Genomic DNA, 115343 nt, shown 5'->3' on the forward strand with positions numbered 1-115343 from the left:
AGAACATGAAAAAGATTGCTGTACTCGGCCTGGGTAAGGTCGGAACCCTTGCGGCTGAACTGTTGCATGCCTCGGGTTTTGAAGTCACTGGCATTGATCAGGTGGCCCCCAAGGCCACGCTGCCGTTTTCGGTCAAAGCGTTGGATCTGAGCAATGCTGACGGCGTGGAACAAGAATTCTCTGCCCAAGATGCCGTCTTGTCGTGTCTGCCGTATCATCTAAATACGCAGCTTGCTGAGATCGCGCACAAAGTGGGTATCCATTATTTTGATCTCACCGAAGATGTGCCAACGACCAATCGCATTATCGAGTTGAGCAAAACCGCCAAGGGGTTGATGGCGCCACAATGTGGTTTGGCTCCGGGGTTTATCGGAATCGTGGGAGCGTCTCTGATCGAAAAATTCGATGACTGCCGCAGTTGCAAAATGCGGGTAGGGGCCTTGCCGCAACATCCGACGGGCTTGATGGGGTATTCGTTTAATTGGTCACCTGAAGGGGTCGTCAACGAATACCTAAATGATTGCGAAGTCATCGAAGAGGGGAGCCGTAAACTGGTTTCGGCCATGGAGTGGTTTGAAGATATTTACATCGATGGCATCAAGTTAGAAGCGTTCACCACGTCTGGCGGATTGGGCACGATGTGCGAAACCTATTTGGGGCGCGTCGCCAATATGGACTATAAAACAATGCGCTATCCGGGGCATGGGCAGTTGATGAACTTTTTCTTCCACGAACTTCTAATGCGTGAACGCCGTAAGGAAGCTGGTGAAATTTTGGTGAATGCCAAGCCACCAGTCAACGATGACGTTGTCTATGTTCACGCCGCTGCTGAGGGGGTTATCGATGGTCGATTGCAGCGCGAAGAGTTCGTTCGGGGGTATCGCCCGATAGAACTGGCTGGGAAGATGCGCACAGCGATTGCCTGGACAACGGCCGGGTCGGTGGTCGCGATTATCGAAATGGTACGTGACGGAAAGCTGCCAAGTCAGGGCTTCTTGAAACAAGAAGACATCCCGTTAGAGACGTTCTTGTCTACTTCGACGGGGTCGCTCTACGCGGCATGACTTTGACAGAAACCTGAGGTTGATAAGCGGTCTGAGGTTTGTGGCTTAGCCTTGCAGGAAAAAGGCCACAGACATTACAAGGCCGACGACGATAACGATGGTGCGGACCGTATGCATGGACATACGCCGCGCCAACCTCGCGCCTACATATCCACCAGCCGTCGCCGCAATCATCATGACAATGGCCTCGGGTACATAGACGATCCCCGCCAACAAAAAGGTAACAACCGACGCGCCGGACAAGATGAATGACAGCACGTTCTTGAGACCATTCATCAAGTTGATATCGCGAAACCCCAACCCTGAGAACAACGCCAACAAAACAATCCCCAGACCACCGTTGAAATAGCCGCCATAGGTGGTGACCCCCAATGTTACTAAGGTTTTGCTAACGGGATGAACGTCACCTTTGCCGGTGGCGAGAGAGCGAACTTGCTTGTCAAATGCGAAAAGAAACGTGGCAAAGAGTAACAGCCATGGCACAATAAATGTGAATATTTCTGAGGGGGTTACCAGCAATAGCAACGCTCCAGCAACTCCGCCGATAACGGATAGAATAAGCAAGATGGCCAGTTCTCTGCGATCAAATTCACGGAGCTCCTTTAGAAACCCCATCGCCCCACTGAGGTACCCCGGGAATACAGCGACTGCACTGGTTGCGTTGGCTGCAATCGGTGGGACGCCAACAAACACCAGCGCGGGAAACGTCAAGAAACTTCCTCCGCCAGCGATTGCATTCAGGCCTCCGGCCAGAAATGCGGCAATTATGAGAATGATGAGATCCACTAAACTTTCCAAGCGATATTCCTCGCAAACGAGCACCTGTGAGCAACCACACAGGCGTAAGGCGGCGGGTTTTGAACGACCGCTGAGTTGAGGTAAGGGGAAGTTCACACGCTTGCGCGGAAATTTCCGGGTTCGATCGCACCCTCCACGGCCAAGGTAAACGCGTCAAGTCATAGCTATAAATTGATATTCGTACGATCTTTGTCGCAAGGGGGGGGCTGTGCAAAGTACAGGCTTTGCGCCACTTAAGATTGATAGGGAAATTCCGATTTGGGAGGCTCGCAATGGGCCTGTCGGGCATTGGTGCCGCTCCAAGTGCCAAGTTAAGTTGCGTTTTGTGCGAAGGCGGCAGGACTTTTCCAGCCCAGTCGATTACCCGTGGAGAATGCCGATCCAGAATCATAGAGAGATACAACCAACCTTCTCGGGCCCGAACATAGTTCAGGTCGCCGGCCCTTTTCTGGTTTGGTTTCTTCGCTGCGAAGTTCCGATTCAACCGGTTTGGCGCAATGCTGAATTTGTGGTCACTGTCGTTTGTCACCTTGTTCTTAGGGGTTCTGACAATGGATATGCCGTTCTGGTTCATCAATCAGCCAGCCACTGTCCGGCAGGTGTATGCCAAGTATGCTGCCGAGATCCGTCTCTGGTAGTTGTAGGTCATTCGCGTGTTGTCAAAACAACGCGAGACTGGAGATCTATAGCGTTCGCATTCTCGATAATGCGCCCTCCATTTTTCCCCTACAAAAGTTCCTTGGGGAAATTTATCGAAGCATGCGCCGACAGTTGCACCTGAATGCTCTGGATGAACAAAGGCAAGGATTCCTTGACCAAGAGTGTCCACTACCGGATTACCCTGCAGCTCCGCAATTGTATTCAAGTCATCAAGGATAACGGTTTGGCAGGCTCTGTCAAAGTGGGCCTTCTTGAGTGAGAGCTGAATATATTAAGCGGAATCAAAGGATCAACTTAACAATTTCCAGTGCTCGCAACACTGAGCCAACATACAGTGCAGACATCGCGTCTAATAAATGGTGCTTGTCCATTATTTTGAGTGATGAGCTCAAACCCGCCTTGCGGCGGTGCAGCAATTGATCAGGCACCAATTAGGTCGCGACGGGTGTTTTGGTCCGCCTAACCGGATGAGTGGATTCAGCCCAAAGCGGTTATTGGTGTTCTCCCCCCCGGCGTGAAGCAGGCTTTCACTGCACACCGTTCTAAGAGCTGTAAAGCGGATAAAACTGCCGTTCTGGTGCATCGCGAGTCTAAAAGCCGGTCAAAAACACTTCTTCCAACCTAGCTGTTGTAACCTGACCCAGTTAGATTTGCTTCGAACCGTAAATGTGTGGGCGCTTTAGTTCCTAGACGCCAATCGAGCCCGACGTATTTCTCAGTCCAATTTCCGTGCAATTGGAGGAGACCAATTGGAAAATAGTTCCAAATTTGGCGAGTAAGGCCGCATGATAATGTAGATACCATAGTCACCTCGGGATGTCGGAGGCCAGTTTTCCTGTGGAACGCCTTCAGGCCGTTCGGGAGAAATCACGATGCGGATGCCATCTTCACTATCGAGCTTGAATTCGGCGTTTTCGCCAACACGGTGTTTGAAATGTTCATTGGGAAGAAAGAAACCGTTTTCGCAACCATAAAGAGTTGCTGACCAGAAAGCCTTGGCGGGTGGCATTGCATCAGCTGACATGGTTACTTCATGGCTGTGCATTGCATTCATTGGGGACCCATCCTCTGTTACAATCGGTGGATAAACTGTCTCGGTCGCCGGTTGTCCAATTGGGCCGACAACCGACTGTATCGTCAGCAACTCAAGAGACATCTCACCCTTTGGTTTGAAGAGGTCGGTCATATTCGCAGCGATTAAAATCGGTTCAGACATTGTCGCGAACGCTTGTGTACCGACCTGTTCTGCCACCGTCTCAGGATCATAGGTCTAGCCTGGTTTGACGCCCAGTGGATCGTATATAGCAAGAAGTGCAGCATCCAACTCATCGTTGGGATCAAACGTTGTGTGATTGAAAACGAACTGCATTGTTTCTTGGGGCCGGCCCTCAAAATCCGACCCGCACTCGGGAAAGCGCGCCAAATCCTCTTTCAGAGACAAGTTTCGATCAACAATTTTTGTACAGCCCCAAGGCGGGAAGTTGTTATTAACAGTGTTTCGTCGATAAACTCGGAAAGCGGCATGATCCTATTGCTTTGCATAGCCGCAACATTGCCTGCCACCCGTTTGGGCACTGTTGCGTGGGGCATCAATCGTATCACAGCACTAAGAAAATCTACTGACGCCTCGAATATTTGATCAACCGAGTTGACTGGGATCTGTGGTAGGCGGGCGTTCGGTCACTGTAAAAGAGGATCGACGTTGGTTTAGCAATGTCCCCAGCGACCTTGGACAAAGGTATGTTTACGTAATGGTCATATCCGGTGACCATCAACGATGCATAGACTGAGTAGAAAGCGGGGAATGTCATAACCATTGGCCCCTCGGTCACATCGACCATGGCTCCAGCATAAAGCGTATCGTTGTTCAAATTGAGCATCGCGACGTATTGGTAGGACCGCTCAAAGAAGTTACGTAACTCAGTTTCGCCAAGCTCAACTGGCTGGGTGGGCGTTGCAGGGTTCGTCGAAGCGATAATGATGCTCAAGGTAGCAACGCTAACTGCAGTTAACTTCATTTGTTGTTCACATCACGCGATTTTCTAGTTTGGATGTATGACAGTATTCATTCTTTTCAAAAGTCGTTTAGATAGGTTTGGAGACTGGTCAGCACGCCTGTTGCAGGCTGAAGCAAGCTACTCGGTTGCCCCCTCTAGACTTCTTTGCGCCTACTAGAACAGCCGCTTTCATGGCCGATGTTGCAGCGTATCACTTGGGTTAGTTAAGATGCCCGGACTAGCAAAGAGCGTGATTTTGATCCCAACGCTCAGGGCACGAAGTTGCCTAACGGCGACGTGGCAACATGTCTGCAGAGAAATCATCAGAGAATGTGCCTGCTCGATGCTTGAAAACAGCCCTTAGTAGACATCGCCATATTACATCTCAAGCGGTGAAATTGATCTTTGCTTCGTTTAACGGAGATGGCTGATTTGCAGCACTCCTGCCTTTCGCACAGTTGTCGCGAGTACCTGCTTTCAGTTTGCTACACTCTTATCATTCGTGATCTTGGTTGCGACTTTTAGCAGCTTTTGGAAACGTGAGCACTCAAAGTGGCTCTCTGAAGGGCAGTTCGCCACATGACGCAACATACGCGCGAGACTGACCAGTCTCTCTGCCTGTTGTTCCAAGCTATCGGCTTTACCGAGGAGCGTAGTGCGAGGAATTATGGTTGCCCCCGGAGTGCGAATTACATCCCCAATTTCGTTGAGCGTGAAACCTGCCGACTTCGCCAAGGTGATGAAGGCAAGCTCTTGTATGACCTCCGGTTCGTATTGCCGCCGCAGCCCGTTTCGGGACACTGAGCCAATTAGCTTTCTTTTCTCATAATAACGAAGGCCAGAAGTACTTACGCCGGACCGATCAGACACCTCGGCAATATCCAGAAGTTTTTCCATACAGACACCTCTTGACTTAAACTTGACTTCAAGTCGTAGGCTCGGTGCTCAGTTATTGCAATGGAGCATTTTGCGATGAAAGAAACGGCCTTAAACGAGCACCAAAATAAAGCGGCATTTGCCCTGTCTGGACCTAGCCTGTCACTGATGCTTGCTGCCTTGGGGACAAGCACCGCAGCCGTCACTTTGCCAGAAGTCTCTCGCGATTTTCAGGGGGGCAGGTTCGACGCAACGTTGGTGGTCTCAACCTATGTTTTCGCCACGACGGCGCTCATTGTTCCGGCAGGACGTGCGGGCGATCTGTTTGGCAAGCGGACGGTACTGGTTGTTGGATTGTGCCTCTATCTTCTAGGTGCAATTTTCGCATACTTTGCGCCCACACTGCCGATCTTGGTTGCCAGCCGGGTTGTGCAAGGGGCGGGTGCAGCTGCAATGATGGCGATGCCACTGGCGCTCGTGCGCGATTTTGCTCTGCCCGGGCAGGTCGGGCGCTGGATGGGATTGATGGGAACGATGTCGGCGATCGGAACCGCATCAGGTCCAGCGTTAGGGGGTGTCGTTGCGGCCGTCTTTGGCTGGCGCGCCGTTTACTTTTTCCAAATTCCATTGACGCTTGCCGCTTTCATCCTCTGTTTGGTCTATCTCAAAAATAACAAACGAGCTGATAGACGCACCAGTATCGATCTGCCGGGGGCAGGCGCATTGGCTCTATTCCTCGCAGCCGTCACGTTGCTCGTCTCTGATGTTGCCAAGGGCATTGATGCCACCACTGCCGGTCTTGTTGTTGTTGCGGTCGGTGCATTCGCGGGATTTCTGTTGATTGAGTCCCGCGCGCAGTTCCCGATCATACCGCCCGAACTGCTGCGTTCGATAGATATGCGTTTCAGTCTTGCCATGAACGCAACGATATCCCTCATCATGATGGGCATTCTTATCGTTGGACCATTCTACCTTACTCGGGGTCTTGGGCTGACCACGGCTCAGATGGGGTTGGTTATGTCCGTTGGCCCTATTTCCTCGGCGTTGAGTGGTATTCCGGCGGGACGGTTGACCGAAAGAGCCGGGCCGAGCAATGCCGTGCTTTTGGGTGCGTTCGCAATGATGGTATCGACCGCGGCAATGGCGGGTCTTCCTTATGTTTTTGGGCTTGGTGGGTTCATCGTGGCGTTCATACTTTTGGCGCCAAGTTATCAACTGTTTCTTGCGGCGTTGAACACCTTTGTGATGGAAAACGTGCCCGAACATGAGCGAGGTGTCACCTCGGGTGTGCTTAATCTCAGCCGAAACTTTGGCTTCATTCTGGGGGCTGGTGTATTGAGTGCCGCCTTTTGGTCCTTAGCGCATTATAAAACAGGCACTGGGATCGAGGCGTATGGGATTAGCTTTGCGATGGCCGGGACATTTGCAATGTGTTGCGTCCTGACGCTGGGTGTCGTCCTTCTTGCTTTCGCCTTAGGCCGCACTCGTTTCCAAACGTCGTCGAGCTGAGAATGCAAGGGTCATTGAAAGGTTGAAACGGACGTTTCACGCCAGTGCAGTATCAGTCCGAATAGATCTGGCGGAGCCCAGCGGCGGCGGGGCGCGAAACGGCGGCCCCTGGTATGCGGAGGGTTTCGCGCAGTAGGCCACCGCTCACTCTGATTTCTTACGATGCCGCGCCGCATCTCGGGCCAGTGATAGGGGCTGTCGATCAGACCCACACTGCCGATTTCCAACTAAGGCCATCCCCTTTGCCGGGGGACGGCTATCCAGACCACTGGCGTCCGGGAGGTTTTGGTTCAGGTGTATAAATTGAGCTGGCAACGATGCTGGAACGCCAATGGAGGGGGGAGTGCCAAGGTCAAGGACCTAGGCACATATGACTGCCATTAGGCGGTGGCGTCTTCGTTGACGACATCAGCAAAGGACTTGAAAAATTTTGCTGCCAGCTTTTTTGCCGTGCTTTGGATCAATCTGCTGCCCAGTTGGGCCAATTTGCCGCCTATCGCGGCTTTTGCTTCGTAGCGCAGGATCGTCTTGTTCGCTCCATCGGCTGTGAGTGTAACGTTTGCTCCGCCTTTGGCATGCCCTGCAGCGCCGCCATTGCCCTGCCCAGTCAATGAAAACGCATCGGGTGCACCTGTTGTTTCTAGGACGACATCACCGTTGAACTTGGCCTTAACCGGCCCGATCTTGAGCACGACTTTGGCCTCCAGTTCAGTGTCGGAGTGCTTGACCAACTCTTCGCAGCCGGGAATGCATTGTTTGAGGACCTCGGGGTCATTGAGCGCTGCATAAACCTGATCTTGCGGTGCATTGATGATGATTTCGTCTGCTAATTCCATGGGATGTCCTTTTAGCAACAGGGAAATTTGATCGTGGCCAAGTGATCGGCCTGCTGAGGTGTCAGAGTGAATTTTTGGCGCAGACGTGCTGCGAATTGCCGAATGGTTTTCATGTGGTTTTCTCCAGCGTTCCTGCTTTGAGGGCGGCGTAGGCCTCGGGGGTGTCTAGGTCCGCATAATATCCAGCTGAAGCCAAAGGGTGGAATTGGACATGTTCAGGGTGGGTACGAGTGAATTTCCTACACCCCGGTGACTTCGGGTCGGCGAGAAGACGCGCGAACAGGTTATCGGGAACCACAATTGGGTTGCCGCGTTGATCACCATTCATGGGAATGGAAATGCGTGATCTATCCGCTGAAAAATGGGTCACCAGCAAGGCGCGGATGTCATCCGCTGAGAGAAGCGGCTGGTCGCCCAAACCGATCAACACAGCATCCGCATTTGACGCGGCCCGCAATCCGCAAGCCACAGACGTCGGCTGACCGTTTCGATATTCCGTATTAAAAACCGTTTTGACGCTGCTCCCAGCGAGCACGGTTTCAACCTCGGATGCCTGATGTCCTGTAACAACCAAAACTGATCCCACTGCGGTGCTGTAGACATCAACCATTTTGCGGATCAATGGCACATCGCCGACAGGCAGTAGTAGCTTGTTGAGCGCGCCCATGCGCCGCGACAGCCCCGCGGCCAGAATAATTGCAGTCACTTCAGGCATCGGGCTGCTTCACGGTAGCACGCCGGTCCTGAACCAGCTGCGCAAGGATAGACAAAGCGATTTCTTCGGGTGTGACAGCGCCCAGATCAAGGCCTGCGGGTGCTTTGACGCGGTCTAGGGTGGGGCGGTCAAAACCGGCAGCGGCGAGTTTTTTGGCTAGTGAGGCGTATTTCTTTCGGCTTCCTACAAAGGCCACATAAGATGTTTGAGCATTCAGCGCCGCCTTAAGCGCGTCAAGATCACCTTGCCCCTGCGTGGCAATCACAATAAAGCACTGCTGATGGGGCTTGTCCTGTCCCAAGGCTGACGAAACAGACCAGTGAAACTGGGGCGCGAGTGCACAGAGCGATTGCGCGACGGGCGATGCGCCCATCACTACGAGTTGTGGTGACGGCAAGCAGGGCTCTATGAAAATGTCGACTGTCCCGCGAGAAGGGCAGCCGTTACGGGCAAATCGTGTGCCGTCAATTTCATCGCCAGCAGCCACACCCTTTTCAGCCAACAGTTCCTCAGGCGCGACAGAGACAAGCTGCGGAGCACCGTCTTGCAATGCCTGCAAAGCGGCTCGCTTAACCGCCCCGCGGGTGCAACCGCCACCAAGCCATCCTTGCAAAATTGTCCCATCTGCACTGAGAAGAGCCTTGGCACCCGGTTTGGCCGCGGTAGATCCAGCCGTGCGTACGATGGTGGCAAAGGCAAAAGGTTCTTGTTTGTCGCGCAGTTCCTGTGCGGCTTCGGCGAGTTCTGTGGAGAGGATTTCAGCTGGGGTCATAGTTTTGCCAGATCCTGTTCTAGTGCGGCCAGGTCGCCCAATGTGTTGGCTGCTTTGAACGCGTCCAGAAAGGGCAGTGCCGCAGCCATTCCCTCAGCCACAGGCGCGTAGTCAGCCCAACCTTTCAGCGGGTTGAGCCAAATCACCTTGCAGCCGCGCTTGCGCAGTTTTTCCAGAGCGGTTGCGATCATCTCAGGCGCTTGGGTGTCATAGCCGTCGGACAGGATCAGCACGACGCTGCGCCCATCTACGAAACGCTTTGCATAGGTGTCTGCAAAACGTGTCAGGGAGGGGCCTATTCTGGAGCCGCCCCCAAACCCGTCGGCCATAAGGGACATGCGACCAATCGCACGCATCGTATCTTTGTCCCGCAAAGCTTCGGTTATACGCACAAGGCGTGTGTGGAACAGATAAGCGTCGGCAGCCGGATCAGCCCGCATTAAACCAGCAAGGAAGGCCAGAAACACCCGTGCATAAACAGACATGGAGCCAGATACATCACACAAGGCGACGATCTTGCGTGTTCGGTCAGGTCGCTTTTTGCGCCACAGACGCATCGGTTCTCCGCCTGTCGCAAGGCTGTGCCGGATGATTTTACGGAAATGCAGCCGATCACCTTTGCGAGCGGCTATGCGACGACGGGATCGCGTATCGCGCAAGGAAGCTCCGATGCGGCGAGCCACATCTTCGGCTTCGGCTATTTCCTCGGGACCGACAAGGTCGCGCAGATCGCGCCGGTTCAGGTTACGTATCTCTGTTGCAATCAGCTTGCCGGTGCCGTCGCTGTCTGCTTCACCGTTTTGGTCATCAGGAGCTGTGGCAGAGCCGGCACTGCCCAGATCTTGGCCTTTGGAATGACGGGATGAGTGAACGTCATCGCTTACAGATGCCGATGGTGTCGGGATCACCTTTTGTCTAACCCGGCCCATGTCCATCCAATAGCTGTCGAACAAGTCGTCAAAACGATCCACTTCCTCTTTGCAACCGGTGCAAACGGCACGCAATGCTCGGCGGCTGTCATCGGGGTGAATGCTGTCCACTGCACCCAAAGCGGCCATGGCAAGATCGGCTTCTCCCACGCCAAGGCGCAGCCCGTTGTGACGCAAGTGAGCTATGAATCCGGTGACCCGCGCGGCGGGGCCGGGGTCACGCCCGGCGAATTTCGTCACACGGCTCATGCGGCTTTACCCGCAATACGCGCCGCAACCTCTGGCGTTATCTGTGCTTGATCGCTTTGAGTTTTGAGCAAGGTTGTCAACGTCGACTGTAAAGTCGCTGGATCGCTTGTCAGATCAGCGATTCCCAAGCCCATCAATGCTGCTGCGAAATCCAGCATCTCAGCCACACCCGGGGTCTTTTCCAGCTCTTCTTCACGCAGCTTTTGCACAAACCCTACGATTTGATCGGCAAGACGCGCTTCGACATCCGGCGAGCGCGCCTTAAGTATCGCCAACTCGGTCACACGGTTGGGGTATTGAACGTATGTATAGAGGCAACGGCGGCGCAAAGCGTCCGAGAGATCGCGCGTGCCATTTGAAGTCAGGATCACTATGGGCCGTGTCGTGGCTTTGATTGTCCCAAGCTCTGGAATAGAGATTTGAAAATCCGAGAGAATTTCCAAAAGATAAGCCTCAAACTCCTCATCGGCGCGATCGATTTCGTCGATCAACAAAACCGGGGCTTTGTCTTGGGTTATCGCAGCCAGTAGAGGCCTTTCCAGCAAAAACTCCCTTGAAAAAATGCGATCTTCGACCGCCTTACCGGTTTCCCCAGCTTCAGAAGCTGCGCGGATTGTCAGAAGCTGACGCTGGTAGTTCCATTCATAAATGGCCTGAGCTGCATCAAGCCCCTCATAGCATTGAAGGCGGATGAGTTGCGTGAGTTTAACAGCGGACAAAGTGCGCGCGATTTCGGTTTTGCCAACGCCAGCCGCACCTTCGAGCAACAGCGGTCTACCTAATGACAGGGCAAGTTGCAAGGCAACGGCCAGATCATCCGAGGCGACATAACCTTCGTCTGCAAGAGCGGTTTTTAAGTTTATCCAGGTCATTTTGGTCTCCGTAGGGCTGGTTGTAACCAGCCCTACCCAAGGGATCAGTCGTGCAAGCCTAGTTCGTTGGCTGTCCGCCAAATCCGCCAATGATCATGCGGCATGTTGGTGTGACGATTGCCAAAGGGGCGGAACGCATCCTGCACCGCGTTGGAGAAGCAGGGCACACCGCCCACATGAGGACTTTCTCCCACGCCCTTGGCACCGATTGGATGATGGGGTGAGGGGGTAACAGTGAAGTCGGTTTCGTAGTTGGGGACCTCCCACGCTGTCGGCAGGAAGAAGTCCATCAACGTACCCGTCTTCACGTTGCCCATATCGTCGTATGCGATCTCTTGACCCAGAGCGACAGCAAGAGCTTCGGTCAGGCCGCCATGCACCTGACCTTCGATGATCATCGGATTGATGCGCGTGCCGCAATCGTCCAGTGCATAAAAGCGTCGGATTTCAGTCACACCCGTGTCAACGTCAATGTCCATCACACACACATAAGCCCCAAACGGGTAGGTCATGTTGGGCGGGTCGTAATAGCTGACTGCCTCTAGACCCGGCTCGATCCCCGGAATGGCCTGATTGTAGGCGGCGAAGGCGATTTCCTTCATTGTTTTGAACTTTTCGGGGGCACCCTTTACGACAAAGCGATCCACATCGAATTCCACGTCATTGTCGTGCACCTCAAGCAGATAGGCCGCGATCATCTGCGCCTTGGCGCGGATTTTGCGTCCAGCCATTGCTGTCGCCGCACCTGCAACAGGGGTGGACCGCGAACCATATGTGCCCAAGCCATAGGGCGCGGTGTCTGTATCGCCTTCCTCAATCGTGATGCTGTCAGCAGGCAGTCCAATTTCCGAGGCTAGGATCTGCGCAAATGTCGTTGCGTGGCCCTGACCCTGAGAGATGGTGCCAAGTCGCGCGATCGCAGATCCAGTCGGGTGGATGCGGATTTCGCAACTGTCGAACATGCCAAGCCCAAGGATATCACAGTTTTTTACCGGGCCAGCGCCCACAATCTCGGTGAAGAAAGACAGTCCAATCCCCATCAGTTTGCGGGTCTTGCCAGCTTTGAAGTCCTCGACCCGTTGCGCCTGTTCGGTTCGCAACCCGTCATAATCGACAGTTTTCAACGCTTTATCCCACGCCGTGTGATAGTCGCCACTATCGTATTCCCAACCAAGGGCAGCGGTGTAGGGAAACTGTTCCTTCTTGATGAAGTTGATCCGGCGTAGCTCTGCCGCATCCATGTTCAACTCGATTGCCAGGACTTCGATCATGCGTTCGATGAAATACACTGCCTCGGTCACACGGAATGAACAGCGATAACTGACACCGCCGGGGGCCTTGTTAGTGTAAACGCCTTCTACCTCCAAATAGGCTGTTGGGATATCGTAGGACCCAGTGCAGATGTTCATGAAACCTGCAGGAAATTTGGTGGGATCGGCACAAGCGTCAAAACCGCCGTGGTCAGCCGTCACGTGGCAGTGCAACCCAGTGATCTTGCCCTCTTTGGTGGCGCTGATCTTTCCTGTCATGTGGTAATCCCGCGCAAAAGCGGTGGTCATCAGATTATCCATCCGATCTTCGATCCATTTGACGGGCTTGCCCGTCACGATGGAAGCCACCACAGAGCAGACGTAGCCCGGATAGGCGCCAACTTTGTTGCCGAAACCGCCGCCGATATCGGGTGAGATCACACGAATGTTGTGCTCTTCAATACCGGAGATCAACGAAACTACGGTGCGGATCGCGTGGGGGGCTTGGAATGTTCCCCAAAGTGTCAGCTTGCCGTTCACTTTGTCCATCGACGCTACGCATCCGCAGGTCTCAAGCGGGCAGGGGTGGGTGCGATGGTAGTACATCGTTTCTTCTGCCACGACCTCGGCATTGGCGATGACCTCTTCGGTCGGGTCTTTGTCACCTGCGTCCCATGTAAAGATGTGGTTGGGGTGTTTGCGCGGTCCGTGCGCTCCGTCGGGGATGGAACCATCTTCGGCGACCAGATCTTCGCGCAGAACCACGTCGGATTTCAGCGATTCAAAAGGGTTCACGATGACGGGCAGCTCTTCGTATTCAACCTCGACCAATTCGATCCCATCTGCGGCAGCATAGCGATCTTCGGCGACCACATAGGCAACCTCTTGGCCCTGAAACAGAACCTTGCCATCGGCCAACACCATTTGTTTGTCGCCAGCGAGCGTTGGCATCCAGTGAAGGCCCAAAGGTTCCAGGTCGGCAGCGGTCAGTACTGCCAATACGCCGGGCACTTCGAGTGCAGCAGCGGTATCAATACTCTTGATCCGCGCGTGTGCATAAGGCGAGCGGACAAAGTCACCAAAGAGCATCCCGTCCAGCTTGATGTCATCGACATAGTTGCCTTTGCCTTGTGTAAAGCGAGCATCTTCGACCCGTTTGCGAGAGCAACCCATGCCTTTGAGGTTATCGACGCGTTCTTCGCGAGTGATTTCGTCCTTCATTCTGCGGCCTCCTTGGCTGCATTCATTTCAGACGCAGCGGCCTGAATTGATTTCACGATGTTTTGGTAGCCCGTGCAGCGGCAGATGTTGCCTGCCATACCGAAGCGGATTTCCTCTTCGGTTGGGTTTGGGTTTTCTTCCAGAAGTTTGGTTGCGCGGGTGATCATGCCCGGCGTGCAATACCCGCACTGGAGCCCGTGATGTTCTTTGAACGCTTCTTGCAGAGGGTGGAGGTTGTCAGGGTCGCCAAGACCTTCAATTGTTGTCACTGCGGCGCCGTCAGCCTGTGCCACAAACATGGTACAAGATTTCACGGACTTGCCGTTGATTGTGACTGTGCACGCCCCGCAATGCGAAGTTTCGCAACCGATGTGCGGCCCTGTAATATTCAGACGTTCGCGCAATGTGTAGATCAGCAGTTCACGGGGCTCAGCGAGGAATTCCTCGTTTTTCCCGTTCACGTTCAATTTGATGTGCATCTTTTTTGACATGATGTTCTCCTTACGCCCGCGACCAGGCGGTCAGAATTGCGCGGCGAAGGATGACGCCTGCCACATGATTTTTGAAAGCTACCGGACCGCGGTTGTCCTCGGTTGGTTCGATGTCGCCCAGCATTGCTGCGACTGAGGCATCAAGCGCTGCTGTATCAACTGAAGTCCCAAGAAGCGCTTCGCCTGCAGCCTCAGAGTAGACCGGTGTGTCGCTCAGGTTTGTCATTGCGATGGAGGCGCTGACGCAAATGCCGCCGTCCTTAACGATCTGAACTGCAGCAGCAGCCGTCGCATAGTCACCAATCTTGCGTTTTTGTTTCTCGTAGGCGTACCCACCGTTGGGCGTTGGGACCGCGACGTGGGTCAAAACCTCTTCGTCTTCGCGTGCAGTAACATAAGCAGCCTCGTAAAACGCGCGGGCTGGAATATCGCGCTCGCCGTTTGGACCAACCACTGTGAAGATTGCATTAAGGCACTGCATCAGGCCGGGCATATCGTTGCCGGGGTCTCCATTGGCAACATTCCCGCCCACAGTGCCCATGTAGCGCACCTGTGGATCAGCGATTTGCAAAGCAGCTTCGCGCAGGATTGGAGCAGCTTTTGAGAGCTCGACATGATCGATAATGTCGGCCTGGGTCACCAAGGCGCCAAGCCGGATCATGTCGGTGCCGACTCCGATGTCGGACATGCCGCCTACATCCTGAAGGTCGATCAAATGGGGCACGTCGGCCATACGCAATTTCATCATTGGGATCAGGCTGTGCCCGCCTGCCATGACACGAGCATCATCTCCATGCTCTTCTAAGACAGCCAGGACTCCGGCCATATCCTTGGGGCGATAGTATTCAAATGCGGCTGGAATCATCAGCTTTCCTCCCTAAAAAGCAGTTGTTCTTGCTAGGGGAGAGACTGCATGCCGGGCTTACCTACAGCACTAAAAAATCAACGAAAAACGGGTCTTTTGCACGAAATGCGCCTCTCTATGCACGAACGACGCCGGGCTGCGATGCAAGCGCATCTTGAACCGCTTTCAATTTGGAACGGCTTACTGGAACAGGCGGAAGATCGACCCCATCAAACAAACATCGCCCCTTATCTTTTGTTCGCTCAAAGCGCGAAACACGAATTGGGTTCACCAAATAGCTGCGATGCGTTTGCAAGAAGTCCCGAGGCAAAAGACGTTTGGAGGCAACCGTGATTGACCAAACACAAAACAGGCGATCATGCTCAGTGTAAATTTGGGTATAGTGCCCATCGGCGCGCACAAGCAGAACATCCCGTGCCCGTACGAAAACCTTGGTCCCGTCGCTTTCGCAAGGGATCTGCAATTCCGCTATGGGCTCTGGCTTTTCACTCGGGTCTACCGGCACGGGGTCTTCGGTACTTGGAGGTACCAAATACGTTACGCTGACCCACAGACAAGCCCCGAAGATTATGAAGCTAAAAAAGATCACGCCAAGCGCCAAGGTTTCGTTGCTCATTGCGGGGCCAAATTCGGCGACGTTAGGCTCTTGTACAAAATTAGTTTCTGCGACGGCCAGAAAGTGAACTGAGCAGACGGCGATCGCAAAACAGATCGTCCCCAACACGATGTTGCGATTGGTACGCTTTCCATAGGCGATCCAGAAGGCGAGAATGCACAAAGCGACGGCCACAAGCGACGAATAAATAACTCCTGAGGTTGTATAGACGGCACGGCATAGTTCTAATCCAGCCATGCCAATGTAGTGCATTACCAAAATGCCGATCCCGACGATGACACCTGATAGGGAAATGATGAACGGTGTGCGATCAGCAAAGTGCAAAAGGATCAGCGCCGCACCAACAATGAGGATCGCAGACAGCGCCGATACAAGTGTGATTGCCGCGTCATAGTAGAAAAGGATTGGAAGTTTCAAGCCGAGCATTGCCACAAAATGCATAGCCCAAATGCCTCCACCCAGAGCGATGGCTCCAAGTGCGATCGATGCCTTTTTCTGAAGCATTGGCTTATCTGAAAGATCGCGCGTGAGCGAAAGCCCTGTGAACCCAGCGACAAGCGCAACGACGCACGACATCACGATCAGGAAACTGCTATGATTGACTGTCAGAAAATCCATGCTGTAGAAGATGGCTAAAGCTCAAGCGATTTGCAATCAATGCTGTATTTTGGCCTCCACAATTTAACTTAGGTCGCGGTCATACGCAGCCGAGTTCCTTTTGGGCGCAAGCTCCATTTGCTAGAAAGCCTGTGTCGCTGAAATCCCAAGTGATCTGCCAACAAAAGACATTCATGCGGAGTGTGGCGAGTGATTGCTAAAAGCTAAAACGGATCAATGGTGATGCAGGCACCTACGGAGAGTACTTGCGCTGTTCGCCACGTTTGGGCGTGCTCTCGAAGCAGCGGTTCTGTGGGGCAACAACGAATACGCGTTGCCCCCTGTACTTTGCTTTTCTCACATGTCGTGACGGGCAACGCCCACTCCTGCTTTGGTGATCATTCGTCTGGCTTAGCGCCAGATTCATCTACCGGCATGTAAAGGTCGCCACCGGCACGGAACTTTGCCGCCATAGCCTCCATTCCCTCTTTCTGCGCTTCGGCCCGGATGTCGTGGCTGATCCGCATAGAGCAGAATTTGGGCCCGCACATAGAGCAGAAATGGGCCACCTTATGCGCTTGTTTTGGCAGAGTTTGATCGTGGAATTCCCGGGCAGTGTCCGGATCTAATGACAGGTTGAACTGGTCTTCCCAGCGGAACTCGAACCGTGCCCGAGACAGCGCATCATCCCGCCGTTGGGCCCCTGGCAGGCCCTTGGCAAGATCGGCTGCATGGGCTGCAATCTTATAGGTGATGACGCCGGTCTTCACATCATCGCGATCAGGCAACCCAAGATGTTCTTTGGGAGTCACATAACACAGCATCGCGCAGCCGAACCAACCGATCATGGCCGCACCGATGCCAGAGGTGATGTGGTCATATCCCGGTGCGATGTCGGTCGTAAGGGGGCCAAGTGTGTAGAACGGTGCCTCGTCGCAGCACGCAAGTTGCTTGTCCATATTCTCTTTGATCTTGTGCATGGCGACGTGGCCCGGCCCTTCGATCATCACCTGGCAGTCCTTTGCCCATGCGATTTTGGTCAGCTCGCCAAGGGTTTCCAGTTCAGCAAATTGCGCCTCATCATTGGCATCAGCGATCGAGCCGGGGCGCAACCCGTCTCCAAGACTGAAGGACACATCATACTGTCGACAGATATCGCAAATCTCAGAGAAGTGTTCATACAGAAAGCTTTCGCGGTGATGATGTAGGCACCATTTGGCCATGATGGACCCACCGCGCGAGACGATACCCGTCACGCGGTTCACAGTCATCGGGACCATATGCAGACGGACGCCAGCATGAATCGTGAAGTAATCAACACCCTGTTCAGCCTGTTCAATGAGTGTGTCGCGAAACACCTCCCATGTCAGGTCTTCGGCGATGCCATTCACCTTTTCCAGAGCTTGATACATTGGCACCGTCCCGATTGGCACAGGGCTGTTGCGGATGATCCATTCGCGGGTGTTATGAATATTGCGCCCGGTTGACAGATCCATAATGGTATCTGCGCCCCAACGGGTCGACCACACCATCTTGTCTACTTCTTCTTCCATCGAAGAGGTGACAGCCGAGGTGCCCATATTGGCGTTGATTTTCACTAGGAAATTACGCCCGATAATCATCGGCTCGGATTCTGGGTGGTTGATATTCGCGGGAATGATTGCGCGTCCTGCCGCCACTTCGTCACGGACAAATTCGGGGGTCACATAATCGGGTATATTCGCGCCCCAGTCATTTCCATCGCGTGCTTGGGGCGCGGTCTCGCGCAATTGGTTTTCGCGAATAGCAATGAATTCCATCTCTGGGGTGACAATACCTGCGCGGGCATAGGCCAATTGTGTGACGGATTTTCCATCTTTCGCGCGCAGTGGGCGCGGTTTCACGGGAAATCCCGGGGTTAGGTGATCGCCTTGGACATAGCCATTGTCGGCAGGTTTGATATCACGGCCTTCATACTCTTCCACATCGGCACGGGCTTTGATCCACTCGCGCCGCAGCGGCTCCAAGCCGCGCCGGATGTCCGTCAGAATAGTTGGATCAGTGTAGGGCCCCGAACTGTCATAGACCGGCAAGGGCGCTTCTCCTGCGGTGGGGTGAACCGAAATCTCACGCATAGGGACGCGAATGTCTGGAAACATCGTGCCGCTTACATAGATTTTGCGCGATGCAGGCATTTCACCTGTGGTGATTTTGGGATTAGGGACGTTCATTATGGTGCTCCTCAAGCAGCTTACTCAAAAAGACACCAGATGAGTTTCGGCTTGGGAAACGGGCAGATACACGACAGCCCTTGTCAGTTTGCACATCAGTAGTATGAGGCGATGTGCGCCCTTAGCTTCCTACGCCAGTATCAACTGGGTCAGGTTCAAAGGGTCGCGACACTGCAGCGCTGCTGCTATTCGCCTCTCAGTTCCTTGGCTGGAACTCCCCTGCGTGCGGGTTGAGTACCGAATGCACATAATGGAAACAAGCTCAAAGTGGGGAGGGGGGGGACTGCGTTGCAGTTTCTGACATCAACCGTCCAGTTCCTGCGCGGCATAAGGACAGGAATTTAGACGTTCTCAGAGTATCCATCGATGAGTACGTCGCGGTTCAGGATCAGATTCAAGTTTACGACTGCTTTTCCAAGGTCGAGCAACGTCAACACTGCCATCAATTGTCTGCCACTATTGTGCTCCATTCATGTTGTTGTCAGTGGCGCTGCCAGTCCTGATTGGTGTGCCGCTTTGTCAAACAACCGGGCCAGGCGCCGAAGCCTTGGGATGAATCCGTCCGGAGTAGGGGGGATATCGTCCTTCACTCGATTTTCGCAACACAGCCCTGCGTCAATGGCAAAGAGCCGATATTGGCTCTTTGCCATTTTTAGGAACAGCCTAAGCGGTGACCACGTTACTGCCAAAATACATAAACTCGCGATCCATATTCCCAACATCCGCAGCGTTTAGCGAAAGATTGGGGCTATCCAGAAATTTGAAGCTTTGTTGGCTTTTGACCCAATCATCGGCATTTCTCAATGTTGATAGCGTGTAGGTTGTCGTCTCATTGAGATAATGCGTAGGAATGACAACTTTTGGCTTTAGCCGGTCAACGATCGCATTGCCCTGTTCGTAAGACAGGATATGTTCCGAGCCATCGACAGGCAGTGTCAGGACATCTACTTGGCCGATCGCTTCCCAGAAGCCGGAGCCGGGATCGGCGCGGTTGTCCCCCCATATCAGAGTGCGAATGCCACCCGTCTCGATCAGATAGACGACCATGTCCATGTGGCCGACATTGTTAGGCGCACAGGCCTCAACGCCAAATTCAGCAAGCGCATTGGTCCAATTATAGTAGCCCGGCGCCTTGCAAACGTGCTTATCGGCGAAGCCTGTAATTTTCAGATCTGCAAACTCGAAGGTACCGACCATACGGTCCAACACCATTGTTGAAACGGGCCTGTCGATGGCATCGTGATCAAAATGTGTATGCGTTGAAAGAGTGATGTCTGTGACGGTTTCGGGGTATTTGTACTTGTACCACAAACCCCAAGCACCTGATGGGTCATCGCGCCATGGGTCAACTACGACGGATGCACCGCCGGGTGATGTAATCTTGAATGAACAATGGCCAAAGTAATCAATGCTTACCGCGCCGTCGGGAAGGCTGGTTGCATTTTGCAACTCAATGACATGATTATTGTTGCCGGGTTGTGTCCAATCCGTGGACTGGGCCTGAACCGACGTGGATGTAAGCAAACTGGTTGCAGTTCCGACACCTGCTGCACCTGCGGCCATAAAAAACGAACGTCGCGAGAGGCCTGGAGCCAACGCATCTTTTTGCCCGTTCAGTTTGATTGGTTTTAAGTTTTTCTTATCCATCTTTCTAGGGTCTCCCTGTTGCTGTAAACCGCGACACAAGCGGAGTAAGGCAAGCCTAGAGATCTAACGACGGACTGCACTGCTAGAAGAATATGTGGTTTATATGGGGGAAATCCCCATACTAGCTCAACGCCGCCAAGTGTTGCCGCAAGTTTTTTCCACGATGCGTTAGGCCAAGTTTTTGGCGAATATTATTGCGATGAAATTCGACCGTGCTGGTGCCGCGTGACAACGTCTTGGCAATTTCTTTTGTACTGCGTCCCTGAGCGATCAGTTGTACGATTTCGGCCTCTGTTGGCGTCAATTCCACCAAAGCTTGCGCCAAGTTGCAGGTGAAAGTTGATGTGATATTTTTGAGGTTGGTTTCAACTATATCGAGGTGAACGATTGCACGATCATCATCTTCGATCAGTTGGTGCAACCGACCGATATGGGGCAAAACAAGCCCTCTGATCTGTTGCACGATACGGTCCTCGACTTCGCTTTTCGAATTTTCGACACCTTTCAGCAAGACCCGTAGTGCTGTGTTCGCATCTTCGAGGTCTTGGGTCCGTTTCTTGATAATTTCTTCACGCGAGTCCAGCTCCTGTTGTAGACAAGCCTCTGCCTTTCTCCGTTGTTCGATTTCCTCCAGCATGGCCAAGTCGTCTTCGACAATGCGAGAGAACTGACGTAGCCCATTGCGAAATGACAGAGCGCGCTTGTTTCGAAATCGATCCAACATGCAAATGGTCCCGAAAACCGAACCGTCCGGCCATTTCAGGGGCAGCCCGACATAGAAGCTCATTCCGTATTCCATATCAGGGTTATCGTGCCAATGCGGGTCGTGGGCTGCATCTTCGACGCAAAGCTCGGCATCATTTTCGAGCACATCAAAGCAATATAACTTATCATGAAGCAGGAAGGATTGCCCTTCAATATAGGGGTTCTCGTTGCCGGTACTTTTTACACAAACATTATTGTGTTGGTCGCTTGTGTGCATGATCAGCGTGGCGGGCACGTCTGCAATTTCAGATATCTGGTCGACCAAATATTGCCACTTCGTAAGTGTCTCAGGCGTGATCTCTGGTCTACTTTCCATGATGTCCAGCTCCATCAAATATGACGTGTCACAGTCGCTTTGCCGTCTTTCGGGCTGCGGTGTGAATCCTAAAGTGATGAGCGACACTTTGTCCAGTGACACAGCTCTACCCACCCCTTTGGAAAAATTGAGATGTGCAGTGCTATCTACGAGAAAATGTGACCGCCGCGCGCTTGATTGCTATTAATGGCATTTTCGGAGCCATTCTCACAACTGCCGCATTTCAGTAGTCAGCAAGACGGGGGCATTTCGGGAATGTCCTGACTGCGTGTAATTCACGGCTGACGGTGCATCGGACATTCACCGGCCAAAAAACAGGCGTTGCTTGATACAGCCGCCCGACCTGCACAAAAGTTTCTAAAACTCTGAAACAGGGACCGTTTCTGAGAACACATGGCACGTGTTTGTTCGCCCTAACGCAGCGTGGGTTTCTGATTAAGGGTGCGAACAATCGTTGCTAGGAGCCGAAGAAATATCTGTGTTGGATACGCAGAACGCTCGACCACATAGTTCCTGTCTCAAACTTCTTCGCGCCAAGGTGGGTTTGCGCCAGCTCGGCCGACGTTGATTGCTGCTACTCGTGTACCGAAGCCTATTGCTTCTGCGATGTTTTTTTCTGAAGCCGAATGAATAGCGGTTTTAGTAAGAAGGCCTGCTTCAGACAGGTTTGCAAGCACGCCAGCATTGAACGTATCCCCCGCGCCAACCGTGTCAACAACATCGGCAGCCTGACTGGCGGCAAAGACTGAACGCCCATCCGGCAACCATGCATGCGCCCCGGATTGACCCCGTGTTAAGATGACTATTGAAGGGCCAAGCCTATGTAATTGAGCTACTTTTTCTTCTTGAGCATCCGTACTTGGAACGATCCAGTTTAAGTCCTCGTCGGAGACTTTCACAATGTCTGCTACCCTGATCATCCGTTCAATGCGGTCCCGAAAGCTTGGTTCGTCTGTGATGAAATTGGGCCGGATGTTGGGATCAACCATCACAATATGGTTGCGCGCGTGGGTTTCAGCAAATTCTCTGTATGTGTCGGCACCCGGCCCACAAGCGAGGCTGATACCGCCGAAATACAAAGCGGAAACATCGTCTATTGTGTTGGGCATATCATCGGGTGCTATCATCCGCCCAGCCGAGTTTTCGTCAAAGAACGAATACGATGCGTGACCATCGGATAATTTGACAAATGCCAACGTCGATGGGCGATCTGATCGAATTACATCCCGGGTATCGACATTGCTTGCTCTCAAATCAGCCATAAGCTGGTGTCCGAACATATCGGTCGAAATACCGCTAAGCAGGCCAGTTCGACACCCCAGCCGCCCAAGGCCAATCGCAGTATTAAAGATCGCACCACCTGATCGAGGTACATACCCATCCGACCCTAGCAGGGTTTGTTCGGGTATCATATCGATGAGAGCTTCTCCGCAGCACAGGATCATAGGACTTCCTCAATGAGCAAATTTGTGGGATTTTTTTGCACACATGGTGGTACTAATTGTTGTTCGTGTTAGGGCGTCAGATAGGATGCGATTGCAACTTCCATGCCGTCGTCCCAAATCATACTAAGCCACTTTACAAAGCAATCTGCGAACTGCGGTTCATCTGCTAGATCCCCATAAAACTGACGCATCTCAAGCCATGCACGCGGATTTCCTCGGGCCTCTCGGGCTTTTGCATTCAATTCGACCCAATGTGGATCATTGGGTTCAATTTCACTGCCATCTTCACGAGTGCCTTCGCACATTCGCGCCCAAGCCGCTTCAACCAAGGCAAGTCCCTCGACTTCGATCCCTTTTGCCAATCCGTCCCTGATCGATGGGATGATAAAACCCGGATGACGCGACGACCCATCAAAGGCCACGCGGCGCGTAGTATCAACGATTTTCGGGTTCGAGAACCGGTGGCGGATCAGCGTGACGTAGCCCCGGGTGGTCATATCCGAAACTGGCTTGATCAACGGGGCGATTTCATTCTCGGCGACTTTGGTGAACAGCCGACGGATCAGATCGTGTTCCATGCAATCTGCAATCGTCTTGATGGAAAGCACCTCGCCTGGCACCGAAATCACCTGATGCCCCCCGTTTAAAATGCGAATTTTCATGGCCTCATACCCATGAACATTATCGGTGAATGTTGCGCCGACTTTGTCCCAATCGGGCCGTCCAGCACAAAAGTCGTCTTCGATCACCCATTGGCGAAAGTTTTCGTGGGTCACCGGGGCCTGATCGTCAATGCCCAACTGCAGCGCCAACGCCAATTCACTGGGGCCGGTTGCCGGCACGATGCTGTCGACCATCGAGTTGGGAAAGCTGCACTTGGTGTCGATCCAGTCTGCCAGTGCCGGGTCCGATAACCGCGCCAAAGACACAACCGTTTGTCGCAGCACATCCCCATTGCCTTGTAAGTTGTCGCAGCATTGGCATGTGAACGGACCGATCCCGTTTTCGCGGCGCAGACGTAGGGCCGCGACAATCGCACCGAACGCAGTTCTTGGTATATCAGGATGGTTGCTGTCATGGGCAATGTCTGGGTGGGTTGGGTCAAATCCCTTTGTAGCGGGATCAATGAAATACCCTCCCTCAGTCACCGTCATTGCAACAATGCGGATATCGGATTGGGCCATCCGTTCGATCAAGGGCCGGTTCCCGTCTTCAATTGGCAGGTAATCTATCATCGACCCGATCACTTCGGCAGACGAACACGAAGGGGCCAGCTCAATCAAAGTTGTCAGACAGTCTTGCGCCAACAGTTTTTGCCGCATGGTGCTGTCATACGGTCGAATGCCAGCTCCAATGATCGCCCAATCAAGCGCCTCGCCCTGTTGCATCAGGCGATGCAGATACCATGCTTGATGGGCGCGATGGAAATTACCAAGGCCAATGTGAACAATGCCCGGTTTCAGCTGTGCGCGATCATAATCGGGGCGCAAGACACCTTCAGGAAGTTCACTTAGTGTTGCATCGCGCAGTTTCATTCGATCCGTTGTCCCTGAACGTCGAACTTATGGATCTGATCCGCTCGCGGTGTCAGGTAGATCTTATCCCCGTGTTTCACCGAGATATCCCCGGTGATGCGTACCGTGAACATGTCTGCCAATCCGGTGTCATTGACATGGATAAACGTATCAGAACCCAGATGTTCAGCGACCCCGACGCGGCCTTCCCAAGTGCCTGCGGTCATGCTGACATCGGTGTGCTCTGGCCGGATGCCGATAGTATGCGCGCCATTCTTTTCCGCTTCTGGCCCTGAAAAGATATTCATCTTTGGCGAGCCGATGAAACCTGCCACGAACACGTTCTGGGGTTTGTGATAAAGGTCCAGTGGTGATCCGACTTGCTCGATCCTGCCTGCCTGAAGCACCACGATCTTGTTGGCCATTGTCATCGCTTCAACCTGATCATGCGTCACATAGATCATGGTTGTTCGCATTCGTTCGTGCATTTCGCTGATTTCAAGCCGCATGCCCACGCGCAAAGCCGCATCAAGGTTCGATAAAGGTTCGTCAAACAAGAAAGCGGAAGGATTACGTACAATGGCCCGACCAATAGCCACCCGCTGACGCTGTCCACCGGAAAGCTGGCCCGGCTTGCGGTCCAGATAATCCATCAGGTTCAACGACTGCGCCGCTGTTTCAACGCGCTTGTCGATTTCAGTCTGCTGCATCTTCTCCATTCGAAGGGGAAAGCCAATATTTTTGCGCACAGTCATATGCGGGTAAAGCGCATATGATTGAAACACCATGGCCAAGCCCCGTTTCGAGGGCGAGACCTCAGTCACGTCTTCGCCGTCAATTTCGATGGCGCCAGAGGTCAAATCCTCAAGTCCGGCAATCATGCGCAGCAGTGTGGATTTACCACAGCCTGACGGGCCGACGAACACTGTAAACTCGCCGTCTTCTATGGTCAGGTCCAGCGGTGGAATGACCTCTACATCGCCAAAGGTTTTGGACACCTGATCAAGTACTATACGTCCCATGATCTTACCCTTATTTCACTGCGCCGAAGGTCAAGCCTTGGACAAGTTGTTTCTGACAGAACCACCCAAGGATAACGATCGGTCCGACGGCGGCCGTTGAGACGGCCGATAGCCGCCCGAAAAACAGGCCTTCTGGTGCCCGATTACCTTCGATGAGTTTGGAGAGTGTTGCCGCGTCGATGGTGGTAAGGCGGACGGTCCAATACGCTTCGTTCCAACAAAATATGAAAACCAACAGAGCGGTCGAAGCGATACCGCCCCAGGCAAGAGGAATAAGGATCTCTTTGATCTCACCCCAAGTGTTGACGCCGTCCATCTTGCCCGCTTCGATGATATCCTTTGGGATCTCTTTGAAGTAGGTGAACAGCATCCAGATTGCGATTGGCAGGTTTATTAGGCTCAATACGGTAATGATCAGAATATGCGTGTCATAAAGCCCAATGCCTTTGGCGAGAAATATCATCGGATAAAGCACCGCCGCCGCCGGAAGCATCTTGGTCGACAACATCCACATCAGAACGTCTTTGGTTGCTCGGCTTGGGTTGAATGCCATTGCATAAGCAGCTGGAACACCGACAAAAAGTGTAAAGATGGTCGCCGAAACCGCGGTGATAATTGAGTTTCGAGCAAACCGCCAATAATCGTAGTTGTCAGTCATGTTCAAATAGTTATCAAGCGTCGGGGAGAAGAAGATCAGATGCTCGGGCTTCACCGCGTCGGCGTCCGTTTTGAAGCTCGTCACAACCATCCAAAAGATAGGAAAGAAGAAGAGCAGGCCGATACCCCAAGCCAAAACCGGTCGCCCATAAGTGCTAAATTTTGAGGATTGCGCCACGATTGCCATGATTTTATCCCCTATTCCATCAAGGTCTTGCCGACCATACGAAGCAAAAATATGGCTACGATGTTGGCAAGGATAACAGCGAAGATGCCCGTGGCACTGGCTGCACCGATGTTGTTATTGGCAAATTCACCAATCAAATAGGGCAAGTTCTTGTTGCCGTTGCCCCGGCTTACAATTTCGATTTCTGCGTAAAGCGACAGGTGGAAAATCGCCTGGATCATTACCACAATCGCAATTGGTCGACCCAGGTGCGGCAAAGTCAAAAAGCGGAACTGAGACCATGTGTTCGCGCCATCCAAAACAGCCGCTTCTTTCTGTTGCTGATCTTCGGATTGAAGCGAGGTCATGAAAATAAGGACGGCAAAGGGTGTCCATTGCCACGTCACCATCATGATCACAGCGATGGCCGATGTTTGTGTCGCTCGGAAGGAAATCGGTTCGAATTCTGGCCAGAGTGAAAAGAACGCCCCCAAAATGGGTATTTGTCTGAGGCCATCGAGAACGTCATTTACCCCGGCGATGGCGATCCCCTGCAAACCCAGTACAGGGTCAAGGATCATGTTGATCCAGAGAACAGCATTGACCGCAGGCATGACAAAGAAGGGTGAGATCAGCAATACACGTACAATTCCCTGTCCCGGAAAAGTCTTGTTGATCAGCACCGCAATCAAGATGCCCAGAATTACAGTCAGGAACAATATGCTGCACACAATGAAAAGGCTATTCTGGATGGCGAGAAAGAAGTCTTTTGATTTCAGAACAAATTCATAGTTGCCGAAACCGCGCCAGTTGCTCGGGCTTGGTGACGTCCATTCCGGGCGGCGCAGGTTGTTCAGCACATACCGAATGAACGAGAAGTATAAAGTCATCCCAAGTGGGATCAGCATCCAAACTAAGAGCAGCAGTACCGCAGGTGTTTGAAGAAGCCGAGGAAGCTTTCTGTCAGACATAAATCTTTCCTCCCAGCAAAACGTAAAGTGCGTGTTGCTCGTGACTTATTAGTTGCGAATTTCTGAATCTAAGTGTCGCTAGGTTGGCAATACATTACAAGCGACGGGGTAGGGGAGAGGGCTTGATCGAACCAAGCCCTCTCTTTTGGCGATTATTCGTAGTAGCCAGCTTCGCGCATGATCGCATCAGCTGCTTCTTGCGATGCAGCAAGAGCGTCTTCAACCGACTTAGCGCCAGACAAAGCGGCTGCCATTTCCTGTGCAACTGCCGAGCCTACTTCCGGGAATTCTGGGATCGCTGCAAACTGAACACCAACGTAAGGTTTCAGATCAGTTGAACCCGGTGCGGCGCTTTCGATCGCAGCCAGTTCAGCTGCTGCAAAGCTTGCCGCGGCCTGAAATTCAGGGATCGCATAGGTCGACGCGCGCTGACCCGTGGGAACAGAGCCCCAGCCAAACTCAGCGTGGTTGCCTACAGCTTGAACGTAGTCTTTCGACGTTGCCCATTCGATGAAATCTGCAGCCGCTTCGGCGTTCGGAGAACCAGCGGGAATTGCCATTGCCCATGCCCAAAGCCAATTCGCCCCAACTGGGTTACCGGCGTTCGGCGATTGAGCGTATGCAACACCGTCAACTTCAAGGAACGAAGCTGCAATGGTTGCATCAATCCACAAGCCACACTTGCCTTCGTTATACAGCGCTAGGATTTCGTTGAACGAGTTTCCTTCAGAACCCGGAGGGCCATAGTTGCCCAAAAGGTCAACATAGAAGTTAATGGCTGCGTTCCATTCCGGGCTGTCCAGCTGCGGATGTCCGTCCGCGTCAAACCATGCGCCACCAAAGGAGTTCACAACTGTGGTGATAAACGCCATGTTGTCACCCCAGCCGGGCTTGCCGCGCAGACATGCACCATAAACGCCGTTGTCCGGGTCGTGGATCGCAGAGGCGGCTGCCTTGACGTTGTCCCAGCTGTCGTTGTCAGCGATGGTCACGCCAGCTGCGTCGGTCAGGTCTTTGCGGTACATCACCATCGACGATTCACCATAAAATGGCGCGGCATAGAGTGTGCCTTCGTGTGACAGGCCATTGCGCATCGCGGGCAGGATATCATCCACATCGTAGTCAGCGCTAAAATTCAGCGGCTCGATCCATCCTGCTGCACCCCAAATGGGTGCCTCCTGCATTCCGATGTTGATGACGTCGTACTGACCACCACCCGTCGCGGTGTCAGATGTAACTTGTTCGCGTAAAACGCCTTCTTCCAGAGATACCCAGTTTAATTCGACACCAGTTTCATCCGTATACGCCTTTGCAACGGTTTGCATGTTGATCATGTGGCCGTTGTTCACGATCGCGATTGTGAGGCTTTCAGCGGTCGCGGCAGAGCCCGACATAAGAGCAATAGCGCTAGCTGCGCAAAGTGCTTTCTTAAAAGACATCCGATTCCTCCCTAGATTGGATGTGGTGTGTAACGCTAGCAATCATGATTGCTTCGCGTCAATCAAATTATTTACGCGCGTAAATATATAAAAATTCCCACCATGCTTTCATGACCTTATGCAGAGCCACGCATCTCCAATCTGCCCTCAAATAACGTTTCCTCGCGCGTCTTCATACACTCTTTGGATTGGATCAGCGATAAAATCGTCTCAACACTTCTTGCGGCGATCGCATCATAATCCTGCGAGACGGTAGTCAGACTGGGGCAGGTAAACCGCGAGAAAGGGTGATCGTCGTGTCCCGCGATCCTAAGTGAAGCACCCGCATCCAAACCAACCTTGATACCGTTCTCAAATGCCGCAGACAGCAAACCGATTGCGAGCCTGTCGTTTGAGCACAATATCGTATTTGTGGGCAATTTCTGGCGCGTCAGAATCCGCCCGCCTTCGCGAAAGCCGATTTCCTCAAAATTCCAACCCTGCCCATCAACTTGGATCAAATGCGGCTCATGCCCCAATCTCTCCATCGCGGCTATATAGGCCGAGCGTCGTTTGTAGGCATTTGGATTTATCGGCGTCTTCAACTCGAAAAACAGCGGCGGCTCTCCGGAACGGCATAAATAGTCGACAATCAAGCTGATACTTTGATTGTTGTCGGAGCCAAAGAACGCCTCGCCGACCTTTTCGAGGTTGGCGTCGAATAGTACCGTAGGAACTTCATTGGCGAACGCCGCGACCTGTTCAACAAGCGATGCTCGGCCGAGAGGCGCCAACAACACACCCGCTGGCTTAATGGAGCGAAGGCTCTCAAGGTTGGAAATCTCTTGTTCCGGTCCGCCATGGGAGCTGAGCAATAATGGATTGAAACCCGCTTTGACGATAAGCCCCTCAATCGTTCGTGCAATTCCAGCAAAAAACGGGTCAGTTAAATTGGGGACCACGAGCCCGATATTCTTGGTCTGACGTCGGTTCTGATTGACGGCATAAACGTTTGGCCGATAGTCATGTTTCTTTAACGCAGTTTCAATTTTCTCACGCGTGGATTTACGAACACTTTCCGGATCGTTGAAATACTTTGAAAGGGTCGGACGGGAAATTCCGCTAACTGTAGCGAAATCCTCCATATTTTTGATTTTTGGATCGCTCATTCGCGAAAACTTCCGTTGGAGCTATGGTATTTCTGGTTTGAATTTGCTCGAAAAAACAGAACATGTAAAGATTTAAGTTATCGCGCGTAAACTATTTATTTTTTGCTGCTACCGCCGAAACAAGATCTGCTAAAGCGACGGGTGATAGCCATCAACACTCTCTGGTTTGCATAAAATGACAGTGCGAGCAGACCTCTTCACTCGATCGCATTGCAAAACACCTTCTAGCTCTCTTCTCCGCGATCGCCGTTTCTTACCAGGCAGGGCCAGTTGATGAGGCGATAGGGCGTTCGTCGAAAAAATAATGCCGTCCGAAGTCGATCTTCTCGCGCTGCGTGATGGTGATAAAATAATAGTCTCAATTGCTCTGCAATGCCTTGGTCTGAGCGGCAAAAAAGCTAAGTGTTAAGTTCGTCAGTAGATGGGCGCCTGGCCCGTTTCCTGCACTTTGCAAAGCCCGTGCCCATCGCATTGCCGACCTTCAAGCGGTTCTGGTAGTCAGAATCGTCGGGGTTCATTTCGTCTCAAATGCCGCTACCCGCCCTTTCATGGCATTTGAGAAAAATGCAGTATCAACTTTACTGCGCATGCGAAGTTCCTTGTCCATAGTCCTCGATGCGGGCTTGCGGGACAAGAGGTCTAGACCACAAGTGAACCAATGTCAGAGATGCGTAGATATCTGAAAACGACCGGCCTTATCGTATCCAGGATTGAGTTTCTGCAGCCATTGCCTTGAGCCATAGAATATCAAAGCCTGCGATAATGCGGTAACCTTTTGCAAGAAGCGCATCAGCCTGAGGTTTAGCAAGACCCACGTTACCCAGTGGGATGCCTGCCGAGTTCGCAGCGTCTTCGACTTTTGCGACGGCAGCGAGAAAATCAGGGTGGTCGAATTGACCAGAAACACCTAAATCTGTCGACAGGTCAAACTGCGCTGGAATGATTGCATCGATCCCTGGCACTGCGCAAATTGCTTCAATGTTTTCAACTGCATCCCGCGTCTCGACCAGCAGACAGCATACCAGATGACCATCGACCGACTCGCGGTATTCCATCAATGAGGTACCCCAGCGGGAATGTGCGAGGAAGGGTCCGAAACCCCGCGTGCCATTTGGTGGATAACGCAGAGACGCAACAGCCTGCTCAGCATCCTTAGCAGTACGTATCAACGGAAATACGATACCTTCAGCGCCAAGATCCAAAACGCGTTTTACCTGCGCTGATTCGTTTTCTGTGACGCGGACAAGCGGAGCACAAGATGTACCTGCTGTTGCAGCAATCATTGCATGGGCTGTCGCGTAATCAATTGCGCCATGTTCCATATCAATTATGACCGCGTCGCTGCGGGCGGCTGCCATGGCTTGCGTCACTGCTGCAGAGGGAATGGTGCAGACATGTGCTGTCAGTCGTATGGTTGGGTTAGATAGCTTCTCTTTGAATGTCATTGATTGGGGTTGCATGAGGGCCTCAAGGGAATGGGAATTTGAAAAATGGTCAAACTGTCACCTTTGCGGATCAAACAAAACTTGGCCAGCGCATTCTTAATCCCGCATTCAAATCTGACGTACACGCATTTCGAACATATGGTGCATTGAGTGCAAAGCCTGTTTGACGCTCTACGTCGCTTGATCTTGCACCAAATGCAGGCCTCCGCTGCTCTGTTCTGCCTCACGGGCTGACCGGATCCATCCCAACACGGTCTTCCCCGAAAAGACGGATCAAGCTCTGTGCTCTCCGTCAATAAGACCAAGGGTTGTACTGTTCAGGTTACGGCTTTCACCGATCCGCAAGGTCACCGCATTCCCGGCGCAAAATCCTTGAGCCTCTGCCGCGCGTTTGAAACGAGTGGGTGCGTCGAAAGGGTTTTCCGGCGTCAGCGCGATCGCGCCCCAATGCATGCCGATCGTTGATCTGGCGCCGAGCCTGCGCACGACATCTATGGCTTCTTCCGGCGTAACATGGACCGATTTCATAAGGCTGCGCGGCGTGTAAGCGCCAATCGCAACCAGCGCGAGATCAAATGGCCCGGCACGACGGCCAATCTCTTCAAAGATCTCTCCGTTGGCGGTATCGCCCGAAAACCAGACCTTTCCCTCGGCTGTGGTGATCCCGAAGCTGGCCCAGAGTGTTTTCCTGTGATCACCTATCCCGCGACCTGAGTGATGAATGGCTGGCAGAGTTTCGATCCTGAGGTCCCCGGAAGTCCATACGTCCCACCAGTCCTGCTCCTGAACCTTTCTGTATCCACGTTTGGTAAAAAACGCGCCCAACCCAAGTGGCACAATAACCTGTGTATGCTCCTTGTGGGGGTAGGCCTCGATTGTCGGAGCATCTAGGTGGTCATAATGGTTGTGGCTAACCAGCAGGACATCCGCCTTGGGCAGACCTGCCCCTGTCATAGGAGCCCTTACATAGCGTTTAGGCCCAAACCCCAACGGTCCTGCCGTTTCGCCCAAAAAGGGATCCGTTAGGATAACGCGCCCGCCGAGGCGGAGGATAAAAGCTGAATGACCAAGCCAAGTGAGGCTCGGGTTGCCAACCGCGGCGAGCTGTTGATCAAATTCGGCTTGTGTCAGGACATGATCCTTTGGAACCGCCTGTTTGGAGGACGAAAAGAGTTCGCCGATGATGAATCTGAACATCTCTCCAAAGGTGGCATCCCGCACGGGACTGCCGGGCGGATTGCGAAAGGTGCCGTTCCTGGCGTGGTGGTGCGGTCTATCAGGTTTCACGGCACTCATGTTCCTCGAAAGCGATTGGTTCACTGTTCCGGCCGCGGACAAGGCCATTCCTAAGTGAAGAAACTCGAAACGAAGCCGCATCGCAACACAGTTTTCAAAGGGCTGCTGGATGAATGGGTAAAGTTTCAATGCGAAATTCTCTGACATGGCACGAATGGTAGTGTTCAGCCCAGAGCTGCCGCAGACCCGTTGGCCCGAATTTGAAATACCTGACCTTCGGTGCGCAACGTGCAAGCTGGAAAGGTGCACGACCCAGGTCCAATTCGGTGCATTCGCTTGAACGGCGGCTTACGCCTTTTTGCGTGTAAATTCGGAAGGTGTGCTGGGGTTTGAGCGTAATTCCCCTCGGCAATCTCTCTCATTGACAGATGGCAGTGTATCAAGATAGCATACAGGTATGGACAAGTCTAAACATGATAAAACAGGACTGGCGCTGATTGGCGCTTCAAAATCGAAGCGCATTGCCCATGCCCTTGAAAGTGAAATTCGCACGGGTGTGCTTAGCCGTGGCGATGCGCTAGCGAGCGAAAATGCCCTGGTTAAGCGGTTTGCGGTCAGTCGCAGCACCGTTCGAAAAAGTCTCGAAATGTTGTCCAGTAAAGGATTGATCACGACCAAAAGTGGGATTGGATCGTTTGTGACATTCGATGGCGTGACGATTGATGATCAGGCAGGTTGGACGCTGGCGCTTTCGTCTTCCACAGTTCAGTTATCCACCCGTGTTTTACGTCTGGAACGCGGGCCGATGGACATTCCGTGCGCTGAAATTCCACTTGGAACGGACTGTCTGATTGTTGATCGCCTCCGGTATTTGGACAATATAGGCACGGGTGTTTCGCTTGAGCGGAGCAGGGTGCCTTGGCGCGATACTCTGAATGAGGTTCTGCAGGTTGGCCTTGTCGACGGATCGCTCAATACTACCTTGCAAAATCGTGGTTTGACGATTGCAAACGGTGCAGAATGGGCCGGTGTCGAGCCGTCTCTGTCCGCCGACGACGCTGCCGTGATGGGCCGTAAAGCTGGCGATGCTATGTTACGGCTACGGCGGCTAACACGCGAAGAAGACCGCACAATCATCGAATACGTGGAGAGCATTCTGGATCCCGACTTGTTCGGGTTGCACATGGAGTTCTGATGAAATGAATGCGCAAAGCCAAGATTTTGACCGCGCTTGTGGTGCGCTGATCGGAATGGCGATCGGTGACGCGCTTGGAATGCCGTCGCAAACGCTGAATCGCGCCGATATCATCCGTCATTATGGGCAAATCACGGATTTCGTCGCGCCAGTTGACGATCATCCAGTGTCGCATGGTCTTTCCGCGGCAGAAGTCACCGATGATACCGAACAAACTCTGCTTTTGGCGGCTCGGTTAATCGACGGAAACGGAGTGCTTGACGAAAGGCTTTGGGCCAAAGATTTGATAGCATGGGAAGCCGATGTAAGAGCACGTGGGCTTCGCGATCTACTCGGGCCGTCTACCAAGACGGCACTCGAAGCGATGTTGAACGGCACATCGCCCGCTGAGGCAGGACGACACGGTACAACCAATGGCGCGGCGATGCGGATCGCGCCGGTTGGCGTCGCCACGCCGTCTTTGCCGCTGAACGCGTTGATCGATCAGGTTGAGTTGGCTTGCCGGCTAACACACAATACTGGCGAAGCGATTGCAGCCGCAGCAGCGGTCGCATCGGTTATCAACTCTGGTATCGAGGGCTCGAGTTTCGATGCCACACTCCCGCAAGCGATCAAAGCAGCTGAACTGGGGCAGGAGCGGGGCTATGCTGAGGGAGACCGTCAGATAGCCCGGAAGATCTCTGACGCTATTGCTTTCGCGCGCAGCGGTGTGTCAGCAGAGGAATTTGCGGACAAAATCGGCACGTCTGTCGCCTCCCACGAAGCCATTCCGGCGGCGTTTGGTGTTGTTATTATGGCCGGAGGCGATCCGTGGAAAGCCACGCTGATTGCGGCAAATATCGGAGATGATACCGATACGATTGGTGCGATGTCTGGCGCTATGGCAGGTGCTTGTATTGGTGTTTCGGGTTTTCCTACCGACAAAATCGTCAAGGTTCGCCAGGCAAACACGTTGCCCATTGAACAATACGCTACAGATCTTTTGACGCTCCGTGAGCGCAGTGCATCTCAGGGTCAACCTAAAGGTGAGGCCATCTCATGACTGCGCGCTTCTTGCAAATGTCAGGGATCGTCGCCGATTTACTCTACGAAGTCGATCAAGTTCCGGTTGCCGGTAAAGAGGCTATTGTAAGCAGTTTCAAAATTGCACCCGGGGGTGGGTTCAACGCGATGGTTGCCGCAAAGCGGGCAGGGCTGCGTGTCTGTTATGGTGGCTCCATCGGGTCTGGTCCTTTTGCAAACCTTGTTCGGGAAGGTCTTAGCGCCGAGGAAATACCTTTCCTGCGTACCCAGGACATGTACCGTGATCAGGGATGCTGTACGGTGCTTATCGATCAAAACGGGGAGCGCACCTTTATCGCCAGCGACGGGGCCGAAGGCCATGTCACGCCCGAGGCGCTTGCTCAGATCAACTTTGTTGATTTTGAGTGGACCCTGCTTTCAGGCTACGCTTTGCATTACCGCAATTCCCGCGGCGCTTTGACGGATTGGTTGCATAAAACCCCTTCGATCTCGGGGTTGGTGTTTGACCCGGCGCCGATTGTTGCGTCGTTGGCGCCGAATGATTTGCAGGTAGTGTTGTCGCGGGCTGAATGGGTTAGCGCGAACCTTCACGAAGCAGCCATTCTAACCGCACACTCTGATCCGGTAACAGCCGCAAAAGCTCTCGCGAAAGACCGGCCCGGCGGTGCCATTGTACGCAATGGCGCAGCGGGTTGTGTTGTCGCAACGGCCGAAATCTGTGTCGAGATACCTGCATTTCCAGTGCAGGTGATTGATACCAATGGGGCTGGCGACACCCATGTAGGCAGCTTTATCGCAAATTTTTCCCAGACCGGAGATCCAGAACTCGCAGCACGATTTGCCAATACGGCGGCTGCGATTTCGACAACCATCAAAGGACCAGCCACTGCGCCAACAGCAGAGCAAACCAACCGAGTCCTCAGCCAATAACGAAGCAGGCCAAAGAGCAAGCAAGACAAAATAAGTTCAACACGGAGAAGACGATGATGAAACCTTTCTTTCTTTCTTTCCACCGCTGCCGCGGTCGCCATAGTCGGGTCTGCTGCAAGCGCTGATGAAATTCGCGTCCTGAACTGGCAAGGCTACGGCACTGATCTTGATTGGTCTGTTGCCTCTTTTGCCGAAAGCAGTGGGCATACGGTGATCCATGAGTACTTTAATTCCGAACAAGAGATGCTCACGAAACTACGCACCAATCCGGGTGCCTATGATGTTGTGTTGATCAACGCTGCCTTCACACCACAAGCCCAAAGCGAAGGCCTGATTGGCCCAATTGACGTATCAATGGTTGGCAATCTTGCAGATGTACCTGCCAACATGGCAGAAAACGTTGATTTGAATGCCGGAGGTTCTTTGCATGGGGTGCCATGGACTTGGGGCCTGACTTCCTTTGCTGTGAACACCAATGAATTCAAAGAGCTGCCGACCTCAATTGAGGTGTTCTGGGATAGCGATTACGCGGGCAAAGTTTCTATTCGCGACGACGCGTTGGAAGCAGTGCAATTCGCTGCAATTGCGACCGGTCAGGATATCAACGACATTAAAGATCTTGATGCCGTAAAAGCCAAACTTACAGCCTTGATGCCGCAGATCAAAACCTACTGGGGCTCAGAAAATGATTGGAACCAGTTCATGGCGGCTGGAGATCTGGAAGTCGCAACATTCTGGTCTGGGTCTGCCAGCCGCTCAATGGCCGCTGGTTTGCCTGTCCAGTTCATCGTGCCGCAGGAAGGGGCTATTGGTTGGCTGGACGGCCTGTCTATCCCAACGTCCTCAACCAAGAAGGACGCGGCGCATGCGTTCATCAACTGGATGATTGATCCCGAATTTTACGTGAAGTGGGCTGCGGATGGCGCCCCTGCGTCGGCCAATTCCAAGGCCGCCGCTGCGTTAGCTGATGACGCGTTCAACAAGCGCGTCCTGGGGGACGCAGAGGTTGTTGCACGGGTTCAGTTCCAGCGCCCGGTGTCTACCGAAAACCGCGAAGCTTATCTTGCTCTTTGGCAAGAGTTGAAGGCCGCACAATAGTCACCAAACGGGGAGAGTTCTGATGTCCATGACGCTGGCTAATCAACAACGCATCAAAATTTTCAGCCTGCTTTCCCCAGCATACCTGTGGCTGACAGTGGCAATCTTCCTGCCTCTGTCAGCCATGTTCTATTTTAGCTTTTTGTCCGATGTCCCTTTCGGTCAAAAAGAATGGTTTTATTCCACTGAAAACTACGAGGCGTTTTTTCAAACAACAACCTATGCCAAGCTTTTGTGGAAATCGATCAAGTTGGGATTGATGGTAACGGGCTGCGCCGTGTTGGTCGGATTTCCATGTGCCTATGTGCTTGCTAAGAGCATTCAGGGACGTTCGCGAGAAGCTCTGTTTCTGTTGGTTATCCTGCCATTTTGGTCAAACTCTCTGGTACGCATTTTTTCATGGGCGATCGTTCTGCGCGGCAACGGCGTGCTTGAGATTGCGCTAAACACCATTCTTCCGTTTGAGGTGGATGTGAACCTGATGTTCTCCACCCCCGCCATCGTCATCGGGCTGGTTCATTCATATCTGCCCTATGTCATTCTGACCTCTTATCTGGCGCTGCAAGCCATTGATGACAACCTGATCGATGCTGCGCGCTCTATGGGCGCAAACAAGTTGACGATTTTGTGGCGCATTATCCTGCCGCTGTCTTTGCCAGGGCTTTTGGCAGGTGCCGTGCTGATCTTTGTGCCGGTTGTCGGGTCATTCATGGAACCCCGCATTCTGGGGGGGCGGGTTGGAACCTATTTTGGCACGGTGATTGAAGATCAGTTTGTTGCCGTCTTCAACTGGCCCCTCGGAGCCGCTCTATCCTTTATTCTGCTCGCCGTGGTCCTGATAATCCTGGCCGTGGCCAGTCCCATATTAAAGAGGGCGCAAACATGAGTGGCGTCTTGCTCACGCGGCTGGGTAAACTCTGGCTTCTTAGCATCCTGTTCTTTCTCTATGCGCCAATTCTGGTCATGGCCTTCATGTCCTTCAACGCCTCGCAATATTATCAATTGCCGTTTGAGTTTTCGTTGAAGTGGTACGAAAAACTGGCACTAAACACCGAGATTTTGGACGCGGCGACCCGCTCAATCGCCATCGCAATCGTGACGACTGTTGTGGCCACGGTTTTGGGAACAGCAGCCTCTGTTGCGTTGTTTCGCTTTGAATTTCGCGGCAAGCGTTTCCTACAGGTGATGCTCTTCCCTCCGATCGCAATCCCATGGCTTATCACCGGGACCGCTATGCTGATCTTCTTCTTTGGCATTGGACTGGGTCGCGGAACACCATCCGTGATTATCGGACATGTGGCTTTGGCCATTCCCTATGTTATCGTGGTGGTCAGTGCGCGCCTCGCTACCTTTGACGCCACTTTGGAAGAGGCGGCACGCTCTTTGGGTGCAAATGCATGGACCGTTACGCGGCGCGTTACCTTCCCTTGGATCGTTCCCGGTATCATTGCGGGCGCTCTTTTTGCCTTTGCCGTCAGCTTTGACCAGTTTGTCATATCATACTTTCTGTCCGAGCCCGGAGACAGCACGCTGCCGGTTCTGATCTACACATCGATCCGCAAGGGCTTTACGCCTGAAATCAACGCAATATCGACCATCATCATTTCCGTATCCATGGTTGTGATGTTGATCGCGGCACGCTTTTCGAACTTCGGAGGAGAACGCTGATGGCTGAAGTGTCTGTCAAGAACGTCACCAAAAAATTCGGAAACTTTACGGCATTGGATGATGTGTCCATGGAGTTCCCAGATGGTGGCTTCTTTGCCCTGCTTGGACCGTCGGGAAGTGGCAAAACCACTTTGCTACGAACAATAGCAGGCTTTCTGTTCGCAGATAGCGGATCAATCCACATCGGGAACAAATCTGTGGACCTTATCCCGGTCGAAAAACGTGAAATCGGCATGATGTTTCAGAATTATGCTCTGTTCCCAAATATGACTATTGCCGACAACGTCGGGTTTGGCCTGCGGGTTCGCAAAGTAAGTTCTGACGAAGAGCGGCGGCGCATTGGCGAAGCGCTTGAGTTGGTGCAACTTAGCACTCTTGGGGATCGCAAACCACATCAGTTGTCCGGTGGTCAACGCCAACGCGTGGCTTTGGCGCGGGCTATTGTCACCAACCCACGCGTCCTGCTTTTGGACGAACCGCTCTCTGCGCTCGACAAATCACTGCGGGTGGATATGCAGGTTGAGTTAAAGCGCATTCAGCACGAGATTGGCATCACGACGATCTTTGTGACCCACGATCAAGAAGAAGCCCTGACCCTGTCTGACAAGATTGGTATTCTGCGCGAAGGCCGAATGATTCAGTCCGGGCCACCGCGCTCTGTTTATAACAACCCGGTTGATCGGTTTACCGCTGAGTTTCTGGGGGATGCCAACATCGTTGCTGAAAATGATGGGAATGGGCGGTTGAACGTGTCCGGCAACCCAAGCATTAAGATCCCAAAGGGCGCGGAAACAGCCAGTGCTTTGGCCGTGCGTCCCGAAAGTCTGAGCATTTCTGCAACCGAGCCCGAACAAGAGGGCCTTTCAAAAGTTCATGGTAGGTTGGTTCAGCGGATGTTTGCGGGAGCCATGTCAACTTGCATCGTACAGTGTGGTAGCCACACCTACAAAATGGTCGCGCGCGATCAGGATGTTCCAAATCTGTCAGAGGGAGAGAACATCTGGCTTAGCTGGAAGTCCGCGCAAACGATTGTCATCCCTTGAAGGTGCCTTCCAATCGGCGTTAGTCGACATGGCATTCGAATACGAAAAACCGATCGTGATGTTCGAAAGTATGCGAAAAAGCGGGCGTTTCGGTCTAATGCAGTATTCAGCAAAGTGGGCTCAAGGTCGCCGTTCGCCGCTTTACCCACGAATGTCAGCTGTCGGGAAGTAACTCGGAAATTGCAAACCCAGCTATCTGCGCTTCGCTGCCTTACAGCATCCGCAATAATTCCTGCGAGCTTTGAATGGCCGCATTCAGTGATCTTGGGAAGAACAGATCACATGCAGAGAGTGTCCTCAAACAGCCGGACGTTTCAGTAGGCAAGGACCGCTTTGGGCTGGGTGCGGCCTTCGCAGCAGGATCCAACGAACGTTGATGTGCCAGGCAAAACGGACCTCAGCATCAAACAATACACTAGCTGTTTTTGGTGCGACACCTATCTCACTCGCAATGGCTTTTAGAACAAAGACAACTGATTGGTATCTTTACTCTCTGCCTTTTTTCTTTTTTTTGAGGGCTTCCGGCTTCCCAACTTCAAGAAAACTGCCTTGGCCACGAGATGGAAATCCGGGTTCTTGCGGATAGCCGCAATCTTTTGTTTGGCCGTTCTTGCAGCAAGCGTATGTTCAACAATTGGCGCTGGGTAGTCTTGCCCAAGTTCGAAATCACTCTGGTCAATCAAGTTCTTTTCCCAAGTCCAAGGCTCATGAATAAACTCATCTGGAACATTCTTAAGTTCTGGCACCCATTTTCGAATGAACGCGCCAGCTGGATCATGCTCAATAGATTGCTTGATAGGATTATACACACGCATCGTATTGATACCCGTCACCCCCGATTGCATTTGGAGCTGGCTGTAGTGAATTCCCGGCTCATAGTCGGTGAACAACCGTGCTAAGTGATGACCAGTGACGCGCCAGTCCAACCACAGTTGATAGCTGGCGAAGCTCACCAACATGGCCCGCATCCGGAAGGTAATCCAGCCTTCTGCTATTAAGCAGCGCATGCACGCATCAATGAATGGGTAGCCCGTACTCCCTGTCGCCCACGCTTGATAACGAGCCTCATCATGGTTACTCTCTCGTAAGCCTTCGAATGCCGGATGCATACAATGAGTTTCTATTTCGGGCTGGTCCTCAATCTTCTGAACAAAGTGGCAGCGCCATGCAAGTCGCGACCCAAATGCGCTTAGATTACGCCCAAAGTTTTTCTTTTCTATCGGAGAAAGTTGGGCACGGCGTTTAGCAACAGAATGTACGACCTCGCGAACAGATAGCGAACCCCATGCAAGATGAGCGGATAGTCTTGAGCAATGAACGTCGGACAAACCGGGAGCAGAGATGTGGTAGATATATTTCTGACAGCGATGGTTCAAAAAGCTTCGTAGATCCGTGACCGCTTCTGTCCGCCCACCCCTTTGAACCTTGCCGATTGGGGTGATCCCAAACATGGGGTGATCTTTATCTGGCAGAATGTTAGAAACGCATCCTCGTGTTGGAATAAGCCTGCCCGGCGTCGCACTGATGTTTTCAGCGATGCGCGCGTTTCTGATCTTTGACCAATCATCACGACGGCGCAATCTCCGAACAACGCCGTTTGTGGGAAATTCGTAAGCAGAAATATTGAGCCTCAGGCATAGGTCTTCTATTTTCAGGTCTCGGTCGTAAGTCCAAGCATTGCCTGTTTCTTCATGCATATAAATGTCGCCAACACCGTATTGCTCGTGAAGTTGAGCGATAACGTCACGTGCATCACCAACCCTAACAATAAGCGGCTGTCCCAAGCCAGTTAAAGCAATGTTCAGATCTACAAGACAATCATGGATGAAATTCCAATGACGCCGTGAGGCAAAAGGCTGCTGCCAATACTCTGGTTCGACTATGTAAAGTGGAATGGTCGGGGAATTCGACTGTGATGCGGTCATCAAAGGAGCGTGGTCATGGATCCGAAGATCACGTTTGAACCAAACAATACTGGGTGCGTGTGGCATCGATGTGTGGCCTTCTAAATTGCAGCGACCTATTTATAGGCTTCCCTGCGCTCCCCAAAATCGCGCACACGTTTACGCCAAGCCTTATAGCTGCTGCTTTTCAACTCATCGCGCATCAGCGTTTTTACTTGTTTGTCGCTGATCCCGTATTCAGCCTTAATATCCGCAAAACTAACGTGATCTGACAACGCCATCTCTATGATTTCGCTGATATGTTCTGGTGGCAGTTTTATCTCTTTTCTCATCTTTGATGAAATAGTTGGGTGCCCTTCGAAGACAAGCAGAGTTGGGGCCTTTGCTGTTGCATTCGTAAGTCCAAAGTCGCTCAGAATGGCTGAGACTTTCTGTTTCAGCTTAAAAATCTTGCTGGCGTGTGGCCATGTCAACGTATCATTTGAACGCTGATTTTGATGCAATTGAAAACCGGCACGGCCGCGCGCATCACGGGTGGCCGCAAGCTGCGTCGTGACGGGATCGATTGGACCCCATAGTGTCATTGCGTGGTTCGCGGCACGAACCGCCGACTCGAAGAGGGCTGTGCTCTGGTCGCTTGCAGAGATAACGAGGCCACCTGCACTCCTTCGCTCTCTTGTATCCTCAAGTGCCCCTTTTGAATGCGTGTGTTTGGTCGCTCACGCTCGGCTCAGAAACTGGAAGCAGGCCTATTATTCGGGCTAGTTTGCCCGAGGCGAAACTCTCCGACTGGCAATCTTCTAAGGTCATTAACAACCGATCGCGTCCTGCAACACAGACTGTGGTCATGACAGTGGGACGAACAGGTGATCACTCGCATAGAGTCCGCTTGCAATTTCGCTCCTTAGTATAGTCTTTGTCGCAGCCACCTTCACTAGATCTTGCTTAATGCCGTCTAAAGTAGATTGAAAACTCGAGGGCACCTTCGGGAAACGCGACTTTCAGGTGAATTTCTTCATAATCTCACACCTTCTTGGGTAGTGAGCCGCACTAGACATCTCCCATTGAGAAAGTAAAGTTGATGGCGTCGGATTGGTCCAGGACCCATATTAGTCTAGAACGAACCGGGCATCCGAGTATCCGGTGAGGCAGATCAGAAGGTTGGCGGTGGCCTTTTTGTGCAAATTCAGGTGCTGTAAAGCCGCAAGCAGGCATTGAACCCAAAGTCACCGATGCTGCACCGACTACGAGTGTCGGCATTAAGAACCACCAGGTTTTCTCGAACTCTGGCATGCCTCAAGTCCTGCCGTTTTAAACCGCTTGCTGGATCGCCCGGGGCTTTGCCTGCGCAAGGTCCCGCGGTGCATCAGGAGCTATCACGATTGAGCGTTTGAACTTCGGCAGAGGGGGAAAGTGCTGTGTTTGTGTGAGCACCGTCATGCCGATTTCGACATTGCTTTTATATAAAATTCCAACCGCAAATTCGGCGCGAATTGCCGCTTTTTTTCGCTCATGATCCCAGTGCATTCAAAGGCAACGTTGTACGGACGTTCAATTTCATCAAGTTTTGTCTTCGGCAATTCGCCCATCCAACACCCATGATTTATGATGGCCAGCGGGACTGAGGCGTGCGCATCGAGTTGTAGCGTTTTGCCGGCAACCCAAACGGCCTGCTGTTCGCGTAAGACGTCTCCGGGGACGGTGCTGATCGCAGAGCAGACTGTAAGGTCCAACTCACCTTTACATATTGTATCTGGGAAGGCTGCCGTGCGACCCTGACGTCGCCGCGACATCTACGCCCCAATTTGATCGGCTGAATTCTGTCAGTGCGCGTTCCAACACGCCTTCATCAAAATCGTCAGGAATACCAACTTTAATCCGTCCGTTAAGCGGAGACGCAAAAAGCGACTGCACTTTTGCCAATTCTGAAAGGCTGCGTTGCGCTTGCTTGGTGTTGATGATGACCGGATTGTTCGCCATCCTGCGCCCACCGCTTTCAAAATCATCAACAGAGTGGGTGCATCTGGTCATCGTTGGGTTTCTGCTACAAGCCATGTATTTTGACATGTGCTACATGTCATTTAACGCGGGGTTGTCAGTTGGAATACTGGCACTGATCCTAGCCATACAGCCGCTTCTTACCGGCTTGATCGCGCCGCGTTGGGCAGGGGAAAGTGTGAACTGACGGCAATGGGCTGGATTGGCTCTTGGACTAACGGGAGCAGTTTTTGTAATCACCGCGAAGTCAGAGATTGCTACGCCGCCCCCGGCGGGCTTTGTTTTGCGGCACTCGCCTTGATCGGGATCAGCGGTGGAACCTTGTGGGAGAAGCGTTTTGGCGTCTCGCACCATCCTGTCACGTCAAATCTAGTTGGGTTTTCGGCGGGCTAATTTGGAGGTTACGCCTTTCATGCTTGCCTTTGAAAGCAAGCTGGTCACTTGAAGCTGGCAGCTCATTGCTTCGCTTGTTTATCTCATAATTTCCAGTTCGTTCAGCGCCACCGGCTTGTTGCTTGCCATGATCCGAGCCGGGGAATTGTAGAAAGTATCTGCCCTCTTTTTCCGCGTGCCACCGGGCGCAGCTGCTGTTGCTTAGGTGGTGCTCGGAGGAGTCATGCCACCGATCGTTTGGGTTGGGATGCTGGTTGCTGTGTTTGGCGTCTTCTTGGATAGAGCAAAGCCAAGAGACCAGCTTGAGAGACAGTAAGAACGGCACAAATGGCCTAAGCTGACACTGAACCGCTTTTGGTGAATACCGGTTTCGGCCGCGATCCAAACCTTCGCCAAAATCATAGGTGAGTAGCCGCAGCGAAAGTCCGCTATACGGGCTGCAATCGCTGCATTTGTAAACGGCTTTCAAGGTCGGCTAACGGCCGATCGCGTGACTTAGCAAAGTTCGACATCTGGGCGAAGCTGCTGTCCGCTGCGGATGGCTAATCCCAGTCATAATCGGACATGACCTAAAAAAGGGCTGCCTAGGAACTATCAGGGTCTTTAAGCTTTTTTGGGGATTATCATGGCGATGGTTTGTTAGCCGGTTCCCTATGGGCGGGTAACTGCAACAAGGATTATCACTATCAAGTAACCAACGTGGTTATCGAATTCAAATGTGGGAATTATCATATCTCTTGTCAGGAATCACATAGGCATAAGGGGGATTGGACAGTTTCTCTGAAAGCTTGATCTAACTTTCTTGATTTATAGGCACATTCTTCTGATTGTGGATCAGGAGGTTCCCCGTTCGAGCCGGGGTGTTGGTACCATTGAGTCAATGACTTCGCAAAAATCGCATTGTGTTGAAGCAAGCTCGGATCAGTGTTGGATCAAAAGTTCTGATTTAGCTCTTGGCTTGGCGCAACTCCGCAACCTTGTTTTCGCTTGGCCTCCTGTCCTTCATGTATTTGGATGTGGTTGAAATGTTGCCGTGTTGCGCAAAATCTTGCAATTTTCGGGTATATGCTCCGAGGTTCTTGGCTTCGGTAACGCCACCCACTCTTAGATCCATCAACCCGATGTTTTCGGGAACCTTTGCGCCTTTACACATGCGAGCCCAAGCCGGTGACCATCTATCGTTGGTGTAGGGCAGCCCACGGTGGGCTATCACTATCGACCCAACCGGGTTTTTTGGGTGAATTGAAATCAGCCGGTCTCAGAAGTCAGGGAGCAAGGTTACTTCGAATTTATTTAGTTACGCTAAGTGTTTGACGGTTTTGCTTATAACCTTTTGGAAATGAGCTGGCGCGTGATCGTACAGTCCCATGTCAACGATCTTGCCAACGCCAGGCATTTCAAACTATGCCGCCCCCGAGTTCACCCGTTGCAAGCCATTGGCCCCGTGCATCTACAGCGCGAAGCGAGAATTCGAACTGGTTGCGGATGCCGATTACAAAGTCGGCAAGCTATTTTTTTCGGTTTCCCTAGCAATGGCCATCACTGTTCGAGCTGCTGGGTCAGCTTCCGGCATTTCTGAGCGCGGGATTCTTGAGGCTCACCATCTTTAGAACTAGAAGGTCCGATCCGTACTGAGCATGTAGTTTCTCATGCGTTTAAGATTTCTGGGTGCATTTCCAGTGGGAAATCTCCGGTTTGAGCCTTTGCCCGACCAATTCAGGCAAGGAACATATAGCGGTTCGCTAATGTCCCAAAGGAAAAGTTTAAAAGACATCTGTGTTAACCTCTGTTTTGGGTTCTAAGTTAGAGATTTGAAGTGAATTTGGAGTTGTGGTTTTCCAAGGCAATTCCTCCCGAGAGCAGCCGCTAGGGGCAAACGTGCCCAATGTTACCCTGTTTATCCAACCCATCACACCCGATGACGGCCCGATTGAGCTGCCTGGGGTGCCTTGCCGGATAGAGGGGGCGATCTTGTCGCAAAATTCTGAATTTAAGAAGGCCGGGACTAGATGGGCAAGGTGATCAAGAACAGCGACCGGGGGGTGACAATCTGCAAAGGGTTGGCGTGGATCATCCTTTCCGTTCTGGTGGTGGCTGGGATCTGGGTTGGCACCCAAACCGCCACGATGTCGAGTGACATTCGCGAGCTGGAAAGTGACTTGAATAAGGCCGTAATCCAAGTGGCAGCAGAGGTGGACAAACGCGACCGGCTGGCGGCACGGAAGGCCAAGAGCGCGACGCGGAGTGCATCACACACGCACCTGTCGCGGGGCATGCGGGATTTGTAATCGCAGCTCGGAGAAAACAACCGACCGCATCCTCAACTCCTGCAATGCGTGCAGATGACACCGACCCGCTAACCGCAACACCGCAAACCAAAGTCACTACACAACCCCGCCTGCGGGGCGTTTTGCATTGGAGAAACATCACGCGAGCGAACTATCCCCGGATCAAAGCGTGGGTAGGGCTGCCTGAGGGGGGCTATGTGAACCATCCCGGGACCTCGGCGGGACAACCGACCGGGGCATCACACAGCGCACCTTTGATGCGTGGAACCTCAAACAGGGCAAACCTAAACGCCCGGTGCGCAGGATCACCAAGCACGTGGCAGAACAGATTAACGAGTTTCAATATCTCGATGGTGCGCGCGCGGCGGATCTGCCTGCGAGGCTGGATTATGCAATGGCGGATTATGCGGAGAATTCCGGGACGGGACGGGCGGCAAAGGATTTGCAGCGCACCTTAGGCGTTCAAGTGGATGGTGTGATGGGGGTTCAGACCTTAGCCGCAGTGACACAGGCTGACACGGCTGATCTGATCCAGCGCCTGTGTCAACGCCGCATGCGGTTCCTGGGCGGCCTGAAACATTGGGACACCTTCAAGGGAGGTTGGACCCGGTGTGTAATGGGCGATCAACCCGGCGTCCATATCCGCTAAATCTGTCTGATTGATCGCGCCGTGTGGCTTGCGCGAGATGCTGCGGCCATTCCAGCCCCCGTCGCAGCGACACCACGCAAAGCTCCGGAACCCATCCCCTCAAATTCTCAATCCACGGATTAAGTAACAAACGGTCCAAACTTCCACGAAAGGAAAGCCTTTGAACGATGTGAAAAGCTTTCTGGCTTCAAAAACGGTCTGGGGCGCGGTGATCGCCACCGCACCTACAGTGTTCGGCCTGATGGGGTTGAATGTAGCCCTAATCTATGTCCCCGAATCCACGCAGCAGGTCAATGCGATCCTCACTGCGCTTTTGGGGGCTGTTGGCTGTCTACGGTCGCACCACAGCCACCAAGGCTATTGGGCAAAAAATTCGCGAAACCTGTACCTCAGCCATTTGGCGCGACGTATGATGGATCTTCCTTTAACTATTCGGGACAGTGTCGCGTGGCGGACTTGCGCAGATTGCAGTCTTTGTAGGCTTTGGCTACAGCGTCGAAGCGGCCCTTTCGGCTTAACTGCAAAGAAGGGCGCCAGGGGTTCCTTCTTGCGAATACTGCGGGCGTCCCGAAAGCACAGTTGAGGCGCATGATGTCAGACCGCCTGCGTGAAGGTATCGCCAAGGCAAAAGTTGAAGGGTGGTAAAAAGCCAGGAAACCTACTGCCCGATTGAAGGTCCAACAGATCCCTGCGTTGGTGAGCCAAGGAATGACCAAGAATGAAGTTTCTCAATGTCTGGGGATCTCTGAAAGCCAGTCTATCTAGTGCTGTTTAATTTGGTGGCCGTATATCGTGCCATGTTGCCTTCTATGCGCTGGGTATTGTGGAAGACAAACGCTGACAAAGGGGCGTTGATCCTACATCAACTCTGTTGAAACAACTCATTCAGTTGTCTTCACGGTCAATCTCAAATCTGCCCGTTCAGTCATTCACTCGGAAGCAAAGCTTTCTGTACCACTTCATCCCAACCGAGATGGAACGTATCGCCATTCCGGATCACTGGGCGAGCCATCAATTTAGGTTTGGCTGCAAGTTGATCCTCTGCTTCCGAGTGCTTCAACCAATCGCTTAGCCCTCGCCAATCGTTCGAGGTTCGGTCAACCAAACGATCCCCAAATTGAGCAATCAACTCGGCAAGTTCTGCTTCGCTCAACGGGTCAGCACGTACATCTCGAAACTCAACATTCATACCCACTGCCTCTAACGCCTTCCGAGCTTTTTGGGTAACAGCGCACGTATTCAAACCGTAGATCATCATGAAGCAGTCTCCTTATGGGCAGATCAATCGACTTCCGGCATTAAGTCAAGCTGTATGGCTGCTCAGCGGTCGCTGCCGCCATTAGGCGCATTGTGCCCAATGGCAGCTATGCTGGGCTCAATGCACAAAATGCAACTTTGAGAAGTGCTTTCGCCAGTTTGCAACTTCTTCTGCAATCGCGTCGCCTTTGAGCCCACGTTGGATCAAATCGGCCAACTGATCTGTGTCCGCTACCGTCATACCCCATCTAACAAGCTCCGGCGTCCCTATCCGTAACCCATTTAAGTCGCCCTCTACCGGAGGAATGGGAAGGCCAATTCCGCAAGCCAGAAAGCCGGCCTTGCGCAATTGCTTCGCTGCGGCTTGTCCACCGCCGTACCCTTTTGCCTCGACAGCAAACTGATGCGAGTTTGTAAATCCGTCTTTCCCAGAGAAAATCGGAACGCCAACGGCATCCAATGCCTTGGCAAGGGTTTGGGCCATGTCAATCATCTCGGCTGCATAGGCTTGGCCAAAGTCTCGCCAATCTAGCATGGTCACGGCCAAAGCTGCCGCTTTTGCGGCATCAAAATTCGCGGTCATACCGGGAAAAGCGATGGTGTCGAGAGACTTTGCCATTTCAGCGTCATTCGAGACAATCAAACCACCTGCCGCCCCTCCGAGGCTTTTGTAGGTGCTCATCGTCATGAAGTGCGCGCCTTCGGCCAGTGGGTTGGACCAGGCACGGCCTGCTATAATTCCACACTGATGGGCCGCGTCAAACATGACCTTGGCGCCAACTTCGTCTGCAATAGTTCGGATTTCGGCAACAGGATGCTCAAACAGGTTAAGGCTACAACCGACGGTGATCAGCTTGGGCCGTTCAATGCGTACCATGTCTCGCAACTGATTCAGATCAATCGTGTAGTGGTCGGCATCCACCGGGGCGTTCAAAATGCGAAGGCCGTACAGCCCGGCACAGCCCGCCAGATGGTGCGTGACGTGCCCGCCGATGCTCGCAGGTGGTACGATGATCGTGTCACCCGGTTTACATGTTGCCATGAAGCCATAAAGGTTGGCAATCGCCCCGGACGGCACGCGAATTTCTGCAAACTGTGCGTCAAACACCTCGGCACAAAGCTCGGCGGCGATGACCTCAATCTCTTCGATTGCTTCCAGACCCATCTCATACTTGTCGCCGGGGTATCCGAGAGACGGACGTGATCCTATGCCGGAAGAGAGAAACGCCTCAGCCTGCGGGTTCATCACATTGGTAGCAGGGTTGAGGTTGAAACATTCTTCTTCATGGATCTGACGGTTCTCCTCAGAGAGACGCTCAAGCCGAGCCATGATGGCATCAGAGGTTTGAGACGCAGCATTTTGCGCAATCTTTTGAACAAGGGTTTCGCTGTCGGTGGGCACCCAGTCCCGATGTGCAAGTGTCATGGCCAGTTCTCCTTTGTTTCGCTTAGTGTCAGTGACCATGGGTGACAACGCAAACCAGAATAGCTATTTCTGACCGTAGAAAAACTAAGGCTAGATATGACCGTCGCACCAAAACGACCTAAAGGCCCTCCCTTGAGCGCTATGCGCGCTTTTGAAGCTGCCGCGCGACATGTGAGCTTTGTTTCCGCCGCCGAGGAGTTAAATGTGACCCCTGGAGCAATCTCGCAGCATGTTAAGTCTTTGGAGGCTTGGTCAGAAATGCCATTGTTCCGAAGAAACGCTCAGGGCGTCGTGTTGACGCAAGCCGGACAAGCGCTTGTGGCAGACTTCACTGCTGCATTTGACGGCGTGGCCAATGCCACACGCGCCTTGCGGAACCTCAATCCCAATCCAGATTTTCAGATCGCGGCCCTCCCGTCGATTGCTCAACTCTGGTTGCCGAAACGCCTTGCCAAAATCAGGGCGCAACTCCCTATGATCAATTTCTCCGTAACCGCGTTAGAAACGGCACCAAGTTTGTCACGCGAGTTGTTTGATCTAGCGATCTTCTTTGGTGAGCCAGATGGGACGGCCAATCAAATCTCTATCTGCAGCGACGACATTGTCCCTGTCTGCTCCCCAGTCCTATTGGATCGTTTTGCAAATGAAGGTTTCGATAGTCTCACGCTTCTTCATGATCAGACATGGGTGGACGATTGGAAAACTTGGTGCGAGGCCGTCGAAATGCCAGTTAAAAATGTACAAAACGGTCCAAAGTTCTCGCTCTACAGCCTCGCTGTTGAGGAAGCGAAGGCTGGTGCTGGTGCGTTGATGGGGCACCTGTGTCTCATTGACGATTTAGTCGCTTGCGGTGAACTCGTGATCCCGAAAAACACATCCTGCAGTACGGGAAAATCCCTTATTTTGCAGTTGCCTAAGGTGGCGCAGCGGAGGCACGAAACGCATCAGGTGGCGCAGATGCTGATTTAAACTTTGCAAGACCATAGCTGACATTCGTGCGATTTGCAGAATCGGTCGAATTGGGGATAGGGCGGGCTTATTGCGGTGCAGCGCGAGTGTCGCCGCCTGGGAGCACTACACTGGTTCGCGCTAAGACCGCAGGCAGCCCAAATCAGGGATCCTAGGTACAATCGCTCTCTTGGAATTATCTGCTTGTGATCTTTTTAGGCCTTTCCGCCAATACCGCTGCACTAATTGTTTCGGCCTAGGGCAGTAGGGCAGCTGGAGAAGGGGCGATATCGGTGCTTTGGGGTTGTGTAGGTTGCTGATGACTTGGGGGCGGGTTTTGCTTTGAGCGCTGAGTTTAAGGGTTACAGTAAACAGTGACATGTAGAGTTCCAAAAGAGATGAAACAGTAGATGTGGAAAGTTGCGCTTGGTAGAGACCGCCAATTAGAGGTGATACATTTGTGGTCCGTTTTATCAGAAGCAGCAGAGGAATGGCGCGATCCACGAAAGTTCTAGTTTGAACTTATAATCCTTCGAATTAGCCACCATTAGAAAATGAAAAAAACCTGCCAAGACAAAATCTAGGCAGGCTTTCTGTGTCTCTAGCAGGTGTGAGTAAGCTTTACTCGCGGTTGCCGAACAGCTGCAGCAACATCATGAACATGTTGATGAAATCCAGATAGAGGCTGAGGGCGCCCATGATCGCCGCTTTACCCAACCATTCTTGGTCGCCTGAGTGGGCCATTTCCAAGTAGGTGTTTTTGATTTTCTGGGTGTCATATGCGGTCAGACCAGCAAAGATCAGAACACCAATCGCTGAGATCGCAAACGTGACGGCGGAAGACGCCAGAAAGATATTGACGATCGACGCGACGATCAGGCCGATCAGACCCATGATCAAGAATGTGCCCATTGCGGACAGGTCTTTTTTGGTGGTGTAACCCACCAGCGAAAGGCCAGCAAAGGCGATTGAAGTGATCAAGAAGACCTGAATGATCGACTGACCGGTAAAGACCAGAAAGATGGAGCTGATCGACAGACCCATAACTGCGGCGAATGTGTAGAACAAAAGCTGTGCAGCAGAAGCTGAAAGACGGTTGATCGCAGCTCCAAAGCCAAAGATGAACAGCAGTGGGGCGAACATAATCACGTATTTAAGAGCAGAGCCATAGATGGCATAGCCAAACGACGTCAGGTACAGACCTTCGCGCATTTGAGCAGAGGCACCTGCAGGATCGGTCGTTACAGCAAGGCCAGAAATGGCCCAAGCCGCAGCGAACGTGATAAGCATGCCGACGGACATAGTGCCGTAGACTTTGTTCATGTGGGCGCGTAGGCCCGCGTCAATCTCAGCCGTGCGGGTGCCGGCCGCCGTCCGGATTGTGTCGAATTGTGCCATTCAAGGTCTCCATCCAAAACTCTGTGGTCGCTAAGCGGAGTCAGCAACCTTCCATTTGAATATCGGAGAGGTTGGGGGAAAATTCAAGTAATTCCGAAGTGATTGATAGCATAAATACATGACAAAGCGGCGGTTTGTCTGTTGCAAACCGCCGCTGTCTGGTCGGGATAAGGCTGGGGTGGGCGTTGCCCGGTGGTGTTAGCAGCGCCAGGTTTCAGGGGCATCCCAAAGCGGGCGCTTGGCTTCTGCCTGTGCCTCGGATTTGGAAATGCCAATGTCTTTGAGCGCATCAGCATCGAGTGCCCGCAGGGTTTGACGCTGACGCCATGTACCGTGAGCACTGGTCAGCACGCGCAGCAGTGAAAAACGGCTGGGGGCGCAAGGGCGGTTCGCTGTCATAAGGGTCATAGGATGTGTCCTTTCCGTGTTTCTTGATGGTTGCAGGGTCTTTAATCAATTTCCTTGATGTATATGGCATCCTGTGGTTCATTATGAAAACGAATGTTTATGATTTGACTCATCAAGGATCGTGATAATGCGAAATCTCGACATCACAACACTGCGGTCATTTGTGGCGGTGGCGGACAGTGGCGGCGTCACGCGGGCGGCTGGCTTTTTGAATTTGACCCAATCGGCAGTCTCCATGCAGCTTAAGCGGCTCGAAGAGCTGTTGGGATTGGAATTGCTGGATCGCACCGGGCGTGGCATTGCGCTAACCGCATCAGGGGATCAGTTGTTGGCCTATGCCCGGCGCATGGTGGCGCTGAATGATGAGGTGATTGGACGGCTGACAGATCAGGCGTTTGAAGGCGAGGTGGTCCTGGGCGTGCCCCACGATATCGTCTATCCCGCCATACCGCGCGTGCTAAAGCAGTTCAATGCGGCCTACCCACGGGTCAAAGTGCAACTGCTGTCCTCGCATTCTAAGTTGCTGAAAGAACAGTTCGAAAAGGGCGAGTGCGATATTATTCTGACAACCGAGGCCAAATCATACCCTGGCTGCGAGACGATTTCAGAGCTGCCCTTGCGGTGGATCGGGGCGCCTGATGGTTCAGCCTGGCGGCAACGCCCGTTGCGTTTGGCTTTGGGGCGGCGGTGTCTGTTCCGCTCGAACGTGATCGAGGCGCTGGATAACGCCGGAATTCCATGGGATTTGGCGGTTGAAACGGAAAATGACCGCACGATCGAGGCGACTGTGAGTGCGGATCTAGCCATTCACGCAATGTTGGAGGGAACGGAACCTCCACATTTGGTGCAGATAGACGCGGGTGGGGTGTTGCCAGAATTGGCCGTCCACAAGATCAATCTGTATGCGCATGAAAACGGCAAGGGGCAGGTGACCGAGGCGCTGGTGAATATGGTGCGAGACAGTTTCCGTCTGTTGCGCGGGACACATCTGAAAGCGGTCAGCTGAAGGAGCTGGCATTGGAGGACCTCAAAACCGTTTGCATGTCGGTCCATAGAGACCTCACCTTTGGTCCGTGGTCATTTGCCTGTAAGGGCCTTTCACGCCATGACCGCTGTAGTGAATGGCGTGAGGGAATTTCGTGCCTTTCGGAGTTTGTTAGGGCGTAATGACCACCTTGCCCGTGGATTTGCGATCCTTGAGCAATTGCATGCCCTCAGCCACGCGATCCAATGGCAAGACATGCGAGATGTGGGGTTTGAACTTCCCCTCAAGATACCAGCCGATCAGGGTTTCAAAGCTGTTGCGAACCACTTCGGGGCGAAAGTTTAGGTATCCGCCGATGTAAAAGCCAATCACGGTCAGGTTTTTGACCAGTAGGTGGTTGGCGGGGATTTGGGGCACGTCACCGCCTGCGAACCCAATCGGGAGCAGTCGGCCTTCGGGATTGGTGGCGCGAAACGAGGCTTTGAATACATCGCCCCCAATGGCGTCATACACTACATCGGCCCCGCCCAGTTCCTTGACCCGCGCACGCAGATCTTCGGAATCCTCAATCAGATGATCAGCTCCGGCGGCTTTAGCCACGGCAAGCTTGTCTTGTCCGCGCGCGTGGGCAATGACGCGCGCGCCCAACAGCTTGCCTATTGCAACTGCGCTGAGGCCAACGCCACCTGCAGCGCCGGTCACCAAAAGGGTTTCACCGGGCTGTAAACGAGCGCGGTGATCAAGGGCCATGTGACTGGTCCCATAAGCGATCTGAAAGGCTGCGGCGTCTTCAAAACTCATGGCGTCGGGAAGGGGGACGCTGCGGTTCGCATCAAACACGCCTTGTTCAGCCAATCCACCCTGACCGGAATAGACAGCGATTCTATCTCCGATTGAGACTTGATGCACGTTAGAGCCGATTGCGTTTACCACGCCGGCAACTTCCATCCCTAGTGTAAAAGGCACCTCAGGGGTGTCCTGATAGGTTCCTTTTTGCATGAGGAGGTCTGCAAAGTTCAATCCGCAGGCCTTGATGTCGATACGTATTTGATCTGGTCCCGGTTCTGGGGTCGGTAATTCCACCAGGGCGGCAGCCTGATTTGATCCGGAAATGTGATAAGCTCGCATCTGATTTCCCCTTTGTTTCCCGCGCATAAGCAGTCAAATGTGATGTAAAGTCAAATTTCCTGAACTTAGGCTCATGCTGGGATCGTTTCGGATCGAAGGGTGTCCGTGAAAATCTGAATACTTCAAAGGGTCAAAGGTTTGTGAAGTGCAACCACAAATATGTGTAGACCCAACCGGAAACAACCGGGTTGAATTTAGGTGCGGTTTTCGTAATATATATAAAGTGGTGCGGTTCGGGTCGTGCTTTGGGAGTTTAGGGGAAATTTAATGTGGTTCCTGCAAGTTGTGCAGAGCCGTGCCCAACGTGTTGAATCCCGGACGGTTGTCAGTGAAACAGAGGAGAAAACCCATGACTCATCCGGTTGATGTCCATGTGGGCAAACGTGTGCGACACCGTCGTTGGTTGATTGGCATGACCCAACAGCAACTTGCTGAACAGGTCGGTATCAAGTTCCAGCAGATTCAGAAATATGAGACGGGTGCCAACCGCATTAGTGCATCACGGTTATGGGATATTGCCGACGCGCTAGACGTATCGGTCAGTTTCTTCTTTGAGGGTTTGGACGACACTGCCAAATCAGGATCCGGTAAGCCCGGTGTCCCTGCAGATCTGATGGGCGATAAAGAAGCGCTGGATTTGGTGCGGTCGTATTACGCGATCCCAGAAAATCAGCGCCGCCGGTTGTTTGAATTGGCCCGTGTTCTGAGTGATGTGGCCTGATCAAGCCACAAGTACTTGAAATTTAGGTGTGCGAATGGCAATCGATTGATATGACATTTGCAAAGCTCACAGACCTCGAAGTTTTAGACAAAATGGCCGACGCTGCGCGTGCGGCCATTTTGCCGTTTTTCCGCCAAGCCGGATTAACTGCAGAAAACAAACTGGAAGCCGGTTTTGACCCTGTTACCGTGGCGGATCGGGCGGGCGAACTGGCGATGCGTGCTATTTTGGCAGACCACCGACCTGAGGACGGGATTTGGGGTGAAGAATTCGGACAGACGCCGGGCCAATCGGGGCGCACTTGGGTGCTGGATCCCATTGATGGAACACGCGGGTTTATCAGCGGGACGCCAACTTGGGGTGTTTTGATCGCGTTGTCAGATGATACGGGGCCGATTTTAGGGGCGATTGACCAACCCTATATTGGTGAGCGGTTCGTTGGGTCGCCCGAAGTGGCCCGTATGACCGGCCCTATGGGAATTCAGAACCTGACGACACGATCAGCAGCGCCGCTGAGCCAAGCGATTGTTTTTACAACTTTCCCCGAAGTAGGCACCGCGGACGAAGGCGCTGCGTTTCATGCAGTTGCCCGACATGCCAAGCTAACACGCTATGGTATGGATTGTTATGCTTATGCATTGCTGGCATCCGGGCAAGTTGATCTTGTGATCGAGGCCGGATTGAACGCCTATGATATACAAGGGCCCATTGCCGTTGTACAAGCCGCAGGGGGGATTGTCACGGATTGGCAGGGCAGTCCGGCCCATATGGGTGGCCGCGCTATCGCTGCTGCCAACCCCGAGATCCATGCCGAGGCCTTAGAAATCCTAAAGTCTTATTGAGAGACTTGAGGGGCAAGCCTTAAGGGTGTAAACACTTCAAAAGTGTTGGTTCTTTCTCCCGTTTTCCACTGACACGCGATCACTTCGTTATGAGACGGGCATAAAGCGGAGTGACCGGCATGTCCGAAATCCTGATAAAGAATGCGCATACGATCCTAACAATGGATGAGACCCGCCGCGAATTGGCAGGGGCAGACCTGTTGATCCGTGGTGGTGTGATCGTTGCCGTAGGGCACGACCTGACAACAGCGGGGCAGGTGGTTGATGCAGCGGGTTGTGTTGTTACGCCCGGTTTGGTGAACACGCACCATCATCTGTACCAGTCTCTGACGCGCGCTGTGCCTGGCGGGCAGGATGCATTGCTGTTTGGTTGGTTGCAGACACTCTATCCGATCTGGTCGCGCTTTGGTCCTGAAGAGATGTATATCTCGGCCCAGATCGGTTTGTCGGAATTGGCTTTGTCAGGATGCACACTCAGCTCGGATCACCTGTATCTCTATCCCAACGGATCTCGATTGGACGACACTATCGCGGCGGCCTCAGAGTTGGGGTTGCGGTTTCACCCGACGCGGGGCGCGATGAGCATTGGCGAAAGCGATGGTGGCTTGCCTCCTGACAGTTTGGTTGAACAGGAAACGGCGATTTTGGAGGATTCGATCCGCGTTATTGATGCGTTCCATGATCCGTCTGAGGGATCCATGTGCCGGGTGGGCCTTGCACCGTGTTCGCCGTTTTCGGTCAGTCGCGAGTTAATGCGAGACGCGGCGATTTTGGCGCGGGACAAAGGTGTGATGTTGCACACTCATCTTGCTGAAAACGAAGAAGATATCGCGTATTCTCTCGCTAATTTTGGCTGTCGTCCGGGGCAATATGCCGAAGATCTGGGATGGACCGGTTCGGATGTCTGGCACGCCCATTGTGTTAAGTTGGACGGGCAAGAGATTGACCTGTTTGCACGCAGTAAGACCGGTGTGGCCCATTGCCCCTGTTCGAATTGCCGGCTCGGCAGCGGTATTGCACCCGTTCGTGCAATGCGGGACGCGGGGGTGCCAGTTGGGCTGGGTGTGGATGGGTCCGCCAGTAATGACAGCGGCAATCTGATCTCCGAGGCGCGGCAATCAATGCTTTTGCAACGTGTCGCCAACGGGGCCGATGCAATGTCCGCGCGCGAGGCGTTAGAGATCGCAACACGGGGCGGCGCGGACGTGTTGAACCGCCCAGATTGCGGGCGGCTAGAAGTGGGCAAGCGCGCAGATGTTGCGATGTGGGATGTTACAGGTATCGACAGCGCGGGCAGTTGGGATCCAGCAGCGTTACTGCTAGCCGGGCCAACGCGGGTGAAGCATCTGTTTGTTGAGGGGCGTCAGGTGGTCAATGCGGGGCAGATTGCGACGATTGATCTGCCGCGTGTGATTGAACGCCAGACCCAATTGGCGCAAGCGTTGCAATCTTAACGTTACAAAAAGGATCAGCGGCGTTTGCCGTTGATCCAAACCTCGGTTATTGCGCGGTCATCGCCCATCATGATGGTCGGGAAGATCGCCTCCCATAGATCTGATGCGCGATCTGAACGCTGGGAGATTGCAGGGGTGGAAGCAAGGTCAAGCACCACCAGATCCGCCTCTTTCCCCGGTGCGATATTGCCGATCACATCATCCATGTGCAGCGCGCGGGCCGACCCAACGGTTGCCAACCACAGCAATTGCGCCGCGTGCATGGGTGTGCCGCGCAATTGGCCGATTTCGTAAGCAGCAGCCATGGTGCGCAACATCGAAAAGCTGGAGCCGCCGCCCGTGTCCGTGGCCAACCCGATCCGGTGCCCGTCGGCCATCAACCCGGCCATGTCGAACAGGCCCGAGCCAATGAAGGTGTTTGAGGTTGGACAATGCACCAGCGCAGCGTCATGTTCGCGCAGGCGGTCGCGCTCGCGTTGTTCCAGATGGATGGCGTGCCCATAGAGACCGCGCCTGCCTAATAGCCCGTAGGTTTCGTAGGTGTCCAGATAATCCCTTGCATTGGGAAACAGGGACTTAACCCATGCAATTTCATCAGTTTGTTCGCTTAGGTGGGTTTGCATCAAGCACTCGGGATGTTCGGCCCAGAGCGCGCCCATAGCCTCGAGCTGTTCGATAGTTGAAGTGGGCGAGAAACGGGGCGTGATTGCGTAGGACAATCGATCAACCCCGTGCCATTTATCCAGCAAAGTCTTGGAGTGATCATAGGAGGATTGAGCCGTGTCGCGCAGCCCTTCGGGTGCATTGCGGTCCATACAGGTTTTGCCTGTCACCACCCGTTGGCTCCGGGACTGCGCCGCGGTGAAAAAGGCATCAACGCTGGTGGGATGAATGGTGGCAAAGCTGCACATGGTGGTGGTGCCGTGGGCCGCGGTCAGGTCGAGATAGCGGTTGGCGATCTCTTCCGCATAGGCGCTATCTGCAAACCGCATCTCTTCGGGAAAGGTATAGGTGTTGAGCCAGTCGATCAGGCGTTTACCCCAACTGGCGATCATGGCGGTTTGTGGGAAATGCACATGAGCATCAACAAAGCCTGCCAGAATGACGCGATTGCCGTGATCGATTACATCAGCCTGAGGATAGGCAGCGCTCAGGTCATCAAAGGATCCGACGGCGGCAATGATGTGGTCTGAGATCACCAGAGCTTCGTCCTGCTGTGTTGCCGCCACTGGATCGCCGTCAAAAGGCGAGTTGGAAAAGGACAAAATCCGTCCCTTGAGGAGTGTTTGCATCGCCATTTTCAGCCCTTTGGTGCCCGTCAATCAGAAGGTCATAGAATAACGATGCAGTTGGTTTGGGTAAATTGCGCTATTGTCATTGTTTTCCGGTAGCAGCTTCTACTATTTTGCGGCCAATCCAACCCCGGAGGCAGGCGCATGACCACAGGTATTCACAACGTTGATCCCGACGACGTGCGCGATGACGATGCCTATGAGCTGGATCGCAAGCAAGTTGCCGCGATCCTTTATGCCGTTGACGTAGACGACCGCGCCAAGCTGACCGAGCTGTTGGATCATTTGCATGCGGCAGATATCGCCGACCTTTTGGAGCAGATCAACTCGTTTGACCGAGCTCGGTTGTTGCGGCTCTATGATCGTGAGTTTGACGGGGATATCCTGTCGGAACTGGACGAGAGCATCCGTGAAGAGGTGATCGAGGTTCTGAACCCAGCGGTTCTGGCCGAGGCGGTGCGCGACCTCGACAGTGATGATGTTGTCGATTTGGTCGAGGATCTGGAGGAACCGCAGCAAGAAGCGATTCTTGAGGTTCTAGAAGACGCTGACCGGGTTGCGGTTGAGCAGGCGCTGAGTTATCCGGACAATTCTGCCGGGCGCTTGATGCAGCGCGAAGTTGTAATGGCGCCCGAACACTGGAATGTCGGTCAGGTCATTGATTTCATGAGGGAATCAGACGATCTTCCGGAGCAGTTTTACCATGTGGTTTTGGTCGATCCTCGGCTGCATCCATCCGCAAACGTCACCCTGGGCAAAATCATGGGCGCGCCACGGGATGCGATGTTGGCTGATTTGGCCGAAGAGACGTTTCAGATCATTCCTGTTGAGCAGGATGAAGAAGACGTGGCTTATGCATTCAACCAGTATCACCTCATTTCTGCACCTGTGGTGGATGATGAAGGGCGTTTGGTCGGGGCCATCACGATTGATGACGCGATGGCCGTTCTGGATGACGAACACGAGGAAGATATTTTGCGCTTGGCGGGGGTTGGCGAAAGTAACCTGTCGGATTCGGTGGTTGAGACGGCGAAGCAACGTCTGCCGTGGTTGGCTGTAAATTTGGCGACTGCCATTCTGGCATCTTTGGTTATTTCGATTTTTGACAAGACGATTTCGAATTTCGTGGCGCTTGCGGTTTTGATGCCCATTGTTGCGTCTATGGGTGGCAATGCGGGGACTCAAAGCTTGACTGTTGCCGTGCGCGCACTGGCGACACGCGATCTGACTGGGTCAAACCTGTGGCGGGTTATCCGGCGTGAGGTGATGGTGGGTGTCGCCAATGGGTTTATCTTTGCCATCGTGATGGGCGTGATCGGATGGGTGTGGTTTGGTTTGCCATTATTGGGACTGGTGATCGCCGCCGCAATGGTGGTCAATTTGGTCGTTGCCGCGCTCGCAGGGACGGGCATTCCTGTGATTTTGGAGAAAGTGGGCGTAGATCCAGCGTTGGCCTCTGGTACATTTGTGACGACAGTGACGGATGTGGTTGGATTTTTTGCTTTCCTTGGCCTTGCGGCCGCAGTGTTGATCTAGGAGCACCACATGACCGATCTGACGGACATCAAAGCGCAGGCGCGCAAGGACGGGTTTGTGAGACGCAAGGCTGCGTTTGATACGCGACTGCCGGGCATGGCGGGACGGTTGTCTGAAATCCTTGCAGGGTATCGGGGCGTTCCTTTGTCGGGTTACATGCCGATCCGAACAGAGATTGATCCGATTGCGGCGATGGCTGAGGCGTCCGCTTATGGGGCTGTTGGTGTTCCGGTCATTCAAGCCGCAGGACAGCCGTTGAAGTTTTCAACATGGAGCCCAGAAGGCGTACTGAAAGATGGACCTTTTGGGGCCAAAGTCCCTGAGGTTGATGATTTCTTTGAACCTGAAATTCTGATCGTGCCGATGGTGGCCTTTGATCGGACGGGTGGACGGCTTGGTTATGGCGGCGGTTTTTATGATCGCACGTTGGAAGGGTTACGGGCGAAACGAGCCACATTGGCGATTGGATTTGCCTTTGACGCACAAGAGGCGGATGGCTTGCCCCTAGAACCGACAGACCAGCCGTTGGATATGTTGGTGACCGAAAGCCGTGTGTTGACCTTCTGATCTGACCCTGTGCGCATTTTTTGTGCGTGGATCATGTTAAAGGCTTTGCGCAGCAACACTTGGACGCGGTTATTGCCGCATTAGGCGATTAAGACTTGTGACATGGTGGTCCCCCGCATAGGACCATCGGCATGAGGATCTTGTTTCTAGGCGATGTTATGGGGCGTGCGGGACGCACGGCCATAAGCGAGCACCTGCCGCGTCTGCGCAAAGACTGGCGGTTGGATTTTGTTGTAGTGAATGGCGAAAATGCCAGCAACGGCATGGGGTTATCGGGCGAGCATGCCAAAACTCTGCTGGATGCCGGGGCCGATTGCCTGACGCTGGGCGACCATGCGTTTGATCAGAAAGACATGCTGCAGTTCATTGAAAAAGAACAGCGCATCATCCGGCCGGTGAATTTTGCAAAGAACGCACCGGGTAAAGGGTACCGGTTGTTCAAGGCCCCCTGTGGGCGCAAGGTTCTGGTGCTTCAGGTACTCGGGCAGGTGTTCATGAAACGGGCCTTTGATGATCCGTTTTCGGCAATCGAACCAATCCTGAAATCCCATCCACGTGGTGGGCTGGCGCAGGCAATCATCGTTGATGTACATTGCGAGGCGACTTCGGAAAAGATGGCGATGGGGCATTATTGCGATGGCCGTGCCAGCCTTGTGGTTGGCACGCACACGCACGTTCCTACTGCGGATGCGATGGTATTGCCCGGTGGCACTGGCTATCTGAGCGATGCTGGCATGTGCGGGGATTACAACTCGGTCATTGGGATGGAGAAGAGCGAACCGATGCGGCGCTTTATCACTGGTATGCCCAAATCCCGGTTTACGCCTGCGACGGGTGAAGCGACCCTTTCTGGCGTATTTGTGGATACTGATGACCGGACGGGTGAAGCCAAAAAAATCAGCATGGTGCGAATTGGCGGGCGATTGCAACAGTCTGCGCCCTGATCTGGCTTGTTCACCCGGGGCAGATCAGCAAAGCTATAGGTCCTGATACTTACGATAGGGCACGACAGACCTAAATGCAGCTATTTGAGATTTCTGAAACAGCCAGCGCGATTGTCGCGCTGTTGATCGTGGGTGGCATGTTTGTGCTGTTCCTGCGTGAGACCTTTCCGACCGAAGTGGTTGCGATAGCGGGTGTATCGGTGATGTTGATAACAGGCGTGCTGCCGTACGAGTTGGCCTTGCCGGTGCTTTCCAACCCCGCGCCGTGGACGATTGCGGCGATGTTTATCATCATGGGGGCCTTGGTGCGAACTGGGGCCTTGGATGCGTTCACGTCAGTGGCTCAGAAGCAGGCGCAGGTGAATCCGCGCATCGCGATCGGTTTACTGATGGCCTTTGTGGTCATTGCCTCGGCCTTTGTGTCGAATACCCCGGTTGTGGTAGTGATGATCCCGGTGTTTGTGCAGATTGCACGCACCTTGGGGATTTCAGCATCTAAATTATTGATACCACTCAGTTATGCTGCGATCATGGGCGGCACGATGACCTTGATCGGAACCTCAACAAATCTGTTGGTTGATGGGGTCGTAAGGGCGCAGGGGTTGGCGGCGTTTTCGATTTTCGAAGTTACGCCATTGGGGATTGTGATCGTCATTTACGGTATGGTGTACTTGCGCTTTATCGCGCCGCGCCTGTTGCCGGATCGCGATAGCATGGCCAGCTTGTTGGGGGATGGATCGCGAAAGAAGTTCTTTACCGAAGTCATCATTCCCAGCGACAGCAACCTGATTGGTGACATGGCGATCAATGTGGCGCTGTTTAAACGGACAGGCGTGCGCTTGGTAGATGTAGTTAGAGGCGATTTGTCTTTGCGCCGTGATTTGAAATCGGTTGAACTGAAGGCGGGAGATCGGGTGGTCTTGCGCACCAAGATGACCGAGTTGATGGGCTTGCAGACCAACAAAGAAGTGCAGACCATCGATCAGGTGTCCGAGGTTGAGACCGCAACTGTCGAAGTTCTGATCACCCCTGGATGTAAGATGGTCGGGCGATCATTGGGCGCGCTGCGCTTGCGCCGTCGCTATGGCGTGTATGTATTGGCGGTGCACCGCCGGAATCAGAATATCGGCCTGCAGCTAGATGATCTTGTGGTTCGCGTCGGGGATACTTTGCTGTTGGAAGGGGCCCCCGGCGATATCCAACGTTTGGCGGCTGACACGGAATTGGTCGATATTTCGCAACCTTCAGCGCGTGCCTACCGACGCAGCCATGCTCCGATTGCGATTGCCGCTTTGGTGGCCATTGTGGTGCTGGCGGCACTTGGGGTGGCGCCGATCCTGTTGTTGTCCATTCTTGCGGTTGCCTTGGTGTTGATCACGCGCTGCATCGACGCGGATGAGGCGTTTTCATTTATCGATGGCCGTTTGCTTGCGCTGATTTTTGCGATGCTGGCCATTGGCGCGGCTTTGCAAAGCTCGGGCGCGGTGCGGCTGATTGTGGATGCGCTTGCACCATCGCTGGGGATGGTGCCGCCGTTTTTAGTGGTTTGGGCGATTTATTTGCTGACCTCGGTGTTGACCGAATTGGTGTCTAACAATGCGGTGGCTGTGGTGGTGACACCGATCGCGATCGGATTGGCGGATGCGATGGGGATCGATGCACGCCCCTTAGTGGTGGCTGTGATGGTTGCGGCGTCGGCCTCTTTTGCGACCCCAATTGGGTATCAAACTAACATGTTGGTCTATGGTCCCGGCGGATACCGGTTCACGGACTTCATGCGGGTGGGGATTCCTTTGAATCTGACGGTTGGGTTACTAGCCTCGGCCTTAATCCCTGTGATCTGGCCTCTTTAGGGGGCATTGTAGGGCGTGAAACAGAGTGTTCTGAGCGACCTGTTGCTGATCAAAGTTTCCTTGACTTGAAAATGCTAAATGGGTTCCGATCTATTTGGAAATGAAGCATGTTTAGTTAGGTGGATTGGTCGGATGGTACGAGGAATTTTAGCGGCTCTGGTGATGAGCACAGGTTTGAGCGGAGCCGCCATGGCGGGAACGGTTTCGGGCACGATCAGCAATGTTAAACCGGCTGAGATGCCAGAGCATTCCGTGCTGGATGTGCGGTTGGTTGATGTTTCACGCCAAGACGTGGCCGCCGAGGTTCTATCCAGTAAACGCTACAAAGTGGATGCATTGCCCGCCGAATTCGCGTTGGAGTATGACGATGCGCTGATTGATGATCGTATGAGCTATGCGATCCAAGCGCAGATCCTGAACAAGGGCACATTGTTGTTTACCAATACATCAGTTGTTCCGGTTCTGACGCGCGGCACATCGGACACTGTAGATGTTGAGGTGTTTCCGATTTTGAATGATTTATCAGCCGGAAAATGGCAAGCTTATGAGATGCAGGGCGACGCTTTGGATGGGCCGCGTTTGCCCGAAATTGAGTTTGTGGGTGAAGGGCGATTTGGAGCCACCGGAGGCTGCAATCGATTCATGGGGGCCGTAGAGGTCGAACCCGAATTGACGGGGGGAAAAGTCAGTTTTCCCAGCGAAATGGCGGGTACTTTGATGGCGTGTCCACCGGACCTGGATACGCAAGAACGTGCGTTGCTTAAGACTCTGGCGGGCATTGTCGCCTTTGATCGCTCTGGCGAGGAGCTGTCGTTTACGGATGAGGCAGGCGAGATCGTGTTGCGGATGCGATTGATGCGCTAAGGCGGATCAGGCGATCGCGCGGGATCGCCCCGCGTTGCGCCCGGAAAAGATACAACCGCCCAAGAACGTCCCTTCGAGGGCGTTGTATCCGTGGTATCCGCCCCCGCCAAATCCGGCTACTTCGCCAGCGGCGAACAGCCCCGGCACCACTTGCCCATCTGCGCCGACCATCTGGCTGTCCAGATTGGTCTGGAGCCCGCCGAGCGTTTTGCGGGTCAGGACGTGCAGTTTGACAGCGATCAGGGGCCCGTTGGCGGGATCTAGGAATTTGTGTGGCTTGGCGGTGCGGATCAGGCGATCCCCGCGATAGTTGCGCGCCGCATGGATGGCCATGACTTGGGCATCTTTGGAAAACGGATTATCGATTTGAGCATCACGGGCTTCGAGTTGGGCGCGTAGGTGGTCTTCGTCGATCAGGTCATCGCCCATCTGATTCATGCAGCGCACCAAATCCCCGAGCGTATTGGCGACCGCGAAATCCTCGCCTTTTTCTTTGAAAGCTTCGATAGGGGCGGTGGCTTTGGCACCGGTTAGGATGCGCTTGCGGATGACTTCAGCCCACTTGCCAGAGGTGAAATCAGGATTCTGTTCGGAGCCGGACAAGGCAAATTCTTTCTTGATCACCTTTTGGGTCAGAACAAACCAGCTGTACTCATATCCTGTTTTCAGGATCTCCCGCAGGGTGGTCAATGTGTCAAAGCCGGGCAGGCAAGGCGGTTGCAAGCGGTTGCCAGTGGCGTCGAACCACATCGATGAGGGGCCAGGCAGGATGCGGATACCGTGTGAGGGCCAAATCGGATCCCAGTTTCTGACGCCTTCAGTATAGTGCCACATGCGGTCGTTGTTGATCACATGTCCGCCTGCTTTTTGACTGATCGGGATCATGCGGCCGTCTACGTGGAAAGGGACACCTGCGATCATGTCTTTGGGCGGTGTGCCCAAACGGTCGCGCGGCCAGTTTTTGCGCACCATTTCAAAGTTGCCGCCAATCCCGCCAGAAGTGACAATGACCGAAGGAGCATATACTTCGAATTCGCCGATCTCGTCGCGGTTGGTCTTCACTCCACGATCTGCTGTATCAGGTGCCAGTATTTCTCCGGAAACGCCCGTTGCGCTGCCGTTTTGCATAATGATATGGCTGGCTTGGTGGCGAAAGCGCATGTCGATCAAACCATTGGCGGCATGTTCGCGTACCCGGCGCACGAAATGTTCCAGTACGCCCGGTCCGGTACCCCAGGTGATATGGAACCGTGGGACGGAATTGCCGTGCCCATCCGCGTATGATCCACCCCGTTCTGCCCAACCCACGACAGGAAACCAGCGCAGCCCCATCTGGTGCAGCCAAGGGCGCATTTCTCCGGCGGCGAATTCAACATAGGATTCAGCCCATTTGCGCGGCCACAGATCCTCAGGCCGGTCGAACTGGGCGCTGCCCATCCAATCACGCATCGCAAGGTCTGGACTGTCTTTTATGCCCATACGGCGCTGTTCGGGGGTATTGACCATGAACAACCCGCCAAGGGACCAAAAGGCCTGACCGCCCAGAAAGGTTTCGGATTCCTGATCCAGCAGGATCACGCGTTTGCCCCGATCGCCCAATTCGGCGGCGGCGGCCAGACCTGCAAGGCCTGAGCCGATAATGATGGCATCTGCGGTATTTGCGGGCATGGGGGAACCTTTCAGCGGCTACGGAACCAAAGGAGGAAGGGGGCGGCAACAATGTACATAGTAATGCCGTAGACGGCGGCGGGTAGAGCAAGTGGACTAAAGCCGGTTGTGGTCCCAGTGATCAGAGCCGCCAGAGTAATGCCGAGGGTTGAGTTCTGAATACCGGTTTCAATGGAAATTGTTTTGCTTTCCTGCCACGTCAGCCCTGCCATACGGGCAAGCATGAGCCCAAGCAGCAACAGGGACAGGTTGAGGGTGATCAATCCGGCACCCATGATGCCCAAGTTGTCCACGAACAATTGCCAGTTTCCGGCCAATGCGACGCCGACGATCAACACAAACAGCAAAGTCGCAAGTTTGGACAGGGGCCCCTCGATCATCATGGCAAGGCCACGAAAGTAGTGGCGAAAGGTAAGGCCAAGTGCCACGGGCAGCGTGGTGATCAAAAACATGGCGATGGCGATATCGGTGACCGAAACAATTGGTGCGCTGTCGCCCATGAAATAGGCCACCGAGCTAGCTGCGAGAAAGGGTACCGTCACGATAGATAACAGGCTGATTACGGCGGTCAGTGTGACCGAAAGAGCCACATCACCTTGGGCCAGTTTGGACAGGATGTTGCTGGTGACACCACCGGGGCAAAAACTGAGCAACATGACTCCAACCGCGATTTCAGGGGGCAACGCAAACAGTGTGACAATACAAAAGGCCACTACCGGTAGCAGCACAACCTGACTGAGTGCGCCGATGACAAAGGGAAACCCACGGGTAAACACGCGCCGGAAATCCGCGGCCTCTAACCCGACACCCAGCGATAACATGATGATCGCAAGCGCAAGCGGCAATCCAACACTGATAAGTAGATCCAAAACAACCCTCCCAAAGTCGTTTTGTTCAGCTTAGCCGCAGGGTTATGGATCAGGCAATGGGGGTTTTCATGCCCTTAGCCATAGCGTTGCACAAACCGACGCAGGATTTCACCAGGCTGGGTCACGTCGCTGGCGTGGCACGCAGCGATCAAGGTGTCTGCGTCTGCGGGTGGGAAATAGCCGTGGTCCTTGTAGATATTGATACGTTGTTCAAAATCATCGGCGTTGGCCTCGGGGTGGAACTGCGTGGCATAGACGTTTTCGCCCCAGCGGATCATTTGGAATGGGCAGGGATCAGAGGCGATCAGGTGCACGCAACCGGGTGGCAGGCTTTGCACGGCTTCTTTGTGACCAACAAAGGCTTCGAACCGGGGGGCAAGGCCTCGGGTAAGGGGATCGGTTGCGGCCTCAGCTGTCAGCGTGCAGGTCGAAGGGCCAACGGGTTCACCGTATTGGGTCTTGCTCATGTCGCCGTTCAGATGTGCCGTTAGAACGCCAAGACCATAACAGCACCCCATGTAAGGGTGATCGTGCTGGGTAATCTGTGGCATCAGGCCAAGAATGGCGGCTTCGATCCGGGCCTCGGTCTCTGGTTTTGTGGTCGGGTCGTCGCTGACGCATCCGGGGCCTCCACCAACGATGACGCCGGCATAATCTGTGACGTTCAGACCCTTGGGCAGATCTTCGCAATCCAAACGAATGCGATGGGTGCGGTCTGCTGTCAGGCCGCATTTATCGAGGATCGAGGCATACTCGGCATCTGCCGCATCGGTTTCGGGGCGCAACTGCAAGATCAGAAAGGGTTTCATAGGCGCGGCTTTACCGTGCACGAGTACGATTTGGCAACGGTGCAGAGGGTCACAGGCGCCTACATAGGCCAAAAGACCAGAATGGCGGGGATGGAAACGGCAATGATCAGGATTTCCAGCGGCAAGCCCATGCGCCAGTAATCGCCAAATTGATAGCCGCCGGGGCCTAGGATCAGCGTGTTGTTCTTGTGCCCAATGGGGGTAAGGAACGCGGCAGAGGCGGCAACGGCCACAGCCATTAAGAATGGATCGGCGGACACCCCGAGCGTATTTGCCATCTGAATGCCAACGGGGGCGGCGACAATGGTGGTGGCGGTGTTGTTCAACACATCCGACAGGGTCATGGTCACGATCATCAGAACGGTCAAAATCGCCCAAGCGGGCAGGCCGTTGGTGAGGGAAATCAAGCTGCCCGCGATAAGCTCGGTCCCACCCGAGGTTTCAAGCGCGGACCCCAGCGGGATCATAGACCCCAGCAAAACCACCACGGGCCATTCGATGTGATCATAGATCTCACTAACGGGCATGATTTTGGTCAGTACATAGGCCACCACCACCAGCCCTAAAGCGATGGGCAAATAGATCAGGCCGAGACTGGCCGCCATGACCGCCCCGGCAAAGAGACCTATGGCCAACCAAACCTTTTCGTTCGCGGTTACAGAAAGCCCGCGTTCCGCAAGCGGCAAACACCCCAACCAGTCAGTGACATCGGGTCCGCGATCACGCGGACACATCAGCAGTAGGATATCGCCAGCTTCGACCTCGGTCTTACGGACCTGTTTTGTTATGCGTTTGCCTTGGCGTGAAATGCCCATCAGCACAGTGTTCTGACGCCAGGCGAGGCCAATCGCCTGCGCGGTCTTTCCCAAAATGCGTGAGGTTTCGGTGACCACCACCTCGATCACTTCTAATCCATCGCCTGCGGCCGTCAGCACCTCTTGGCGGCGAGTGTCTGAGAAATCGAGATTCAAGGCGGTGCGGAATTCATCCAGAGCTTCGGGGGCCGCCTCAAGCACAAGGGCGTCGCCTGTGCGCAGGATCGTGTTGGCCGCGCGGCCATATCGGCGCTTTCCATCGCGGATCAGGCCCAGAATGGCGACATCGGATTTGTCCGCGGTTTCATCCAGCTCTGCTAGGCGCTTGCCTATGTGGGGGGACTCTTTGGGAATGGTGAGTTCGGCGATATACTGAGCGAGCGCCTCGGAATGATCATCGGTGGTGCCGCGGTCCGGGATTAGTCGCCACCCGATGAGGGCAACAAAAATCAAACCTGCAAGGGCGGCGATCCCGCCAACCGGGGCGAAATCAAACATCGAAAACGGCTCACCTAGTGACTCGGCCCTGATCGAGGCGATGATGATATTGGGCGGCGTGCCAATCAGCGTGGCCATGCCGCCAAGGATGGTGGCAAAGCTCAGCGGCATCAGGGATAGGCCCGGAGCACGCCCAGCCTTGCGGGCGGTTTGGATATCAACGGGCATCAGCAAAGCCAATGCGGCGACGTTGTTCATGAATGCAGACAAAACCGCGCCAATGCCCCCCATCAGCGCAATGTGGCTGCCCAACCCGCGAGACGCATCCACCAATGTGCGGGTGATCAAAAACACCGCGCCGGATCGGACAAGACCGGCAGAGACTACTAATACCAGTGCGACAACGATGGTGGCAGGGTGGCCAAAGCCTGAAAAAGCGTCGTTGACGGGGACGACCCCCAGAACAACCCCGACCATTAGCGCGGAAAAAGCCACGAGATCATAGCGAAAGCGGCCCCAGAGTAAGAGACCGAATACGGCCCCAAACAGCGAAAACAGGATGATTTGATCAGGTGTCATTTAGGCACCCTAGCGGGTTCCTTAGCAGGGTGCGACGGGGAATTGACACAAGTCAGGATCAGTATGTTGTGACGCGGGGTCGTGAAAACTCATTCTTGTCAGTGTGACAGGAATCATCTTACCCCTCATTATTGTCATTCAGACAAGAAACTAGAAATGGAGAGCCCAATGGCACGACCCAAGAAAGAGCAGGAGCGCAAGGCCCAGATTCTGGATGCGCTGGAACGTATTGTACTGCGCGATGGGTTGGCCAAGTTAACACTCGCCAAGGTTGCTGAGGAATCGGGGCTACAACGGTCCTTGCTGCGCTACTTTGCGGGAAACCGGGCTGATTTAATCCTGCTGCTGTTTGATCGGCTGATTGAACGAGGCGAGGACAAGCTAAATGCGTTGCAGAAAGCAGAGCAGCATACACTCACGGTCGATCAGGTGGTTGACCTGGTACTGGACGGTTTGCTGGCTGACGAATCCTTAAGCCGAATGGTTGACGAGCTTTGGCCATATGCGGGGGAAGACGTGCGCATTCAGGAGCGTCTGACGGGGCTTTACCAACGACTGTGTGACGAGCTGACCCAACGCATGACGGCGGCTAGGATCGGGGCGAATGACGCCGATAGGTTTCAACGGGCCTATGGCATCGTTTCGCTGGGGTTTGGAGCAGCTTCGTTCTTAGAGATCGGATTTGTCCCGCGTGACCCAGAAACAATACGAAACGCCGCGCGTCATTTGCTGCGGCCTTAATCAAAAGAATGAGAGAAGAGGGAGTTTCTCATGAAATGGATCAAACGCGGGGCGTTGGCTTTGGCGGTAATGGGCGTGATCGGCGTGGGTGCATTTTGGAGTAAGATCCAAGATGTGCGGGCTTTGATGGCCTATGCCGCCGTTTTCGAAGCTGACACCATCGACGAAAACTTTCGCACGCTTTATCAAACCTACCCGTCGATAACGATTGAAAGGGCCGGCCCCATAGCAGACTTTGAGGTCGAGACAGAGGCAGATGTTTTCCCGACGACCTATGATTTTGACGGAAAAGCTCTGCCCACGGATGCCTTGTTTCAGGAGTTCCACTGGACTGGCATGATCGTGCTGCGGGATGGAAAATTGATCCATGAGACCTATGCCCGTGGCAACAGTGCAGAAACCAACCACATTGAGATGTCAGTGACTAAATCTTTGACTTCAATCCTGATCGGCGTGGCCCGAGATGAGGGGTATTTGCCGGATCTGAATGCTCCGGTCACATCGTTTGTGCCTGAGCTCAAGGGGACAGGGTATGACGGGGTGACGATTCAGCAGGTGCTCGATATGACCTCGGGTATTCGGTATGTCGAAGACTATGATGACCTGAATTCCGATATCGTGCTGACCGTGGTGGCGACCCTGCGTGGATCATTGGACGAATTTTCGACTACGATGGTGCGGCAACGGGAGCCGGGCACGTTCAATCAATATGCCAGCATAGAAACGCAGGTTTTGGCTTGGATCTTGCGCCGGGCAACTGGCCAATCCTATGAAGCGTATTTTCAGGAAAAGCTGTGGTCCAAGATCGGGGCCGAAGGGAATGCGGAAATGCTGGTGGATCAAACCGGCGTTCCAGTGGCCTTTGGCGGGGCGAACCTGCGTTTGCGGGATCTGGCCCGTGTTGGCCAAATGCTGGCAAATGGGGGAACGTCCATGACAGGGGCAGAGGTTGTGTCATCCGAGTGGCTGCTCCGGTCTACCACTACGGATACGCCGCAATCAAAACCGGGGGATCATGATAAATCTGACTACGCGCTGGGCTATAAGAACCAGTGGTGGATTCCGACCAACCGAGACGGGGGTGAATTCACCGCCATCGGCATCTACGGTCAGTTTTTGTACGTCAATCCGGCGCGTGGCGTGGTGATTGCGATGAATTCGGCCTATCCCGACTATAACGAAAAGCCAGAAACTGAACTGCAAATGGTGGCCGCATTACAGGCAATTGCCAAAAACGTCAGCCCAGATCGTTAATCAAGGTCAAACGGAGGGTGTCGGAACCTTGAACCCGACACCCTGCTTGTTTTATAGAGGCCCGCAAAACCGTATTCTTCAGGAGCATCACATGGCCGGCCACTCCAAATGGGCAAACATCCAGCACCGCAAGGGCCGTCAAGACGCCGTGCGGTCCAAGCTGTTCTCGAAACTGTCCAAAGAAATTACCGTTGCCGCCAAAATGGGCGACCCCGATCCCGATAAGAACCCGCGTTTGCGTATGGCGGTGAAAGAAGCCAAATCGCAGTCTGTTCCCAAGGACGTGATTGATCGCGCAATCAAGAAATCGCAGGCGGGCGAAGGTGATGATTACGAAGAAATCCGGTATGAGGGCTATGGCCCCAACGGTGTGGCCGTGATCGTCGAAGCTATGACCGACAACCGCAACCGGACCGCATCCACCGTGCGCTCGACATTCTCAAAGAATGGCGGCAATCTGGGCGAAACTGGGTCCGTTGGTTTCATGTTTGATCGCAAAGGTGAGGTTGTTTACCCGGCGACGGTTGGCGATGCCGAAACCGTGTTCGAAGCGGCGATTGAGGCCGGCGCCGAAGACGTCGAAAGTTCGGATGATGGGCACGTGATCTACTGTGCCGATTCTGATCTGAACGATGTCTCCAACGCATTAGAAGCAGCTTTGGGGGAATCAGAGTCGACCAAACTGATTTGGAAACCGACGACATCCACCGATATGGATCTTGTTGGCATGCAGAAACTGATGAAGCTAATCGATGCTTTGGAAGATGACGACGATATTCAGCGCGTCACTGCGAATTTCGAAGCCTCTGACGAAGTCATGGAACAGCTTTAAGCTCTTTCGAGCGGCAAGCCCGTACCAAGAATGATCACAAGAGCACCCGGCGCAGAGATGTTCCGGGTGTTTTTTTGCGTTTTTCATTTTGGTTTCCGATATCAGATTCTATTTTGGGGTCCTTGAAGGCAATTTCTCCCCTTTGTTTTGTCGGAATTCTTGATAATCGACAGGATAAAAAACATTCGTTATTTTTGTGATTCTAATCTGAGAGGCGCCGCGTGGATCCTGCCGAACGAACAAAGATGTTGGCTACCCTGAAAACGGGGTTTGATGACCTGTCGCCGCGGCTGTCGATTGTGGCGAAATACATCGTTGATAACCCATCGGATTTTGGGCTGGATTCCATTCGAGAGACAGCTAGGAAAACAGGGGTCAGCACCTATACCTTGGTTCGAATGGCCAAGCACCTTGGGTTGCATGGGTTCGAAGAGCTGCGCGCTCCGTTTCGGACTGCCTTGGTTTCGGGCGCTGAACTGTCTGACACGATGGACTGGATGGAAACGGTTGAGCAGTTTCCAGAGACGGGTGCACCACAGGCTAAAGCACGTCGCAATACGTTGGCGGTTGTGCAGCGATCCCTGCATCAACTGGATCCAGCAACGGTGAAATCGGTCGTTGATGCCATGTTTGAAGCCCGAAATGTCTATTTAACAGGTGTCAGGGCCAGCTATGGGTTGGCTTATTATTTCCACTATGTTGGGCGGATGGCGCTTCCAACGTTGCAGCTGATCCCGCGGCATATGAACAGCGCAGTGGATGAGTTGAACGATGCCAGCGATCAGGATCTGTTGATCGCGATCGGGGTTTCGCCGTATTCCAAAGAGACGATTCAAGCTTGTAGGTTTGCGCAGAGCAAAGGCGTGAAGCTGATCATGATCTCTGACTCCGACCGGATTTCACCCGAATTGACCCCTTTTGAAGTGGTTACAGCGTCGACGATTACGACCCATTTCTTTGCCTGCTATTCTGGAGTGATGGCTGTTCTTGAAAATATTCTGGCGATGCTTGTTGAACGGGGTGGGCAAGCGGCAGAAAACCGGATCGAATCCTATAAGGCTCTGCGTGAAGATGTTGAAGCATATTGGACGCACGTGAAATAACATTAGTTTTTGGATGACAATCCTTGTCGGCTTCTTCACCCTTTGGTCAGCCTGAAAGGATGAGCCAGTATTAGGGAATCCTAGGTTCGATACTTTCAAGTCAATTCAAGATGGGAGAAAAAAATGAAACCTATGAAGTTCTTGCTGGGCCTCGCGACTGGCGCAACACTGACAATCGGTTCTGCCGCTGTTGCTGCTGACAAGCAATTCATCACAATCGGCACCGGCGGTGTGACGGGCGTTTATTATCCAACAGGTGGTGCAATCTGCCGTTTGGTAAACAAAGACCGCAAAACACACGGCATTCGCTGCTCCGTGGAATCTACCGGTGGTTCGGTTTACAACACACGCACCATTCGCGAAGGCGAGCTGGATTTTGGTGTTGTTCAGTCTGACGTTCAGTCCGCTGCAATTGCTGGCACTGGCAAATTTGCAGATGATGGCGCCTACGAAGACCTGCGTGCGGTATTCTCGGTTCACCCTGAGCCGCTGCATGTCATGGTCCGTGCTGATGCTGGCATCAATTCGGTCGCTGATTTCAAAGGCAAGCGCGTGAACATCGCGAACCCCGGTTCCGGTACACGTGTTCTGGCGGAAACGCTGATGGCGGCTGCAGGTGTAACACCTGCTGATTTTGCGCTGGCTGCTGAGCTGAAGTCGTCAGAACAGTCCGCTGCTCTGTGCGATGGCAAAATCGACGCAACCATCTGGGCCGCTGGCCTGCCAAATGGTTCTTCGATGGAAGCGACATCTACTTGCGAAGTCAAAATCCTGGACCTGACCACCTCGGGCACCGACACCGTACTGGCTGAGAACGCGGCATATGCTGCGGCAACCATCCCCGGTGGCATGTACCCAAACAACGATGCAGACATCGCATCCTGGGGGCCAAAAGCAACGTTCGTAACCTCGGCTCAGACCTCGGATGAGGTTGTTTATGCGCTGGTTTCTGGTGTGTTTGAAAACTTTGACGCGTTCAAAAAGCTGCACCCTGCGTTTGCCCGCCTGACACCTGAGCAGATGGTAACCGATGGGCTGTCTGCGCCTCTGCACCCCGGTGCTGAGAAGTACTACAAGGAAAAAGGCTGGAAGTAATATTCTGACCTGATACCGAAATTGACGCCCCCCTGATCGCTCAGGGGGGCGCTTGCGTCTAAAAAGAACCGAAAAAATTCGGATGAGGGATGGCCATGAGCTCAAAAGAAAATGCAGCTGTCGATGATACAGATCTAGAGGACATTCTGGCGGATGCCGACACAGGGGGGCGCAATCCACACGATGCGTTCTCGCGTAAGGCCCTGTGGTATATCCCGCTCACGTGGTCGCTGTTCCAGCTGTGGATCGCGTCACCACTGCCTTTTCTTTTGCGCTTTGGCGTGTTGAATGACACGCAAACCCGCGCCATTCACCTTGGTTTTGCTGTGTTTCTGGCCTTTGTCGCCTTTCCAGCATTCGCCAAGAGCCCCCGTGACCGTATTCCTTTGCTGACATGGGCCACTGCAGCTGTTGGGGCCGCTGCGGCGTCATATCTGTGGTACGCCTATGTGGGCGTTGCCAACCGAACTGGGGCACCGAACACAGTGGATTTGGTGGTTGCGGGCATCGGGATTGTAACATTGATGGAGGCCGCACGCCGGTCGCTAGGTTTCCCGTTGATGGGTGTCGCAATGTTCTTTCTGGCCTATGTCTTTTTTGGATCAAGTGAGATCCTGCCAGATGTTGTACGCTGGAAAGGGGCTTCGTTTCAAAAGGCCATGAGCCATATGTGGCTGACGACTGAGGGCGTTTTTGGTGTCGCCTTGGGGGTCTCGTCCGGGTTTGTGTTCCTGTTCGTGTTGTTCGGTGCGTTGTTGAACCAAGCCGGGGCAGGTAATTATTTTCTAAAACTGGCCTTTGCCACTTTGGGCCACCTGCGTGGGGGGCCAGCCAAAGCTGCGGTGATCGCCTCGGCGGCGACGGGTTTGATCTCGGGTTCTTCGATTGCGAACGTTGTAACGACGGGAACCTTTACCATTCCGTTGATGAAAAAAGTTGGGTTTAGCCCGGCCAAGGCGGGGGCGATCGAAGTGTCGTCTTCGATCAACGGGGTTTTGACGCCACCGGTTATGGGGGCGGTTGCGTTTCTGATGACGGAATATGTCGGCATTTCTTATGTTGAGGTTGTGAAAACCGCGATCATCCCTGCGGCGATCTCTTACATGGCGCTTGTCTATATTGTTCATCTCGAAGCTCTCAAAATGGGTATGACCGGGACATCGCGTATGAACCCGATCAAGTTCATGCTGGGCGCTATTTTCATCATCGCAAGTTGCATTGTTATCGCAGGGGGAACCTTGTTTCTGACCGGATACCTTGTTGATATTGTTCAAGGGATGCTGGGCGGCGCAGCGACACCTGTATTGGTCGCGGGTTTGATGGCGGTTTACGTCTTGGCCGTGCGGTTTGCGGCCAGCGGGCCCGACCTTGAGATGAGCAGTGATTCGATGGAGCATCTGCCTCCCACCAAAGAGATCTTTAAAACAGGCGTGCATTATCTCTTACCTATCCTATTGCTGATGTATCTGTTGATGGTTGAGCGGAAATCGCCCGCCTTGTCGGCGTTTTGGTCCACGGCGTTCATGTTGCTGATCCTATTGACGCAGAATGCGCTTAAGGATTTTTTCCGCAAGAAACAGAGTGTAATGGTAGGGCTGTCGGATGGTCTGAAAGAGATCGGCGAAGGTTTGGTGATTGGCGCGCGCAACATGATTGGCCTCGCGGCTGCCATGGGTGTGGCTGGGATCATCGTTGGCGCGGTGACACTGACCGGTGTCGGGCAGGTAATGGCCGAGTTTGTTGAGTTCCTTTCTGGGGGCAACCTGCTTGCGATGTTGTTCTTTGTGGCGGTGATCTCAATCGTTCTGGGCATGGGGCTGCCAACAACAGCGAACTATATCGTGGTGTCATCACTGATGGCGGGCGTTGTGGTTGAGCTGGGTGCCCAATCAGGTCTGATCGTGCCGTTGGTAGCCGTGCATATGTTCTGTTTCTATTTCGGGATCATGGCGGATGTGACGCCTCCGGTGGGGCTCGCGTCCTTTGCGGCGGCGGCGATCAGTAAGGGCGATCCGCTTAAAACCGGGTTCCAGGCATTCTTTTACTCGATCCGGACTGCTTTGCTGCCGTTCCTGTTCATCTTCAACACCGATCTGTTGTTGATTGACGTGGGGCCGATACAGGCGGTGTTTGTCTTTATCGTGGCGTTGATAGCGATGTTGTTGTTTGCGGCGGGGACGATGGGGTATTTCATGACCCGGTCGCGGCTTTGGGAAAGCGTCGCCTTGGTTCTGGTGGCCTTTACGCTGTTCCGGCCAGGGTTCTTCCTGAACCAAATCGCGCCTGAGTTTGAGGCGATGCCTGCGACGTCGATCTACCAGATGGCAGAGCAGAGCGCAGATGATACCAGCCTGCGTGTGCGCCTGATGGGCGAGGACCTGAATGGCAAGGCCGTGGATGCAAAATATCTGTTGCCGCTTGGCCCAATGGGTGAAGACGGCGCCGGGCGTTTGCTGAACGGAGCTGGCATTGAGCTGCGTGAGGAAGACGGGAAGTTCTTTATCGATAACCTTGAATTTGGTGGTGCAGCAGAACAGCTCGGGATCGACTTTGATTGGGAAATCGTTGAACTGGATATCAAGGCGGAACGGATCCGCAAAGAAGTGTTCTATATCCCTGCATTCCTGTTGCTGGGCTTTGTGTACTTGATCCAGATGCGCCGCAAACGGCGCACTGAGGAAAGCGTGGCCTGACCGCGGTGTCTCAGTAGAAAAGAGTGCCTGTACGCTTCCTTGGCGCATTCCGAACTTTTGGACATGGCTCCGCTATTTTTAGCGGGGCCATTCTTTTTCAGGCAATCTCAATTCGCGGTGGTTCTCTATTCGTGTGAGCAGAAGTTTGAGTTTCCCCAAGACATGTAGACGATTGGCTTAAGGCACAGTTAAGCCAGCGTGGGCCTCAAGATGTGCAACAGACGAATTTCATTCAGAAAACACTGAGTGATTGAAGTAATATTCTTGGCAACCGCTTACTGATCCATTCTGACCAAAGGTCACCGTTCACCAGCAAGTAGCGGCAATCGTTTCTGCGCAGAAATAGTTTGGAGGCTAGTACGAGACGACGTTGGAAACTCTATGGCTCCGTACGTGTATAGAACTTTTCCAGCTGATGTGACGCAGGCGGATCAGGGGGCAGATGTTTCTGACACGCGTTGCTGAAAGGCTGGTTGTGTTCTTGAACTGCTACAGCAGGATCGACTGTGACACCAAAGTTTATGTCTATGAGAAACATTCCCTGTGTCGATATCGGTTGTGAAGGAGCAATGCTGAGGGGCTGGGGGCGATGTGAGCAGCTTTCCCGCCTGAGCGTTTCACCGTGACATTTGCGTTTATTTGGATTGCGCGGAAAGCGTGGCCTAGGGAGCTGATTGAGCAGATACTGGCGCCGTAGGCCACAGGCGGGTGGCACAGGCCAAACCCACAAAACCAGCTAGTGTGAGTATCCCAAGGGTTGTTGCCCCATCCATGCGCGACATCAGCCAACCGGACAGTGGGTAGCCGATCAACCAGCAGGCATGCGAGAGGGTAAACTGGGCTGCGAAGAGGGCTGGGCGATCCTCTGCTGCAGGTGCGGAACGGCGCAAAAGGCGGCCTGATGGGGTCAGAATGGCCGAGAATCCCGTTCCCAACACAAACCATGCCGTGATGATGCTTGCTAAGCTAAAGCCGATCACCGATGCCCAGACAGTCAGGCCCAGTCCGGCGAGGCACATGACCCAGGCCCCTGCGAGCATAGCAGCGCGATCTGAATGGATTTGCAGAATACGCGGCATCATCAGAGCCGTCGTCACGGATCCGGCCCCGAAACCGCACAGAGTTACTGCGACGGCTGTGTCACCGTATCCAAGTGTGGCACGGATTAGAACCACGGTGTTGACCAGCACCATGGAGCCGATCATGGACAGTGTGAAGCACAACGCCAAAAGTCCGCGTAACCGTGGTGTTGTCAGATAGATCCGCAGCCCGCGCGTAGTCCGATCCCAAACGCCTCGCCGTTTGGAGGGCTTTGGCGAGTGCAACGATACGGTGCGGACCAGAATAGCCGAGGCTAAAAACCCCAGAACGGTCCCTAAGAACAATGTATCAAACGGCACGAGCGTTAGTAGGGCTGCCGCGAGAATAGGGCTGAGCAAACTTTCCAAATCATAGGCCAGACGCGAAAGCGACAACGCGTTTGTATAGTCTGTCTCATCCGGCAGAATATCGGGAATGGTTGCCTGAAAAGTAGGGGTAAACGCCGCCGAGGACGCCTGTAGCACAAATATTAACGCATAGATTTGCCAGATCGCCTCCACAAACAATAAGCAGAACGCAGCGCCTGCGCGGATCAGATCTAGAACAACCAGCATGGAGCGTCGATTGAGTTTTTCTGTAAACGCAGCAGCGATAGGCGCCAGCGTGACGTAGGCGAGCATTTTGATGGTGAGCGCGGTGCCCAGCACTAACCCTGCTTGATCCCCTGCAAGATCGTAGGCCAACAATCCGAGGGCGACAGTTGCCAAGCCAGTGCCCATGAGGGCCAGCACCTGAGCGAGGAAGAGGTGCAGATAGGTGCGATGCTTAAGAACACGTAACATGGGCTACAGGTATCGTGTGATTTCTTTGAACCCGGTGGTGTCACCCGGTTCTGCACTGTCGAGGCAGTGATCGATATGATCGTGGATCAAGGCCCGTTTGGCGTTGGTGATTGCTTTTTCAACCGCGTGCATTTGTTGTGCTATTTCAGTGCAGGGTCGGCCATGTTCTATCATGTCGATGACACTGGCTAAATGCCCATTGGCCCGTTTGAGACGGGCAACGATTTTCGGATGTGAAGTGTGTTCTGTCATGAAAAAATGTTATCCCCCCTGGGGGGATATTTCAAGTCTAACGCAAGATCCTCTGGAAGGCAGCCAAGGCTAATGCAAAAAAAACGCCCCGCACAAGGCAGGGCGTTCTTCAGTATTTGGGTATTGCGTTTGGCCGCTACTCAGCAGGAGTAGAAGGGTCCGCCGGTGGTTGGGAATCGCCTTTGAAGAATCCTTTGACCCATTCGCGCAGTTCCTGCATGAGCGCATAGAGAACAGGCACTAGCATCACACCAATCACAGTTGCCGCAAGCATCCCGCCAAAGACTGCAATGCCGATCGCCTTTTGGCTGGCAGCGCCCGCGCCGTTTGCCGTCAGCAATGGAACCACCCCTAACAAGAAGGACAAAGCTGTCATCATGACGGCCCGGAAACGCTGGGTCGCAGCTTCGGCAGCAGCTTCGCGGATGCTGAGACCTTGAGCCCGTTGGTCCATTGCAAATTCAACTATGAGAATTGCGTTTTTAGAGGCGAGACCAATCAACATGATCATCCCGATCTGGGTGTAGAGATTGATATCACTGCCAACGATGGCCACCGCCGCCACCGCACCAAACAGGGCGACGATGACCGACATCAGAATGGACACAGGCATAGTCCAGCTTTCGTACTGAGCCACCAAGAACAGATACCCAAACAACACAGCTAGTCCCATGATGACCTGAACCAAACCTGCCGAGCTAAGCTGTTGTTGCGCGGTCCCGGTCCATTCAAATGCATATCCGGGCGGCAGGGCGGTTGCGGATTCTTCCGTCATGACCCGAATGGCATCCCCCGATGACAGACCCGCCGCAGGCACCGCTGTCACGGTCGCTGATCGGAACAGGTTATGTCGTTTGAGCAGTACCGGCCCCAAAACGTTTTCTACATCCACTAAGGTTCCGAGCTGAACCATTTCGCCTTTGGTTGAGCGGACATAAAGGTTGGAGATGTCCTCGACCTTGTCACGATAGCTGCCTTCAGCTTGAATCATGACGCGGTAGACACGACCATAGAGGTTAAAGTCGTTGACATAAAACGATCCTAGATGCGCTTGCATCGTTTGGAACACCTCGGCCACGGAGACTTGCAGCGTTTTGGCTTTTTCCCGATCGAGATCCACGAAAAGCTGCGGAACGTTAGCCCGGAATGTAGTGTAGGATTGGGCGATTTCTTCACGTTGGTTGGCGGCATAGACAAATGAACCAACGGCTGCCGACAGATCCTGTGCTGTGCCACCGCCGGTTTGCTGGACTTCCATTTCGACACCCGCAGACATGCCCAAACCTGTAATGGGAGGCGGGTTGAAGGCCACGATCGAGGCCGCTGCTTCGCCATAGGCCACGCCAAGGATCTGTTTCAAAATGCCATCTGCGCTGAGTGCTTCCTCGCTTCGCTCAGACCAGTTGTCCAACACGACGATAACCATGGCCGCGTTAGGGGCCGCACCGTTCAGCAATGAATACCCGTTGACCAAAACTGTGTTATCGACACCCGGAATTGCCCGGATTTGATCGTTCACACGGGCGGTGACCTTTTCGGTTCGGTTCAAAGCAGCCGCGTCTGGGAGTTGAACGTCAACAAAGAGGTATCCGTTGTCTTCCAACGGAATAAAGCCTTTGGATGTGTTCGAAAAAAGGGTTCCAGTAGCAACAACAAAGATTCCAACTAGAACCAACCCAATCACCGGGAGGCGCAGCATTCTGGTTACAAACGCCATATAGCCAGACCGGACCCCGGAAATACCGTTTTCAAACTTCGCCAGAATCCCTTTGGGGGGACCAGAACGGGCCTTTAGAACAATCGCACAGAGGGCCGGTGACAGTGTTAGGGCGTTGATCGAAGAAATCACAACAGCAGTTGAAATCGTGACTGCAAATTGGGAATACAGGCGTCCGGTAATCCCTGGCATAAAGGTAACAGGTACAAACACGGCCAACAGAACGAGCGTTGTCGCAATTACAGGACCGGTGATCTGGCCCATCGCTTTGCGCGTTGCTTCAGCTGGGGCGAGGCCCTCGTCAGCAATCAGGCGTTCGACGTTTTCAACCACCACGATAGCGTCATCCACAACAATTCCAATGGCCAGAACAAGCGCGAACAGGGAAATGGTGTTGAGCGACATGTCAAAGGCCAACAAGAATGCAAAGGTCCCGATCAAAGAGACAGGGATGGCAACTGCTGGAATGACGGTCGCTCGCCAAGATCCCAAAAAGACGAAAACCACTGAAATCACCAGTGCAAAAGTAAGCATCAGAGTTGAAACAACGTCATTCAAAGACTGTTCAACAAAATCGGTAGTGTTGAACGGAATTTCATAGTCAAGATCACTGGGAAAGGCACGCGACAGGCGTTCCAGTTCTGCAGTAACAGCCTCGGACACGGCAAGCGCATTTGCGCCAGGAGCTTGGTAGATGCCCATGACTGTCGCGGGGTTACCTTGGTAATATCCAGATGCGGTATAAAACTGTGCCCCCAGTTCGACCCGGGCAATGTCTTTGACTTTGACGATGGCACCTGCATCCCCGGTTCGGATGACGATATTTTCAAACTCTTCGGTCGTATCCAATCGGCCCTTGCTTTTGATCGTATATTGGAACGTTTGATCGCCTGGCACCGGAGGAGAGCCAATTTGTCCGGCCGAGACTTCGAGGTTTTGTTCACGGATAGCGTTGATCAGGTCGCCGGGGGTAATCCCTAAGCCAGCCATCTTGTCTGGATCCATCCACATACGCATCGCATATTGTAGATCGGTCAGTACATCTGCTTTACCAACGCCTGCTACCCGGGCCAAAGCATCTTTGATGTTGATTGAGGCATAGTTTGACAGGAACACATCGTCATAGGTTTCGTTGGGCGAAGTAAGCGTCACAACCATCAACATGTTGGTGGACGCTTTTTGTGTCACAACGCCAGACGATGTAACTTCGGACGGGAGCGAAGCCATCGCCTGTGCCACTCGGTTCTGAACGTTAACTGACGCAATATCAGGGTCGGTGCCAACTTCGAATGTGACCTGAAGGGAATAACCGCCGTTGTCCGAAGACGTGGAGGTCATATAGATCATGTCATCGACGCCGTTTACCTGTGCTTCGATCGGAGCTGCAACCGCGTTTTCGACGGTTTCAGCGCTCGCACCAGTGTAATTGGCTGTGACGTTGACCACAGGGGGGGTGATGTCAGGGAATTGGGCGACGGGCAGGGCAAAATACCCAATCGTTCCCATGATCGTCAAAACCAAGGAAATGACGATTGCCATTTTTGGCCGGTTAATGAAAATAGCTGAAAACATTGATTATTCCCCGCCGGTCGCGACGATGGCATCCACGGCGACACCGGGACGAACTCGTTGCAGACCTTCGACAATGACGCTTTCGCCTTCTTGCAGCCCATCCAGAACGATGATGGCGCTGTCCACTGGATCTCCAGTTTGGATGTAGCGTTGTTCGACCATCTGTTTATCATTCACAAGCAAAACGAATTCACCGCGTTGATCCCGTTGCAGAGCAGCCTGCGGGATGAGGACACGGTTGGTCGGTTGCAGGGCCTGAATACGTACATGAAGGAAGGAACCATCAATGATCAGCTGTTCCGTATTGTCGAATTGAGCCCGCAGAGAGATTGCACCGGTCAGTGGATCGATGCGGTTGTCGACAAAGACGATTTGCCCGACTTCTTTCAGGGGGGTGCCATTGGGCAGTTGCAGGTATACGTCGGGGCTTTTGCCGCTTTCTGCCAGCGAACCGCTGGTCTGACCCAGTTCCTGCAACACATCCACCAATTGTTTCTCGTTCAGCGAAAATGTCACGTAAATGGGGGTATCACGCACCAAAGTCACCAGAGCAGGGTTGTTAGGGCCGACCACGTCACCTTCGCTGGTGTTGACGCGCCCGATGCGCCCATCAAATGGGGCGTGGATCTCGGTATAGCTGAGATCGAGTTCGGCTTGTTGAATGGCGGCGTGGGCTGCTTTGACTTGCGCTTCGGCAACCAGTTCGTTGGCGCGCGCGATATCACGTTCTGATACCGGTGTAGCATCCCGTTTTAGAAGTTCCTCTTTCCGGGTTAATTCGACCCGGGCGAGTTCAAGATTGGCTTCTGCCTTATCAAGATCCGCTTTGCGGGCATCCAGCGTCGCTTGATACAAGTCAGGTTCGATACGAAACAATAATTGCCCATCGGTGACGGATGCGCCGTCGTCCACGGCGCTTTCCTCTAGAAACCCGCTGACACGAGCGACGATGTCGACATTATCAATGGCTTCGCCTCGGCCAATAAAGACCGCTTCATCGGTGATTTCTTTGGAATAGGCTGCAGCAACGGAAACTTTTGGAGCAGGTTGGTCTGAACCGTCCTGAGCAAGTGCTGGCGTGGCAAAGGCGACGCATAGCAATGCAAATCCAGTGGCGCGTAGCCGTGTTAGAGCATTCCTGTGCCCTACGGAAAAGTCAGAAAGAAAGATTGGCATGCAAATCGCCTCATTGGTTTTACAAGTTATTTGACAACATTCGGATCTCACGAATGCTGCTGCAGCCGAGTCGAGCTGTATTTCCAATAGGATGGCCGCATTTTTGAGTTTTCTCAAGCGGTGACCCTAAGGTCATGGGCTGTGAACCGCTGCTATTAGGGAGCAAAGGAGACCCGGATTCGGCGATTAGCCCTAAATCTCGATTCCTTGGGTGTTAGTTTTGTTCGTAAATGAGCAACGATTGCGGGTTGTTGTTGGTTATTTGGGGGTTATCCGAAACAGTATTCGCGAAAAGTTTCAATTGCCATCGCTTCTGATCATGGAAGAGTTGGCTTTTTTCGAGTTTTGGCGCAAAATAGCGTCAAATTTGAAGGGGGACTGAAATGGGAAAAGTACTTTTCTGTGCTTTGATACCTGTGTTGCTGGCTGCGTGTGCAAATCCAATGCGAAGCTTACCTGACAGTGTGAAATCACAAAAATCCGCCTGTGCAGGTGGAAATTACACTGTCTGTTCAGATATTGGGCATGAGGTTCGTGAGGCCGAAGGTGGACCAGTGACACCATCCGAGCCGTTTGTATTGAATCAGCCGATCGTAGACTGATCCAAAACGATGAAAGGGCACCGATATTTCTGGTGCCCTTATTATTTGCTCAATAGCGGGTTCCTGAAAACCGCGCTTGCCACTCTTCGCTTTGTTCATCTGTGATTTTGGCGAAGAGAACGTCGGGCACTTTAAAGTCATGACCAGCAGGCAGCGCGTTTAGGGCTACCTGTACATCTTCGGGCCAGCTGGTGTCCAAAGTGTTCATCGCGCTCAGCATGCTTGCGGAAGCCGTGGGAATGAACGGCGCGCTGAGTACCGCATAGAGGCGGATCAGGTTCAGCCCCAAGCGTACTTGGGCTGCAGCTTTTGCTGGATCGGTTTTGAATGTCGACCAGGGCGCTGCGCTTTGCAGGTATTCATTGCCGGCGACCCAGATCGCGCGCAGTTCTTGCGCTGATTTGCGAACTTCCATGGCGTCCATGTGCGCCTCGTAGGCCCGGATCCGGATGGTTAGATCGGCAATAAGGACTTGTTCCTGCTCACCATATTCGCCTTCGCCCGGAACAGATTCACCAAACTTAGAGCGGCAGAACTTGGTTATCCGGCTGACAAAGTTGCCAAGAACATCTGCAAGATCCTTGTTCACGGATTGTTGGAAGTTGTCCCAAGTAAACTCGCTGTCCGAGCTTTCGGGTGCATGGCTTAGCAACCACCAGCGCCAGTAATCCGCAGGTAGAATATCAAGTGCCTGATCCATAAACACACCGCGACCCTGTGAGGTCGAGAACTGGCCACCGTCATAGTTCAGGTAGTTGAAGCTTTTGATGTAATCCACCAGTTTCCAGGGTTCGTTAGAGCCCATGATGGTCGACGGAAAACTAAGCGTGTGAAACGGCACGTTGTCTTTGCCCATGAACTGGACGTATTTCACATCATCCGCACCCTTGTCTGTACGCCACCAGCGCTCCCAATCGGCGTCGGTTTTGCCATTGGCCTCGGCCCATTCGCCTGCGCAAGCGATATATTCGATGGGGGCGTCGAACCAAACATAGAAAACCTTGCCTTCCATGCCAGGCCAATCCTGATCGCCTTTTTTGACTGGAATACCCCAGTCCAGATCGCGGGTGATGCCGCGGTCCTGCAACCCGTCGCCGTCATGCAACCACTTCTTCGCGATCGAGGTTGTCAGCACCGGCCAGTCAGCCTTGCCATCGATCCAAGTGTCCAACGTGTCTTTCATCTTTGACTGGCACAGGTACAGATGTTTGGTGTCGCGCACCTCAAGGTCGGTGGAGCCGGACACAGCAGACCGGGGATCAATCAGGTCAGTCGGATCCAACTGTTTGGTGCAATTTTCACACTGGTCGCCGCGGGCTTTGTCATAGCCACAGTTGGGGCAGGTGCCCTCAATGTAGCGATCGGGTAGGAACCTGCCATCTGCGTTGGAGTATACCTGTTTCTCATTTACTTCGCGGATCAATCCAGCCTCGGCCAGTTTCCCGGCGAAATGCTGGGTCAATTTGTGGTTCTGCGGACTGGACGAGCGGCCAAATTGGTCAAAACTCAGGCCAAAACGATTGGCGATGTCCGTCTGAATACCGTGCATTTCAGCACAAAACTCATCCACGGGTTTACCAGCCTTGGTCGCAGCCAATTCTGCGGGGGTGCCATGTTCATCGGTGGCACAGAGGAACATTACCTCGTTCCCGCGTCCCCGATTGTATCGGGCATAAAGATCGGCAGGCAATTGAGAGCCCACCAGATTGCCGAGGTGTTTGATCCCGTTGATGTAGGGGATCGCCGAGGTGATGAGAATCCGTGCCATATCCGTACCGTACCCGCGTATCTGTCTTTTTGCTCGTCTATCGCATGTGACGGGCCAGCAAAAGAGCCATCACGCGGAAATAAGCGCGCCGGGTCAGCGTCCTTCGCGGGATCGTTTTAACAGGCGACCAATCGTGAACGAGGTGCGTGGCGCATAGACATAGTTGGTGCGATCCTCGGGCGAGGGACGCGCTTGCATCCGCGTAAGGCCAAATATGATCAGCATCAGGTGGCCAACAGCAACATATGCAAACAACGCGGAGGGGCCGTAGAGATCTATCAAATTGGATGCGACATAGGGGCTGGCGATAGCGCCCAGTGCGTAAAAGAACATGAGCGCGGCAGACAGTTCCACCCGTTGTTCAGAGGTCGCAAAGTCGTTGGCGTGTGCGGCCGAAACTGAGAAAATTGGAAAAGATGTAAAGCCAAAGAAGCCAGCAGCTAACATAACGCCAATGGTACCAGCATGACCTGCAACCATCGTAAGGCCGCAACTTGCAATCGCTGCAACTGAGAGCCAGATCAACACCCAGCGGCGGTCATATTTGTCAGCCAACCACCCCATCGGATATTGCGCAGCAGCACCACCAAAGACAAAAGCCGCTAGGAAAAAGGCAATTTGGTCGATTTGCAGTCCAACTTCTTGCCCATAAATAGGTCCAACCATCCGGAAAGACGCGGAGCTGAGGGCGGCGACGATCACCCCTACGACAGCCAAAGGGGAACAACGCCAGGCCAATTTCGGTCGTAGACGCGGGGCTGATGGTGTTTCAGGCTGGCTTGCCCGCGTCAATGTTAGTGGTAATAGGGCCGCACAGCACAAAATCGCGAGCAAATTATACGACACGTAGTTTGCTGGGGGCAGAACGGCTATAATCAACTGGGCTGCCAGTGACGCGCCCATATCAACAATTCGGTAGGTGCCCATGGCGCGGCCACGGTTTTCATTGGTGACCTTGGCATTCAACCAGGCTTCGATCACAGTGTAACACCCTGCAACGCATAGGCCGGACGCGATCCGCATCGCAGCCCACGCATATGGGTTTTCTGTCAGAGTGTGTCCGATCAAACCCATAGCACCCAAAGCGGTGCACACCGCAAAAGCGCGTGAGTGGCCAACAGTCCCCATCAAACGAGGAGCCCACCAGCACCCAATAAAGAAGCCGAAAAAGTGAGCGGATCCAAGCAAACCGATCTGCTCGTTGCTGAAATCAAGAGTAATACCAGAGAGGGCATCCAACGGTCCCACCCCTCCAGTCGAGAGTTGGAGCAGGATGACAGACAGGAACAGGGCGGCAAACGAAATGATCAGGCGCATAATTGTCTCAAAATGAGCCTCTTGAAAAAAGAGGCAAGCCGTTTATCGACGCGTGGTGTCGATTTTGACCCGTTTCTGTGTTTTATTTACCCTGCTGGATTTTCGCGCGTATATCCAGAGTAATGGTATCTTTGACTAGTTCTTTGTAGCCACTGGCCCCAAAGGAATTGCGGCTGATTTGCCCCCGAAGTCGAATGTCGAGGGTGCTCAGATCTGCGGATGCACTGCCTCTGCGACGATAGAGGTCTGCATCCAACGTGATAGGGAGGGTCACACCGCGTACAGTCAAATCACCCGCTATTCGCGCGCCATCGGAAATGCGGCCACTTTTTCCCAATTGGACACGGGTCGAAACAAAGCGGATTGTCGGAAACTGCTTTGCATCCAAAACCTCAGCGCCCAACATAGCATTGCGGGCAAAAACGAAATTTGTTTTGGCGCGAGTGACATCTACGGACACATCAACCGTGCTGCGCGTTAGATCTGCTGGGTCAATCCTAATCTGGGCACTACGGACAGGCATCGTGCCTTTTTGATTTGTGCCAGAGAGGTTGAAGTAAAAGCCGACGGATGATTTGCGCGCATCCAATTTGTAAGGTTGCATGGCAGCGAGCAGTGGATGCGCCAAGGGTAAGCTAAGGACAGATAAAAGAACCGAGCGGCGGGATAAGTTGAGCATCTAAGTCTCCTTGCCCAACAGAGTATCCATGTTTGTTCAAAAGGGGAGGCAAGTTCGCCCTGTTCACCGGGTTGTCAATCCGCGTTACCTATTTGGACCTTTCTACCACGGGGCCGTTCTGTTTCGCCCATTCTCCAAAGCCCCCTTCGAGGTGCATCACCGGGGTCAGCCCCATTTCTTGGGCAAGCTTGGCACTCAGTGCCGAACGCCATGCACTGGCGCAGTAGAAGACATAGGTTTTATCCTGATTAAAGACCTCTTTATGATAGGGGCTGTCGGGGTCGATCCAGAATTCAAGCATGCCACGTGGGCAGGAAAACGCGCCGGGGATCATGCCGCTGCGTTGCAATTCCCGAATGTCACGCAAATCAATGAATTGGTATGTAGGGTCTTCGAACAGGTCTTTGGCCTGTGCCACGGGCAGGGTGTCGACCACGGCGTTGGCTTCCTCCAGCAACGCCTTGATTCCTTTGGTGATGGTTTGCGGCATGTCTTTCTCCTCTAAAGTCTCCGCAAAGCTGCCGGAAATGTGACGCAGTCTCAAGGGGGACTTGCCCTTGGGCACAGGCCCGCTAGGGTTTGCGGCAACGCGAGCGAAAGGATTTCTCATGAAGATGAACCCATTGGGCCGAACAGGCCTAGAGGTGTCTGAACTGTGTTTGGGTACAATGACCTTCGGCACCCAGACAGACGAAGCAGGGGCGCATGCGCAAATTGATCTGTCTTTGTCGGCGGGGATCAATTTTGTTGATGCCGCTGAAATGTACCCGGTGAACCCGATTTCGGCGGAAACGGTTGGCCGAACCGAGGCCATCATAGGCAAGTGGAATGCCACCAATGCGGCGCGGCGGGGCGACTATATCCTTGCGACCAAGCATTCCGGAGCCGGGTTTGCCCATGCCCGTGGCGGGGCCCCGATTTCGGCGCAGACGATCCCGGAGGCGATCGAGGGGTCCTTGAAACGGCTTAAGACGGATTACATCGATCTCTATCAGTTTCATTGGCCCAATCGGGGCAGCTATATGTTTCGGCAGAATTGGACCTTTGACCCATCCGGGCAAAATCGTGACGAAACACTCGCCAATATGGAAGAGTGTCTGGGCGCGTTGCAGGAACAAGTCGACAAAGGCAACATTCGGGCATTTGGTCTGTCCAACGAAAGCGCATGGGGCACGGCCCACTGGCTGCGGCTGGCCGAAGCGGGCAAAGGGCCGCGCGTGGCAACGATTCAAAACGAGTATTCGTTGCTCTGCCGGATGTATGATACCGATCTGGCTGAACTGAGCATGAACGAAGATGTTGGTTTAATGGCTTTTTCCCCGTTGGGGACAGGGTTGTTGACTGGTAAGTATCAGGGCGGTGCCGTGCCCGAAGGATCGCGAAAGGCGATCAATCCTGAATTGGGTGGGCGGCATTCTGATCGGGTGTATGACGCGGTTGCAGCCTACCTGGAAATTGCCACGCGACATGGATTGGATCCAATCCACATGGCGCTTGCCTGGTGTCGGACGCGACCCTTTATGGCGAGTGCGATTTTTGGGGCAACAACTTTGCCACAACTGGAGCACGCCCTGAAATCGGTTGATGTGGAGCTGTCGCAAGAGGTTCTGGACGAGATCACCATGGTCCATCGCGCGCATCCGATGCCGTATTGAGCAAATAAGCAGCGCAGGTTTAATCCTGCGCTGCCTTTTTCGACCGACTAGTCTTCCATCGCTTCCAGTTCGTCAATGAAGCCAGAGATCATCGAGAGGCCCTTGTCCCAGAACTTGGGATCAGAGGCGTCTAGGCCAAATGGTGCAAGAAGTTCGGAGTGATGCTTGGACCCGCCAGCTTTCAGCATTTCGAAGTATTTGTCTTCGAAACCCTCGCCGCCCTCGGCGTAAACCGAATAGAGCGCGTTCACGAGCCCGTCGCCAAAGGCATAGGCGTAAACGTAAAACGGTGAATGAACAAAGTGCGGGATGTAGGCCCAGAAGGTTTCGTACCCATCCATGAATTCAAATGCGGGGCCAAGGCTTTCGCCTTGAACGCTCATCCAGATCTGGTTGATGTCGTCCGGGGTCAACTCGCCGTGGCCGCGGGCCTCGTGCAATTTGCATTCGAAATCATAAAACGCGATCTGACGGACAACCGTGTTGATCATGTCTTCGACTTTTCCAGCCAGCAGAACCTTGCGCTGTTCCTTGGTTTCGGCTTTGTCCAGCATTTTCCGGAAGGTCAGCATTTCGCCAAAGACGGATGCAGTTTCGGCCAGCGTCAGCGGGGTCGAGGACAACATCTCGCCCTGACCTGCGGCCAGCACCTGATGCACGCCATGACCTAGTTCATGCGCCAAAGTCATCACGTCGCGCGGTTTGCCTAAGTAATTCAGCATCACATAGGGGTGCACGTCTGTGACGGTGGGGTGTGCAAACGCGCCGGGGGCTTTGCCGGGTTTCACAGCCGCATCAATCCAGCCCTTGGTAAAGAAGGGGGCGGCGATTTCACCCATACGCGGATCAAAAGCGTTATAAGCCTCCATCACCGTATCTTCGGCGGTCGCCCAATCAACAATGCGGGTGTCTTCCAGCGGCAAGGGGGCGTTGCGATCCCAAACTTGCATCACGTCCAGACCCAACCATTTGCGCTTCAGCTCGTAATACCGGTGGCTGAGTTTAGGATAGGCGGCAACAACGGCCGAGCGCAGTGCCTCGACGACTTCGGGTTCGACATCGTTAGACAGGTGGCGACCAGTTTGTGGGGTGGGCATGCCGCGCCAACGATCCACGATCTCTTTTTCTTTGGCTTGCGTGTTATGAACGCGTGCGAAGGTTTTGATATTCATGCTGAAAACACTGGCAAGCTCGCGCGCGGCAGCCTCGCGTTTACTGCGATCGGGGTCGGTCAGTAGATTCAAAGTGCCTTCGATGTTGAGCGGCTCTCCGTCGACTTCAAACCCAAGCCCGGCAATGGTTTCGTCAAACAGACGTTCCCATGCATCGCCTACGACCCCCAAATCATGCAGGAACTTTTCCAACTCATCGCTAAGCTGGTAGGGTTTCATCGCACGAATGCGGTCAAACACGGGTTTGTACCGGGCAAGATCAACATTCGACGCGAAATGTGTCTCCAAAACCGCGTCGTCGATCCGATTTAATTCCAGTGTGAAAAACACCAGCGGGGTGGTGAAGATCGTGATTTTTTCCTGCATGTCGGACATGAATTTTGCCCGCTCGGCGTCCGTAGTCAGTTGATAATAACGCAGACCGGCAAATGACATGATCCGGCCCGCGATGGCGTTGATCCGTTCGTTGCGCAGAACGCAATCGAGCAGTCCGGCAGAGTCCAGTCCCGCCAGATTGCCTTCGAAATCGGCTGCAAAAGAGGCACAGGCCTGTTCCAGCCAATCCAAATCACGTTTGAGCTCAGGTGCGCTCTCGCTGGCGTAGAGATCGCTCAGGTCCCATTCCGGCAAATTACCCAGAGCATCAGCGCCGCCACCTGCATTTGCATCGCGGACAGGAAAGGGAAGTTGGAACATGTGAGCCTCATCAGTGATCTTTGTTGCGCTATATCTAGGCATCTCCACAGGGCACCACAAGCGATGTGCTCTTGGTTTGCCGCTGTTTCTGATCAGAGCTGAATATCAGGCGCTGCGTTGAAAGGTGGTGGAGCCTGCTTTGGGTTCATTGCCCGCAAAAAGAGAGATGAGTTGGTCAAACACAGGGTTCCGCACTTCGGCGGCTTCCATCAATACTTCGTGCTCACCACCGGGAATTTCGACCAATTGACCGCGCGGCCAATTTTGCATGCGTGCGCGTACTGCGTCTCGATCAACGATCTGCTCGTGTGTGCCAAGAAAGGTGAGACAGGGCAGATCTGGCGAAGGGCGGGTGGCCAAATGGGCGCATTCATCCAACGCATTACCTAGCCAATAGGTGGATGGAGCACCTAAAGAAAGCTCTGGGTGGGCTTCCAATTGCGCCTGCATCATTTTGTACATGTCAGGGTCGCGTGTCAGCACGTTGCCTTCGAATTCTTGCGAGAGCACATAGCTTTCGAGCGACGTCGTTGGCGGGTTTTTGTGCCCAAGCCCAAATTTTGGACCCCAATAAGTGGTGAGACGGCTAAGTTGCTTCATCACTGGATTAAAGTAGATACCCCACATCGGCCCGGTAAAGGCACAACTTTGGACAGATAGCCCTTCAATGACAGAGCGCAGCGCAATAGCACCGCCCATTGAATGGCCCACAACGTGCCATGGTTTGGGGAGATCGATGTCGCGCGCGACCCGCAACGCGGCTGAAACATCTTTTTGAAAATCGGTGAAATGTGCCACATGTCCAACGCGGGGATCATCGAGCAACCGGTCGGCTAAACCTTGTCCACGCCAATCAATGGCGAGAACCGCATAGCCGCGATCAACGAATTCCTTGGCCGTGGAGCCATATTTTTCAATATATTCAGTGCGTCCGGGGAACAGTAGTACGGCCCCCTTGGCGTCAGATTCGGGGGCCCAGGCCGCCACGCGAATACGGATGTTGTCCGATGTAGTTACCCAATGGGCCGTTCCACCGGCGGGACCGCCGGCCACGTCTTCGAAAAGGGGGGCCGGCGAAATCGTCATCAGGCCAGCACCGACGCCAGTTTCATCGCGATACCCATATCTCCGTCCACGGCCAGCTTGCCTGTCATAAAGGCGCTGGTAGGGTTGAGCTCGCCGGAAATGATGCTTTGGAATGTTTCTGCATCGGCGCTCAGGGTGACATCGGTTTCGTCGTCGCTGACGCGCGCGCCGTCGGCATCCAGAACAATGGCACCCAGATCCGCGATTGCGAATTTGGCAGAACCGTCAAATCCGCCGCCGGACAGTTTGTCATTCATTTCGGCCGCAGCCTGTTCAAGAATATCGCTCATGGTTTCCCTCATGTTTCTCTGGGTACAGGCATTGGACAATGCTTTGCACCACGCTACACTGACTCTTGTTATGAGCATTGCAAACCCTAATCTCAAAGGTATCGTCGCGGCAATTGCAGCGATAGTCATGTTTTCCGGAACTGGACATGCCCAAGAGGCTGATTCGACAGATGAAAACGCGTTGTTATCAGCGCTGTCTCAGGCCGGGCCGGACGAGGCACGGCATTTGGATCGGCAACTACAGGCGCTGTGGGCAAAATCAGGGTCCGTGTCGGCAGATTTGCTTTTGGAACGCGGGCGGGATGCACTGGAGGCAGGCAATATGCCTGCTGCGATTGAGCACCTCACGGCCTTGACAGATCACGCACCTGGCTTTGCCGAAGGGTGGCACGCCCGGGCTTCCGCTTTTTATGCATCGGACCTTTTCGGGGTGGCCCTGACGGATCTTGAGCGATCGCTTGCTTTGAATGCTCACAATTACAATGCCATTTTTGGGTTGGGACAGATATTTGAAGCACTGGATCGGCCTGAACGTGCCTATGAAATCTATCAGCGAGCTCTGTCTATACATCCCCATCATGAGCAAGTAACCACTGCGGTAAAACGACTGAAGTCCGGCGTCCGGGGACAGTCACTCTAAAGTCCTAAAGTAAGGGGCAGAGGCAAAGATGAGCACACCTTCCCGAATCGTGGCCGTGTTAGGCCCGACCAATACAGGCAAAACGCATTACGCGATTGATCGGATGTTGGGTCATCGGACCGGCATCATCGGCCTGCCATTGCGACTGCTTGCCCGCGAGGTCTATGATAAAATCGTTGCGATACGTGGTCCTTCCGTTGTGGCCTTGGTCACGGGGGAAGAGCGGATCGTGCCCCCCAGGACCAAGTATTGGGTGTGCACAGTTGAGGCGATGCCCGAAGGGATGGGCGCAGATTTTGTTGCGGTCGACGAGATTCAGCTTTGCGCTGATCCTGAGCGGGGGCATGTGTTTACGGATCGGTTGTTGCGTTCGCGTGGGTTGCTCGAAACCATATTCATGGGCGCGGAGACTATGCGTGGCCCCATTCAAGCACTGGTTCCTGAAGCACAATTCGTGCGTAGAGAACGAATGTCTGAATTGGTCTATGGCGGTTCGAAAAAGATAAGCAGAATGCCGCCCCGTAGTGCAATTGTAGGGTTTTCGGTTGAGAATGTGTATGCGATTGCTGAGCTATTGCGCCGCCAAAAGGGTGGTGCCGCCGTGGTTATGGGGGCGCTTAGCCCCAGAACTCGGAATGCGCAGGTCGAATTGTATCAAAATGGTGAGGTCGATTATCTGGTGGCTACAGATGCCATTGGGATGGGTCTCAACCTAGATATCGACCACGTTGCTTTTTCTTCGCTAACCAAATTTGATGGGCGTCGAATGCGAGCTTTGGCCCCGAATGAGTTGGCGCAGATTGCGGGTCGCGCGGGGCGCGGGATGTCGCATGGATCGTTTGGAGTGACGGGTGAGGCGCCTCCGCTTGACGAAGGTATGGCGCAGGCAATCATGGAGCATCGGTTTACGCCGTTGAAAAAACTCAACTGGCGGAATGCGGCTTTGCGATTTGGCACGGTGGATGCATTGATCCACGCGCTTGAGGAAAGCCCAGATAACGAAAATCTGCTTAAAGCTAGGCCCGCAGATGACCTGAATACGCTCAAGACCTTATCGCAAATTCCTGAAGTGATGGCGCGTGCCAGCGATGGTGAGTCGGTGCGCCTGTTGTGGGATGTGTGCCGAATCCCTGACTTTCGTGGAATCAGCCATTCGGAGCATGCAAACTTACTTGAGGTGATTTTTAACTACCTTCACCAGAATGGCGCGCTACCTGATGATTGGTTGGCGCGTCAAATTAAGCGAATTGACCGTACTGATGGTGATATTGATGCACTTAGTAAGAGATTAGCCTATATTCGGACGTGGACATATGTCGCGCAACGTCGTGGGTGGGTTAAGGACGAAAACCATTGGCGCGGGGAAACGCGCGCTGTAGAAGACCGAGTGTCAGATGCGCTGCACGAGCGCTTGACCCAGCGATTTGTGGACCGGCGCACATCCGTGCTCTTGCGCCGGCTCAAACAGAAGGAGGCCCTTTTGGCCGAAGTGAATGACAAGGGTGAAGTGACCGTCGAAGGAGAATTCGTTGGTCGTCTCGAAGGGTTCCGGTTCTCGCCGGACAAAAGCGCTCAGGGTGCTGAGGCGAAAGCGTTGAAAAGCGCATCGCTCCAAGCCCTCGCGCCGCAGTTCCATCTGCGCGCAGATCGGTTTTATAACGCACCAGATACCGAGATCGATTATACTGAACAGGGTGGCCTCATGTGGGGCGAACACGCTGTTGGTAAGTTGGTCGCGGGTGCTGAGCCGCTCAAACCGATGGTTGAAGTGTTTGTTGATGAAGCTGCAGGCCCTGATGTTGCGCAAAAAGTGCAACGCCGCCTGCAACACTTCATTGATCGTAAGGTTGCCGCGCTGTTTGAGCCGCTGACCAACCTTCAGCGCGATGAAGAGCTGAGCGGGCTGGCCCGCGGTTTTGCCTTCCGTATGGTCGAAGCGCTTGGCATTTTGCCGCGTGTCGCTGTCGCGCAAGAGGTGAAAGATCTGGATCAGGACGCACGTGGTGCTTTGCGTAAGCATGGTATCCGGTTTGGCCAATTCACGATTTTTATGCCATTGCTGCTGAAACCAGCGCCGACACGTTTGCGTCTGGTGTTGTGGTCTTTGGCGCAGGGGCTTCAGGAATTTCCCGAAGCACCGCCTCCGGGCTTGGTTACGGTTCCAGCCATCAAGGACGCGCCTCAAGGGTATGACACCATGAGCGGGTATCGGGATGCCGGTGATCGGTCGATTCGGATTGATATGCTTGAACGCCTTGCTGACATGCTACGGTCCGAAGATAGCCGTGGTGGATTTGAAGCCAAGGCTGACATGCTGTCGATAACTGGTATGACTCTGGAGCAGTTCGTTGAGCTGATGCAGGGTCTTGGCTACAAAGCCGAAAAAGGTGAGCGGGCAAAAGTCAAAGCTGCTGCGGAAACGGCGACATCTACCGTTGATGCCACGCCCGAAGTTGACATTGCTGCGCAAGCTGAAGCGCCTGCTGAAACAGTGGCCGCTGAAGTCGCAGAGGCAGCCGCCGAACCAGCCCCCGCTGAAGCAGCAAGTGACGCTGCAGAAGCGCCATCTGATGAGGCAGCCGCTGAAATGGAGGTGTTCTACACCTTCACTTGGGGTCGTGTGAACCGTCCGGCAAACCGGGGTCCACGTCGTGATCAGACCGATGGCGCTCGCCCGCAAGGGAAAGGCAAGCCGCGCGGTAAGGGTCAACAAGACGGTGGCCGTGGCAAACCACAGGGCAAAAAAGGTGGGCGCCCGCAACAGGGTGCAAAAACCTTCTCGTCCCGTCCTACGCGTCCAGAGAAAAAGATCGATCCTGATAACCCGTTTGCAGCAGCGCTGATGGGTCTTAAAGACGGTAAGTAATCGTCGATGAGCGAGGCTCAGCCGAAACTCAGACTTGATAAATGGCTTTGGCAGGCCCGGTTCTTTAAGACCCGGAGCCTGGCAGCCAAACAAGTCGGTGCGGGGCATGTGCGTGTAAATGGAAACCGGGCCCTTAAACCTGCTTTCGCGGTGGGGCCCGGAGACGTTTTGACCTTTGCCCAAGGTCATGATGTGCGTGTTGTACGTGTTGTTGCGTTGGGGGAACGACGTGGACCGGCCCCAGAGGCGCAAACGTTATTCGATGATTTGACAGAAAAACGGGAAAAGAAACCCGACAATCCCAAATATGAGGGAAAAGGTCGCCCGTCCAAACGTGAAAGGCGCGCGCTTGATCTTTCTCGCAGGTCTGACCTGTGATCATCCCTTGAAGAAAAGGCCGCGCTGATTTAGCTAGTCGTCCAAAGCGTAAGTGGAAAGCAAACCATGACCTATGTCGTCACTGATAACTGTATTGCCTGCAAATACACCGACTGTGTCGAGGTTTGTCCGGTAGATTGTTTTTACGAAGGTGAAAACACTCTGGTCATTCACCCGGACGAATGTATCGACTGTGGCGTGTGCGAACCGGAATGCCCGGCGGATGCAATTCGCCCGGATACCGAGCCCGGGATGGACAAGTGGGTTGATTTCAATCGGAAGTATTCCGAGCTGTGGCCGGTTATCGTCACCAAGAAAGAGCCAATGCCAGGTCACGAAGAGCGTGACGGTGAAGAGGGCAAGATGGAGAAGTATTTCTCTGAGGCGCCGGGCGAAGGCGGTTAAGCGATTCGTTTTCAACTTCGGCTTTTTGCAGATGAAATGCTGTGGATAAGGTGCTGAAAGCAAAGATATATCCGAAAGTTAACCTTAGGTCGGCTTTCGGACCACCTATTTTTGTGCTAATATACTCCTCTACATGATGTTAACGATCGGGATGTGCTCCAACAGTCTGCTCACTTTGGAGCGTTAGACTTATTGATAATCGTACCGCCTGCCGGGGGAAATGTTCTCCTGCATGTGGAATTTTTGTCGTTTGCACCCGACTCGAAGCAAGGAAAGATCTGAATGTCAAAATCGAAGAAGCTCGACTTTCGTCCCAACGATTATGTGGTTTACCCGGCGCACGGAGTCGGACAAATCATTTCTGTTGAAGAGCAGGAAGTCGCCGGCTATGCGCTTGAGCTGTTCGTGATTTCGTTCGAGAAAGACAAGATGACCCTGCGGGTGCCAACAAACAAGGCAACCGAAATTGGGATGCGCAGCCTCAGCTCGCCAGATGTGATCAATCAGGCGATGAAGACACTAAAGGGCAAGGCCAAGGTGAAGCGCGCAATGTGGTCGCGTCGGGCGCAGGAATACGAACAGAAAATCAACTCGGGCGATTTGATTGCAATTGCCGAAGTGGTTCGTGACTTGCACCGCACCGATGACCAGCGCGAGCAAAGCTATTCCGAGCGTCAGCTTTACGAAGCCGCGTTGGAGCGATTGACCCGCGAAGTTGCTGCCGTATCCGGTGGCGATGAAATCTTGGCGGCGAAACAAGTTGGTGATGTACTGGCTTCACGCGTGGCACCAGCCGCCGCCTGATCATAGGTTGCAATGCTGAATTATGGCCGCTCCTGTTTGGGGCGGCCTTTATCGTTTCATCCTAAATGTACCTGTCAGTTATGCAGGCTTGCATCTTAACCTTTTTCTGCGCTTAGATATTGTTGGCGGAACGGGGTTTGGAATGGCCACATTCAAAAATCTGGTTAGGGGACTGTACCTTGGCAAAGGGTCTGTCTCTGTTCATTTCCGTTATGCGCTGATCCTGTTTGATGCATTGACGATCCTGTTTTTGGTTGGCACGGCTCATCTTGAGCATGGCCCAGGGATGAACTTGATAAGTTTCCTCGTTGGCATCGTCATTTTGTGTGATTTTTCGGCCCGCCTTTGGATTTCGAAACACCGCCTTGAACTGCTGAAACAGATTTATACGATTGCTGATATTATTGTGATTGTATCGTTGTTTCTGGATCCGTTTTTGACCGGAAACCTTGCCTTTTTGCGTATTTTGCGCGGATTGCGCTTGATCCATTCGTATCATTTGCTGCGGGATCTTCGCCGGGATAGCCATTTTTTTCGCACCCATGAGGACGCCGTTATTGCATCGATCAATCTACTGGTCTTTGTGTTTGCAACCACCACTGCGGTTCTAGTTTTCTTCATTGACCCAGAAGTAAGTCAAACTCCCTATATTGACGCGCTGTATTTCACGATGGCGACCCTAACGACCACTGGTTTCGGGGATGTCACCTTAGTAACGCCGGGCGGAAAGCTGTTTTCGGTCTTCATCATGGTGGTGGGGGTGGCGTTGTTTGTCCGTCTGGCTCAGGCGATTTTTATGCCGCAAAAGGTGCGCCATAAATGCCGGGACTGCGGCTTGTTTCGACACGATCCAGATGCGGTTCATTGCAAGCACTGTGGTGGTTTGCTGAAGATTGAGACAGGTGGCGTGAGTTAGGTGACGGCTAATATGGTCATCAGGAATGAAATCTCGGTTATCTGCTGCGTTGCCCCAAGAATATCACCGGTTTGACCGCCAATTTTTGCCTTTGCAATCAGAGCTAGTCCAATGAACAGTAATACGGAAATGGCAGCAGGCATCAGACTGCCTGAGCCAATAAGAACGCCATTTATCCCCAAAGCCAGGAGCAAACCGCCGATACAGGTTTTCTTCGTTGGTGCGCCAACCCCATGACTAAGCCCTGATTTCCGAGCATTGGGTAGAGCTGCCATCATCACCGGCATCAAGGCGCGGGACCATACAGCGGCAGCGATCAAAGCCAGAAACATGCCTGTCGTGATCAAGGCGGTAATCAGCGCCCATCGTAGCAGCTGACTCAGGATCAGCGCCAAAACACCATAGGTGCCGATATGACTGTCCTTCATGATTTCCAGCCGCCGTTCACGGGTAAATCCGCCCCACAATCCATCGGCGGTGTCGGCCAGCCCATCCTCGTGCATTGCGCCGGTGGTGACAATTAAAAGGGTTAGTACGATAGCCGCGCTGACGGGCGGTGGTTGGTTGAGCCCGCTTAAAATCCAGCCCACTAAACAGGCCATCGCACTAATGACAAGGCCCACCAAAGGAAATGCCCAGGATGCGTTGGATTGCCGGGTAAACACGCGACTTGGCAATTCCGGTAGGGGCAAGCGGGTCAAAAGCACCAGCGCAAGTGCAATATCCCAGGCCGAGACGGCAGGACTGTCGTTTTTTGGCACTTCCTGGCCTCTCCGGGTCTTGTGGCATTGGATGCATTGGTTAAACACACAGGACCACTCTGATGCAACGAGGCTTTTCATGCTGCCCGAATTGACCGACCTATCGACTTTCCGCGACCTTCTTGTTGGGGCTCCGGGCCCGGATGGGGCTGCAACCACCGGAGCGCAAGAGCGTAACGGACAATTGACCAAACCCCCCGGCGCGTTGGGGCGGTTGGAAGATCTGGCGATCTGGTACGCTGGTTGGCGTGGGAGCCCTCGACCCACGGTAGAGGCGCCTCAGGTCATTGTGTTTGCTGGCAACCACGGTGTAACGGCGCAAGGCGTCTCGGCTTTTCCTGCCGAAGTGACTGTGCAGATGGTAATGAATTTCCAGCATGGCGGCGCCGCGATCAATCAATTGGCAAAGGCCGCCGGGGCCAAGATGGATGTGCACGCGCTGGAGTTGGACAATCCGACAGCCGATTTCACCCAAGCCCCTGCGTTGAGCGAGGCTGAACTGTTGACGGCTTTGCAAGTTGGGTGGAACGCAGTTGATCCCGAGTCTGATCTATTGGTTGTGGGCGAGATGGGAATTGGCAATACAACGCCCGCTGCCGCAATCGGCTGTGCCTTGTTTGGCGGCGATGCCGAGGAATGGACTGGTCGGGGCACTGGTGTCGATGACGCAGGTCTTGCCAATAAAACCCGTGTTGTCGCAGAAGGTGTGGCATTGCATGGCGATACACAAGATGGGCTAGAGGTATTGCGTTGCCTTGGCGGCCGAGAGATTGCTGCCATGGCTGGTGCGATTGCAGCGGCGCGGGTTCTGCGGATTCCTGTTATCCTGGACGGGTTTATTTGCTGTGCAGCTGCGGCGTGTCTGGCTAAGACGTCTCAGGGCGCGTTGGACCACACCGTTGCCGGGCATCAGAGTGCCGAAGGTGCCCACAGCAGTTTGCTGGGTCACCTCAACAAAGAACCGTTGTTGACGCTCGGGTTGCGTCTGGGCGAAGGGTCCGGCGGTACGTTGGCTATCAACATCGTCAAAAGTGCGATCGCATGCCACTCGGGCATGGCGACCTTTGCCGAAGCAGGTGTCTCAGACGGTTGATGTTTCCTGTGTCTGAGTTGCTAGGGCAGGTGCCCCAGCAGCTCAGGTCTCTTTTGGTGGGTCTGCGTCGGCTAGCGCAAGGAGAGCAGTTTCCAGTTCTTTTTCAAGCTCCTGCGCGCGGGCAATGTATTCCGGGTTCTCCGATGCAGGTACGCCGGGCTTCCATAACTGTGCTAAGTCGCGAATTGTTTTCCGATCATGGGCATAGAATGTTTTTTCCGCACCGGCCGCTTCGTATTCGCTAAGACCGATATTTTCGAGCACATAGCGTCCTGCCCGCAATGAACTGTCAAACGTCTCGCGCACGATGTCATTGGCTCCTGCCTGATAGAGGTCGTAAACATGACTGCGGTGGCAAGCACGTGCGATAATGTGCAAATCGGGGCGGACACGCCGTGCGTAGCTCACCAGTTTGGTGATATTTTCAGGATCATTCATGGCGGCGACTAAAACATGGGCTTTGTCGATGCCAGCCGCCTTGAGCAGCTCAGGTCGCGTCGGGTCCCCAAGAAACCCTTTCACCCCAAAGCGACGCATCAATTGGATGGTTTCCATGTCGTTATCCAAGACAATGGTTTTAAAGCCATAGGCCCGCACCAACCGATTGACGATTTGCCCGAAACGACCGATCCCGGCAATGATAACAGGACCCTGTTCATCAATTTTGTCAGCGACATGCTCCGGGACGGAATCTCTAATGTTGCGGGATAGCATGTCGTAGATGATGAAAAGGAGCGGTGTTATCAGCATGGTTAAGGCGATGATCAACAACAGCTTTTCTGCCAGGTCTTGCGGAATGACGTTTTGTTGGGTGGAAAACGCTAAGAGGATAAAACCAAATTCACCCGCCTGTGCCAACCCCAATGTAAACAGCCAACGATCACGTCCTTTCAGCTGAAAAGCGCGTCCGACAACATAAAGAATGGCCCCCTTAGCAACGATAACCAGCAACGCCAATCCGATCAGGTCTAGGGGTTCTTCGAAAAAGGCGGTGAAATTAATGCCGGCCCCAACCGTGATGAAAAACAACCCCAAAAGGAGGCCCTTGAAGGGCTCCAGATCGCTTTCCAGTTCGTGCCGAAACTCCGAGCTTGCCAGAACAACTCCGGCCAAAAAAGCTCCAAGAGCCGGCGACAGACCAACAAGGGTCATGAGAAAGGAGATGCCAACAACGATGACCAGGGCAAGTGCAGTATACATCTCTCGCAAGTGCGTTGCGTGGACAAAGCGAAATAGGGGGCGGGTTAGATATACCCCGGCCAGAATGACGAATGCGATGGCCGCAAGTGTGACCAATGTAACAGCCCATCCAGGTAGGCCCTCAACAAGGGACAGGGAATGCTCAGCCGCGGATGGACTGTGCTCCAATCCGCGATCAATCGAACCATCAACATTGAAATGCCTAGCTTCCTGCATTGCCAGCAATGGTAGGAAGGCCAGGATTGGGATTACGGCGATGTCCTGTGTCAGCAACACAGAAAATGTGGAACGCCCACCGTTGGTCTTCATCAACCCCTTTTCGGACAAGGTTTGCAGCACAATCGCAGTCGAGGACAGCGACAGCGTTAAGCCAACCGCAAGCGACACATTCCATGGGTGACCCGCAGCCAAGGCGGCAGTCATTAGGGCAAGGGTGGATACCAAAATCTGCAACCCACCCAAACCGATCAGGCGATCGCGCATGTTCCATAGAACCCGAGGCTCTAATTCGAGCCCGATCAAGAACAACATCATGACCACCCCAAATTCGGCCACATGCTGTAACTCTTCGGTCTCTGCCCCGACCAGTCCCAGAACCGGGCCAACAACAATGCCGGCAGCCAGATAGCCCAAAACCGACCCCAGCCCCAATCGCGCAGAGATCGGAACCGCGATCACGGCAGCGGCTAGGTAAATCATTGCTTGGTATAGAAAGTTTTCCAATTTTGGTCCTTTCAAGGGGCAAAGGGGGGCGGAATCAGGTCGGGAGGGGTGCGTCCCGTTTCAACTGATCCATAACAATCTGACTTTGCACACGTGCGACAGCAGGGTGAGGCAAAATGACTTGATGAAGCAAGGCATTGAGCGCGGGAAGATCGGCACAGAAGACATGTAACAGATAATCTGCTTCACCTGTCATCGTCCATGCGCTGGTAATCTCTGGACGTGTGTTGATCATACGGGAAAAACTGGCGGATTGCTCTGGGCCATGCAAGGCAAGGTGAACTTGGACGAACCCTTGGACATGCAGGCCTAACCGCAAGGGATCCAGTCGTGCAGAATACCCGGTAATATAGCCTTCCGATTCAAGCCGTTGACGCCGTCGACCCGCCTGACTGGGTGACAAGTTTAACATCCCACCTAACTGGTGGGCTGTCAGGTGGGCATCATTTTGCAGCGCGGCCAGAAGACGGGTGTCGATAGCGTCCAGCATCTGCGGATTTCCCTCTGTTTTGTCCAACATAGTGCGCAATTCCCGCAGATAAAACGAGGTTTAGAGAGAAAAGACGCGAATCCTGTGAGGCGGTACGGAAAATTTCAAAAAGCAATAACATTGATGAGAAGATCGCCGGAAACGTAAGCGTGACTTCAGGTGGCGGTCAGAGTTTTGTTTTACCAAGACCTCAAATGTTACCCTTTTGGGATTTTGAGTGTCATGTTCCGGCCAGACTTCTGATACCGCAACTCGCTGTCTCCGATTGCGACTACGCGACCTCCATCGACCCGGTCGCCTACCTTGACCTTTTTATAACGTCCACTCGGTAACCGGATGAGCGCACGGCGGTTGGCGGGGGTGCCATATACCCCGATCAGATTAAGACGACGCAGGTTGATCGCGTTTTCAAGCGTTGCTTGTCGCGCGACTGAGGCCGTGGATGGTTTCTTTGGGGTAACAGTTCGGGCGACAAATGTACCTGGTTCTGGTGCATTCGGCGCATCACTGAGACCCGCCACAGAGCCTAGATTTGTATTGCGTTTAACACGAGAGGCCAAACCCTTGGGGCGCCGTTTGGGGAGCGGGGACTGTGCCACTGCAAGGGCTGTTGCCGTAGCTGTTGCTTCGGCTTCCGGGATGGTTTCCGGATCGGGGTTTTCTGCCTCGGCTTCTACTTGGGCCTCTGCGTAGGCTGTAGCCAGTGCTTTGGGTCGCAGTTTTGGCCGTACTTTTGCCAGTTCTGCACGTGACAATCCACCGAGCTGCGTGCGTTCGTTATTTTCAACCAAATTGTCAGGGCGCAGCTTCGGCCGCAACGTTGCAAGATAGTCTTGCTGCGTGTCTGCTTGCTCAGGCTCGGCTTCAAACCGGACCGGTGGAGTTGGTGGAACCACAGGAGGACGCCCTAAGTGGACCAGAATACCATCTGGGGATAGTGTCCCTTCGGGGGTGGGTTTGACCAGTCCCCGCGCATCAAGATCAAACCGTGAACCAGCCGCAACCGGAGACGCAGAGCGGGCAATGGATTTGTCCGTATCAAAAGATTCCAAAGTAGGCAGCGCGATTGCATCCTGAAACAAATCGGTCCGGTCAATTGATGCAACATAGAGATCATCCAGTCCAATCACCCCCGGTGATGGGGGACTTTGGGGGGCTTGGGGCCAGATCCCTGTTGCGGCATACAACGCCTCTCCGACTAACGGTTCCGCCGGGATCGGGGCTACCTCAACCTGCTGTGGCTTGATCCGAAGCGCATCCAAAACAGCAGAGTCAGTATCGGTTAAGCTGGGTGTTTCGGATTGAAACGGCCCATCCACTTCGCGTGGGACAGAGGCAACCAGATCCGGGAGTTCAGGTTTGGGATCAGTGGCTGTGTCAGGCTGTGGGGCGACAGGGGAAGGTGTGTCAGGGCGTTCCGGTTCATACTGCTCCTGCGTCTGGGGGGGTGCATCTGGTGTGCGGGACAGGCCCAGAAACCCAATGTCGGAAAATAAGGCAGCCCAGCTTGCAACAGCGGCAATTAGCAGCACTAGCAGAGTTGTAAGAATTACCCCTAAATACTTTGGCTTGCCTCCAACCTTTTGAGGTTTCCTAGCCCCGAACACTGTCATGCGGTCTGTTTCGTCGCGCAGTGCAGCTGTTTCTGGTTTCTTCTGACTTGCAAAATCAAGTGCGGGATCGACGTCCGCAATCGGTTGCGCAACGACAGGGGGCGTTTCTGGTTGAACAGGTCTACCTGCGGGCGCTGCCGTAACGACTGGGCTACGTTTGCTGGTAAAGGCAGTATCCAAACGATCATCTGCCGTCGCATGTGCTTCTTTGGATAAGGAGGCGTTCGGTTTTTTTGAGGCTTGCTGTGTCTCTTGCAGAGGTCGCACGCTTGGCGTTGGCTGTGAGGTTGCCGGTTGCGGGTTTCTGCGACTGCTGAACCCAACCTTGATGTCTGGTGCTGGTGGCGTAGCCTTAGGTTCGGCGACCGGGGCAGGCGGGTTTGCCTTTTCTATTTCCGAATTTAGGGCGGCAGCGTCAGAAGTACCCGTATCTGGGGGATCTGGTGGCGCCACAGGCGGTGTTGGCTCAGGGAACTCAACCGGACCCAAATCCATGACTGCCACACCATCCGGTTCGACCGCATTGCTACCGGTTAGGCCTATGGTGATTCTCGATGGGCCAAAATATGGCTCTCCGGGGAAGGTATCATCGCGTGGTGCCGCCACATAGCTGACGGGTTCGAACCCATTTTGTATCGCGAAATCTTCTGCTTCACTCAGAGTTTCCAATGCAACGGCCGCGACGTGCGCGATGGGACCATCCATTGCGACATCATATTTCAGCTCGCTCAGACCATAAGGCGTTGCATCTGAAATCGCGTTTTCAATGATGTTCTGCTCTGCCTCACCGCGAAACTCTCCGATATCAACTGACAGATAACGGATCTGATCGTCTGGAATGATAACTTTACATTGGATCGCAGAGTCCAACATTAGAGCACGCGTGCGCAGATCGCTCAGTTCGGCCTGCAAATCGGAGGAATCAACAGGCACTTCACCAACACAGCGCCAACCACCCGCTGTGCGGTGCAACAACGAGATCCCTTCAAACGACAAAGAGAGCGCAAAGGCAGGTTTCATGTCTTGGCAATACCGTTCAAGTCAAAAGCATTAAGGCACTCAGAGTGCCGGCAGGATGACATTAAAGCAGGATTCTGCCGAGGGAAAGAAAAACACCAAACTTCCCCCTTGTTGAGCAAAGGTCCGCGCCCCCACTTTGTGAGTCTAACAACGGGGAGTAAGACCATTGAAGACACTTGTGTTTCTGGTGGCCACATTGATGGTCACCGCAGCCGGTTTGGCCCAGGCTGAAGGTCTGCGGCAAATTTCAGTTTCCGGTTCGGGGACAGTCGAAACGCCGCCAAATATGGCGCTCATTACCTTGGGCGTGACAAGCCAAGACAAAGAAGCCGTTCCAGCCTTGCGCGAAACATCAGACGCAGTGACCCGAATTCTGAACCGGTTGACGGAATTGGGCATTGATGCCCGCGACGTGCAAACACGCGATTTGTCCTTGGCTCCGGTTTGGTCCAACAAATATGGCGCATCAGGAGAGGATGCCAAAATCACCGGATTTGTGTCGTCGAACCGTGTGATTGTCAACGTTCGGGACTTGTCTAAACTGGGGTTGGTTTTGGATCAGGTGATTGCAGATGGAGCAAATGATTTCAATGGTTTGCAGTTCAGTGTGGAAGACCCTAAACCGCTTGAAGATTTGGCACGTGCTAAGGCTGTTGCGGATGCAACTGACAAAGCGCAACAATTGGCTGCGGCGGCAGGTGTCAAGCTAGGCGCTGTTATTTCGATCTCGGAGCATGGCGGTGGTGGGCGCCCGATGATGCGTATGGCTGCGATGTCCGAAGGTGGCAGCGTTCCGATCGCAAGCGGCGAAGTGTCGGTCGAAACCTCGGTCTCGATGGTGTTTGCAATTCAGGACTAACAACGTCTGATGTGCAAAAAGAAAAAAGGGGCCCATGGGCCCCTTTTCTATGCTTTGCTGACGCCTTAGGCGCAAGCTGTGCTCAGTGCTTGATCCAAGTCCGCGATCAGATCGGCGGAGTCTTCGATACCGATTGAGACCCGCACAACGTTCGGGCCAGCGCCGGCTGCTTCTTGTTGTTCGGCGCTTAGCTGACGGTGGGTGGTTGATGCAGAGTGGATGATCAATGATCGCGCATCGCCCAGATTGGCCACGTGGCTGAAAATTTCCAGAGAGTTCACCAATTTCACGCAGGCGTCATAGCCGCCTTTGACTGCAAAGGTGAACAATCCGCCGGCACCCTTGGGGTACACGCGCTTGGCGCGTTCTGCGTAGGGCGACGAAGGCAAGCCCGCGTAAGTCACGTAGTCCACGCGATCATCATTTTCGAGCCAGGCAGCAATCTTTTCGGCGTTTTGAACATGGCGTTCCATCCGCAAAGACAGTGTTTCGATCCCCATTAGCGTATAGTGGGCCGCTTGCGGGTTCATCGTCATGCCAAGATCGCGCAAACCAATTGCTATCCCGTGGAAGGTAAAGGCCAAGCCACCAAAGGTCTCATGGAACTTGAGACCGTGATAAGCGTCTTCGGGGGCGCTTAGCGAAGGAAACTTGTCGTTGGCGGACCAATCAAATTTACCCGAATCCACAACGCAACCGCCCGTGACCGTGCCGTTGCCGGTCAGGTATTTCGTTGTAGAATGCACAACCAGCGTCGCGCCCATTTCGATGGGGCGACACAGGTATGGCGTGGCCGACGTGTTGTCGATGATGAGCGGAATACCGGCCGCATCTGTGATGTCTGCAATGGCGCGGATATCGGTCACATACCCGCCGGGGTTTGCGATGGATTCGCCAAAGACGGCGCGAGTGTCGTCGTCAATCGCATCACGTACCGCATCCAGATCGTCAAAATCTACGAACTTGGCGTTCCAACCGAACCGTTTGATGGTCTGGCTCAGCTGGGTGACAGTCCCGCCATACAAACGGGTCGAAGCCACAACGTTGCACCCTGGCGCCATCAACGGGAACAGCGCCATGATCTGTGCTGCATGCCCAGACGAACAACAAACCGCGCCAACTCCACCTTCGAGCGTCGCTATACGTTCCTGCAAAACGGCCACGGTTGGGTTTGTCAGGCGAGAGTAGATAAAGCCCACTTCCTGAAGGTTGAACAGAGCCGCCGCATGGTCCGCGTCACGGAAAACATAGGCAGTGGTTTGGTAAATTGGGGTTTGCCGCGCGCCAGTTGCCGGATCGGGGCGGGCGCCTGCATGAATTTGCAGTGTATCAAAGCCGTGTGTTGGGCCATCGGACATAGTCATAGTCTCCCTGGGTCAAATTCTTGGCAACAGAGTTAGAGGACTGACCGTCCCAGCACAACAGCTCAGGTTGTCTTGTTAATCCGCTCAATGATCTCGCTAAGGCGTGACCAGCTTTGCAAAGCCATCGGGACGCTGACAGCCCCATCCACAAAGTCCCAGCTGTAGGTGACAATTGCAAACACCGCGCCCGCGGACGCCGCCATTACAAGCGCGGTATAACCAAGATTGAAAATAACGACAGACAGCAGCAGAGCGAAGATCATGCCATACACGGCGGCTTCGGTGTCGGAGAGCTGGACATCAAATCGACGCAAAGATCTAAGGTGCTTGAGGAAAATGGGGGGATCTCGCCGTTCGAGCAAAGATACTTCTTTTTCAGATTGCGCGTTCAAGGCGCGGTTCAGACGAAAGAAACGGCGATGGAACAGGCCGTAGATCACAAGCATAAGACCCCCGGCGGTCAGAGCGGATGCGGCAAGCACCCAGTTGAAATATGCCAAGACACCGACAGCCACGACCAATTGCAAGACAGATGTCATGATTGCAGGCAGTTCGCCTTCCAGAAAATCGACCAGTTCTCGTGCCATGTGCACCCGAGCGCTGAGCGAGGAGATTTTGAGCGTGGAATTTCGGTTCGCCATTTCAGCAGTCAGTGCGACGCGAATGGTTCCATAGGCGCGCGTATCATAGACGCGGCGACCTGTGGCGACGACCAAAAGTGCTGCCAGAACTCCACACAACATGTACAATGGTTCAAAGGTCCGAGTCATTAGACCATCAATGGCAAGACCGATGAACAGTGGAATGAGCGCCATCAAGCCTGTCTCAAGGATGGTCAAAAGCCATGTCAGACCGACTTTCCATCGAAACACTTTTAGCAACGTGACGAGAGACAACTCTTTTTTATCAAACATGACAGATTACCCTTTGACGACCAGCACATATGGAGCCGGGCCGTCAGATACAACTGTCAACGCATCCAAAGACCTTCGGATTTGATCCGGTTGCGAATGGCCTGTTCCTTGCGTGGAAGGTGGTCGCGGTCAAACAAGGCACGCGCTTTGGCACCACGTCCCTGAAAAACGGTTCGCTTAATTGGATCGTATTGCTTGAGCACTTTTTTGACCTTGTTCGGGGCAGAGACCGTTTCCAATACCTCGACCACATGATCGCTTTCGCGTGCATAAAGCAGTGGGAAGTGACGGTAATGGCAGCTCACTTCGCCATCTAGGTACCCTGACGGCAGGGTATCACGGCCTCCGCCAAACGAATGAATGACTAAGGGCAATGCCACTTGATCTAACCAAGGGTCCAAGCTTTGGCAAACCAGCTCAATCGGGAGATCTTGCTTGATTGATTTTGCGTAGGTTAGAAACCGTTGGCCAAAGGCGCGGGGGCAGGCACCATAAAAGTAACCGGCGTTGAAATATAGATACCGCTCCCAATACTCATCGGGATGCCCCAGATCCAGCGAGGTTCGAAAATTGAGGCCAAAGCGGTCATAAAGCGCTTTCCAGATTTCAGTGTACCCGGGTCCATAGAGCGTTGGTTGGGGCCACGTCCCCTCGCGGCGCAATGATGCGCTGGGACGATTGAAATCGAACGGGACACTCATGATGTCGCCTGTGATCAAGGTGTCAGTGTCAAAAAAGACGAACGGTTCGCCTTTGGGCAGGGCCTGTAGGGCTTCGATTTTGTTTCCATAGGGGTAAGACTGGCCGAACACCCGGTTCTGAAACGGCAAAACCTCGGCACCAAGCTCATTCAGCGCTTGCAGGACGTCCTGATTTCGGAGGCTAGGATCGGTGTCCCATTTGGGACCGGGTTGCGGTGACGCAACAAAAAGCCGCCCATTGAAATTAGGCGAACAATGGCGCAGCGACGCCGCAAATAACACGGCCTCAAACTGAAGCCGATTGTTCTGTCCGACGACCACGATATTGAAAGGTTGGCGAGACGCCTGCATTTTTGCCATACTCTCTACTAACCGCTTGATTTTTGAATGCGGGAACTGCCTTGGATGGCACTATAGAACGCACCGGTCGATCTCAAAAGCCCGGATTTGTGCCAAGATTGAATTGAAAGACCGACCCCTTCGGGAGGATTATTATGCTGGAAACTATTTTATTCATGATCGCTATGGCGGTACAGGGGGCGTCGTCCGCGTCAGACGTAGCAAACACCACCGCTGCTTCCTCGGTGGAAAACGTGACGGAAGCTACCTCTGCGGGGGAAAGCGCCGCGCCAGTGTTTCTAGCTCCGACACCGGAACCAGAGACAGCAGCCCCTGTGTTCCTGGCTCCCTCTCGACAGGCGGAACCGCAGATCCCAACAGGAAAATTCACCACAGCGACCGAAGTGAAGCCGATTCTGGGGATGACAAAGGGCAACTGGGTTGCTGTACGCGAATTCAACGGTCAGGATCTGATCTATGTGACACACCTTTGGTCTTGGCGGTGTGGTTTGATTGAGATGCGTGTCGGAATCAATGGCGCTGCGCCTGAAATTTGGCCTCTGCCGATCTGTCACGATGATCAACCCGCACCGAATATGATCCTTGAAAGCGATGGTCTACCTTATCGGTCGTATGCGCTGAATTCTGTTAACACAATCGCGGTGGAACTGGTTTATGATGACCTGAGCGAGGAAGCTGCTCAATTTGATCGCAAAGGGGTGCAAATTCCCTGAGGCTTGAACAAAATGATCACGGCATAGCGTTTGTCGAAGTATTTAGCGCTTGGAAATCGGAGAATTTAACTGGGGGACTTAGAATGAAAGACACTGGTGAAACTCGGATAATTGTGTCCGCTCTTAAATGCTTAGGGGGTACCCTAATTGCTTTGGGAGCGGCGACGCAGGTTGCGCAGGCGCAAGACAATTGGGAATGGCGCGTCGCCCCCTATTTGTGGGCCACCTCTTTGCAAGGGCGTGTCGCGACGGTGCCAGGCGTTCCCCCCGCTGATGTCGATGCCAGTTTCAGTGATATTTTGGATAACCTCGATTTTGCTGGCATGGTGGTGGGCCACGGGCGGAACGGTCGCTGGGGGATAACCGGTGATCTGCAGTACGTGAAATTGACTGCCGAAAGCGGATCCCTGGCACCCACTTTTGGCAAGGCTGTGGTCAAAATCGAAAACACAATTGTGTCGCTGATGGCAGATTATGAACTCGCGCAGGCCCCGAATTATGAGGTCTGGGTGTCAGGCGGCTTGCGGTATTGGCGGGTCAAAAACGATATCTCCCTAACGCCGGGAACCGCACCGGGTCGTACTGCGAATGGGGCAGACAGTTGGGTGGACCCGATCATCGGTGTGCGCGGTAGACGTGAGATTGGAGAGCGTAGTTTTGTAACTGGCTGGGCCTATGTTGGTGGCTTTGGGGCCGGATCTGAAAATATGGCTGATGTGTTTGGCGGGGTCGGGTATCAGTTTACACCAACCACCGCCGGGGTTTTAGGCTACCGTTGGATGACCGTTGACCGGCAAAACGGTAGCTTTCTTTATGACGCGACCCAACAAGGTGTCTTAGCGGGTCTGTCGTTCCAGTTCTGAAGCCCTAGATGAGCGCTGTGCTTAGGGTTGGAAAATAGCTCAGCACCAGCAACACCACTGTCACGGCCAACAAAAAGGGCCAGAGGGCGGCAAAGATTGTGAACGGTTTCACGCCTGACATGGCTGATGCAATGTATAATCCGACGCCCACAGGTGGGGTGAGCAGCCCAAGTACGAGGTTGAGGCTGATGACGACCCCGAATTGGTAGGGGTTGATGTCATAGGTGTTCATCGCAATTGGCAGTAAGATTGGCGTGATTAGGATCAGGGCGGCGATGCCATCGATCAGCATCCCTACAAACAGCAGACAGACATTGACGATCAACAAAAACGTAAAGGGATCAGATGTCACAGTGGCAAGGAAGGCGGCCAGTTTCTGCGGCAATTCCTCGTAAATTACCACCCAGCCAAACACATTGGCGGCAGCAATCATGAAAATAACCAGCGAAGAATTGGTCGCAGTGCGTACAAACAACTGCCCCAGATCAGCAGGTTTGATTTCACGATAAATACCCCATCCCACGGCCAAAGCGATAAGGGACGCCACAGCAGCTGATTCCGTTGGCGTTGCTATCCCAAAGAGAATGCCACCGACAATGGCAATTGGTATCAGAAAAGCAGGCAGAGCATCCCGCAACGCGCGCAGCGCCACTGGGAGCGTCATCCATTCGCCTTTGGGGAAGTCTTTGACGAGCCCAATCAAGGCAATCACGATAAAGAAAGATCCGGCCATGATCAGGCCCGGGATGATCCCGGCAATGAAAAGATCCCCAATCGGGAGTTGGGCCAAGACGCCGTAGATCACAAACAGCATCGACGGCGGAATGACAGGGGCCAGCAATCCCCCAGCCGCAGTGGTTGCAGCGGCAAATCCGGGGTCGTAACCTTCTTTGGTCATGGCGGGCACCATGGCGCGGCTCATAACGGCGATCTGACTGGCCGCCGATCCGATGATGGCTGCCATGAACATATTGGCCAGCAAGTTGATATAGGCCAACCCACCACGAAATCCTCCGACGAAAACACGGGCGGCTTGGACCAAGCGTTGGGTCATTCCGCCTTCGTTCATTAACTCCCCTGTAAGTATGAAAAGTGGAATGGCAAGAAGTCCATAATTTTCCACACCAGCAAAGGCTTGTTGAGCGAAGCTATCGTACAAAACCGTGTTGCCGCTTTCGTGAATGTACCACAATGCAGTCAGGGCCAGCACCAGGGCAATCGGTACGGATGCAAACAGGAGAACAATAAAAATCAGGGGCGTCATTCAGCAGCCTCCACTTGGGCGGCATGGCCGGGATGAAACAAGTTGGCAGTGGTGTGCAGCAAGGCACCAAGGGTAAAGACAGGCATTACCAGCCAGACCCAGACCTTTTTGATGCCCAGCGTATTCGTCGGTTCGGCATAGATGAAATTGAACGTATTGCCTTGAAACGCTTTGATGTCCCATCCGGCCTCCATCAACTGCAGGGGCATGAACCAACGCAGGCAAATCCAGACCATCAGGCAGGCGAACATGAAAATGACGACATCTACGCCGCGTTCCATCCAATAGCGGACTGGGACTGGGACGAATTCATTGACGACGGTAACGGCAATTGTGGACCGGTAGTGAATAGCGGCAGAAGCCGCCAGAAAACACATCCAGACCATGGCATAAATTGCGGCTTCGTCGACCCAATAGATTGCATTGCCCGTTGATCGGGTCACAACATTAAGCAGGATAAGACCTGTGATAAGAGCCGCGAAAGTCGCAGCCAAAAAAACTTCGATACGTGCCCAGAGGTGGGAAGCCCGATAAAGCATGTGCCTGCCTTTGTCTGACACACGACGGGCCGGATTTCGCCCGGCCCGTCGTGCATTGGATGTTTGGGTTATTTTGTTGCGTCAGCCGCAGCGCGCAGATCAGGAAGAGAGGGGGCTTTAGCCGCCCAGATTTCTTCCCATTTGCCCATAACATCGCCGAAATACGCCGCATCAACTGTGTGCACATTGATACCGACAGTGTTCAGCTTTTCAGTCCAAGCGGGGGATTTTTCGATATAGGCGTCCAACGTGGTATCCACGTGCTTTGCCATCAACTCTGAAACCATGGCTTTGTCTTCGGCAGACATCCCTGCGTAAACGCGCGCTGAAATCAGCCCAACCATTGGGAACATCATGTGGTTTGAAATCAGCAAGGTGTCAGCATGTTCATAGTATTTCAGAACATTGATCAGCTCGACATCCATATCAATGGCGTCAACCTGTCCGTTGGCCAATGCGTCATAAACGGCTGGCAAAGGCATCGGTGTGGGGGCCGACCCCAAGAGGTTGTAGAAATCAAGAATCGGGTCAAACGGGGTGATCCGCAGTTTCACACCAGCCAGATCAGCCGCTGAATTGACTTCACCCCGGCTCAGGATTTGACGCATGCCGGCACTACCATAGCCAACGCCAACCACGCCGGCCTCTTGCGGCAAAACTTCTAGCATCCCTTTAGCGGTGTCCGAGCGCAGGATGGCAGCGGCATGGCTCATGTCATTTGCTAGATACGGCGCATAAAACGCCCCCATGTTGGGAACACGGTTGCTGACTTCGGCAACAGTCATGAACGCCATGTCCAGTGCGCCAGTCTGCAGTTGTTGCAGCATTTGTGCTTCGTTACCGAGTTGACGGGCTGGAAAGACCGTCACGCTATGCGCACCACCAGATTTTTCGGCCAGTTCATCGCCGAATGCTTGGGCAGCTTTGGTCCAAACATGCGGTGGTGGCGTGATAAGGCCTAGACGAAAATCTTTGGCCGCAGCGGGTAAGGCAGTGAGCGCCAGTGCTGCACAGGCGGCGCTTTTTACGAGCCCTTTAAAGGTGAATGTCATCTCTCTCTCCCTGATAGAATCATTCGTTTTTTTTGAGTGTAAGGGTGGTTCAGAGTGTGACCCAACCCTCGGGTGGTTCTTTTCCCGGATGAACCTCGTTACAACTGGGGCAGGTGCGTGCTTCGGTCGATGCATAAAACTGTTCATAAACGGGCGGCAGATCGCGGACGATGCTTTCCAGGATCAGTTCGGCGCGGTGGACTTTGGTCCCACATCCAAAGCAGAACCATTCAATTGCATCATGGGCGCCCTCGGGCCGTTTCGGTTCAATCACCAACCCGATCGATCCTTCTTGCGGACGCTGTGGGGAATGGCGCACATGCGGCGGCAGCAAGAAAATCTCGCCTTCGCGAATGGGAACATCGTAGAACTCCCCGCCGTCAAACAGCTTGAGTACCATGTCGCCTTTGAGTTGGTAAAAAAACTCTTCGACGGGGTCGTCGTGATAGTCAGTGCGTTTGTTTGGCCCCCCGACAACGGTGACCATAAGATCAGCATCTTCCCAGACCTGCTGATTACCAACAGGTGGCTTTAGAAGATGTTTGTGCTCATCAATCCATTTTTGAAAGTTAAAGGCGCTCAGGCGTCCCATTGGTCTATTTCCTCCCGTTTTGCCCGGTGGGGCTTTGACTCAGCGTCGGTGCGCGAGAGGGTGAATGACAAGAGAATTGTCTGAATGCTGGTATTGAAAAACGAAATACCCATGGCCTCCGTGGCAAGAGCGGGTTTGGTGCAGAAGGGGGCGATAAGTATTTCATGTATGAAATTTTAAGGTTAAAGCATGTGTGTTTGTCAAGCTTTTTTGGCAAGAATCTGAATGGGTCGTTTGCCTAGACTGATTGGGAATAGCGAAGGACCCAGACGAAAACGAAGACCTCACAATCTGGTCACTTCTTCGGTAAAGTGTTTCATTTGAATGTGACTGCCCCCATCT

At 53.6% G+C, this 115343-nt stretch carries 100 protein-coding genes, 2 pseudogenes and 1 riboswitch; of the genes and pseudogenes, 40 read left to right on the forward strand and 62 right to left on the reverse strand.

What is annotated here, in order from left to right:
• Positions 1 to 1064, forward strand: a 1064-nt coding sequence (locus ABWV33_RS09425; RefSeq protein WP_353330318.1) for a saccharopine dehydrogenase family protein, incomplete at its 5' end; no start/stop codon positions are given.
• Positions 1065 to 1109: 45 nt separating this feature from the next.
• Here ABWV33_RS09425 and ABWV33_RS09430 read toward each other — a convergent pair.
• The 5 genes and pseudogenes from ABWV33_RS09430 to ABWV33_RS09450 all read right to left on the reverse strand — a co-directional run bounded on the left by ABWV33_RS09430 (position 1110) and on the right by ABWV33_RS09450 (position 5416).
• Entirely contained in the window at positions 1110 to 1850 is a 741-nt protein-coding gene (locus ABWV33_RS09430; RefSeq protein WP_353330320.1) for a sulfite exporter TauE/SafE family protein, read from the reverse strand.
• Between the two features lie 298 nt (positions 1851 to 2148).
• Positions 2149 to 2439, reverse strand: a pseudogene (locus ABWV33_RS09435) (IS3 family transposase); the annotation flags it as partial.
• Between the two features lie 798 nt (positions 2440 to 3237).
• On the reverse strand, positions 3238 to 3738 hold the full coding sequence (locus ABWV33_RS09440; RefSeq protein WP_353330322.1) for a DUF1214 domain-containing protein: 501 nt from the start codon (positions 3736 to 3738) through the stop codon (positions 3238 to 3240).
• 400 nt (positions 3739 to 4138) lie between these two features.
• The gene (locus tag ABWV33_RS09445; protein WP_353330323.1) at positions 4139 to 4540 is read right to left on the reverse strand and encodes a DUF1254 domain-containing protein; all 402 of its coding nucleotides are present in this window, start codon (positions 4538 to 4540) and stop codon (positions 4139 to 4141) included.
• A gap of 456 nt (positions 4541 to 4996) precedes the next feature.
• The gene (locus tag ABWV33_RS09450) at positions 4997 to 5416 is read right to left on the reverse strand and encodes a helix-turn-helix domain-containing protein (RefSeq protein ID WP_353330325.1); all 420 of its coding nucleotides are present in this window, start codon (positions 5414 to 5416) and stop codon (positions 4997 to 4999) included.
• Between the two features lie 60 nt (positions 5417 to 5476).
• Here ABWV33_RS09450 and ABWV33_RS09455 point away from each other — a divergent pair, with 60 nt between their 5' ends.
• Complete coding sequence (locus tag ABWV33_RS09455) at positions 5477 to 6904, forward strand: MFS transporter (protein WP_353330327.1); 1428 nt, start codon at positions 5477 to 5479, stop codon at positions 6902 to 6904.
• A gap of 380 nt (positions 6905 to 7284) precedes the next feature.
• Here ABWV33_RS09455 and ABWV33_RS09460 read toward each other — a convergent pair whose 3' ends face one another.
• The 21 genes from ABWV33_RS09460 to ABWV33_RS09560 all read right to left on the reverse strand — a co-directional run bounded on the left by ABWV33_RS09460 (position 7285) and on the right by ABWV33_RS09560 (position 32349).
• Entirely contained in the window at positions 7285 to 7740 is a 456-nt protein-coding gene (locus ABWV33_RS09460) for an SRPBCC family protein (protein ID WP_353330329.1), read from the reverse strand.
• A 109-nt stretch (positions 7741 to 7849) separates the two neighbouring features.
• Positions 7850 to 8455, reverse strand: coding sequence for a nucleotidyltransferase family protein (locus ABWV33_RS09465; protein WP_353330331.1), 606 nt, complete (start codon positions 8453 to 8455; stop codon positions 7850 to 7852).
• A complete protein-coding gene (locus ABWV33_RS09470) occupies positions 8448 to 9227 on the reverse strand; it encodes an XdhC family protein (RefSeq protein ID WP_353330333.1) in 780 nt (259 codons plus the stop codon). The genes ABWV33_RS09465 and ABWV33_RS09470 overlap by 8 nt, the downstream gene beginning before the upstream one ends.
• Positions 9224 to 10405, reverse strand: coding sequence for a vWA domain-containing protein (locus tag ABWV33_RS09475; protein WP_353330335.1), 1182 nt, complete (start codon positions 10403 to 10405; stop codon positions 9224 to 9226). The genes ABWV33_RS09470 and ABWV33_RS09475 overlap by 4 nt, the downstream gene beginning before the upstream one ends.
• Positions 10402 to 11277 carry an AAA family ATPase gene (locus ABWV33_RS09480; protein WP_353330337.1) on the reverse strand — a complete coding sequence of 292 codons (876 nt, stop codon included), beginning with the start codon at positions 11275 to 11277 and terminating at the stop codon, positions 10402 to 10404. The genes ABWV33_RS09475 and ABWV33_RS09480 overlap by 4 nt, the downstream gene beginning before the upstream one ends.
• A gap of 44 nt (positions 11278 to 11321) precedes the next feature.
• A complete protein-coding gene (locus ABWV33_RS09485) occupies positions 11322 to 13748 on the reverse strand; it encodes an aerobic carbon-monoxide dehydrogenase large subunit (protein ID WP_353330339.1) in 2427 nt (808 codons plus the stop codon).
• The gene (locus ABWV33_RS09490; protein ID WP_353330341.1) at positions 13745 to 14239 is read right to left on the reverse strand and encodes a (2Fe-2S)-binding protein; all 495 of its coding nucleotides are present in this window, start codon (positions 14237 to 14239) and stop codon (positions 13745 to 13747) included. Before ABWV33_RS09490 ends, ABWV33_RS09485 begins: the two co-directional genes overlap by 4 nt.
• 10 nt (positions 14240 to 14249) lie before the next feature.
• Positions 14250 to 15104 carry an FAD binding domain-containing protein gene (locus ABWV33_RS09495; RefSeq protein WP_353330343.1) on the reverse strand — a complete coding sequence of 285 codons (855 nt, stop codon included), beginning with the start codon at positions 15102 to 15104 and terminating at the stop codon, positions 14250 to 14252.
• A gap of 115 nt (positions 15105 to 15219) precedes the next feature.
• Positions 15220 to 16338, reverse strand: a complete 1119-nt coding sequence (locus ABWV33_RS09500) for an MHYT domain-containing protein (RefSeq protein WP_353330345.1) — start codon at positions 16336 to 16338, stop codon at positions 15220 to 15222.
• 377 nt (positions 16339 to 16715) lie between these two features.
• Entirely contained in the window at positions 16716 to 18527 is a 1812-nt protein-coding gene (gene thiC, locus ABWV33_RS09505) for a phosphomethylpyrimidine synthase ThiC (RefSeq protein WP_353330347.1), read from the reverse strand.
• A 109-nt stretch (positions 18528 to 18636) separates the two neighbouring features.
• A riboswitch (TPP riboswitch) is annotated at positions 18637 to 18758 on the reverse strand.
• Positions 18759 to 19190: 432 nt separating this feature from the next.
• A complete protein-coding gene (locus ABWV33_RS09510) occupies positions 19191 to 20174 on the reverse strand; it encodes an MBL fold metallo-hydrolase (RefSeq protein WP_353330349.1) in 984 nt (327 codons plus the stop codon).
• Between the two features lie 121 nt (positions 20175 to 20295).
• Complete coding sequence (locus tag ABWV33_RS09515) at positions 20296 to 21255, reverse strand: LuxR C-terminal-related transcriptional regulator (RefSeq protein ID WP_353330351.1); 960 nt, start codon at positions 21253 to 21255, stop codon at positions 20296 to 20298.
• A 518-nt stretch (positions 21256 to 21773) separates the two neighbouring features.
• Positions 21774 to 22700, reverse strand: a complete 927-nt coding sequence (locus ABWV33_RS09520) for a carbohydrate kinase family protein (RefSeq protein WP_353330353.1) — start codon at positions 22698 to 22700, stop codon at positions 21774 to 21776.
• 68 nt (positions 22701 to 22768) lie between these two features.
• Positions 22769 to 24235, reverse strand: coding sequence for a mannitol dehydrogenase family protein (locus ABWV33_RS09525; RefSeq protein WP_353330355.1), 1467 nt, complete (start codon positions 24233 to 24235; stop codon positions 22769 to 22771).
• A complete protein-coding gene (locus ABWV33_RS09530) occupies positions 24232 to 25236 on the reverse strand; it encodes an ABC transporter ATP-binding protein (protein WP_353330357.1) in 1005 nt (334 codons plus the stop codon). Before ABWV33_RS09530 ends, ABWV33_RS09525 begins: the two co-directional genes overlap by 4 nt.
• A gap of 10 nt (positions 25237 to 25246) precedes the next feature.
• Positions 25247 to 26080, reverse strand: coding sequence for a carbohydrate ABC transporter permease (locus ABWV33_RS09535; RefSeq protein ID WP_113823247.1), 834 nt, complete (start codon positions 26078 to 26080; stop codon positions 25247 to 25249).
• Positions 26081 to 26091: 11 nt separating this feature from the next.
• Positions 26092 to 27030 (reverse strand): carbohydrate ABC transporter permease, encoded by a 939-nt coding sequence (locus tag ABWV33_RS09540; protein WP_353330359.1) that lies wholly within the window; start codon positions 27028 to 27030, stop codon positions 26092 to 26094.
• A 152-nt stretch (positions 27031 to 27182) separates the two neighbouring features.
• Positions 27183 to 28469: an ABC transporter substrate-binding protein gene (locus ABWV33_RS09545; RefSeq protein ID WP_113823249.1), complete on the reverse strand. Its 1287-nt coding sequence runs from the start codon at positions 28467 to 28469 to the stop codon at positions 27183 to 27185.
• Between the two features lie 116 nt (positions 28470 to 28585).
• Complete coding sequence (locus ABWV33_RS09550) at positions 28586 to 29617, reverse strand: LacI family DNA-binding transcriptional regulator (protein WP_164617845.1); 1032 nt, start codon at positions 29615 to 29617, stop codon at positions 28586 to 28588.
• A gap of 695 nt (positions 29618 to 30312) precedes the next feature.
• Positions 30313 to 31077: an HpcH/HpaI aldolase family protein gene (locus ABWV33_RS09555; protein WP_353330361.1), complete on the reverse strand. Its 765-nt coding sequence runs from the start codon at positions 31075 to 31077 to the stop codon at positions 30313 to 30315.
• A 258-nt stretch (positions 31078 to 31335) separates the two neighbouring features.
• Positions 31336 to 32349, reverse strand: coding sequence for an MBL fold metallo-hydrolase (locus ABWV33_RS09560; RefSeq protein ID WP_353330363.1), 1014 nt, complete (start codon positions 32347 to 32349; stop codon positions 31336 to 31338).
• Positions 32350 to 32755: 406 nt separating this feature from the next.
• Here ABWV33_RS09560 and ABWV33_RS09565 point away from each other — a divergent pair, with 406 nt between their 5' ends.
• The 7 genes from ABWV33_RS09565 to ABWV33_RS09595 all read left to right on the forward strand — a co-directional run bounded on the left by ABWV33_RS09565 (position 32756) and on the right by ABWV33_RS09595 (position 39255).
• A complete protein-coding gene (locus tag ABWV33_RS09565; protein WP_353330365.1) occupies positions 32756 to 33493 on the forward strand; it encodes a GntR family transcriptional regulator in 738 nt (245 codons plus the stop codon).
• Between the two features lie 4 nt (positions 33494 to 33497).
• Complete coding sequence (locus ABWV33_RS09570; RefSeq protein WP_353330367.1) at positions 33498 to 34535, forward strand: ADP-ribosylglycohydrolase family protein; 1038 nt, start codon at positions 33498 to 33500, stop codon at positions 34533 to 34535.
• Positions 34532 to 35446, forward strand: a complete 915-nt coding sequence (locus tag ABWV33_RS09575) for a PfkB family carbohydrate kinase (protein ID WP_353330369.1) — start codon at positions 34532 to 34534, stop codon at positions 35444 to 35446. The genes ABWV33_RS09570 and ABWV33_RS09575 overlap by 4 nt, the downstream gene beginning before the upstream one ends.
• 99 nt (positions 35447 to 35545) lie before the next feature.
• On the forward strand, positions 35546 to 36544 hold the full coding sequence (locus ABWV33_RS09580; protein WP_353330911.1) for an ABC transporter substrate-binding protein: 999 nt from the start codon (positions 35546 to 35548) through the stop codon (positions 36542 to 36544).
• Positions 36545 to 36566: 22 nt separating this feature from the next.
• The gene (locus ABWV33_RS09585) at positions 36567 to 37430 is read left to right on the forward strand and encodes an ABC transporter permease (protein ID WP_353330371.1); all 864 of its coding nucleotides are present in this window, start codon (positions 36567 to 36569) and stop codon (positions 37428 to 37430) included.
• Complete coding sequence (locus tag ABWV33_RS09590) at positions 37427 to 38212, forward strand: ABC transporter permease (protein WP_121996865.1); 786 nt, start codon at positions 37427 to 37429, stop codon at positions 38210 to 38212. Before ABWV33_RS09585 ends, ABWV33_RS09590 begins: the two co-directional genes overlap by 4 nt.
• Positions 38212 to 39255, forward strand: coding sequence for an ABC transporter ATP-binding protein (locus tag ABWV33_RS09595; protein WP_353330373.1), 1044 nt, complete (start codon positions 38212 to 38214; stop codon positions 39253 to 39255). Before ABWV33_RS09590 ends, ABWV33_RS09595 begins: the two co-directional genes overlap by 1 nt.
• A 458-nt stretch (positions 39256 to 39713) precedes the next feature.
• Here ABWV33_RS09595 and ABWV33_RS09600 read toward each other — a convergent pair whose 3' ends face one another.
• From ABWV33_RS09600 to ABWV33_RS09615, 4 genes are all read right to left on the reverse strand, one after another.
• A complete protein-coding gene (locus ABWV33_RS09600) occupies positions 39714 to 41246 on the reverse strand; it encodes an FAD-binding domain-containing protein (protein ID WP_353330375.1) in 1533 nt (510 codons plus the stop codon).
• 29 nt (positions 41247 to 41275) lie between these two features.
• Complete coding sequence (locus ABWV33_RS09605) at positions 41276 to 41491, reverse strand: TIGR03643 family protein (RefSeq protein WP_121997182.1); 216 nt, start codon at positions 41489 to 41491, stop codon at positions 41276 to 41278.
• A gap of 1408 nt (positions 41492 to 42899) precedes the next feature.
• Complete coding sequence (locus tag ABWV33_RS09610; protein WP_353330377.1) at positions 42900 to 43190, reverse strand: hypothetical protein; 291 nt, start codon at positions 43188 to 43190, stop codon at positions 42900 to 42902.
• Between the two features lie 1306 nt (positions 43191 to 44496).
• Positions 44497 to 44703 (reverse strand): site-specific integrase, encoded by a 207-nt coding sequence (locus ABWV33_RS09615; protein WP_353330379.1) that lies wholly within the window; start codon positions 44701 to 44703, stop codon positions 44497 to 44499.
• Positions 44704 to 45559: 856 nt separating this feature from the next.
• On the opposite strand from ABWV33_RS09615, the gene ABWV33_RS09620 reads away from it, so the two are divergent.
• The 3 genes and pseudogenes from ABWV33_RS09620 to ABWV33_RS09630 all read left to right on the forward strand — a co-directional run bounded on the left by ABWV33_RS09620 (position 45560) and on the right by ABWV33_RS09630 (position 46487).
• Entirely contained in the window at positions 45560 to 45838 is a 279-nt protein-coding gene (locus ABWV33_RS09620) for a hypothetical protein (protein ID WP_353330381.1), read from the forward strand.
• Positions 45839 to 46037: 199 nt separating this feature from the next.
• Positions 46038 to 46247: pseudogene (locus ABWV33_RS09625) on the forward strand (glycosyl hydrolase 108 family protein); the annotation flags it as partial.
• A complete protein-coding gene (locus ABWV33_RS09630) occupies positions 46233 to 46487 on the forward strand; it encodes a putative peptidoglycan-binding domain-containing protein (RefSeq protein WP_353330913.1) in 255 nt (84 codons plus the stop codon). The pseudogene ABWV33_RS09625 and the gene ABWV33_RS09630, both read left to right, overlap by 15 nt.
• A gap of 925 nt (positions 46488 to 47412) precedes the next feature.
• Here the strand turns inward: ABWV33_RS09630 and ABWV33_RS09635 are convergent.
• Both ABWV33_RS09635 and glyA read right to left on the reverse strand, forming a co-directional pair.
• The gene (locus ABWV33_RS09635; RefSeq protein WP_113824655.1) at positions 47413 to 47745 is read right to left on the reverse strand and encodes an arsenate reductase family protein; all 333 of its coding nucleotides are present in this window, start codon (positions 47743 to 47745) and stop codon (positions 47413 to 47415) included.
• Positions 47746 to 47862: 117 nt separating this feature from the next.
• Positions 47863 to 49170: a serine hydroxymethyltransferase gene (gene glyA / locus ABWV33_RS09640; protein WP_353330383.1), complete on the reverse strand. Its 1308-nt coding sequence runs from the start codon at positions 49168 to 49170 to the stop codon at positions 47863 to 47865.
• Between the two features lie 141 nt (positions 49171 to 49311).
• Here glyA and ABWV33_RS09645 point away from each other — a divergent pair, with 141 nt between their 5' ends.
• A complete protein-coding gene (locus ABWV33_RS09645) occupies positions 49312 to 50139 on the forward strand; it encodes a LysR family transcriptional regulator (RefSeq protein ID WP_353330915.1) in 828 nt (275 codons plus the stop codon).
• Between the two features lie 600 nt (positions 50140 to 50739).
• Here ABWV33_RS09645 and ABWV33_RS09650 read toward each other — a convergent pair.
• On the reverse strand, positions 50740 to 51516 hold the full coding sequence (locus tag ABWV33_RS09650; RefSeq protein ID WP_353330385.1) for a Bax inhibitor-1/YccA family protein: 777 nt from the start codon (positions 51514 to 51516) through the stop codon (positions 50740 to 50742).
• Between the two features lie 198 nt (positions 51517 to 51714).
• Entirely contained in the window at positions 51715 to 51924 is a 210-nt protein-coding gene (locus ABWV33_RS09655) for a DUF1127 domain-containing protein (protein ID WP_121996870.1), read from the reverse strand.
• 127 nt (positions 51925 to 52051) lie between these two features.
• On the opposite strand from ABWV33_RS09655, the gene ABWV33_RS09660 reads away from it, so the two are divergent.
• Positions 52052 to 52930: a LysR family transcriptional regulator gene (locus tag ABWV33_RS09660; RefSeq protein ID WP_353330388.1), complete on the forward strand. Its 879-nt coding sequence runs from the start codon at positions 52052 to 52054 to the stop codon at positions 52928 to 52930.
• Between the two features lie 150 nt (positions 52931 to 53080).
• Here the strand turns inward: ABWV33_RS09660 and ABWV33_RS09665 are convergent, their stop codons facing one another.
• Entirely contained in the window at positions 53081 to 54037 is a 957-nt protein-coding gene (locus ABWV33_RS09665; RefSeq protein ID WP_353330390.1) for an NADPH:quinone oxidoreductase family protein, read from the reverse strand.
• Positions 54038 to 54386: 349 nt separating this feature from the next.
• Here ABWV33_RS09665 and ABWV33_RS09670 point away from each other — a divergent pair, with 349 nt between their 5' ends.
• The 3 genes from ABWV33_RS09670 (at position 54387) to ABWV33_RS09680 (ending at position 57054) form a co-directional block, all read left to right on the forward strand.
• The gene (locus ABWV33_RS09670; RefSeq protein ID WP_113824648.1) at positions 54387 to 54758 is read left to right on the forward strand and encodes a helix-turn-helix domain-containing protein; all 372 of its coding nucleotides are present in this window, start codon (positions 54387 to 54389) and stop codon (positions 54756 to 54758) included.
• 50 nt (positions 54759 to 54808) lie between these two features.
• Entirely contained in the window at positions 54809 to 55600 is a 792-nt protein-coding gene (hisN, locus tag ABWV33_RS09675) for a histidinol-phosphatase (protein WP_353330392.1), read from the forward strand.
• A gap of 119 nt (positions 55601 to 55719) precedes the next feature.
• On the forward strand, positions 55720 to 57054 hold the full coding sequence (locus ABWV33_RS09680) for an 8-oxoguanine deaminase (protein WP_353330394.1): 1335 nt from the start codon (positions 55720 to 55722) through the stop codon (positions 57052 to 57054).
• 14 nt (positions 57055 to 57068) lie between these two features.
• Here the strand turns inward: ABWV33_RS09680 and guaD are convergent, their stop codons facing one another.
• Entirely contained in the window at positions 57069 to 58352 is a 1284-nt protein-coding gene (gene guaD, locus ABWV33_RS09685; RefSeq protein WP_353330396.1) for a guanine deaminase, read from the reverse strand.
• A gap of 138 nt (positions 58353 to 58490) precedes the next feature.
• Here guaD and mgtE point away from each other — a divergent pair, with 138 nt between their 5' ends.
• The 5 genes from mgtE to ABWV33_RS09710 all read left to right on the forward strand — a co-directional run bounded on the left by mgtE (position 58491) and on the right by ABWV33_RS09710 (position 64110).
• Positions 58491 to 59882: a magnesium transporter gene (gene mgtE / locus ABWV33_RS09690; RefSeq protein WP_353330398.1), complete on the forward strand. Its 1392-nt coding sequence runs from the start codon at positions 58491 to 58493 to the stop codon at positions 59880 to 59882.
• A 9-nt stretch (positions 59883 to 59891) separates the two neighbouring features.
• Positions 59892 to 60449 carry a 5-formyltetrahydrofolate cyclo-ligase gene (locus ABWV33_RS09695; RefSeq protein ID WP_353330400.1) on the forward strand — a complete coding sequence of 186 codons (558 nt, stop codon included), beginning with the start codon at positions 59892 to 59894 and terminating at the stop codon, positions 60447 to 60449.
• A 131-nt stretch (positions 60450 to 60580) separates the two neighbouring features.
• Positions 60581 to 61393: a TIGR00282 family metallophosphoesterase gene (locus ABWV33_RS09700; RefSeq protein WP_121996877.1), complete on the forward strand. Its 813-nt coding sequence runs from the start codon at positions 60581 to 60583 to the stop codon at positions 61391 to 61393.
• Positions 61394 to 61467: 74 nt separating this feature from the next.
• Positions 61468 to 63246, forward strand: coding sequence for an SLC13 family permease (locus ABWV33_RS09705; RefSeq protein ID WP_353330402.1), 1779 nt, complete (start codon positions 61468 to 61470; stop codon positions 63244 to 63246).
• A 132-nt stretch (positions 63247 to 63378) separates the two neighbouring features.
• On the forward strand, positions 63379 to 64110 hold the full coding sequence (locus ABWV33_RS09710) for a YbaY family lipoprotein (RefSeq protein WP_353330404.1): 732 nt from the start codon (positions 63379 to 63381) through the stop codon (positions 64108 to 64110).
• A 6-nt stretch (positions 64111 to 64116) separates the two neighbouring features.
• On the opposite strand, the gene ABWV33_RS09715 is transcribed toward ABWV33_RS09710, so the two are convergent.
• The 4 genes from ABWV33_RS09715 to ABWV33_RS09730 all read right to left on the reverse strand — a co-directional run bounded on the left by ABWV33_RS09715 (position 64117) and on the right by ABWV33_RS09730 (position 69288).
• Positions 64117 to 65778, reverse strand: coding sequence for an FAD-binding dehydrogenase (locus ABWV33_RS09715; RefSeq protein WP_353330406.1), 1662 nt, complete (start codon positions 65776 to 65778; stop codon positions 64117 to 64119).
• 11 nt (positions 65779 to 65789) lie between these two features.
• A complete protein-coding gene (locus tag ABWV33_RS09720; RefSeq protein WP_353330408.1) occupies positions 65790 to 66647 on the reverse strand; it encodes a bile acid:sodium symporter family protein in 858 nt (285 codons plus the stop codon).
• A 74-nt stretch (positions 66648 to 66721) separates the two neighbouring features.
• Positions 66722 to 67456 (reverse strand): glutamine amidotransferase, encoded by a 735-nt coding sequence (locus ABWV33_RS09725; protein WP_353330410.1) that lies wholly within the window; start codon positions 67454 to 67456, stop codon positions 66722 to 66724.
• A gap of 59 nt (positions 67457 to 67515) precedes the next feature.
• Positions 67516 to 69288 (reverse strand): SLC13 family permease, encoded by a 1773-nt coding sequence (locus ABWV33_RS09730; protein ID WP_353330412.1) that lies wholly within the window; start codon positions 69286 to 69288, stop codon positions 67516 to 67518.
• Positions 69289 to 69456: 168 nt separating this feature from the next.
• Here ABWV33_RS09730 and ABWV33_RS09735 point away from each other — a divergent pair, with 168 nt between their 5' ends.
• The 6 genes from ABWV33_RS09735 to ABWV33_RS09760 all read left to right on the forward strand — a co-directional run bounded on the left by ABWV33_RS09735 (position 69457) and on the right by ABWV33_RS09760 (position 77006).
• Positions 69457 to 70029: a TetR/AcrR family transcriptional regulator gene (locus ABWV33_RS09735; protein ID WP_353330414.1), complete on the forward strand. Its 573-nt coding sequence runs from the start codon at positions 69457 to 69459 to the stop codon at positions 70027 to 70029.
• A 30-nt stretch (positions 70030 to 70059) separates the two neighbouring features.
• Positions 70060 to 71283, forward strand: a complete 1224-nt coding sequence (locus tag ABWV33_RS09740) for a serine hydrolase domain-containing protein (protein ID WP_353330416.1) — start codon at positions 70060 to 70062, stop codon at positions 71281 to 71283.
• A gap of 91 nt (positions 71284 to 71374) precedes the next feature.
• Complete coding sequence (locus tag ABWV33_RS09745; RefSeq protein WP_353330418.1) at positions 71375 to 72115, forward strand: YebC/PmpR family DNA-binding transcriptional regulator; 741 nt, start codon at positions 71375 to 71377, stop codon at positions 72113 to 72115.
• Positions 72116 to 72336: 221 nt separating this feature from the next.
• Positions 72337 to 73218 carry a MurR/RpiR family transcriptional regulator gene (locus tag ABWV33_RS09750; protein WP_353049658.1) on the forward strand — a complete coding sequence of 294 codons (882 nt, stop codon included), beginning with the start codon at positions 72337 to 72339 and terminating at the stop codon, positions 73216 to 73218.
• A gap of 132 nt (positions 73219 to 73350) precedes the next feature.
• The gene (locus ABWV33_RS09755) at positions 73351 to 74313 is read left to right on the forward strand and encodes a TAXI family TRAP transporter solute-binding subunit (protein WP_353330917.1); all 963 of its coding nucleotides are present in this window, start codon (positions 73351 to 73353) and stop codon (positions 74311 to 74313) included.
• 89 nt (positions 74314 to 74402) lie between these two features.
• Positions 74403 to 77006, forward strand: a complete 2604-nt coding sequence (locus ABWV33_RS09760) for a TRAP transporter permease (RefSeq protein ID WP_404932694.1) — start codon at positions 74403 to 74405, stop codon at positions 77004 to 77006.
• Between the two features lie 662 nt (positions 77007 to 77668).
• Here the strand turns inward: ABWV33_RS09760 and ABWV33_RS09765 are convergent.
• From ABWV33_RS09765 to ABWV33_RS09780, 4 genes are all read right to left on the reverse strand, one after another.
• Positions 77669 to 78889: an MFS transporter gene (locus ABWV33_RS09765; protein ID WP_353330421.1), complete on the reverse strand. Its 1221-nt coding sequence runs from the start codon at positions 78887 to 78889 to the stop codon at positions 77669 to 77671.
• A gap of 3 nt (positions 78890 to 78892) precedes the next feature.
• Positions 78893 to 79141 carry a metal-sensing transcriptional repressor gene (locus ABWV33_RS09770; RefSeq protein WP_353330423.1) on the reverse strand — a complete coding sequence of 83 codons (249 nt, stop codon included), beginning with the start codon at positions 79139 to 79141 and terminating at the stop codon, positions 78893 to 78895.
• Positions 79142 to 79277: 136 nt separating this feature from the next.
• Positions 79278 to 82430, reverse strand: coding sequence for an efflux RND transporter permease subunit (locus ABWV33_RS09775; protein ID WP_113824630.1), 3153 nt, complete (start codon positions 82428 to 82430; stop codon positions 79278 to 79280).
• A 3-nt stretch (positions 82431 to 82433) separates the two neighbouring features.
• A complete protein-coding gene (locus tag ABWV33_RS09780) occupies positions 82434 to 83606 on the reverse strand; it encodes an efflux RND transporter periplasmic adaptor subunit (protein WP_353330425.1) in 1173 nt (390 codons plus the stop codon).
• 383 nt (positions 83607 to 83989) lie between these two features.
• Here ABWV33_RS09780 and ABWV33_RS09785 point away from each other — a divergent pair, with 383 nt between their 5' ends.
• Positions 83990 to 84208 carry a hypothetical protein gene (locus ABWV33_RS09785; RefSeq protein ID WP_113824628.1) on the forward strand — a complete coding sequence of 73 codons (219 nt, stop codon included), beginning with the start codon at positions 83990 to 83992 and terminating at the stop codon, positions 84206 to 84208.
• A 49-nt stretch (positions 84209 to 84257) separates the two neighbouring features.
• Here ABWV33_RS09785 and metG read toward each other — a convergent pair whose 3' ends face one another.
• From metG to ABWV33_RS09805, 4 genes are all read right to left on the reverse strand, one after another.
• Entirely contained in the window at positions 84258 to 85976 is a 1719-nt protein-coding gene (gene metG, locus ABWV33_RS09790) for a methionine--tRNA ligase (protein WP_353330428.1), read from the reverse strand.
• A gap of 93 nt (positions 85977 to 86069) precedes the next feature.
• The gene (locus ABWV33_RS09795; protein WP_113824626.1) at positions 86070 to 87293 is read right to left on the reverse strand and encodes an MFS transporter; all 1224 of its coding nucleotides are present in this window, start codon (positions 87291 to 87293) and stop codon (positions 86070 to 86072) included.
• Between the two features lie 82 nt (positions 87294 to 87375).
• Positions 87376 to 87972 carry a YceI family protein gene (locus ABWV33_RS09800; protein WP_353330430.1) on the reverse strand — a complete coding sequence of 199 codons (597 nt, stop codon included), beginning with the start codon at positions 87970 to 87972 and terminating at the stop codon, positions 87376 to 87378.
• Positions 87973 to 88060: 88 nt separating this feature from the next.
• Complete coding sequence (locus tag ABWV33_RS09805; RefSeq protein ID WP_353330432.1) at positions 88061 to 88462, reverse strand: rhodanese-like domain-containing protein; 402 nt, start codon at positions 88460 to 88462, stop codon at positions 88061 to 88063.
• A gap of 118 nt (positions 88463 to 88580) precedes the next feature.
• On the opposite strand from ABWV33_RS09805, the gene ABWV33_RS09810 reads away from it, so the two are divergent.
• The gene (locus ABWV33_RS09810) at positions 88581 to 89627 is read left to right on the forward strand and encodes an aldo/keto reductase (protein WP_353330434.1); all 1047 of its coding nucleotides are present in this window, start codon (positions 88581 to 88583) and stop codon (positions 89625 to 89627) included.
• Positions 89628 to 89674: 47 nt separating this feature from the next.
• Here the strand turns inward: ABWV33_RS09810 and ABWV33_RS09815 are convergent, their stop codons facing one another.
• From ABWV33_RS09815 to ABWV33_RS09825, 3 genes are all read right to left on the reverse strand, one after another.
• Positions 89675 to 91495 carry a M3 family oligoendopeptidase gene (locus tag ABWV33_RS09815; RefSeq protein ID WP_353330436.1) on the reverse strand — a complete coding sequence of 607 codons (1821 nt, stop codon included), beginning with the start codon at positions 91493 to 91495 and terminating at the stop codon, positions 89675 to 89677.
• A gap of 105 nt (positions 91496 to 91600) precedes the next feature.
• Positions 91601 to 92581: an alpha/beta hydrolase gene (locus ABWV33_RS09820; protein ID WP_121996896.1), complete on the reverse strand. Its 981-nt coding sequence runs from the start codon at positions 92579 to 92581 to the stop codon at positions 91601 to 91603.
• The gene (locus ABWV33_RS09825) at positions 92581 to 92871 is read right to left on the reverse strand and encodes an SCP2 sterol-binding domain-containing protein (protein ID WP_113824620.1); all 291 of its coding nucleotides are present in this window, start codon (positions 92869 to 92871) and stop codon (positions 92581 to 92583) included. The genes ABWV33_RS09820 and ABWV33_RS09825 overlap by 1 nt, the downstream gene beginning before the upstream one ends.
• Positions 92872 to 92941: 70 nt before the next feature.
• On the opposite strand from ABWV33_RS09825, the gene ABWV33_RS09830 reads away from it, so the two are divergent.
• The 6 genes from ABWV33_RS09830 (at position 92942) to ABWV33_RS09855 (ending at position 98880) form a co-directional block, all read left to right on the forward strand.
• Positions 92942 to 93511, forward strand: a complete 570-nt coding sequence (locus ABWV33_RS09830) for a tetratricopeptide repeat protein (protein WP_353330919.1) — start codon at positions 92942 to 92944, stop codon at positions 93509 to 93511.
• Between the two features lie 28 nt (positions 93512 to 93539).
• Positions 93540 to 96377, forward strand: a complete 2838-nt coding sequence (locus ABWV33_RS09835) for a helicase-related protein (RefSeq protein ID WP_353330439.1) — start codon at positions 93540 to 93542, stop codon at positions 96375 to 96377.
• Between the two features lie 6 nt (positions 96378 to 96383).
• Positions 96384 to 96755 (forward strand): RNA-binding S4 domain-containing protein, encoded by a 372-nt coding sequence (locus ABWV33_RS09840; protein ID WP_113824618.1) that lies wholly within the window; start codon positions 96384 to 96386, stop codon positions 96753 to 96755.
• Positions 96756 to 96821: 66 nt separating this feature from the next.
• The gene (gene fdxA, locus ABWV33_RS09845; protein WP_113824617.1) at positions 96822 to 97160 is read left to right on the forward strand and encodes a ferredoxin FdxA; all 339 of its coding nucleotides are present in this window, start codon (positions 96822 to 96824) and stop codon (positions 97158 to 97160) included.
• A 282-nt stretch (positions 97161 to 97442) separates the two neighbouring features.
• A complete protein-coding gene (locus ABWV33_RS09850; protein WP_121996900.1) occupies positions 97443 to 97964 on the forward strand; it encodes a CarD family transcriptional regulator in 522 nt (173 codons plus the stop codon).
• 142 nt (positions 97965 to 98106) lie between these two features.
• Positions 98107 to 98880, forward strand: coding sequence for a potassium channel family protein (locus ABWV33_RS09855; protein WP_113824686.1), 774 nt, complete (start codon positions 98107 to 98109; stop codon positions 98878 to 98880).
• Here ABWV33_RS09855 and cobS read toward each other — a convergent pair.
• On the reverse strand, positions 98877 to 99641 hold the full coding sequence (cobS, locus tag ABWV33_RS09860) for an adenosylcobinamide-GDP ribazoletransferase (RefSeq protein WP_353330442.1): 765 nt from the start codon (positions 99639 to 99641) through the stop codon (positions 98877 to 98879). The two genes, ABWV33_RS09855 and cobS, sit on opposite strands and share 4 nt — an antisense overlap.
• Positions 99642 to 99720: 79 nt before the next feature.
• Between cobS and cobT the strand changes: the two genes are divergently transcribed.
• A complete protein-coding gene (gene cobT / locus ABWV33_RS09865) occupies positions 99721 to 100734 on the forward strand; it encodes a nicotinate-nucleotide--dimethylbenzimidazole phosphoribosyltransferase (protein ID WP_113824614.1) in 1014 nt (337 codons plus the stop codon).
• Between the two features lie 42 nt (positions 100735 to 100776).
• On the opposite strand, the gene ABWV33_RS09870 is transcribed toward cobT, so the two are convergent.
• The 3 genes from ABWV33_RS09870 to ABWV33_RS09880 form a co-directional block, all read right to left on the reverse strand.
• Positions 100777 to 102657 (reverse strand): monovalent cation:proton antiporter-2 (CPA2) family protein, encoded by a 1881-nt coding sequence (locus ABWV33_RS09870; protein WP_121996903.1) that lies wholly within the window; start codon positions 102655 to 102657, stop codon positions 100777 to 100779.
• 34 nt (positions 102658 to 102691) lie between these two features.
• Positions 102692 to 103147 (reverse strand): Lrp/AsnC family transcriptional regulator, encoded by a 456-nt coding sequence (locus ABWV33_RS09875; protein ID WP_353330921.1) that lies wholly within the window; start codon positions 103145 to 103147, stop codon positions 102692 to 102694.
• Positions 103148 to 103344: 197 nt separating this feature from the next.
• Positions 103345 to 105780, reverse strand: a complete 2436-nt coding sequence (locus ABWV33_RS09880) for a hypothetical protein (protein ID WP_353330445.1) — start codon at positions 105778 to 105780, stop codon at positions 103345 to 103347.
• Between the two features lie 166 nt (positions 105781 to 105946).
• Here ABWV33_RS09880 and ABWV33_RS09885 point away from each other — a divergent pair, with 166 nt between their 5' ends.
• Positions 105947 to 106639: an SIMPL domain-containing protein gene (locus tag ABWV33_RS09885; protein ID WP_113824611.1), complete on the forward strand. Its 693-nt coding sequence runs from the start codon at positions 105947 to 105949 to the stop codon at positions 106637 to 106639.
• A 65-nt stretch (positions 106640 to 106704) separates the two neighbouring features.
• Here the strand turns inward: ABWV33_RS09885 and ABWV33_RS09890 are convergent, their stop codons facing one another.
• The 3 genes from ABWV33_RS09890 to ABWV33_RS09900 form a co-directional block, all read right to left on the reverse strand.
• Positions 106705 to 107997, reverse strand: coding sequence for an O-acetylhomoserine aminocarboxypropyltransferase/cysteine synthase family protein (locus tag ABWV33_RS09890; RefSeq protein ID WP_353330447.1), 1293 nt, complete (start codon positions 107995 to 107997; stop codon positions 106705 to 106707).
• A gap of 68 nt (positions 107998 to 108065) precedes the next feature.
• Positions 108066 to 108917, reverse strand: a complete 852-nt coding sequence (locus ABWV33_RS09895) for an ABC transporter six-transmembrane domain-containing protein (protein WP_353330449.1) — start codon at positions 108915 to 108917, stop codon at positions 108066 to 108068.
• Positions 108918 to 108973: 56 nt separating this feature from the next.
• Positions 108974 to 109969: a GT-B fold glycosyltransferase domain-containing protein gene (locus ABWV33_RS09900; protein ID WP_353330451.1), complete on the reverse strand. Its 996-nt coding sequence runs from the start codon at positions 109967 to 109969 to the stop codon at positions 108974 to 108976.
• 143 nt (positions 109970 to 110112) lie between these two features.
• On the opposite strand from ABWV33_RS09900, the gene ABWV33_RS09905 reads away from it, so the two are divergent.
• Both ABWV33_RS09905 and ABWV33_RS09910 read left to right on the forward strand, forming a co-directional pair.
• The gene (locus tag ABWV33_RS09905; protein ID WP_353330453.1) at positions 110113 to 110691 is read left to right on the forward strand and encodes a hypothetical protein; all 579 of its coding nucleotides are present in this window, start codon (positions 110113 to 110115) and stop codon (positions 110689 to 110691) included.
• Positions 110692 to 110774: 83 nt separating this feature from the next.
• Positions 110775 to 111554, forward strand: a complete 780-nt coding sequence (locus tag ABWV33_RS09910) for a hypothetical protein (RefSeq protein ID WP_113824608.1) — start codon at positions 110775 to 110777, stop codon at positions 111552 to 111554.
• Positions 111555 to 111558: 4 nt separating this feature from the next.
• Here the strand turns inward: ABWV33_RS09910 and ABWV33_RS09915 are convergent, their stop codons facing one another.
• The 4 genes from ABWV33_RS09915 to ABWV33_RS09930 all read right to left on the reverse strand — a co-directional run bounded on the left by ABWV33_RS09915 (position 111559) and on the right by ABWV33_RS09930 (position 115001).
• Positions 111559 to 112818 (reverse strand): TRAP transporter large permease, encoded by a 1260-nt coding sequence (locus ABWV33_RS09915; RefSeq protein WP_353330455.1) that lies wholly within the window; start codon positions 112816 to 112818, stop codon positions 111559 to 111561.
• Complete coding sequence (locus ABWV33_RS09920; RefSeq protein ID WP_353330457.1) at positions 112815 to 113357, reverse strand: TRAP transporter small permease; 543 nt, start codon at positions 113355 to 113357, stop codon at positions 112815 to 112817. The genes ABWV33_RS09915 and ABWV33_RS09920 overlap by 4 nt, the downstream gene beginning before the upstream one ends.
• A 68-nt stretch (positions 113358 to 113425) precedes the next feature.
• On the reverse strand, positions 113426 to 114409 hold the full coding sequence (locus tag ABWV33_RS09925; protein WP_164617713.1) for a TRAP transporter substrate-binding protein: 984 nt from the start codon (positions 114407 to 114409) through the stop codon (positions 113426 to 113428).
• Between the two features lie 49 nt (positions 114410 to 114458).
• Positions 114459 to 115001 carry a 3-hydroxyanthranilate 3,4-dioxygenase gene (locus tag ABWV33_RS09930; protein ID WP_353330459.1) on the reverse strand — a complete coding sequence of 181 codons (543 nt, stop codon included), beginning with the start codon at positions 114999 to 115001 and terminating at the stop codon, positions 114459 to 114461.
• Positions 115002 to 115343: the final 342 nt, after the last annotated feature.

This window comes from Phaeobacter sp. NW0010-22 (assembly GCF_040365955.1).
GTDB lineage: Bacteria > Pseudomonadota > Alphaproteobacteria > Rhodobacterales > Rhodobacteraceae > OMPR01.

Excerpts from the sequence above, each read along its gene's own strand:
- ABWV33_RS09615 (WP_353330379.1), bottom strand. The coding sequence starts at position 44,703 with ATGTGTAAAGGCGCAAAGGTTCCCGAAAACATCGGGTTGATGGATCTA.
- mgtE (WP_353330398.1), top strand. The coding sequence starts at position 58,491 with ATGACCACAGGTATTCACAACGTTGATCCCGACGACGTGCGCGATGAC.
- ABWV33_RS09920 (WP_353330457.1), bottom strand. The coding sequence starts at position 113,357 with ATGCTTTATCGGGCTTCCCACCTCTGGGCACGTATCGAAGTTTTTTTG.
- ABWV33_RS09540 (WP_353330359.1), bottom strand. The coding sequence starts at position 27,030 with ATGTCTGACAGAAAGCTTCCTCGGCTTCTTCAAACACCTGCGGTACTG.
- ABWV33_RS09795 (WP_113824626.1), bottom strand. The coding sequence starts at position 87,293 with ATGCGCCTGATCATTTCGTTTGCCGCCCTGTTCCTGTCTGTCATCCTG.
- ABWV33_RS09550 (WP_164617845.1), bottom strand. The coding sequence starts at position 29,617 with ATGAGCGATCCAAAAATCAAAAATATGGAGGATTTCGCTACAGTTAGC.
- ABWV33_RS09605 (WP_121997182.1), bottom strand. The coding sequence starts at position 41,491 with ATGAGAAAAGAGATAAAACTGCCACCAGAACATATCAGCGAAATCATA.
- ABWV33_RS09515 (WP_353330351.1), bottom strand. The coding sequence starts at position 21,255 with ATGGAAAGTAGACCAGAGATCACGCCTGAGACACTTACGAAGTGGCAA.
- glyA (WP_353330383.1), bottom strand. The coding sequence starts at position 49,170 with ATGACACTTGCACATCGGGACTGGGTGCCCACCGACAGCGAAACCCTT.
- ABWV33_RS09765 (WP_353330421.1), bottom strand. The coding sequence starts at position 78,889 with ATGTTACGTGTTCTTAAGCATCGCACCTATCTGCACCTCTTCCTCGCT.
- ABWV33_RS09590 (WP_121996865.1), top strand. The coding sequence starts at position 37,427 with ATGAGTGGCGTCTTGCTCACGCGGCTGGGTAAACTCTGGCTTCTTAGC.
- ABWV33_RS09760 (WP_404932694.1), top strand. The coding sequence starts at position 74,403 with ATGGCCATGAGCTCAAAAGAAAATGCAGCTGTCGATGATACAGATCTA.
- ABWV33_RS09915 (WP_353330455.1), bottom strand. The coding sequence starts at position 112,818 with ATGACGCCCCTGATTTTTATTGTTCTCCTGTTTGCATCCGTACCGATT.
- ABWV33_RS09770 (WP_353330423.1), bottom strand. The coding sequence starts at position 79,141 with ATGACAGAACACACTTCACATCCGAAAATCGTTGCCCGTCTCAAACGG.
- ABWV33_RS09480 (WP_353330337.1), bottom strand. The coding sequence starts at position 11,277 with ATGACCTGGATAAACTTAAAAACCGCTCTTGCAGACGAAGGTTATGTC.
- ABWV33_RS09880 (WP_353330445.1), bottom strand. The coding sequence starts at position 105,780 with ATGAAACCTGCCTTTGCGCTCTCTTTGTCGTTTGAAGGGATCTCGTTG.
- ABWV33_RS09510 (WP_353330349.1), bottom strand. The coding sequence starts at position 20,174 with ATGGATAAGAAAAACTTAAAACCAATCAAACTGAACGGGCAAAAAGAT.
- ABWV33_RS09800 (WP_353330430.1), bottom strand. The coding sequence starts at position 87,972 with ATGCTCAACTTATCCCGCCGCTCGGTTCTTTTATCTGTCCTTAGCTTA.
- ABWV33_RS09635 (WP_113824655.1), bottom strand. The coding sequence starts at position 47,745 with ATGATGATCTACGGTTTGAATACGTGCGCTGTTACCCAAAAAGCTCGG.
- ABWV33_RS09755 (WP_353330917.1), top strand. The coding sequence starts at position 73,351 with ATGAAGTTCTTGCTGGGCCTCGCGACTGGCGCAACACTGACAATCGGT.
- ABWV33_RS09595 (WP_353330373.1), top strand. The coding sequence starts at position 38,212 with ATGGCTGAAGTGTCTGTCAAGAACGTCACCAAAAAATTCGGAAACTTT.
- ABWV33_RS09820 (WP_121996896.1), bottom strand. The coding sequence starts at position 92,581 with ATGACGATTTCGCCGGCCCCCCTTTTCGAAGACGTGGCCGGCGGTCCC.
- ABWV33_RS09910 (WP_113824608.1), top strand. The coding sequence starts at position 110,775 with ATGAAAGACACTGGTGAAACTCGGATAATTGTGTCCGCTCTTAAATGC.
- ABWV33_RS09535 (WP_113823247.1), bottom strand. The coding sequence starts at position 26,080 with ATGGCAATCGTGGCGCAATCCTCAAAATTTAGCACTTATGGGCGACCG.
- ABWV33_RS09745 (WP_353330418.1), top strand. The coding sequence starts at position 71,375 with ATGGCCGGCCACTCCAAATGGGCAAACATCCAGCACCGCAAGGGCCGT.
- ABWV33_RS09460 (WP_353330329.1), bottom strand. The coding sequence starts at position 7,740 with ATGGAATTAGCAGACGAAATCATCATCAATGCACCGCAAGATCAGGTT.
- ABWV33_RS09715 (WP_353330406.1), bottom strand. The coding sequence starts at position 65,778 with ATGCCCGCAAATACCGCAGATGCCATCATTATCGGCTCAGGCCTTGCA.
- ABWV33_RS09445 (WP_353330323.1), bottom strand. The coding sequence starts at position 4,540 with ATGAAGTTAACTGCAGTTAGCGTTGCTACCTTGAGCATCATTATCGCT.
- ABWV33_RS09785 (WP_113824628.1), top strand. The coding sequence starts at position 83,990 with ATGGGAAAAGTACTTTTCTGTGCTTTGATACCTGTGTTGCTGGCTGCG.
- ABWV33_RS09585 (WP_353330371.1), top strand. The coding sequence starts at position 36,567 with ATGTCCATGACGCTGGCTAATCAACAACGCATCAAAATTTTCAGCCTG.
- ABWV33_RS09575 (WP_353330369.1), top strand. The coding sequence starts at position 34,532 with ATGACTGCGCGCTTCTTGCAAATGTCAGGGATCGTCGCCGATTTACTC.
- ABWV33_RS09930 (WP_353330459.1), bottom strand. The coding sequence starts at position 115,001 with ATGGGACGCCTGAGCGCCTTTAACTTTCAAAAATGGATTGATGAGCAC.
- ABWV33_RS09695 (WP_353330400.1), top strand. The coding sequence starts at position 59,892 with ATGACCGATCTGACGGACATCAAAGCGCAGGCGCGCAAGGACGGGTTT.
- ABWV33_RS09730 (WP_353330412.1), bottom strand. The coding sequence starts at position 69,288 with ATGACACCTGATCAAATCATCCTGTTTTCGCTGTTTGGGGCCGTATTC.
- ABWV33_RS09780 (WP_353330425.1), bottom strand. The coding sequence starts at position 83,606 with ATGCCAATCTTTCTTTCTGACTTTTCCGTAGGGCACAGGAATGCTCTA.
- ABWV33_RS09600 (WP_353330375.1), bottom strand. The coding sequence starts at position 41,246 with ATGCCACACGCACCCAGTATTGTTTGGTTCAAACGTGATCTTCGGATC.
- ABWV33_RS09875 (WP_353330921.1), bottom strand. The coding sequence starts at position 103,147 with ATGCTGGACGCTATCGACACCCGTCTTCTGGCCGCGCTGCAAAATGAT.
- ABWV33_RS09810 (WP_353330434.1), top strand. The coding sequence starts at position 88,581 with ATGAAGATGAACCCATTGGGCCGAACAGGCCTAGAGGTGTCTGAACTG.
- ABWV33_RS09835 (WP_353330439.1), top strand. The coding sequence starts at position 93,540 with ATGAGCACACCTTCCCGAATCGTGGCCGTGTTAGGCCCGACCAATACA.
- ABWV33_RS09570 (WP_353330367.1), top strand. The coding sequence starts at position 33,498 with ATGAATGCGCAAAGCCAAGATTTTGACCGCGCTTGTGGTGCGCTGATC.
- ABWV33_RS09520 (WP_353330353.1), bottom strand. The coding sequence starts at position 22,700 with ATGATCCTGTGCTGCGGAGAAGCTCTCATCGATATGATACCCGAACAA.
- ABWV33_RS09825 (WP_113824620.1), bottom strand. The coding sequence starts at position 92,871 with ATGAGCGATATTCTTGAACAGGCTGCGGCCGAAATGAATGACAAACTG.
- ABWV33_RS09890 (WP_353330447.1), bottom strand. The coding sequence starts at position 107,997 with ATGTCCGATGGCCCAACACACGGCTTTGATACACTGCAAATTCATGCA.
- ABWV33_RS09465 (WP_353330331.1), bottom strand. The coding sequence starts at position 8,455 with ATGCCTGAAGTGACTGCAATTATTCTGGCCGCGGGGCTGTCGCGGCGC.
- ABWV33_RS09455 (WP_353330327.1), top strand. The coding sequence starts at position 5,477 with ATGGAGCATTTTGCGATGAAAGAAACGGCCTTAAACGAGCACCAAAAT.
- ABWV33_RS09805 (WP_353330432.1), bottom strand. The coding sequence starts at position 88,462 with ATGCCGCAAACCATCACCAAAGGAATCAAGGCGTTGCTGGAGGAAGCC.
- cobT (WP_113824614.1), top strand. The coding sequence starts at position 99,721 with ATGCTGCCCGAATTGACCGACCTATCGACTTTCCGCGACCTTCTTGTT.
- hisN (WP_353330392.1), top strand. The coding sequence starts at position 54,809 with ATGACATTTGCAAAGCTCACAGACCTCGAAGTTTTAGACAAAATGGCC.
- ABWV33_RS09630 (WP_353330913.1), top strand. The coding sequence starts at position 46,233 with ATGGCGGATTATGCGGAGAATTCCGGGACGGGACGGGCGGCAAAGGAT.
- ABWV33_RS09440 (WP_353330322.1), bottom strand. The coding sequence starts at position 3,738 with ATGTCTGAACCGATTTTAATCGCTGCGAATATGACCGACCTCTTCAAA.
- ABWV33_RS09545 (WP_113823249.1), bottom strand. The coding sequence starts at position 28,469 with ATGTCTTTTAAGAAAGCACTTTGCGCAGCTAGCGCTATTGCTCTTATG.
- metG (WP_353330428.1), bottom strand. The coding sequence starts at position 85,976 with ATGGCACGGATTCTCATCACCTCGGCGATCCCCTACATCAACGGGATC.
- fdxA (WP_113824617.1), top strand. The coding sequence starts at position 96,822 with ATGACCTATGTCGTCACTGATAACTGTATTGCCTGCAAATACACCGAC.
- guaD (WP_353330396.1), bottom strand. The coding sequence starts at position 58,352 with ATGGCGATGCAAACACTCCTCAAGGGACGGATTTTGTCCTTTTCCAAC.
- ABWV33_RS09855 (WP_113824686.1), top strand. The coding sequence starts at position 98,107 with ATGGCCACATTCAAAAATCTGGTTAGGGGACTGTACCTTGGCAAAGGG.
- ABWV33_RS09700 (WP_121996877.1), top strand. The coding sequence starts at position 60,581 with ATGAGGATCTTGTTTCTAGGCGATGTTATGGGGCGTGCGGGACGCACG.
- ABWV33_RS09665 (WP_353330390.1), bottom strand. The coding sequence starts at position 54,037 with ATGCGAGCTTATCACATTTCCGGATCAAATCAGGCTGCCGCCCTGGTG.
- ABWV33_RS09655 (WP_121996870.1), bottom strand. The coding sequence starts at position 51,924 with ATGACCCTTATGACAGCGAACCGCCCTTGCGCCCCCAGCCGTTTTTCA.
- ABWV33_RS09495 (WP_353330343.1), bottom strand. The coding sequence starts at position 15,104 with ATGATTCCAGCCGCATTTGAATACTATCGCCCCAAGGATATGGCCGGA.
- ABWV33_RS09900 (WP_353330451.1), bottom strand. The coding sequence starts at position 109,969 with ATGCAGGCGTCTCGCCAACCTTTCAATATCGTGGTCGTCGGACAGAAC.
- ABWV33_RS09670 (WP_113824648.1), top strand. The coding sequence starts at position 54,387 with ATGACTCATCCGGTTGATGTCCATGTGGGCAAACGTGTGCGACACCGT.
- ABWV33_RS09740 (WP_353330416.1), top strand. The coding sequence starts at position 70,060 with ATGAAATGGATCAAACGCGGGGCGTTGGCTTTGGCGGTAATGGGCGTG.
- ABWV33_RS09450 (WP_353330325.1), bottom strand. The coding sequence starts at position 5,416 with ATGGAAAAACTTCTGGATATTGCCGAGGTGTCTGATCGGTCCGGCGTA.
- ABWV33_RS09660 (WP_353330388.1), top strand. The coding sequence starts at position 52,052 with ATGCGAAATCTCGACATCACAACACTGCGGTCATTTGTGGCGGTGGCG.
- ABWV33_RS09725 (WP_353330410.1), bottom strand. The coding sequence starts at position 67,456 with ATGAAACCCTTTCTGATCTTGCAGTTGCGCCCCGAAACCGATGCGGCA.
- ABWV33_RS09735 (WP_353330414.1), top strand. The coding sequence starts at position 69,457 with ATGGCACGACCCAAGAAAGAGCAGGAGCGCAAGGCCCAGATTCTGGAT.
- ABWV33_RS09555 (WP_353330361.1), bottom strand. The coding sequence starts at position 31,077 with ATGCAACCCCAATCAATGACATTCAAAGAGAAGCTATCTAACCCAACC.
- ABWV33_RS09530 (WP_353330357.1), bottom strand. The coding sequence starts at position 25,236 with ATGGGACGTATAGTACTTGATCAGGTGTCCAAAACCTTTGGCGATGTA.
- ABWV33_RS09680 (WP_353330394.1), top strand. The coding sequence starts at position 55,720 with ATGTCCGAAATCCTGATAAAGAATGCGCATACGATCCTAACAATGGAT.
- thiC (WP_353330347.1), bottom strand. The coding sequence starts at position 18,527 with ATGAACGTCCCTAATCCCAAAATCACCACAGGTGAAATGCCTGCATCG.
- ABWV33_RS09525 (WP_353330355.1), bottom strand. The coding sequence starts at position 24,235 with ATGAAACTGCGCGATGCAACACTAAGTGAACTTCCTGAAGGTGTCTTG.
- ABWV33_RS09500 (WP_353330345.1), bottom strand. The coding sequence starts at position 16,338 with ATGGATTTTCTGACAGTCAATCATAGCAGTTTCCTGATCGTGATGTCG.
- ABWV33_RS09815 (WP_353330436.1), bottom strand. The coding sequence starts at position 91,495 with ATGTTCCAACTTCCCTTTCCTGTCCGCGATGCAAATGCAGGTGGCGGC.
- ABWV33_RS09485 (WP_353330339.1), bottom strand. The coding sequence starts at position 13,748 with ATGAAGGACGAAATCACTCGCGAAGAACGCGTCGATAACCTCAAAGGC.
- ABWV33_RS09710 (WP_353330404.1), top strand. The coding sequence starts at position 63,379 with ATGGTACGAGGAATTTTAGCGGCTCTGGTGATGAGCACAGGTTTGAGC.
- ABWV33_RS09895 (WP_353330449.1), bottom strand. The coding sequence starts at position 108,917 with ATGTTTGATAAAAAAGAGTTGTCTCTCGTCACGTTGCTAAAAGTGTTT.
- ABWV33_RS09840 (WP_113824618.1), top strand. The coding sequence starts at position 96,384 with ATGAGCGAGGCTCAGCCGAAACTCAGACTTGATAAATGGCTTTGGCAG.
- ABWV33_RS09775 (WP_113824630.1), bottom strand. The coding sequence starts at position 82,430 with ATGTTTTCAGCTATTTTCATTAACCGGCCAAAAATGGCAATCGTCATT.
- ABWV33_RS09490 (WP_353330341.1), bottom strand. The coding sequence starts at position 14,239 with ATGTCAAAAAAGATGCACATCAAATTGAACGTGAACGGGAAAAACGAG.
- ABWV33_RS09610 (WP_353330377.1), bottom strand. The coding sequence starts at position 43,190 with ATGACCAGATGCACCCACTCTGTTGATGATTTTGAAAGCGGTGGGCGC.
- ABWV33_RS09705 (WP_353330402.1), top strand. The coding sequence starts at position 61,468 with ATGCAGCTATTTGAGATTTCTGAAACAGCCAGCGCGATTGTCGCGCTG.
- ABWV33_RS09470 (WP_353330333.1), bottom strand. The coding sequence starts at position 9,227 with ATGACCCCAGCTGAAATCCTCTCCACAGAACTCGCCGAAGCCGCACAG.
- ABWV33_RS09850 (WP_121996900.1), top strand. The coding sequence starts at position 97,443 with ATGTCAAAATCGAAGAAGCTCGACTTTCGTCCCAACGATTATGTGGTT.
- ABWV33_RS09905 (WP_353330453.1), top strand. The coding sequence starts at position 110,113 with ATGCTGGAAACTATTTTATTCATGATCGCTATGGCGGTACAGGGGGCG.
- ABWV33_RS09830 (WP_353330919.1), top strand. The coding sequence starts at position 92,942 with ATGAGCATTGCAAACCCTAATCTCAAAGGTATCGTCGCGGCAATTGCA.
- ABWV33_RS09565 (WP_353330365.1), top strand. The coding sequence starts at position 32,756 with ATGGACAAGTCTAAACATGATAAAACAGGACTGGCGCTGATTGGCGCT.
- ABWV33_RS09645 (WP_353330915.1), top strand. The coding sequence starts at position 49,312 with ATGCGCGCTTTTGAAGCTGCCGCGCGACATGTGAGCTTTGTTTCCGCC.
- ABWV33_RS09475 (WP_353330335.1), bottom strand. The coding sequence starts at position 10,405 with ATGAGCCGTGTGACGAAATTCGCCGGGCGTGACCCCGGCCCCGCCGCG.
- ABWV33_RS09650 (WP_353330385.1), bottom strand. The coding sequence starts at position 51,516 with ATGGCACAATTCGACACAATCCGGACGGCGGCCGGCACCCGCACGGCT.
- ABWV33_RS09925 (WP_164617713.1), bottom strand. The coding sequence starts at position 114,409 with ATGACATTCACCTTTAAAGGGCTCGTAAAAAGCGCCGCCTGTGCAGCA.
- ABWV33_RS09620 (WP_353330381.1), top strand. The coding sequence starts at position 45,560 with ATGGGCAAGGTGATCAAGAACAGCGACCGGGGGGTGACAATCTGCAAA.